The sequence below is a fragment of the Kineosporiaceae bacterium SCSIO 59966 genome (genome assembly GCA_020881835.1).
Lineage (GTDB): Bacteria > Actinomycetota > Actinomycetes > Actinomycetales > SCSIO-59966 > SCSIO-59966.
In genome coordinates this window covers 861,857-977,199 of sequence record CP052876.1, presented here as the reverse complement: position 1 = coordinate 977,199, position 115,343 = coordinate 861,857, and the positions used below count along the sequence as shown (strand labels likewise).

Below are 115,343 nucleotides of genomic sequence, written 5' to 3'. Positions count from 1 at the left end.
CCGCCTCGAGGCCCTCGGCGACGACCTCCTCGGTCGGCGCGGTGGCCCCCTCGGAGATGAGGTCCCACGAGGTCTCGGTGGCCTCCGCCTCGACCATCATGATCGCGACGTCGGCGTCCGCGCCGGAGCCGGACACGACGCGGCCGGCGACGACCATGTCGAACACCGCGCGCTCCAGCTCGGAGTGCCGCGGGAAGGCCACCCACTGGCCCTCGACGAGCGCCACCCGGACGCCGCCGATCGGGCCGGAGAACGGCAGGCCGGACAGCTGGGTGGACGCCGAGGCGGCGTTGATCGCGACGACGTCGTAGGCGTCGTCGGGGTGCAGCGCCATCACCGTGATGACGACCTGGACCTCGTTGCGCAGCCCGGAGACGAACGACGGCCGCAGCGGCCGGTCGATGAGGCGGCAGGTGAGGATGGCGTCGGTGCTCGGCCGGCCCTCGCGGCGGAAGAACGAGCCGGGGATCCGGCCCGCGGCGTACATCCGCTCCTCGACGTCAACGGTGAGCGGGAAGAAGTCGAAGTGCTCCTTCGGGTGCTTGCCGGCCGTGGTGGCCGACAGGAGCATCGTCTCGTCGTCGAGGTAGGCGACCACCGAGCCGGCGGCCTGCCGGGCCAGCCGGCCGGTCTCGAAGCGGACGGTGCGGGTGCCGAAGGAGCCGTTGTCGATGACGGCCTCGGTGACGGCGACGCCGTCGTGCTGGGAACCCTCCACGGGAACTCCGTTCTGGTTCACGGAGCATCGGCGCGCGGTCCGGGCGGGTGTCCGGTCATCGATTGAAGCCCTCGGGCTCTCGCCTGCCGGCGGCTCCCGGGAGCCACTACCGAGGACCGGCGCGACGGATCGGGCCTGCGCTCCTGGTGTGGTGTGTATTCGGTTGTGGTGCCGTTTCGGTGCTCCTGCGGCGCCGTGCACGAAGGCCGCGGCCCCTGAGGGGACCGCGGCCGGTGGTGTCAGCGGCGCAGACCGAGCCGCTCGATGAGCGAGCGGTAGCGATCGATGTCCTTCTTCGCCAGGTAGTTCAGCAGCCGGCGGCGCTGGCCGACGAGCAGGAGCAGACCACGACGGCTGTGGTGGTCGTGCTTGTGCTCCTTCATGTGCTCGGTCAGGTCCTTGATCCGCTGGGTGAGCATCGCGACCTGGACCTCGGGGGAACCGGTGTCGCCCTCGCGCGTGGCGTACTCGGACATGATCTTCTGCTTGGTGGCACTGTCGAGCGGCACTGGCTCTCCTTCGTGGGTCGTTGCGCGGCGCGCCGGGGCCTGTTCACCCGGGCTCTGTGGGTCCGCGGCCGATCGGACGGCGTCGCTCAGGCTATCAGCGTCAGGCCCGTCGTCCCGAATCGAGGACCCGCCGGGCCTGCTCGGCGTCCCGGCGCATCTGCTCGACGAGCGACGCGGGACCGTCGTAGCGGACGGTGTCCCGGAGCCGCTCCACCAGGTCGAGCGCGACGGTCTCGCCGTACAGGTCGAGGTCGTCACGGTCGAGCACGTACGCCTCGACCCGCCGGCCGTGCCCGTCGAAGGTGGGGTTGGTGCCGATGGAGATCGCCGCGGGCAGCCGGCGGTCGGGCGCCCCGGCGGGCAGGTCGAGGCGCTCCATCCAGCCGGCGTAGACGCCGTCGGCGGGCAGCATCCCGGTCTGGTCCGGGCCCAGGTTCGCGGTCGGGAAGCCCAGCTCGCGGCCCCGGTGGTCCCCGTGGACGACGGTGCCGCGCAGTCGGTGGGGGCGTCCGAGGACCTCGGCCGCGCCCGCTACGTCCCCGGCGGCCAGCCGCTGCCGGACGATCGTGGAGGACCACCTCCCCTCCCCGGCCCCGCCGGCACCGACGTCGTCGAGGACGATCACGTCGAAACCGTGCTGCTCGCCGAGGCGACGCATCGTGGACAGGTCACCGGAGTTGCGGTACCCGAACCGGATGTCGCGGCCGACGACGACGGCGGTGGCGTGCAGGGCGCGGACCAGGACGTCCTCGACGAAGCGCTCGGGGCTCCAGCCGGCGAGCTCACGGGTGAACGGCATCTCCAGGACGGCGTCGAGCCCGGTGGAGTCGAGCAGGTCGAGCTTGTCCTGCCGGCCGGTGAGCAGCTCGGGGGCACGGTCGGGGTGCAGCACGTGCAGCGGGTGCGGCCAGAAGGTGATGGCGACGGCGGCGGCGGAGCGGGCGCGGGCCTCCTCGACGAGCCGGGTCAGGACGCTCCGGTGGCCGAGGTGCACGCCGTCGAAGTTGCCGATCGCGACGACGGACGGGCCGTGGTCGGCGGGGACCTCGGCCAGGTCGTTCCAGCGCTGCACGCGCGTGCCTCCTTCCGCGGCCCCCCGGCGGGGCTCGGGTCGCGACAACTGTGCCAGCCCGGCCGCGGGCGCCGCGCTCAGGCCGGGGCGAGGACGACGAGAGGTCGCGTCGTCGGCCCGACGTCCTGGACGACGGCGACGAGGGTGCCGTCGGGGGCGAAGGCGGCGACCGGGACCCCGTCGCCGGGGCCTCCGGCCACGGTGAGTCGCTGCCCGCGGGCGAGCCGTCGGGCCTCCTCGGCGTCGAGCTCGCGCACCGGGAAGGCCGCGCGCGCCGCCTCGGCCAGGGGGAGCACCGAGAACGACCCCTCCAGATCGTCGAGGGTGCGGGCGGTCTCGAGGCCGTAGCCGCCGACCCGGGTCCGGCGCAGCGCGGTGAGGTGGCCCCCGACCCCCAGGTCGCGGCCCAGGTCCCGGGCGAGTGCGCGCACGTAGGTGCCGCTGCTGCAGTCGACCTCCACGTCGACGTCCACCTGGGGCACCCCGTCGACGGTGAGCGCCCGGGTGGCGACGACCGCGAACCGGTGCACGGTGACCGCCCGCGGCGGCAGCTCGACGTCCTCACCGGCACGCACCCGGGCGTAGGAGCGGCGGCCGTCGACCTTGATCGCGCTGACCGCGCTGGGCACCTGCTCGATCGGCCCGGTCAGCCGGGCGACGGCGGCCGCCAGCGCGTCGTCGGTGACGCCGCTGGCGTCGGCGCGGGAGACGACGTCGCCCTCGGCGTCGTCGGTCACCGTCGCGGTCCCCAGGCGCACCGTGGCCGTGTAGGACTTGTCCGCCCCGACGAGGAAGGTCAGCAGCCGGGTCGCCCGCTCGACGCCCAGGACGAGTACCCCGGTCGCCATCGGGTCGAGGGTGCCGGCGTGCCCGACCCGGCGGGTGCCCGCCAGCCGACGCACCCGGGCGACGACGTCGTGGCTGGTCCAGCCGGCCGGCTTGTCCACCACGACGATCCCGGAGGGGCCCTCCGGGCGGCTCACCGGCCGGCGTCCCCGTCGTCGCCCGGGTCCTCGACGTCCTCGGCGTCCTCGTCGTCCCCGCCGTCCTCGTCGTCCGGGCGCCGGTAGGGGTCGGGGTCGCCGGCGTAGCCGGCAGCGCTGGCACGCCGCGCCACCTCCGCGTCCTGCTCGGCCGCCCGGCGCAGCAGGTCGTCGATGTGCGCGGCAGTCTCCGGGACGGCGTCCAGGACGAGCTCCAGGGTCGGGGTGAGACGGACGCCGGTCCGCCGCCCGACCTCGGAGCGGAGCACCCCGCGGGCGCTCTCCATCGCCGCGACGGTCCCGGCCCGCTCGGTCTCGTCGCCGAGCACCGTGTAGAAGACCGTCGCGTGCTGCAGGTCGTTGGTGACCCGGGCGTCGGTCACCGTGACGAACCCGAGCCGCGGGTCCTTGATCCGGCGCTCGAGCGTCTCGGCGACGACGACCTTGATCCGGTCGGCGAGCTTGCGGGCGCGCGCTGGGTCGCTCATGGTCCGTCCTCACTGTCGCTGGGTCGGTCGTCCAGGTCCCCGTCGCCGAGGACCCGTCGGCGGGCCGACAGGAGCTCGAGCTCCGGACGGCCGGCCACGAGGCGCTCGCAGGCGTCGAGCACCTCCCGGCAGTGCGTGGCGTCCGCCGCCACCACCGCCACCGCCACCTCGCTGCGGCGGTGCAGGTCGAGGTGGCCGGTCTCGGCGCAGGCCACGTCGTGACGGCGTCGCAGCTCGGCCACCAGCGGACGGACCACCGCCCGCTTCTGCTTGAGGGAGCGGACGTCCCCGAGCAGCAGGTCGAGGGTCAGCGTGCCGACGAACACCCCGCCTCCTCCCCCGGCGTCGCAGCGGCGCGGCAGCCGGTGGCCACCGCGCCGCTGCGACTGCCGGCCGCGTGTCAGTCGCGCGGCTTCTCGCGCATCTCGAAGGTCTCGATGACGTCGCCGACCCTGATGTCGTTGAACGACCCCAGACCGATACCGCACTCGAAACCCTCACGGACCTCGGTCGCGTCGTCCTTGAACCGGCGCAGCGACTCGATGGTGAGGTTGTCCCCGACGACCACGCCGTCCCGCAGCAACCGGGCCCGGGCGTTGCGCCGGATCACCCCGGAGCGCACGAGCGCACCGGCGATGTTGCCGAACTTGGAGGAGCGGAAGACCTCGCGGATCTCCGCGGTGCCGAGCTGCACCTCCTCGTACTCCGGCTTCAGCATGCCGCGCAGCGCGTTCTCGACGTCCTCGATCGCCTGGTAGATGACCGAGTAGAACCGCAGGTCGACGCCCTCCCGCTCGGCGAGCTCGGCGACCCGCTCCGCCGGCCGCACGTTGAAACCGATGATGACGGCGTTGTCGACGGTCGCCAGGTTGACGTCGTTCTGGGTGATCGCCCCGACGCCGCGGTGGATGATCCGCAGCTCGACCTCGTTGCCGACGTCGATCTTGAGCAGGGCGTCCTCGAGCGCCTCCACCGAGCCGGACCCGTCACCCTTGATGATCAGGTTGAGGGTCTCGACCTTGCCGGCCGCGAGCGCCTCGTTGAGGTCCTCGAGGCTGATCCGCTTACGGCGCTTGGCCAGGCTCGCGGCCCGCTGGGCGGCCTCGCGGCGCTCGGCGATCTGCCGGGCGGTGCGGTCGTCCGGGGCGACGAGGAACGTGTCGCCCGCTCCCGGGACGGCGGTGAGGCCGAGCACGAGCACCGGCCGCGAGGGACCGGCCTCCTCGATGGTCTCACCGTGCTCGTCGAGCATCGCCCGTACCCGGCCGAAGCCGTTACCGGCGACGATGGCGTCACCGACGTGCAGCGTGCCGGACTGCACGAGCACCGTGGCGACGGGACCGCGACCCTTGTCGAGGTGGGCCTCGATGGCCACCCCGCGGGCGTCCTTGTTCGGGTTCGCCCGCAGGTCGAGCTCGGCGTCCGCGGTGAGCAGCACGGCCTCGAGCAGGTCGTCGATGCCCTGGCGCTTCAGCGCGGAGATGGGCACGAACATGGTGTCGCCGCCGTACTCCTCGGCCACCAGGTTGTACTCGGTCAGCTGCTGCTTGACCTTCTCCGGGTTGGCGCCCTCCTTGTCGATCTTGTTGATCGCCACGACCACGGGGACACCGGCCGCCTGGGCGTGGTTGAGCGCCTCGATGGTCTGCGGCATCACACCGTCGTCCGCGGCCACGACGAGGATGGCGATGTCGGTCACCTGAGCGCCGCGGGCACGCATGGCGGTGAACGCCTCGTGACCGGGGGTGTCGATGAACGTCAGCGCACGGTCCTGACCCTCGTGCTCGGTGTGCACCTGGTAGGCGCCGATGGCCTGGGTGATGCCACCGGCCTCACCGGCGACCACGTCGGTGGAGCGGATGGCGTCGAGGAGCTTGGTCTTGCCGTGGTCGACGTGACCCATGACGGTCACCACCGGCGGGCGCGGCTGCAGGTCCTCGTCGTCCTCGGCCTCGAGCTCTGCCGCGAGATCGATGTCGAAGGCACCGAGGAGCTCGCGCTCCTCGTCCTCGGGAGAGACGATCCGGACGTCGTACCCGAGCTCGGAACCGAGCAGCTTGAAGGTGTCCTCGTCCAGGGACTGGGTCGCCGTCGCCATCTCACCGAGGTGGAACAGCACGGTGACCAGGCTCGCCGGGTTGGCGTCGATCCGCTCGGCGAAGTCGGTCAGCGAGGCACCCTGCCGGATCCGGACGACGGTCGAGCCGTCCCCGCGGGGGACCTGGACGCCTCCGACCGACGGCGCCTGCATGGCCTCGAACTCCTGGCGCTTCGCGCGCTTGGACTTGCGCCCTCGGACCGGCCGGCCGCCACCGCGGCCGAACGCGCCCTGGGTGCCACCGCGACCGCGACTGCCCTTGCCGAAGCCGCCGCCGACCGGGCCCCCGCCACGACCGGGAGGACCGCCAGGGGCACCCCCGGGACGGCCGCCGCCAGGACGACCCCCGCCACGCGCGGGCGCACCGGGGCGGGCGACCGAGGAGCGCCCGGGCATCATCCCGGGGTTCGGACGCGGACCGCCGGGGCGGGGCGCAGCCGGACGCGGACCACCCGGGCGAGGACCGCCGGGGCGCTCGCCCCCGGCAGCCGGCGCACCGGCACCGGGCGCCGGGCGCTGACCGGGCCGGGGCATGCCCTGGCTCGGCGCGAACGGGTTGTTCCCCGGACGCGGCGGACGCTGACCGGGCCGGGGCATCCCCTGGCTCGGCGCGAACGGGTTGTTCCCCGGGCGGGCCGGACCCGGACGACCGCTGCGGCCCTCCTCGCCGGCCGCGGGGGCCTGCGGCGTCGCCGGCTTCGGCGCGGGCTTCGGGCCCGGCCGGGCCGGTGCGTCACCGGCCGACGCGTCACCGGCCGGCGCGGACGGGGCCGCGGCGGCGGGCTGCTGTGCAGTGTCGGCAGCGGGAGCCTCGATCGGCTCTGGCCGCTCGGACTGCTGGGGCTGCTGGGACTCCTGGGGCGCCTGGGGGGCCTCGGCCGGCAGCTCGCCTGCCGGTGGCGCGCCCGCAGACGCGGACGTCCTCCCCGGCCTGGCGGACGGCTTCGCCGGCCTGGCCGACCTCGTGTCGGTGCTCGCGCCGTTCCCTGCACCGTCCGCGGCTGGAGGCATCGCCTCGCGCAGCCGGCGCACGACCGGGGCCTCCACCGTGGAGGAGGCGGAACGGACGAACTCACCGAGCTCCTGGAGCTTGGTCAGGACGACCTTGCTCTCGACTCCGAGCTCCTTGGCGAGCTCGTAGACCCGGACCTTTGCCACATCTCTCCTGTCTCGGTCCGGGCCCTGGCAGACAGGCGCGGACCGTCGTTAGTGCTGGGGGGTGCTCATCGCTGGGTGCTCATCGGGTGCCCATCAGACGCTGACCCGCTTCCGACTCGACGGCTGGTTCTCTGACGTGGTGCTCTGCTACCGGCGCTACCGGCCCTGTGTGCCCCCCGCCGTGGCGAGGTGCTCCCGCACGGCGGCGGTGTCCACCGGTCCCTGCAGGCGCAGGGCCCGGGCGAACGCCCGCCGGCGCTCGGCGAGGTCGAGGCAGTCCAGGTCCGGGTGCAGCCACGCACCCCGGCCCGGAAGCCTGCCACGTGGGTCCGGGACCAGCGCCATCTCGGTGGCAGGACCCGGTTCCGCGACGACCCGCAGCAACCGGGACCGGTCGTCCCGCACCCGGCAGCCGACGCAGGTCCGCTGGGGGGCAGCGGGGCGCGCAGACCGCCGGACGGAGCGTCCGGCCTCAGTCAGTCTAGCGTCACCCGGCACCGGGAGTGTTCCCCGACGTGCCGCCCCCAGGGGCGGTGTCCGGCCGGATGTCGATCCGCCAGCCGGTCAGCCGGGCGGCCAACCGCGCGTTCTGGCCCTCCTTGCCGATCGCCAGCGAGAGCTGGTAGTCCGGCACGACGACACGGGCGGCCCGGGCCGCGGCGTCCACGACCTCGACGGAGGACACCCGTGCCGGCGACAGGGCGTTGCCGACGAACTCCGCCGGGTCGTCGCTGTGGTCGATGATGTCGATCTTCTCGCCGTGCAGCTCGGCCATGACCGCCCGGACCCGCTGCCCCATCGGACCGATGCAGGCGCCCTTGGCGTTGACGCCGGGGACCGTGGACCGGACGGCGATCTTCGTGCGGTGCCCGGCCTCCCGGGCGACGGCGGTGATCTCGACGGTGCCGTCGGCGACCTCGGGCACCTCCAGCGCGAACAGCCGACGGACGAGGTTGGGGTGCGTGCGCGACAGGGTGATGGAGGGTCCCTTGGGTCCCTTGCGGACGGCGACGACGAGGCAGCGGATCCGCGCCCCGTGCTCGTACCGTTCGCCCGGGACCTGCTCGGCCGGCGGCAGGACGGCCTCCACCGTGCCGAGGTCGACGTGCACCACCCGGGGGTCGGGACCCTGCTGGACGACGCCCGCGACGACGTCGCCCTCCCGGCCGCGGAACTCACCGAGGACGGCCTCGTCCTCGACGTCCCGCAGCCGCTGCAGGATGACCTGGCGGGCCGTGGTCGCGGCGATCCGGCCGAAGCCGGTGGGCGTGTCGTCATACTCGCGCACGACGGCCCCCTCGTCGTCCACCTCGGCCGCCCAGACCACGACGTGACCGGTGCGCCGGTCGAGCTCGACCCGTGCGTGCCGCTGGGCCCCCTCGGTGCGGTGGTAGGCGATGAGCAGCGCCTGCTCGATCGCCCGGACGAGGACGTCGAACGGGATCTCCTTCTCGCGCTCGAGCATCCGCAGCGCGGTGAGGTCGATGTCCACCTCAGTCCTCCGCGTCGGTGTCGGAGTCAGAGTCAGTGTCGGAGTCGGTGTCGGAGTCGGTGTCACCGGGACGGTCGAACTCGACCTGCACCCGGCCGCGGCGCAGCGCGCCCCACGGCAGGTGCCGCTGCTCGCCGTCCACCTCCACGGTGACGCCGTCCGCGTCGGTACCGGTGACCCTGCCGGTCAGGTCGTCGGTCGCGGCGTCCGGCGCGGTCTCGACCCTGACCAGCCTGCCGCGGGCGCGGGACCAGTGCCGAGGCTCGGTGAGCGGACGGTCGACGCCGGGCGAGGTGACCTCCAGGACGTACGGCGAGCCGCCGAGCACGTCGGAGGCGTCGAGCGCCTCGGACACCGCCCGGGACACCTCGGCGACCGCGTCGAGGTCGAGGCTGCCCTCGGCCTCGGCGGGCAGGTCCACGACCACCCGTAGCACCCGGCGACGGCCCGCGGGTGTGAGTGTCACGTCCTCCAGGACGTGCCCGGTCCCGCCGACGACGGGCTCGAGCAGGGCGCGGACGCGGTCGGACGACGACACGGTGACCTCCCGGCGGCTCTGCAGTTGTGCGCTGCGACGGACCTGCACCGCGCACCCTAGCCGGAACCGGCGTGCGAGGATCCTCGACCATGCGTCCCTCCCCGGCCGCCGGCCCGCCGCGCCGGGCGGTTCTCGCCTCGCTGGTGGCCGGGCTCACTCTCGGTCTGACCGGGTGCGCGGACCTCTCGCGCCTGGGCGACGTCCGGCTGGACGACGACGAGACGGTCCCGCCCCCGGTGCCCGGCCCCGACGAGCTGGCCCGGAGGGCCGCGGTGGCCGACGCGCGGGTGCTGCGCGACGCCGCCGGCGCCGCCGCGGCGTCGGCCGGTGACCCGGCGCTGGCTGGGCTGCTCAAGCAGGTGGCCGACGTGCACGCCGTCCACCTCGAGGCGCTCGCCGCCCGCGAGCCCGCCCGGACGCCGACAGCCGCGCCGTCAGCCGCGCCGACGACCGCGCCACCGGTCCCGCCACCGGTCGGTGAGCTGCCGGGCCGGGAGTCCGCGGCGGCCGTCCGGGCGCTCGGCCACGTGCCGGAGGTGTCCGGGGGGATGGCCCGGTTGCTCGCCGCCGTGGGCGCGGCCCGCTCGGCCTGCGCCGACGTCGTGGCCCGGACCGCCGGGACGCCGCCCCCGGCGACACCGGCCCTCGTCACCGAGGCCACGCGCACCACCTGGTCCGAGGGCCTGGACGCCGACGCCGTCACCGCGCTGACCGCCGCGACCGAGGCCGCGCACGCCGCGGTCTACGGGTACGGCGTCGTCGCCGCCCGGCTGACCGGCGCTGCCCAGGAGGCCGCCCGCGCCGCGCTGGCCGACCACGAGGCGGCGGTGGCGCAGCTGCGTGACGTGCTCGTCGGCGCCGGCCACGAACCGCCGGTGCCCGAGGTCGCCTACGCCCTGCCGGGCCCGGCCGGCACGCCTGCGGAGCTGGTGGAGCTCGCCGCCGGGATCGAGCGGCGCCTCGCCGGCCACTACGCCCCGGTGGCGGCCGCGACCGGCAGCGTCCGGCTGCTCGGCGCGGACCTGCTCGTGGGGACCGCCGTCCGGGAGGTCCGGTGGACCGGGACGCCCACCGCCCTGCCCGGGCTGCACTGAGTACCCGCGCGGGGTCAGCCGCCGGTCACGACCTGCCAGCCGAGCCGCAGGATGAGCGCGCCGACGACGAGCAGGAACACCACCCGCACGAAGCCGCTGCCGCGGGCGACCGCCGTCCGGGCGCCGAGGTAGCCGCCGAGCAGGTTCGCCGAGCCCATGAGCAGGCCCAGCCCCCACAGCACCGCCCCCTGGGGGACGAACACGAGCAGCGCGCCCAGGTTCGTCGCGAAGTTGACGATCTTCGCCTTGGCGCTGGCCTCGAGGAAGGCGTAGCCGAGCAGCCCGACGAGGGTGAAGACGAGGAACGACCCGGTGCCCGGTCCGAGGATGCCGTCGTAGAACCCGATCGCCGCTCCGGCGGCCCCGGCTGCCAGGTGGTGGCGGCGTCCGTGCCAGCGCAGCGCGGTGGCCTCCCCGAGCGCGGGCCGGGCCAGGGTGTAGACGGCGACCGCGAGCAGGGCGACGACGATGACCGGCTGCAGCACCTGCTCGGGCAGCAGGCTGGCCGACAGCGCCCCGCCGGCCGCTCCGACCAGGGCCAGTCCGGCCATCGGCAGCGCGGTCCGCAGGTCCGGGTGGACGCGGCGGTAGTACGTGATGCTGCTCGTCGCGGTGCCGAAGATGCTGGCGACCTTGTTCGTCGCCAGGGCGTTCAGCGGGGTCATCCCGGGCACGAGCAGCAGCGCGGGGAGCTGGAGGAGCCCTCCGCCGCCGACGACGGCGTCGACCCAGCCGGCGGACAGGGCCGCGAGCAGCAGCAGGATGACGGTGCCGGCGCCGAGGTCGGTCAGCTCCACGGTGGCCGGGTCAGCCGCGGCACACGGCGACGAGGTGCGCGGCCGCGTCCGCCACCGGCACGTCGGAGCGCTCACCGGTGGCGCGGTCGGTGACCTCCACCACGCCGTCCGCCAGCCGGCGTCCGACCGTGACGACGGTCGGGACGCCGATGAGCTCGGCGTCCTTGAACTTCACCCCGGGGCTCACCCGGGGCCGGTCGTCGTGCAGGACGGTGAGGCCGGCCGCGTCGAGGTCGTCGGCGAGGGCTGCGGCGGCCTCGAGCACCGAGGCGTCCTTGCCGGCCGCGACGAGGTGGACGTCGGCCGGCGCGACGGCGCGGGGCCAGACGATGCCGAGGTCGTCGTGGCTGTTCTCGACGATCGCGGCGACGGCACGGGACACGCCGATCCCGTAGGACCCCATGGTCACCGTGACGAGCTTGCCGTTCTCGTCGAGGACCCGCAGCCCGAGGGACTCGGCGTACTTGCGGCCGAGCTGGAACACGTGGCCCATCTCGATGCCCCGGGCGGACTCCAGCGCCCCGCCGCACTGGGGGCAGGGGTCGCCGTCACGGACCTCGGCCGCCTCGATCGTGCCGTCCGCGGTGAAGTCACGGCCGGCGACGAGGCCGAGCACGTGCCGGCCGTCCTGGTCGGCGCCGGTCACCCACCGTGTGCCGTCGACGACCCGGGGGTCCAGGAGGTAGCGGACGCCGCTGGCGCGGTCGGTCCCGAGCACGCCGGGGCCGATGTAGCCCTTGCGCAGCACGGGGTTCGCCGCGAAGTCGGCCTCGGTGAACGGCTCGACGACCGCGGGCTCCACCTGTGCCGCCAGGCGCTTCTCGTCGACGTCACGGTCGCCGGGGAGGCCGACGGCGAGCGGCTCGCGCCGGCCGTCGGGGTGGACGAGGACGACGAGGACGTTCTTCAGCGTGTCGGCGGCGGTCCACGGCCGGTCCGCGCGGGGGAACCGCTCGTTGAGGTGGTCGACGAGGGTGTCGATGGTCGGCGTACCGGGGGTGTCCTCGACGTGGGCGGCGGGTGCGTCGCCGGCCGGCACCGGCTCGGGGACGGGGACCCGGACGGCCTCGACGTTCGCGGCGTAGTCGCAGCGCGTGCACCGCACGTAGGTGTCCTCGCCGTTGACGGCCGGCACGAGGAACTCCTCGCTGGCCGACCCGCCCATCGCCCCGGACATCGCGGTGACGATGACGTAGTCCATGCCGAGCCGGTCGAAGATCCGCACGTAGGCGTCGCGGTGGGCCCGGTAGGAGCGCTCGAGGCCGGCGTCGTCGACGTCGAAGGAGTAGGAGTCCTTCATGACGAACTCGCGGCCGCGCAGCAGGCCGGCACGGGGACGCGCCTCGTCCCGGTACTTGGTCTGGATCTGGTAGAGGGACAGCGGCAGGTCCTTGTACGAGGAGTACAGGTCCTTGACGAGCAGGGTGAACATCTCCTCGTGGGTGGGGCCGAGGAGGTAGTCGCCCTGCTTGCGGTCGGTGAGCCGGAACAGGTTCGGGCCGTACTCGGTCCAGCGCCCGGTGGCCTCGTAGGGCTCTCGGGGCAGCAGCGCCGGGAAGTGCACCTCCTGGGCGCCCATGGCGTCCATCTCCTCGCGGACGATCCGCTCCACGTTGCGCAGCACCCGGACGCCGAGCGGCAGCCAGCTGTAGATGCCCGGGGCCGCACGGCGGATGTAACCGGCCCGCACGAGCAGCCGGTGACTGGGCACCTCGGCGTCCGCCGGGTCCTCGCGCAGGGTGCGCAGGAACAGGGACGACATCCGCAGGATCATGGGCCGGAGCCTAGCGACGAGCCCGCCCCGCCCTGCCGCACTGCCGCCCCGCCGCCCCGCCGCCCCGCCGCCCCGGCTCCCCCGCCACCCTGCCGCCCCGCCGCCCTGCACCTGCCCGGCCCGGCTCGGGTGATCGCCACGCCAGGAGGAGTTCCGCGCTGCCGGCCCCGAACCGCGGCGCGCGCTCCGCGGTTCCACCTCCTGCGGTGGCGATCGCCTGTGGACGACGAGCGCGGGGACCCTGCGGCGCGCGGCACGCTCAGCCGGGTGCGGACGGGCCTGACCCCCGAGATGGTGGTGCGCCGGCACGGCGGCACGGCGACGTGGACGCAGCTGGCGGAGCACGTGACCCAGCACGCGCTGCGCTCGGCGCTGCAGGCCGGGCTCGTGCTGCGCGCGGCGCGCGGCGTGTACGCCCTGCCCGAGCTGCCCACCGCCCGAGAGGTGGCGGCGCGGTGCGGCGGGGTGGTGAGCCACCTGTCCGCCGCCGAGCAGCACCGGCTGCCGCTGCTGCTGCCGCCCGAGACCGCGTCCGTCACGGTGCCGCCCAACGCCCACCCCCCGCCCCGGTCGGACGTCGTGTACCGCTGGCGGTCGCTGGCCCCCGCCGACGTCGAGCGGCGCGCAGCGGTGACGACCCCGCTGCGGACGGTGCTGGACTGTGCTGCCGACCTCGACCGGCTGGAGGCTCTTGCGGTGGCCGACGGGGCGCTGCGGCTCGGGCTCGTCCACCGGGAGGACCTCCTGGCGGCGGCCGTTCGCCGACGTCGGGGCCGGCGCGCCGCCTGCTGGGTCGCCGAGCACGCCGACGGCCGGGCGGCCAACCCGTTCGAGTCGGCCCTGCGCGGGCTCGCGCTGAGCGCCGGCTGCACGGGCTTCGAGCCGCAGGTCCGCATCGACGCGGGGCGCCCGGCCCGGGTGGACCTCGCCGACCGGCGGCGACGCGTCGTGCTCGAGGCGGACTCCTTCGAGTGGCACGGCGACCGCAGGGCGCTGCGCCGGGACGCCCGCCGCTACGACGAGCTGGTGCGCGCCGGGTGGACGGTGCGGCGGTTCGCCTGGGAGGACGTCATGCTCGACCAGGAGTGGGTGATCGGGGTGCTGCGCGACGTCGCGGGCTGATCGCCAGGTGGGGAGGAGTCGGAGCCCGCCAGGGCGTGCGCGAGGCCGCTGCGGGCTGCGACTCCTCCCCCGGTGGCGATCACCGCCGGGGTCCTCAGAACAGGGCCGGGGTCCTCAGAACAGGGCCGGGGGCCTCAGAACAGGACGGTGGCGAAGCGCCCGACGTGCTGCATCCCCACCCGTTCGTAGGCGGCGACGGCTCGCCGGTTGAACGAGTTGACGTAGAGGCTGACGACGGTGTCCCGGCCGGCCCAGGTGAACCGCTCCCTGGTGAGCGCGACGACCGCGGCCATCCCCGGTGCGGCGAGCCCGCGACCGCGCAGCGCCGGGTGCACCCACACGCCCTGGACCTGGACGACGCCGGGGGCGACCGCGCCGAGCTCGGCCTTGAACACGACCCGCCGGCGGCCGTCCACCTCGTCGATGCGGGCGAACGAGCGACCGAGCCGGACGAGCTCGGCGACCCGGCGCCGGTAGGTCGCGCCGCCGTCCCCGGTCTCCGGGGAGTACCCGACCTCCTCGGTGAACATCGCCACGCAGGCCGGGTACAGCAGGTCGAGGTCGGCCTCGGTGGTCGCCCGGACGGCGGGGTCCGGCGCGACCAGCGGGTCGGCGGCGATGGCGAGCAGCGGCTGGTCGGGCCGGACGTCGCGCGCCGGCCCCCACGCGGGCTCGAGCCGGTCCCACAGCGCGAGCACGCCCTCGGCCGGGCCGACCAGCGAGGAGCACCGGCGACCCTGGCGCCGCGCGCGAGCGGCGAACGCGTCGACCGCGACGTCGTCGACCCCGACCGGGACGAGGTTGGCGCCCGCCCAGCACGCGGCCCGCAGCCGACCCCGCCGCCAGTACCCCCACAGCTCCCCGCCGAGCCGGCGCGGGTCGCAGCCGACGGCGGCGACCCGGGAGGACACGAACACGTTGGCGACGGGGTCCTGCTCGCACAGCTCCAGGACGGCGCCGGCGGCGGCGTCGTCCAGCACCGTCACGGGCTGGCGCAGCACCTCAGCCGACGCTCACGGAGGGCGTGCCCTCGACGTCCTCGCCCATCTCCTCGGCGATCCGCATGGCCTCCTCGATGAGCGTCTCGACGATCTGCGACTCGGGCACCGTCTTGATGACCTCGCCCTTGACGAAGATCTGGCCCTTGCCGTTGCCGGAGGCGACGCCCAGGTCGGCCTCGCGGGCCTCGCCGGGCCCGTTGACGACGCACCCCATGACGGCGACGCGGAGCGGCACCTCCATCCCCTCGAGCCCGGCGGTGACCTCCTCGGCGAGCTTGTACACGTCCACCTGAGCGCGGCCGCAGGACGGGCAGGAGACGATCTCCAGACGGCGCGGGCGCAGGTTGAGCGACTCGAGGATCTGCAGCCCGACCTTGACCTCCTCCACCGGGGGTGCGGACAGCGACACCCGGATCGTGTCACCGATGCCCTTGCTGAGCAGCGCCCCGAACGCGACCGCGGACTTGATCGTCCCCTGGAACGCCGGGCCCGCCTCGGTGACACCGAGGTGCAGCGGCCAGTCCCCCCGCTCGGCCAGCATCTCGTAGGCGCGGACCATGACCACCGGGTCGTTGTGCTTGACGGAGATCTTGAAGTCGTGGAAGTCGTGCTCCTCGAACAGCGACGCCTCCCACACCGCGGACTCCACGAGCGCCTCGGCGGTCGGCCTGCCGTACTTGTCGAGCAGCCGCTTGTCGAGCGACCCGGCGTTGACGCCGATCCGGATGGAGGTGCCGTGGTCCTTGGCCGCCTGGGCGATCTCCTTGACCTGGTCGTCGAACTTGCGGATGTTGCCCGGGTTGACCCGGACGCCCGCGCACCCGGCCTCGATCGCGGCGAACACGTACTTCGGCTGGAAGTGGATGTCGGCGATGACCGGGATCTGGGACTTGCCGGCGATGGCTGGCAGCGCGTCCGCGTCGTCCTGGCTGGGGCAGGCGACCCGGACGATGTCGCAGCCGGCGGCCGTGAGCTCGGCGATCTGCTGCAGGGTCGCGTTGACGTCCGCGGTGGGCGTCGTCGTCATCGACTGGACGCTGATCGGCGCGTCGCCGCCGACCTCGACCGACCCCACCCGGATCGTGCGGCTGCGACGTCGGGGGGCGAGCACCGGCGGTGGCAGGGCCGGCATGCCGAGCCCTACCGGGGTGCCGGGGGCAGCGGGGCGTCCGGGGGTCGGCGTGCTGGCAGGACTCGACATGGCTCCAGTATCCGCGATCAGGGCAGCCTGGGCCGCCCGGCCCGTGGGCAGGACATCTCAGCCCCCGAGGGTGACCGGTCGGACGACGTCCGCGTACAGCAGCAGGCCGGACATCCCGACGAGGACGATGGCGACCGCGTAGGTCAGCGGCAGCAGCCGGGCGATGTCGACCGGGCCGGGGTCGGGCCGCCCGCGGAGCCGGGCCAGCTGGCGGCGGGCACCCTCCCACAGGGCGCCGGCCACGTGCCCGCCGTCCAGCGGCATGAGCGGCAGCAGGTTGAACACGAACAGCGCGACGTTGAGCGACCCGAGCAGCGAGAGCATCACCGCCACCCGTTCCTGGGTGCTGGCGAGCAGGTCGCTGGTGGCGACCTCACCGGAGAGCCGACCGACCCCGACGACGCCGATCGGCCCCTGCGGGTCGCGCTCGGCGTCCCCGAAGGCGGCCTCGGCGACGTCGACCATCCGGGCCGGCAGGTCGATGATGATGGCGGCGGTCTGGACGACGGCGTCGCCGACGACGGCCGGCACCTCGGTGACCGGCTGGGGGACGAGCTCCTGGCTGGGAGACACCCCGAGGAAGCCGACCTGCTCGAGCACCGGCTCACCGTCGGCGTCCAGGACCGGCTCGCCGGCCGCGTCCAGGGCGGGCCGGTCGTCGGCGATGATCGGGGCGGACAGCTCGAGGCGCTGCCCGTCGCGCTCGACGACGACGGGGACCGTGCGCCCGGCGGCTCCGCGGATGGCCTCCTGCACCGAGCGCCAGTCCGGGGTGGGGCGGCCGTCGACGGCGAGGATGACGTCGCCGGCCCGGATGCCGGCCTCGGCGGCCGGGGCGGCCGGGTCCCCGGGCCCGCAGGTCTGGTCCGCCCGGGTCACCGGGACGACGCACTCCGAGACCGCGGACACGGTCGGGGTGAGGGTGGGCAGACCGATGCCGACGACGGTGGCCCCGAGGAAGACGACGGCCAGCACGAGGTTCATCACCGGGCCACCCAGCATGATCACCAAGCGCTTGGCGACCGGGAGCCGGTAGAAGACCCGGTCCTCGTCACCGGGCTCGATCTCCTCGGCGCTGGCCCGCCGCGCCTCGTCGGCGAGGGACTGGAAGGGGCCGGTGGACGAGGCCCGCAGGTGGCGGTCGTCCGAGCCGGGCGCCGGGGGGAACATGCCGATCATCCGGATGTAGCCGCCGAGCGGGACCCACTTGACGCCGTACTCGGTCTCCCCGCGCCGGCGCGCCCACAGGGTGGGCCCGAACCCGACCATGTACTGGGTGACCTTGACCCCGAAGCGTTTGGCCGGCACCAGGTGCCCGATCTCGTGCAGGGCGATGGACAGCGCGAGCCCCACGACGACGACGAGCACGCCGACGGTGTAGGCGACCACCTCGGTCATCGTCCCACCCTCCCCTCGAGCAGCCCGTGCGCCCGGCTGCGGGCCCACGTCTCGGCCGCGAGCACGTCACCGAGCACCACCTGGTCGCCGGTGGGCACCGCCTCGTCGCGCACCGCGTCGTCCACAACTCGCTGGACCGTGTCGACGATTCCCAGGAAGGGCAGGCCCCCGGCGAGGAAGGCCGCGACCGCCTCCTCGTTGGCCGCGTTGTAGACCGCCGGCAGGGCGCCGCCGGCGCGTCCGACGTCCCGGGCCAGCCGGACGGCGGGGAAGGCCTCCTCGTCCAGCGGCAGGAACTCCCAGGACGTCGCCGCCGACCAGTCGCAGCCGGGCGCGGCACCCGGGACCCGGTCGGGCCAGGCCAGCCCGAGCGCGATGGGGATGAGCATGCTGGGCGGGCAGGCCTGGGCGAGGGTCGAGCCGTCGACGAACTCGACCATCGAGTGCACCACCGACTGCGGGTGCACGACCACGTCGATCGCCTCGTACCCGACGTCGAACAGCAGGTGCGCCTCGATCACCTCGAGCGCCTTGTTCACGAGGGTCGCGGAGTTCACGGTGACCACCGGGCCCATCGACCAGGTCGGGTGGTCGAGCGCCTGCTCGGGGGTGACGTCGGCGAGCTCGGCCCGGGAGCGTCCGCGGAACGGCCCGCCGGACGCGGTGAGCACGAGGCGACGCACCTCGTCGCGGCGTCCGGCCCGCAGGCACTGCGCCAGCGCGGAGTGCTCGGAGTCCACCGGCACGATCTGGTCCGCTGCGGCGGCGCGGCTCAGCAGCGGGCCACCGACGACGAGGGACTCCTTGTTCGCCAGGGCCAGGGTGCGTCCCGCCTGCACGGCGGCCAGGGACGGCGCCAGGCCGACGGAGCCGGTCATCCCGTTGAGGACGACGTCGCACGGCCGGGCGGCGAGCTCGGTGGCGGCCTGCGGGCCGGCCAGCACCTCCGGGACGGGACCGGGGTCGGGGACCCTGGCGCGGGCGGTGCGCAGGGCCTCGCCCAGGGCGGCCGCGGCCCCCGGGTCGGCGACCGCGACCGTCTGCACCCCCAGCCGGACCGCCTGCTCGGCGAGCGCGACCGGGTCCCGCCCGCCGGCGGCCACGCCGACGACGCGGAACCGGTCGGGGTTGCGCCGGACGACGTCCTCGGCCTGGGTGCCGATGGACCCGGTGGAGCCGAGCAGGACCACGTCACGGGGCGTCACCGGGTCAGTGTCCCCCACCCCCGGGGACTGGTGGGACCGTGGCCGGACGCCGCGCGCGGCCTCAGGGCAGGGAGATGCCGACGTACTTGGTCTCGAGGTACTCCTCGATCCCCTCGAAGCCGCCCTCCCGGCCGAAGCCGCTGGCCTTGACCCCGCCGAACGGCGCGGCCGGGTTCGACACCACGCCGGCGTTGAGCCCGACCATGCCCGTCTGCAGCCGCTCGGCGACCCGCAGCGCGCGGTCGAGGTCGCGGGTGAAGACGTAGGCGACGAGCCCGTAGGGGGTGTCGTTGGCGGCTGCGACGGCCTCGTCGTCGGTGCGGAACGTCGTGACCGGGGCGACCGGCCCGAAGACCTCCTCGGCGAGGATGCGGGCACCGGCCGGGACGTCGCCGAGGACGGTCGGCGCGTAGAAGTAGCCGGCGTCCCCGACCCGTTCGCCGCCGGTGAGCACGGTGGCTCCCCGGGCGACGGCGTCGCGGACCAGCTCGTCCACGGTGCTGCGCTGCCGCTCGTCGACGAGCGGTCCGACCTGGACGCCGTCGTCGGTGCCCCGGCCGAGGGTGAGGGCGGCCATCCGCTCGGCCAGCCGGCGGGAGAACTCCTCGGCGACGTCGACGTGGACGTGGAAGCGGTTGGCGGCGGTGCACGCCTCGCCGATGTTCCGCATCTTCGCCAGCATGGCGCCGTCGACCGCGGCGTCGAGGTCGGCGTCGGCGAAGACGAGGAACGGTGCGTTGCCGCCCAGCTCCATGGACACCCGCAGCAGCTGGTCGGCGGACTGCTCGACGAGCCGCCGGCCCACCTCGGTGGAGCCGGTGAAGGACAGCTTGCGCAACCGCGGGTCGCGGATGAGCGGCTCCATCACCGCGCCTGTCGAGGAGGTGGTGACGACGTTGAGCACTCCGGGCGGCAGGCCGGCCTCCTGCATGACGGCCGCGAGCGCCAGCATCGACAACGGTGTCGCCGACGCCGGCTTGACCACCATCGTGCAGCCGGCGGCGACCGCCGGGCCGATCTTTCGGGTGCCCATCGCCAGCGGGAAGTTCCACGGGGTGATGAGCAGGCAGGGCCCGACCGGCTGCTTCATCGTCAGCAGACGGCTGCCCCCGGCGGGGGCGACCGAGTACCGGCCGTGGACGCGCACCGCCTCCTCGGAGAACCAGCGGAGGAACTCCGCGCCGTAGGCGATCTCGCCGCGGGACTCCGCCAGCGACTTGCCCATCTCCAGGGTCATCAGCAGCGCCAGGTCCTCCTGGCGGTCCATCACCGCCTCGAAGGAGCGGCGCAGGATCTCCGCGCGCTCCCGGGGCGGGGTGGCGGCCCAGCCCGCCTGCGCCTCGACCGCCGCGGTGAGTGCGGCGTCCCCGTCCTGGACGTCGGCGTCCGCGACCGTGGCGATCACCTGCCCGGTCGCCGGGTCCTCGACGTCCAGCCGCCGGCCGGAGGCGGCCTCCCGCCAGGTCCCGCCGATGAGCAGTCCCGTGGGGACCGCGTCCAGCACCGCGCGCTCGCGCTCCGAGAGTCCGGTCATGGGCACCGACTCTACCGAGTCGACCGTCGGTGCGGACCACGGATGCCGGGGGCGTTGCCGGCTCGACCCACGGAATCCGTCGCTGAGACCTGGTGACACAGGCGTATCCGTCACTACCATGCCGGCATGACAACCGCCCCCGCACCTGACGTCGTCAACGGCGTCGAGCAGGTCCGCCGACTCCTCACCCCGGTCCCCGGCCCGCGCTCGCGGGAGCTCGCCGCCCGCAAGGAGTCCGCCGTGGCCCGCGGCGTCGCCACGACGCTGCCGGTCTACGTCGAGCGCGCCGGCGGAGCCGTGATCGTCGACGTCGACGGCAACCACCTCATCGACCTGGGCTCCGGGATCGCCGTCGTCAACGTGGGGCACGCCGCGCCGGCCGTGGTCCACGCCGTGCAGGAGCAGGTCGCAGCCTTCACCCACACCTGCTTCATGGTCACGCCCTACGAGGGCTACGTCGCGGTCTGCGAGCGCCTGGCGGAGCTGTCACCGGGGTCCCACCCGAAGCGGGCGGCGCTGTTCAACTCCGGCGCCGAGGCGGTGGAGAACGCGGTGAAGATCGCCCGGCACGCCACCGGACGGGACGCCGTCGTCGTCCTCGACCACGCCTACCACGGCCGCACGAACCTCACGATGGCGATGACCGCCAAGGCCGTGCCGTACAAGAGCGGGTTCGGGCCGTTCGCGGGCGAGGTCTACCGGGTGCCGACGTCCTACCCGTTCCGGGAGCCGGTCCCGGTCACCGGGGAGGAGGCGGCTGCCCGGGCGCTGGACGCCGTCACCACCCAGGTCGGCGCCGACCGCGTCGCGTGCGTCGTCGTGGAGCCGATCCAGGGCGAGGGCGGCTTCGTCGTCCCCGCTCCCGGCTTCCTGCCCGCGGTGGAGCGCTGGTGCCGCCAGCACGGGGTGCTGCTCGTCGCCGACGAGATCCAGACCGGGTTCGGGCGCACCGGCCGGGTGTTCGCCTGCGAGCACGAAGGGGTCGTGCCCGACCTCATGACGGTCGCCAAGGGCGTCGCCGGGGGCCTGCCCCTGGCCGGCGTCGTCGGGCGGGCCGAGGTGGTGGACGCCGTCCACCCCGGCGGCCTGGGCGGGACGTACGGCGGCAACCCGGTCGCCTGCGCCGCGGCGCTGGCGGCCATGCGCACCCTCGTCGAGGACGACCTGCCGGCCCGCGCCCGGGCCGTCGAGGAGCAGATGCTGCCGCGGCTGCGCGCCCTGGCGCAGCACCACCCGGCGATCGGCGACGTCCGCGGTCGCGGAGCCATGCTCGCGATCGAGCTGGTCCACCCGGGGACCACCGAGCCGGACGCCGCGCAGGCCGCGCGGATCAGCGCGGCCTGCCACGCCGCCGGTGTGGTCACGCTGACCGCCGGCACCTACGGCAACGTCCTGCGGTTCCTGCCCCCGCTGACGATCGCCCCCCGGCTGCTCGACGAGGCCCTGGACGTCCTCGAGTCAGCCGTGGCGGAGAGTCTCGCGTGAACGCCGACCGGCTCGCCGAGCTGACCGCGGCCGAGACGCAGCGGTTCGTCGCGGCCAGGCCGCGGTCGCGGGAGCTCGCGGCGAGGGCGCAGGAGTCGATGCCCGGCGGCGTCCCGATGTCGTGGATGGCCAAGTGGCCGGGACCGTTCCCGGTCTTCGTCGACGAGGCGCACGGTGCGCACTTCACCTGCGTGGACGGCATCGACCACGTGGACCTGTGCCTCGGCGACACCGGCGCGATGGTGGGGCACTCCCCCGCGGCCACCGTCGCCGCCGTCCGCGAGCAGGTCGGGCGGGGGATCACGGCGATGCTGCCGACGCAGGACGCGGCGCTGGCAGCCGAGGAGCTCGGCCGCCGCTTCGGCGTCCCGCAGTGGCAGTTCACGCTCTCGGCGACCGACGCGAACCGGCACCTGATCCGCTACGCCCGGCACGTCACGGGCCGCCCGAAGGTGCTGGTGGTCGACTACTGCTACCACGGGACCGTCGACGAGACCTTCGCCACCCTCGACCCGGGCACCGGCCGGGTCGTGGCCCGGCGCGGCAGCATCGGCCCCCCGGTCGACCCCGCGGTGACGACCGTCGTCGTCCCGTTCAACGACGTGGACGCGCTGGAGGCCGCGCTGTCGACCGGTGAGGTGGCGTGCGCGCTGCTGGAGCCGGCGATGACGAACATCGGCATCGTGCTGCCGGAGCCGGGGTACCACGAGGCGCTGCGTGACCTGTGCACGCGCTACGGCGTGCTGCTCGTCCTGGACGAGACGCACACGCTGTGCGCCGGGCCGGGCGGCTGCACCAGGGCCTGGGACCTGCAGCCGGACGCCGTGGTCGTCGGCAAGACGATCGGGGGCGGCGTCCCGGCGGGGGCGTTCGGGATGACCGCCGAGCTGGCCCAGCGGGTGCGCTCCTCCGTCGACCTGGAGGACGTCGACGTCGGCGGGGTGGGGGGCACGCTGGCCGGCAACGCGCTGTCCCTCGCCGCGGTCCGGGCGACGCTGACCGAGGTGCTCACCGACGAGGCGTTCGGGCACATGGAGCAGATGGCGGTCCGCTGGACGGCGGGGGTGCAGCAGTCCCTCGCCGAGCACGGGGTGCCCTGGCACGTCACCCGGCTGGGGTGCCGGGCGGAGTACGCGTTCTCCCCCGAGCCACCGCGCACCGGCGCCGAGGCCGCCGCCGCGGACGACTTCGCCCTCCAGCAGTACCTGCACCTCGCCGCCCTCAACGACGGGGTGCTGCTCACCCCCTTCCACAACATGGCGCTGATGTCCCCGCAGACCTCGGCGCAGGACGTCGACCGGCACACCGCGTCGTTCGGACGGGCCCTGCAGTCGCTGGGGTGACCCGTCCAGCGCTGGGCCGGCTCCCGGGATGCGCGGCGCCGGGCCACCGGGCACCCTCGGAGGAGACCGCACGGCACAGGAGGGGTGAATGACCAGCGCACCGGGCACACCGCCCATGGACCCGACCTCCTCGGAGGCCACCGACCGCCAGCTCGAGCTCGCCGTCGCGCAGGGCCAGGCCTACCGGCGGGCCCTGGAGCACATGGCCCAGGAGGTCGCCGACACCGGCGGCATCCAGCAGGTCGGTGAGTACCTCGTCGGGTACGCCATCGAGGAGGCCGAAGGGATGTACCAGCTCACCGACGGGGAGCTGGTGTGGCACAACCCCGGCGACACCAACGCCCACGTCGAGGTCGCGGTGTGCGACGCCGCCGACGGCCGGTTCATCCCCGGCCTGGAGGTCAGCGCGACCCTGGTCAGCCCGAGCGGGCAGGAGCTCGGCCCGTTCCCCCAGGAGCTGGTGTGGCACCCGATGCTCTACCACTACGCCCGCAACTGGTCGCTGCCGGAGGACGGCGAGTACACCCTCCGGGTGCACGTCGAGCCGCCCACGTTCATGCGCCACGACGAGATCAACGGACGACGCTTCACCGCGCCGGTCGACGTGGAGTTCACCGGTGTCCCCATCCACCGCGGCGCCGAGCCGGTGGAGCCGCCGACCTGAGCCCCGTCAGGTGTTCCAGCGCACGACGGCCGGCGTCTCGCGCTCCCAGCCGAGCACGGACACGGTGCCGGTGTCGAGGCGCAGGTGGGCCCCGGCGCGGGCGTCCAGGCCCAGCCAGCGCACGGCGAGCACCCGCAGCAGGTGCCCGTGGGCGAACACCAGCGACCGGCCGGCGTCACGGAGCCGCTCGACGACCCCGTCGGCGCGCCGGGCGACGTCGTCCACCTGCTCCCCGCCGGGGACCTCGTGCGTCCAGACCGTCCAGCCGGCGACCCTCTGGCGCATCGCCGCCGTGCTGACGCCCTCGACGTCGCCGTACCGCCACTCGTGCAGCCTGTCGTCGACGACGGCGTCGGCGAACCCGGCGGTCCGGGCGGTGTCCCGGGCCCGGCGCAGCGGGCTGGTCAGCACGAGGTCGAAGGCGGTCCCGCGCAGGCGGGGTCCCAGCGCCCTCGCGGCGGCCACGCCCGCGGCGGTGAGCTCGAGGTCGGTCACCGACGTGTGGCGGTGCTCCCGGCTCCACCGGGTCTCCCCGTGGCGGACCAGCCACACCTCGCTGTCACCGGCCGCCTGCACGCCGGCATCCTGCCCGGCCGGCGGCGTGCGCGCACCCGGTGCCCCGGGGCTGGCGGCCGTCAGGACGGGGTGCGCTCCTGCAGTGCCCACGGGGAGGCGTAGCCGTCCGGCGCCGCGAGCAGCTCGAGGAAGGGCACGGCGTCGAAGGCCTCCGGCCCCAGCACGCCCGTCCCGCGCCAGGTGCCTCGGGCCAGCAGCTCGAGGGCAACCGCCGGGTTGACCGCGGTCTGCCACACGACGCACTGGACGCCGTACTCGCGCACCGACCAGGAGTTGTCGACGACGTGGTGGAGGTACACCTCCCGCGGTGCCCCGTCCCGGCCCGTCCCGGTCACCCACAGCCCGGCGCAGGTCGCGCCGCGCATCCGGTCACCCAGCGTGGCCGGGTCCGGCAGGCAGGCGGCGACCACGTCCCGCGGGGACACCTGCACACCACCGACCCGCACCGGCTCGGTCCGGTCCAGCCCGAGCCGGCGCAGGGTGCGCAGGACCTCGATGAAGTCGGCCCCGAGTCCGTACTTGAACGTCACCCGCCGGGCGTCGAGCCAGCGGGGCATGAGGACGACCTCCTCGTGCTCGACGTGCACGCACTCGACGGGGCCGATCCCACCGGGGAAGTCGAACACCTCGGGCTCGGAGAACGGCTCCGTGGTGTACCAGCCGCGGTCCCGCTCCCAGACGACCGGCGGGTTGAGGCACTCCTCGATCGTCGTCCAGATCGAGAAGGACGGCGCGAACGCGGGCCCGTCCGGGCCGTCGACCGTGAGGTTGGACCCGTCCCTGGTACCCAGCTCGTCGACGTCGGAGAAGAGGTGGTCGACGGCGTACCGGGCGAAGACGTCGGACAGCCCCGGTTCGACCCCCATCCCGACCAGCGCGAGCCGACCGGCCCGCTCCCAGCGCGGCGCGGCCGCGAACTGCTCGTCCCCGAGCTTGACCCCGGTCCGGGACCACGGCTGCTCCGGGTGCGGCCGGGACAGCGACATCGCCATGTCGAGGTAGTCGGCACCGGCGGCCAGGGCACCCTCGAACACCGGCAGCACGAAGCGGGGGTCGACGGCGTTCAGCACGTGGGTGACGCCGTGCTCGCGGGCCAGCGCGGTGACCTCGGCGGCGGACGAGGCGTCGACCCGGGCGGCGACCAGCCGGTCCTCGCCCGGGTGCCGCTCCCGCACCGCGGCGACGGTGCGCTGCGCCCGCCGCGGGTCCTGGTCGGCGACCACCAAGCGCTCGAAGAAGTCACGGCGGGCGGCGATCCTGGCGAAGGCGTCGCCGACGCCTCCGGCGCCGACCAGCAGGATGCGCATCAGGGGGCCTCCTCGGGGTCCGGGTCGAGCCGACCGTCCAGGAGCGGCCGGGCGGGCTGCCAGGTGGTGCCGGCGGCGGCGTCCTGGCGGCGTCGGGCGGTCGCCGACAGCGCCTCGAGGACCACCCGGTTGGCGAGCGCGGCGGTGATGTCGGCGTGGTCGTAGGGCGGGGACACCTCGACGACGTCGACCCCGACCACGGGCACCTCCAGGCAGGTCCGCCGCACCGCGTCGAGCAGCTCGCGCGCGGTGAGACCACCGGGCTCGGGGGTGCCCGTGCCGGGTGCGTGACCGGGGTCCGCGACGTCGATGTCGACGGACAGGAAGACCCCGTCGCAGTCGTCGACCGCGATGGTGAAGGCCTCGTCGAGACAGGCTGCGAGCCCGCGGGCGCCGATCTCGCTCATCTCGAAGGAGCGCATCCGCTGCTCGGCCATCCAGCGCAGCGTCTGCGGCCCCGGCCAGTACCCCCGCAGGCCGATCTGCAGGAAGCGGTCGCCGCGGAGCGCACCGGACTCGATGAGGCGGCGCATCGGCTGCCCGTGACCCCACAGCGACCCGAACTCGATGTCACCGGTGTCGGCGTGCGCGTCGAAGTGGATCATCGACACCCGGCCCTCGCCGTGGTGGGCCGCGACGCCACGGGCGTCGGCGTACGTCACGCTGTGGTCCCCGCCGAGGACGACGGGCACCGCCCCGGCGGCGGCCACCGCGCCGACCGCCTCCTCCAGGGCGGCCAGGGAGCGCTCGATGTGGCCGGGTGGCATCTCCACGTCCCCGGCGTCGCGGACGTCGAGGTCCTGCAGCGCGTCGGTGCGCAGGGCCAGGGACGGCCGGGAGCCGTCGTGGGCGAGGTAGTCGGCGGTGCGGATGGCCAGCGGCCCGAACCGAGTGCCCGGCCGGTGCGACGTTCCGCCGTCGAAGGGAGCCCCCAGCACGACGACGTCGGCGCCCTCCATCGACGTGGGGTCGCGCCAGTCGCACCGTGGCACCCCGAGAAACGTCACGTCCGGGCCGAACTGGGATCCGTACCTGGTCATCGTCGTCCGTTCACCGTGCGGTCCTGGACCGACCGGACGCCCGGGCAGGCGGCGCTCACGAGTCGAAACCGAGACCGAGGGCGTCGAGCAGACGCAGCCACGGGCCGCGCCGCCCACCGTGCAGGTCGGCGGCCGCCAGCGCCCGGCGGGTCATCTGGATGCCGCCCCAGCGGACCGGCTCGGGCGGGAACGGCCGGGGCCGGCGCCGCACCATCGACAGCCGCGTCCGCTCGGTGTCCCTGCCGTCGAGCAGGTCCAGCGCGGTCCGGGCACCGAAGTGGGACGCGCCGACCCCGAGACCGGTGTAGCCGACCGCGTAGGCGACCCTGCCGCCCATCGCCGTCCCCCACATCGGGCTGAACCGGGTGCAGGTGTCGATGACACCGCCCCAGGCGTGGGTGACCGGGATCCCGTCCAGCTGCGGGAAGGTCCGCACGAGGTGGTCGGCGAGCAGGGCGAACGTCTCCGGGCGCTGGGCGTGCCGCGGGTCGGTGCTGCCGCCCAGGTGGTAGATCGCGTCGTAGCCGCCGAACAGCAGCCGGTCGTCCGCGGTGAGCCGGTAGTAGTGGAACTGGTTACCGGCGTCCGAGATCCCGTGCCGCCCACGCCAGCCGATCGCGGCGCGCTGCTCGGCGCTCAGCGGCGCGGTCATCAGCGCGTAGTCCCAGACCGGGACGACGTACCGCGAGATGCGGGGCAGCAGCGGCGGGAACGCCGAGGTCGCGAGCAGCACCTTCGCGGCGCGCACCGTGCCGTACGGGGTGCTGACCCGGACACCGGACGGGTCCCGGGCCAGTGCGGTCGCCGGGGTCCGCTCGTGCACCCGTACGCCGAGGCGCAGGCAGGCGGCGCGCAGCCCCCAGGCCAGACGGGCCGGGTCGACCAGGGCGACCCCGTCGGGGTCCTCCAGCCCGGCCAGGTACGTCGGTGAGGCGACCTCGTCCCGCACCGTCTCGCCGTCCAGCAGCCGCCAGCGCAGCCCGAGCCGGTCCGCCTCGGCGTGCAGCCGGGCGAGCTCGTCGACCTGCCACGGCTGGACCGCGACGGTGAGCTCGCCGGTGCGCTCCAGGTCGCACGCGATGCCGTGCCGCTCGACCGCGGCGGCGATGGCCTCCAGCGTGCCGAAGCCCAGGCGCAGCAGCTCGGGCAGCTCCTCGGGGAACCGGTCCAGACCGTTCGCCAGCCCGTGGGTGAGGCTCGCGGCGCAGAACCCGCCGTTGCGTCCGGTGGCCCCCTCGGCGACGAGGTCGGCCTCGAGCAGGACGACGTCGCGTCCCGGGTCCTCCTCCACCGCCTGCAGGGCGGCCCACAGTCCGGTGAACCCGCCCCCGACGACGACGAGGTCGGCCTCGGTGTCGGCGACGAGCCGCGGGGCGGGGTCCGGCCGCTCGGGCCGGTCCAGCCAGTACGGCGTCGGCGCGGCGTCCGCGAGCATCCGTCTCACGCGGCCCGTCGCCTCCTGCTGAGCACCCGGCCGAGGACGACGACCCCCAGGGCCAGGAGGAACATCGCCGACCCGATGACGTTGGCCTGGGCCGGGATGCCGCGGGTGGCCGAGACGTAGACGAACTTGGGGAACGTGTCGGTGTTGCCGGAGTTGAAGTTCGTGATGATGAAGTCGTCGAAGCTGAGGGCGAACGCGAGCATCGCCGCTGCGGCGATCCCCGGCAGCAGCAGCGGGAAGGTGACCCGCCAGAACGCCTGCACCGGCGAGGCGTAGAGGTCGGCCGCGGCCTCCTCGAGCCGCGGGTCGAGGCTCGCCACTCGTGCCTTGACCGTGACGACGACGAAGCTGATGCAGAACATCGTGTGGGCGATGACGATGGTCCAGAACCCCGGGTTCACCCGGAAGTTGAGGAACTGCGCGAGCAGCGACGCACCGAGCACGACCTCCGGGGTGGCCATCGGCAGGAAGATCAGCAGGTTCATCGTGGACCGGAACCGGAACCGGTAGCGCACGAGGGCGACGGCGATCAGGGTGCCCATCGCCGTCGCGGCCACGGTGGCGATCAGCCCGATCTGGATGCTGTTGACGACCGCGCCGCACACCCCCGGCGCCCCGCACGGGTTGGCCCAGTTGTCCAGGGTGAAGCCCTGCCAGACGAGGTTGCTCTTGCCGGAGTCGTTGAAGGAGAAGACGAACGTGTAGGCGATCGGGACGAACAGGTAGACGAACGCGAGCGCCGCGAACGCGGGCAGCAGGTAGTCCCCCAGCGCGAACCGGCGGCGACGCCGCACGGGTGGCTCGACCCGGGCCGCGGCGACCCCGCCGGCGGCGACCTCGCCCGCGGTCATACCAGGTCCTCCGTCCCGGCCCGGCGGACGTAGAGCGCGACGAGGACGACGATCGTCCCCATCAGCATGAACGACAGGGCCGCGGCGGTCGGGTAGTCGACGACCCGGAAGAACCGGGAGTCGATGACGTTGCCGATCATCGCCGTCCGGGAGGTGCCGAGCAGGGCCGCGTTGACGTAGTCGCCGGTCGCCGGGATGAACGTCAGCAGGGTGCCGGCCACCACACCGGGCATGGACAGCGGCAGCGTCACCCGCCGGAACGTCCCGACGGCGCTGGCGTACAGGTCCTGGCCGGCCTCGATGAGACGCAGGTCCAGTCGCTCGAGGCTGGCGTAGATCGGCAGCGTCATGAACGGCAGGAAGTTGTAGGTCAGGCCGGCGATCACGGCGACCGGCGTCGCGGTGAGGCGGGCGTCGTCCGGCAGCAGCGAGACGGCCTTGAGGGTCGTCACGACCAGGCTCTCGTCGGCGAGGATCTGCCGCCAGGCCAGGGTGCGCAGGATGAAGCTCACGAAGAACGGCGCGATGACCATGAGCAGCATCACCTGCTGCAGCAGCGGACGGCCCCGGGCCCGGACGGCGATCACGTACGCCAGCGGGTACCCGATCGCCAGCGCCAGGACGGTGGCGGTCAACCCGTAGCCGAAGGACCGCAGGAACTGCGGCCAGTACTGGGCCAGGGCCTCGGTGTAGTTGGCGAACCGCAGCCCCGGTGCGTACTCGCCGATCTCGCCGCCGGGCACCGGGACCATGAGCGAGGTGCTGAACAGCACGACGATCGGCAGCGCGAAGAAGACGAGCAGCCACAGGGTCCCGGGGAGCAGCAGCAGGTAGGGCACGCGCCGGCCCGGGCGCTGCGGGGACACCTCCGCCCCGGCGCCGGGTGTGTGCAGCGCACCGGCGAGGGCCATCAGCCCACCCCGCTGGGACGCAGCTCGGCCTCCAGCTCCTCGAGCCCGGCGTGGGTGTTCTCGTCACCGCCCAGGCCGAAGCCGTGCTGCGGGGCCCAGGCCAGGTGCACCGTGTCGCCGACGCGGGCGGTCGGCGACACCTCGAGGTTCTGCGTGAACACGGTGAGCCGCCCCGCCCCCGGCACGTCGACGAGGAACTGGGTGCTGACCCCGGCGAAGGAGACGTCGACGACCCGGCCGGGTCCCAGGACGTTGACGTCCGTGGGCACCTCCTCGGCCTCGGTGACGAGGTGCACCTTCTCGGGCCGGACGCCGACGAGCACCCGGCCGTCGTGGACGACGGACCGCGCGGTCGGCACGAGGGCCCGGCGGCCCAGCAGCTCGACCTCCAGCGCGTCCCCGCGGCGCCCCGCCACGGTGCCCGGGACGAGGTTGGACTGGCCGAGGAAGTTGGCCACGAACACGGTGCGGGGCAGCTCGTACAGCTCGGCCGGCGCGCCCATCTGCTCGATCCGGCCCGCGTTCATCACCGCGACCGTGTCGGCCATCGTCATGGCCTCCTCCTGGTCGTGGGTGACGTGCACGAAGGTGAGGCCGACCTCGGTCTGGATCCGCTTGAGCTCGACCTGCATCTGGCGCCGCAGCTTCAGGTCCAGGGCGCCGAGCGGCTCGTCGAGCAGCAGCACCGACGGCCGGTTGACGATCGCCCGGGCAAGCGCCACCCGCTGCTGCTGACCGCCGGAGAGCTGCGCCGGCCGGCGCCGGGCGAGGTGGCGCAGCTCGACGAGGTCGAGCGCGGACTCCGCCTGCTGCTGCGCGTCCTTCACCCCACGGCGCCGCAGCCCGAACGCGACGTTGTCGAGAACGTCGAGGTGCGGGAACAGCGCGTAGTTCTGGAAGACGGTGTTGACCGGTCGCTTGTGGGGCTTGGCGGCGGTGATGTCCCGTCCGCCGATCCGCAGCGCCCCGGACGTCGGCTGCTCGAGGCCGGCGACCATCCGCAGCGTCGTCGTCTTGCCGCACCCGGAGGGTCCGAGCAGGGCGAAGAACGACCCGGCGGGCACGGTCAGGGACAGGTCGTCGACCGCGGTGAAGGTCCCGAAGGCCTTCGTCACCCGGTCCAGCTCGAGGTCGGCGCCACCCTCGGCGCCGGCGGGGCCCGCCATCAGTTGCCGATCACCGCCTGGAAGTCGGCGTTGAACTGCTGCTCCTCGGCCGGCTCCAGGGAGCGGAACACCTGGACGTTCTGCAGGTACTCGTCGGTGGGGAAGATCAGCGGGTCGTCGACGAGCTCGGGGTCGATCGCCTCCATCGCCTCCCGAGCCCCCTGGACCGGGCTGATGTAGTTCACCCACGCGGCCACCTGGGCGGCGACCTCGGGGTCGTAGTAGTAGTTCATCAGCGTCTCGGCGTTCTTCTTGTGCGGGCTGCCGATCGGCACGAGCAGGTTGTCGCTCCACAGCGTCCCGCCGGACTCCGGGAGGGCGAAGGCCCACTTGTCGCCGTTCTCGAAGTTGATCTGGGTGATGTCCCCGGACCAGCCGATGACGGCCAGCGCGTCCTCGGAGATGAGGTCCTCCTTGTAGGAGTTGCCGCGCACCTGGCGGATCTGGCCGCTGGCGATCTGCTCCTCCAGGACGGCGAGGGCGGCGGCGAACTCGTCCTCGCCCCAGTCACCGGAGATGTCGACGCCCTGGGACATCATGATCAGCCCCATCGTGTCCCGCATCTCGTCGAGCACCTCGACCCGGCCCCTGAGCTCGGGCCGCCACAGGTCCTCGACGCTGCGCATCTCGGGGACCTTCTCGGTGTTCCACGCCAGACCGGCGAAGCCGGACTGCCAGGTGAGGGAGTGCCGCCGGCCGGGGTCGAAGTCGACGTCGGCGAGGTTGGGCAGGATGTTCTTCTTGTTCGGGACGTTCGCCTCGTCGAGCTCCTGGGTGTACCCCTGGCGGATCATCCGCGCGGCCATCCAGTCGGTGAACGTGACGATGTCCTGGCCGATGTCCTGGCCGTTGGCGAGCTGGCCCTGGATCTTGCCGTAGTAGCTGTCGTTGCCGTCGATGTCCTCGCTGTAGGTCACCTCGATGCCGGTCTGCTCGGTGAACGCCTCGAGGGTGGGGTAGCTCTGCCCGTCCTCGCTCTGGTCCAGGTAGAGGGTCCAGTTGGCCCAGTTGACGACCTTCTCGGTGTCGGAACGGTCCTGAGCGGGGGTGAGGGTCCCCGCGGTGGAGGTGCCCTCGGTCCCGGAGCCCGTGCCGCAGGCGGCGAGCAGTCCTCCGACGCCCAGCACCCCGGCACCGCGCAGCACCCCGCGGCGGGTCAGCTGGGCCGCGACGAGGGGGCGGACGTGCGGCGGGACGGCGGCGAGGTCGCCGGCGGTGAGCGGACGGCGGGGCCGGCGGGGCCGGCGGACGGGTGGAGTCATCGGAGGTCCTCTCGGGCGGTGAAGACCGTGCGGTGCCACGCCTTGCGCGCGGCGCCGGTCAGGTCGGTCATGACGTGCTTGACGTTCGTGTACTCCTCCAGGGAGTACGAGCTCATGTCCTTGCCGAAGCCGGAGGACTTGTAGCCCCCGTGCGGCATCTCGCTGATGATCGGGATGTGGTCGTTGACCCAGACGACACCGGCACGGATGCCACGGGTGAAGCGCTGGGCCCGCACGACGTCCCGGGTCCACACCGACGCCGCCAGGCCGTACTCGGTGTCGTTGGCGACCTCGAGCGCGTCGTCGTCCCCGTCGTGGGCCAGCACGACGAGGACCGGCCCGAACACCTCCTCACGGGCGATCTCGGAGTCCCGTGCGGCCCCGGTGACCAGCGTCGGCTCGTAGAAGGCGCCCCGCGCCAGCTCACCACCGGGCAGGCGCCCGCCGGTGAGCACCGTGGCGCCGTCCGCGCGGGCCCGCTCGACGAAGCCGTGCACCCGCTGCTGCTGCCGGCGGGACACCAGCGAGCCCATGTCGGTGGCCGGGTCGGTGGGGTCGCCGACCCGGACGCCGGCGAAGAGGTCCGCGACCGCGGCGACGAACTCGTCGTGCACCGCTCGGGGCACGATCGCGCGGGTGGCGGCCGTGCAGTCCTGACCTGCGTTGATCAGGGCACCGGCCACGGCGCCGTGGGCGGCCGCCTGCAGGTCGGCGTCGTCGAGGACGACGAACGGCGCCTTGCCGCCGAGCTCCAGGTGCACGCGGGCCGCCCGCCGGGCCGCGACCGACATCACCCGCCGGCCCACGGCGGTGGACCCCGTGAACGACACCATGTCGACGTCCGGGTGCCCGACGAGGGCCTCCCCCGCCTCCGGCCCGGTCCCGACGACGACGGACACGACGCCGTCGGGCATCCCGGCGTCCCGGCACGCCTGCTCGACCATGAGCGAGGTCAACGGGGTGAGCTCGCTCGGCTTGAGCACGATCGTGTTGCCGGCCGCGACGGCCGGCAGGATCTTCCAGCCCGCCATCTGCAGGGGGTAGTTCCACGGCGCTACCGAGCCGACCACGCCGACCGCCTCGCGGCGCACGTAGGAGGTGTGGTCCGGTGAGTACTCCCCGGCGGCCTTCCCCTCGAGCACGCGGGCGGCACCGGCGAAGAACGCGGCGTTGTCGACGGTGCCGGGGACGTCGAACTCGCGGGACAGCCGGATCGCCTTGCCGGTCTGCCGTGTCTCGGTGCCGGCCAGGTCCTCGGCGGTCTGCGCCAGCCGGCGTGCCAGCGCGTGCAGCGCCGCCGAGCGCTCGGCCGGGGTGGCGGCTGCCCACTCGGGCGCGGCCCGGCGGGCCCGGGCGACCGCGGCGTCGACCTCGGCGGCACCTGCCAGCGGCAGGGAGTCGACGACCTCGCCGGTGGCCGGGTCGATGACGTCGTGCCGACGGTCGGTCACCGTTCCTCCTCGACGACTCGGGCGGCGCCCACCGGCACGGTGGCCGTGGTGGCCGTACTGGCCGTGGACGTGATGGGCGTAGTGGGTGTGGTGGACGTGGTGCGCGGAATCCTGACACCGACACGCGTGCGGAACAAGAGTGTCGCGACGCTTTCCGTCGCGTCTGCGAGGACTCGCAACGAAATCGTGACCTGGGTTTACTCGATGGCAGCCATCACGTGCTTGATGCGGGTGTAGTCCTCGAGCGCGTACACCGACAGGTCCTTGCCGTACCCGGAGTGCTTGAAGCCGCCGTGCGGCATCTCGGCCACCAGCGGGATGTGGGTGTTGATCCACACCGTGCCGAAGTCGAGCCGGCGACTGACCCGCAGCGCCCGTCCGACGTCCGTCGTCCACACGCTGGAGGCGAGGCCGTACTCGACGCCGTTGGCCCAGCGCACCGCCTGCTCCTCGTCGTCGAACCGCTGGACGGTGATGACGGGGCCGAAGACCTCCCGCTGGACGATCTCGTCGTCCTGGCGCAGGTTGTCCACCACCGTCGGCTCGACGAAGAACCCACCGCCCATGCCCTCCATCCGGTGCCCGCCGGCCTGGATCCGGGCGTGGTCCGGGAGCCGCTCGAGGAAGCCGGTGACGTGCCGCAGCTGGTCGGCGTTGTTGACGGCACCCATGTCCGCCTCGGCGTCCTGGGGCCGCCCGACCCTGACCCGGCGGGCCTGCTCGGTCAGCGCGGCCACGACGTCGTCGTGCACCCGCGGGCCGGCCAGGACGCGGGTGGCGGCGGTGCAGTCCTGCCCGGCGTTGAAGTAGCCGGCCGCGGCGATGCCCTCGGCGGCAGCGGCCACGTCGGCGTCGTCGAACACCAGGACCGGGGCCTTGCCGCCGAGCTCCAGGTGGACCCGCTTGACGTCGCGGGCGGCCGCGCCGGCCACCTCCATGCCGGCCCGGACCGACCCGGTGATCGCCACGAGCTGGGGTGTCGGGTGCGCGACGAGCGCCCGGCCGGTGTCCCGGTCGCCGGTGATCACGTTGAGCACGCCCGGCGGCAGGAACTCGGCCGCGAGCTCGGCGATGCGCAAGGTGGTCTCCGGCGTGGTGTCGCTGGGCTTGAGCACCACGGTGTTGCCGGCTGCCAGGGCGGGGCCGATCTTCCAGACCGCCATCATCATCGGGTAGTTCCACGGCGCGACCTGGCCGACGACGCCGACCGGCTCCCGCCGGATCCAGGACGTGTGCCCGCGCATGTACTCCCCCGCGGACCTGCCCTCGAGCAGGCGCGCGGCACCGGCGAAGAACCGGAGCTGGTCCACCATCGGCGGGATCTCCTCGCTGGCGGTCAGCGCGTTCGGCTTGCCGGTGTTGCGGCCCTCCATCTCCACGAGCTCGTCGGCGTGGGCCTCGATCGTGTCGGCCAGGCGCAGCAGGGCCAGCTGGCGCTCCGACGGGGTGGTGTCCCGCCACTGCTCGAACGCCCGGGCAGCGGCCCGGTAGGCCCGGTCGACGTCCTCCTCGGTGCCCACCGGCGACTCGGCGACGACCTGACCCGTCGAGGGGTCCACGACCGGGGTGGTCCGGTCACCCAGCGGGTCGACGAGCTCGCCGTCGACGACGTGGCGCAGGCGGCGGGGGGCGGGGACGTCCGGCGAGGTCACAGTGGCTCTCCTTACGGGCAGCTGCTGACGGGGCTGCACGGGCGGGGTGCGGTCCGGGAGCGCCACCGACGGACGGGGCGCCCGCGGTGACGATAACGCGGTGACGGCCAGATCCGGTAGAACTACGAACCCGCGAAGCACGAATCGGTTGCCGAAGGCCCCTCCCGGCGCGGATTCACTTGATTTCCTCGCCGGACCGGGCCACCATCGGCCCGGTGAGCACCCGAGGCCGGCCGAACCACCTCGACGACGTCTCCAAGCAGATCATCGAGCAGCTGCAGGAGGACGGCCGCCGGCCGTACGCCACCATCGGCAAGGCGGTCGGGCTGTCCGAGGCGGCCGTCCGGCAACGGGTGCAGAAGCTCCTGGGCGACGGCGTCGTGCAGATCGTCGCCGTGACCGATCCGGTCCAGGTCGGCTTCGCCCGCCAGGCCATGGTCGGCGTGCGGTGCTCCGGGCCGCTCGAGCGGGTCGCCGACGAGCTCGCCGACATGCCGGAGGTCGACTACGTCGTCATCACCGCCGGCTCGTTCGACCTGCTCGCCGAGGTCGTCTGCGAGGACGACGACCACCTCCTGGGACTCGTCGGGGACCGGATCCGGCGGCTCGAGGGCGTGGACAGCACCGAGACGTTCGTCTACCTGCGGCTGCGCAAGCAGCTCTACAACTGGGGTACCCGATGACCACGACACCGGCCGACTTCGCGGCCGCCCACCACCAGCCCACCGACACCCCGCGGGGAACTCATCGCAGCCACGCGGCCCGAGACCACCTGTGGATGCACTTCACCCGGCACTCCCCCTACGAGCAGGGGGCGGAGGTGCCGATCCTCGTCCGCGGCGAGGGCGTCCACGTCTGGGACGCCGCCGGCCAGCGGTACCTCGACGGGCTGTCCGGGCTGTTCGTCGTCCAGGTCGGGCACGGCCGCGCCGAGCTCGCGGACGCCGCGGCCCGCCAGGCGCGGGAGCTGGCGTTCTTCCCGCTGTGGTCCTACGCCCACCCGCAGGCCATCGACCTCGCCGAGCGGCTGGCCCACTACGCCCCCGGGGACCTCAACCGGGTGTTCTTCACCACCGGCGGCGGCGAGGCGGTCGAGTCCGCGTGGAAGCTCGCCAAGCAGTACTGGAAGCTCGTCGGCAAGCCGACGAAGCACAAGGTGATCAGCCGCGCGGTGGCCTACCACGGCACCCCGCAGGGGGCGCTGTCCATCACCGGCATCCCCGCGGCGAAGGAGGCCTTCGAGCCGCTCGTGCCCGGCGCGTTCAAGGTGCCGAACACCAACCTCTACCGCGCGCCTGAGCACCTGCGGGAGGACCCCAAGGCGTTCGGCCGCTGGGCTGCCGACCGGATCGAGGAGGCGATCCTGTTCGAGGGCCCGGACACGGTCGCCGCCGTCTTCCTCGAGCCGGTGCAGAACTCCGGCGGCTGCTTCCCCCCGCCGCCCGGGTACTTCGAGCGGGTCCGGGAGATCTGCGACGAGTACGACGTGCTGCTCGTGTCCGACGAGGTGATCACGGCGTTCGGCCGGATCGGCTCGATGTTCGCCTGCGTCGACTTCGGCTTCACCCCCGACATCATCACCTGCGCGAAGGGGATGACGTCCGGCTACTCGCCCATCGGCGCGATGATCGCCTCCGACCGGCTCTTCGAGCCGTTCCGGCACGGGCAGACGACGTTCTCCCACGGGTACACCTTCGGTGGCCACCCGGTGTCCGCGGCGGTGGCGATGGCGAACCTCGACATCTTCGAGCGCGAGGGCCTCAACGAGCACGTCCGGCGCAACGCCCCCGCGTTCCGGGCGACGCTGGAGAAGCTGCTCGACCTGCCGATCGTCGGGGACGTGCGGGGCGAGGGCTTCTTCTACGGGATCGAGCTGGTCAAGGACAAGACGACCCGGGAGACCTTCGACGAGGAGGAGTCCGAGCGGCTGCTGCGCGGCTTCCTGTCCCGGGCCCTGTTCGAGGCGGGCCTGTACTGCCGCGCCGACGACCGCGGGGACCCGGTGGTCCAGCTGGCCCCGCCGCTGATCAGCGGTCAGGCCGAGTTCGACACGATGGAGCAGATCCTGCGCGGCGTCCTCACGGAGGCCTGGGAGCGGCTGTGAGCCTGGCCGCGCCCGGGCTGTGGTTCGACCAGGTCGGGCCGCAGCCGAGACGCGACCCGCTGGACGGCGACACCGACGCCGACGTGTGCGTCGTCGGGGCGGGGTTCACCGGGTTGTGGACGGCGCACCGGCTGCTGGTCCTCGACCCGTCGCTGCGCGTCCTCGTCCTCGAGGCGGAGCACGTCGGGTTCGGTGCCAGCGGTCGCAACGGCGGGTGGGCGTCGGCGCTGTTCCCGGTCTCGACGGCGGCGCTGGTGCGCCGCCACGGCCGGGACGCGGCGCTCGCCGTGCGCCGGGCGATGCGCACCGCCGTGCGCGACCTCGGCGAGGTGACCGCGGCCGAGGGCATCGAGTGCGACTACGTCCGGGGCGGCACGGTCACCGTCGCCCGCGGGCCCGCCCAGCTCGCGCGGGCCCGCGCCGAGGCCGAGGCGGCGGCAGCCGGCGGGGACGAGGTGCACCTGCTCGACGCCGACGAGGTCACCCGCCGCGTCCGGGTCCGCGGGGCGCTCGGTGGCACCTGGACGCCGGACTGTGCGCGGATCCAGCCGGCCCGCCTGGTCACCGGCCTCGCCGCCGCCGTGGAGGCGCGCGGCGGGACGGTGCTCGAGCGCACCCGGGCCCTGGACGTCGCCCCGCGGCGGGTGCGGACCGACCGGGGCACGGTGACGGCCGAGGCGGTCGTGGTCGCGACCGAGGCCTGGACGGCCGGGCTGCCGGGCCGCCGCCGGGACGTCGTCCCGGTGTACTCGCTCCTGGTGGCGACCGAGCCGCTGGACGCGGCGACCTGGGAGCAGGTCGGGCTGGCCGGGCGGGAGACGCTCGGGGAGCACCGGCACGTCGTCCTCTACGGGCAGCGGACGGCGGACGACCGGCTGGTCCTGGGCGGCCGGGGCGCGCCGTACCACCTCGGGTCCCGCATCGCCCCGGAGCACGACCACGACGAGCGCGTGTTCACGGCCCTGCGCCGCACGGCCCGCACGATGTTCCCGGTGCTGGCCGGCGCCCGGTTCACCCACGCCTGGGGCGGGCCGCTCGGCATCCCCCGCGACTGGCACCCCGCCGTCCGGTTCGACCCCGGCACCGGCGTCGGCACCGCCGGCGGGTACGTCGGGGACGGCGTGACGACGTCCTTCCTCGCCGGCCGCACGCTGGCCGACCTCGTCCTGGGCCGGGACAGCGAGCTCACCGCGCTGCCCTGGGTGCAGCACCCGACCCGGCGGTGGGAGCCCGAGCCGCTGCGGTGGCTGGGGGTGAACGCGGGGCTGCGGCTGGCGTCCTGGGCGGACGCCGAGGAGCGGGTGACCGGCCGGCCGTCCGTACTGGCCCGGCCGCTGGCCGCCCTCACCGGTCACTGAGCCCAGCCAGTCACCGAACCCACCAGCCACCGAGCCCGGCCGGCGGCTCCCCGCGTCAGCGCCGCAGCGTCGACGCCAGCGCGTCGAGGACGGCGGGGTCCTCGATCGTCGAGGGCACCGCGGGCGTCCGGCCGTCGGCGATCTCCCGCATCGTCTTGCGCAGGATCTTGCCCGAGCGGGTCTTCGGCAGCGCCGGCACGACGTCGACCTGCCGCAGCGCCGCGACCGCGCCCACCTCGTCGCGCACCCGCTGGACGCACTCGCGGGTGATCCGCTCGACGTCCGCGTCGGTGTACTCCTGCCCGCCCTTGAGCACGACCAGCCCCCGGGGCACCTGGCCCTTCATCTCGTCGTGGACGCCGATCACCGCGCACTCGGCGACCGCGGGGTGCCCGGCGATCGCGGCCTCCATGGACCCGGTGGACAGCCGGTGCCCGGCGACGTTGATGACGTCGTCAGTGCGCCCCATGACGAACACGTAGCCGTCCTCGTCCTTGTAGCCGCCGTCACCGGTGAGGTAGTAGCCGGGGAACGCCGACAGGTACGACGCGACGTACCGCTCGTCGTCGCCCCACAGCGTCGGCAGGGTGCCCGGTGGCAGCGGCAGGCGGATGCAGATGGCGCCCTCGGTGCCGGGCGGCAGGGGCTCGCCGTTCTCCCCCAGCACCTGCACGTCGTAGCCCGGTACCGGCACCGTCGGGGAACCGGGCTTGACCGGCATCGGCTCCAGTCCGCGAAGGTTCGCGCAGATCGGCCAGCCGGTCTCGGTCTGCCACCAGTTGTCGATGACCGGGACGCCGAGCCGGTCGGCCGCCCAGTGGTAGGTGTCGGGGTCGAGCCGCTCGCCGGCGAGGAACAGGGTCCGCAGCCGGGACAGGTCGTGCTCGGCGATCCGTGTGCCCTCCGGGTCGTCCTTCTTGATCGCCCGGATCGCCGTCGGCGCCGTGAACAGCGCGACGGCCCCGTGCTCGGCGGCCACCCGCCAGAACGCGCCGGAGTCGGGGGTGCCGACCGGCTTGCCCTCGTACAGCACGGTGGTGCACCCGGCCAGCAGCGGGGCGTACACGATGTAGGAGTGGCCGACGACCCACCCGACGTCGCTCGCCGTCCACCAGGTCTCACCGGGCTCGACACCGAAGACGTTGCGCATCGACCAGTGCAGCGCCACGGCGTGGCCGCCGTTGTCCCGGACGATCCCCTTCGGCCGGCCGGTGGTCCCGGAGGTGTACAGCACGTAGAGCGGGTCCGTCGCGGCGACCGGCACGCACTCGGCGGGCTCGACGACACCCGGGCGCATGAGCTCGGCCCAGTCGAGGTCGCGCTCACCCATGGCGGCCTCGGCCTGCGGCCGCTGCAGGACGACGACCCGCTCCGGCTTGTGCCCGCTGCGCTCGATGGCCGCGTCGAGCATCGGCTTGTACTCCACCACGCGGCTCGGCTCGATGCCGCACGAGGCGGACACGACGACCCGGGGCCGGGCGTCGTCGATGCGGGCGGCCAGCTCGCTCGGGGCGAAGCCGCCGAACACCACGCTGTGCACGGCGCAGATCCGGGCGCAGGCGAGCATCGCGACGACCGCCTCGGGCACCATCGGCATGTAGATGACGACCCGGTCCCCGGCGACGACGCCGAGGTCCCGCAGCACGCCGGCGAAGCGGGCGACGAGCTCGAGCAGCTCGGCGTAGGTGAGGACGCGCTTCGTCCCGGTCACCGGGGAGTCGTGGACGAGTGCGGGCTGGTCGCCGCGACCGTTGACCACGTGCCGGTCGAGCGCGTTGTAGCAGGTGTTGAGGACGCCGTCGGAGAACCATCGGTAGAAGGGCGGGTTGTCGTCGTCCAGCACCCTGGTGGGCCTGCGGATCCAGTCCACGCCGGCGGCGGCCTCGCCCCAGAAGCCTTCAGGGTCCTGCAGGGACCGCCGGTACGCCTGCTCGTACGCGCCTGTGCTCATACCCGCATCCTGGCCACCTCGTCGGCGCTTGGCCACCCCTGCGTCGGTGGCCGCTTCGAGGGGACCGTGAGCACGCGAGGGCGCTGGGTGCTGCCACCAGGCAGGATGCCGGCATGGAGATCGAGAGCGTCCAGACCCTGCGCGCCCTGCTCGCCGCCGGGACCCCGATGGACGGGATGCGCCTGCAGGGCCTCGATCTCACCGAGGTGGAGGAGGAGCTGCTGGCGGCCGACCCGCGCGGCGCCGTCGTGCTCGGCGGCCGGGTCGGGGAGCGGCTCGAGGAGCACCTGCGCCGCGGCGGGGCGCTCGTCTTCCCGGCGCTGCCGCAGTGCCCGGTCGACCCGTACCGCAACCGGCTGTACACGGCCGAGGAGCTGTACGCCGGTCTGCAGGACGGCTACGAGCACACCCTTGACGCCCGCTGCTACGCGTGGTCGCGGGACGCCACGACGCGCCACGACGTCCTGGCCACGATGGTCCGGGCCGTCCACGACGACGCGGTGTCCGACGCGCTCGTGGAGGTGCTGGCCGGGCGCAGCGTGGTCGGCGTGATGGGCGGCCACGCGCTGCGCCGGGGTACCCCGCAGTACGCCGAGGCGGCTCACCTGGCCCGGGCGCTCTCCCGCGCCGGCCACCTCGTGCTCACCGGCGGCGGCCCTGGGGCGATGGAGGCCGCCAACCTCGGTGCCCGGCTGGCCGGTGCGGACGACGCGGCCCTGCAGGACGCGCTCGACCACCTCGGAACCGTCCCGGACTTCGCGCCGGACGTCGCCGCGTGGGCCAGAGCGGGCCTCGACGTGCTGGCGGACCACCCCGCACCGCACTCCCCGGCGAGCATCGGGATCCCGACGTGGTTCTACGGGCACGAGCCACCGAACGTGTTCCCGGGCCTGGTGGCCAAGTACTTCTCCAACGCCCTGCGGGAGGACGTCCTGCTCGTCACGGTCACCGCGGGCATCGTCTACCTGCCCGGCGCGGCCGGGACGCTCCAGGAGCTGTTCCAGGCGGCCACCCCGGGGTACTACTCCCCCGGCGGCGGGGTTCCCCTGGTCCTGCTCGGCCGCGAGCACTGGACGCGCCGCCTGCCTGCGTGGGACCTGCTCGGCGCGCTGGCCGCCGGGCGGCCGATGGCCGCACGCGTCCACCTGCTCGACGACGCCTCCGACACCGACGGGGTGCTCGCCGCGCTCGGTGACGCCGCGCACCCCGGCCCGCCGGTGCTCACTCGACCGCGACCATGACCTCCACCACCCGGTCGAGGAAGGCGTCCACCTGCTCCTCCCGGTAGCCGCGCGAGCCGCGCCGGGTCCGGAAGACCGCGCGGCGCACCTCGTCGACGGACATCGGGTCGCCGTGGTCGAGGTAGCCGAGCACCCGGTGGCACAGCTCGTCGACGTCGTCCGGGTCGTACGCCGGGGCGAACCCGGTGGCCCGCTCGAACCGGTCCCCGTCGGGACGCAGCAGCCGCCCGCGCAGGGTGCGCGCCCGGGTGGTGAGGTTCTCCAGGGCGGCCTGCGCACCGACCCGCGCCCGCAGGCCCTCCTGCTCCCGGCGGGCGAACGCGTCCTCCAGCCGGTCCAGGGCGGCGTCCACCTGCCCGACGTCGTAGCCGCCACGGACCAGGTCGAAGCCCACCCGCCGCACGTCCGCGGACGTCACGGCGGCACCGGCCTCGGCGTGCTCGTAGGCGACCCGGGCACGGTCGAAGAACTCGTCGACCTGCTCGACGTGGTACCCGCGGGCCCACCGGCCGGTGCGGGAGAAGCTGCTGCGGGAGACGCTGCTCGGCACGGCGCTCATCGTGCCAGGCCAGGGACCGGGGCGGCTGCCAGCTGACCGCAGGCGCCGTCGATGTCGCTGCCCCGGGTGTCGCGCACGGTGGTGGGGATGCCGCGGCGCCGCAGCCGGCGGACGAACTCCGCCTCGACCTGCGGGTCGCTGGCGGTCCACCGGGAGCCGGGCGTCGGGTTGAGCGGGATCGGGTTGACGTGCACCCAGCCGCGGCCACGGGCCAGCAGCTCGTCGGCGAGCAGGTCGGCCCGCCAGGCCTGGTCGTTGACGTCGCGGATGAGTGCGTACTCGATGCTGACCCGCCGTCCGGTCGCCTCGAAGTACCGGCGGGCGGCGTCCAGGGCCTGCCCGACCCGCCAGCGGGTGTTGACCGGCACCAGCTCGTCGCGCAGCTCGTCGTCCGGGGCGTGCAGGGACAGCGCCAGCGTCACCGGGACGCCCTCGCCGGCCAGCCGGTCGATGGCCGGGACGAGGCCCACGGTGGACACCGTGACGCCGCGCGCGGAGATGCCCAGCCCGTCCGGAGGCGGCGCCGTCATCGCCCGGACGGCGGTCATCGCGGCCCGGTAGTTGGCCAGCGCCTCGCCCATGCCCATGAACACGACGTTGCTCACCCGCAGCGGCGCGGCCACCGCGCCGCCGGCGACCTCGCCGTCCCGCAGCGACCGGGCGGCCGCGACGACCTGCTCGACGATCTCGGCGGCGGACAGGTTGCGGGTCAGCCCGGCCTGCCCGGTGGCGCAGAACGGGCAGTTCATCCCGCAGCCGGCCTGGCTCGACACGCACAGGGTCACCCGGTCCCGGTAGCGCATCAGCACGCTCTCGACGAGGGCCCCGTCGTGCAGCCGCCACAGCGTCTTGACCGTCGCCCCGGCGTCGGCGGTCAGGACCCGCACCGGGGTGAGCAGCTCGGGCAGCAGGGTGCCGACGAGCCGCTCCCGGCCCGCGGCCGGCAGGTCGGTCATCCGGGCCGGGTCACGGGTGAGGTGCTCGAAGTAGTGCACGGCGAGCTGGCGGGCCCGGAACGGCCGCTCCCCCAGCTCGGCGGCGACGTCGGCTCGCTCGGCCGGGGACAGGTCGGCGAGGTGCCGCGGCGGCTTGCCGCGGCGCGGTGCGGTGAAGGTCAGCTCGCCGGCCGCGGGTCGGCGTCCGACGAGGGGCAGCGGTTCAGGCATGACCGGCCCATGGTCGCACGAGCCCGGCCGGTCCCCTACGGCTCAGCCCGACCGCCAGGCGCCCCACGGGCGCACCACCTCCCCGCCGTCGATGACGCAGTGGTCGGGCAGCTGCATCCGCTCCCAGGCGACGAGGTCGACCGGGCTGCCGGTGAGCTCCGCGACCGCCAGCGTCCACGCCGTGCCGTGCCCGACGAGGACGACGTCCCCCGGTGTCTCCTCGACCAGCGCCCGCACGGTCCGGGCCACCCGTACCCGGGTGGCGCCGGCCGTCTCCCAGCCCTCCTCCGGCGGCTCGTCGGGGTGGATCACCGAACGGTGCACGCGGACGGCGTACGCGTCGACCCAGCCCGCCGGGCGGTACTGCTCACGCAGGTCCTCGAGAACCTCGACGTCGGCGTCGCCGGCCAGGATGCGCGCCGTCTCGACCGCCTTGGGCTCGTCCGAGCTGACCCAGCGGGCCCGCTCCGGGAGCACCCCGGCCTCGGCGAGCTCGCGGACCCGGCCCACCTCGTCGGGGTCCAGGTGCCAGCTGCTCGCCGGCGTCGTCGGGTCGATGAGCGGGGGGCCGTGGCGCACCAGGTGCAGGGCCATCAGGTGGTGCAGCTCCTCAGGAGGCCACCGGCACGAGGGCGGCCAGCAGCAGGTAGACGACAGGTGCGGTGGCCAGCAGGGAGTCCAGGCGGTCCATGACGCCGCCGTGGCCGGGCAGCAGGGACCCCATGTCCTTGATGCCGAGGTCCCGCTTGAGCAGGGACTCGGCCAGGTCGCCCAGCGTGGCGGTGACCAGGACGGCGGCGCCGACCACGACGCCCGCCCACCAGGTGCCCCCGAGCAGCAGGACGACGCCGAGGGCGCCGGCGAGCAGGGCGGCGACGGCCGAGCCGGCGAGCCCCTCCCAGGACTTCTTGGGACTCACCGACGGCGCCATCGGGTGGCGCCCGAGCAGGACGCCGACGGCGTAGCCGCCGATGTCGCTGGCCACGGTCACCAGCACGAAGACGATGACCCGGGCCGGTCCGTCGTCCGCGGCGAGCATGAGCATCGCGAAGCCGGCCAGGAAGGGCGCGTAGGCGGTGCTGAAGATCCCGGCGGCGACGTCCCGCACGGCACCGTCGACGCCCTCCAGGACGCGCCACACGACGACGGCCAGCACGGTGAGGCCGAAGGCGACGAGCAGCGCCTCCTCGCCGGCGGCGTACGCCGAGACGAGGATGCCCACGCTGCCGACGAGGACCGGCACGAGGGGGACCGTGATCCGGCGGGCCGCGAAGGCCTGCCCGAGCTCCCAGACGGCGAGGACGATCGCGACCGCGGCGACGGCGACGAAGGCCTCCTTGCGGACGAGCAGGGAGGCGAGCACCAGGCCGGCGAGGCCGACGCCGACGCCGACCGCCACCGGCAGGTTGCGCCCGGCCCGCCCCCGGGTGCGGGCGGCGCGACGGGAGGGCGGGGGCAGGGTCGGCGAGGACGGCAGGATGTCCATGCTCAGACCTCGAGCAGCTCGCTCTCCTTGTGCCGCAGGAGCTCGTCGACGGCGTCCACCCGGCGCCTGGTGAGCTGCTCGAGCTCCTTCTCGGCGCGGGCGACCTCGTCCTCGCCGGCCTCGCCGTCCTTGGCGATGCGGTCCAGCTCCTCCTTGGCCCGGCGGCGGATGTTGCGGACCGACACGCGGGCCTCCTCCGCCTTCGCGCGCGCGATCTTGATGTAGTCGCGGCGCCGCTCCTGGGTGAGCTCGGGCAGGTTCACCCGGATCACGTTCCCGTCGTTGGCCGGGTTGACGCCCAGGTCGGAGTCGCGCAGCGCCTTCTCGATGGCACTCATCGAGGACCGGTCGTACGGGGTGATGAGGACGGTGCGGGCCTCCGGGGTCTGGAACGAGGCGAGCTGCTGCAGCGGCGTCGGGCTGCCGTAGTACTCCACCGTGATCCGGGCGAACATGGCCGGGTTCGCACGGCCGGTGCGGATCGCCGCGAACTCCTCCTTGGCGACCTCCACGGCCTTGTCCATCTTCTCCTCCGCCTCGAGGAGGGTCTCGTCGATCACGCCTCGCTCCTTCGTCGTGTCGTACCCGCGGACGTCACTCGGCGACGACCAGGGTCCCGATCCTCTCACCCCGGACCGCGGCCAGGACGTTGCCCTCGCGCTCCAGACCGAAGACGATCATCGGCAGCTTGTTGTCCATGCACAGGCTGAACGCGGTCGCGTCGGCGACCTTGAGCCCCCGCTGGAGCGCCTCGGTGTAGGTGATCCGCTCGAGGCGGCGGGCGGTGGGATCGACGTGGGGGTCGGCGGTGTACACCCCGTCAACCCCGTTCTTGGCCATCAGGACGACGTCGGCGTGGATCTCCAGGGCCCGCTGGGCGGCGACGGTGTCGGTGGAGAAGTAGGGCAGCCCGGCGCCCGCGCCGAAGATCACCACGCGGCCCTTCTGCATGTGCCGGATCGCCCGGCGCGGGATGTACGGCTCGGCCACCTGCCCCATGGTGATCGCGGTCATCACCCGGGTGTCGGTCCCCCCCTGCTCGAGGAAGTCCTGCAGGGCCAGGCAGTTCATCACCGTTCCGAGCATGCCCATGTAGTCGGCCCGGGCCCGGTCCATCCCGCGCTGGGACAGCTCGGCCCCGCGGAAGAAGTTGCCGCCGCCGGTGACGACGGCGACCTCGACGCCCTCGGCGACCACGGCCGCGATCTCCCGGGCGATGCGGGCCACGACGTCCGGGTCGACGCCGACGCTGCCGCCGCCGAAGGACTCACCGGAGAGCTTGAGCAGCACCCGGTGGTAGCGGGTCCCCCCGTGGGGGGTCGGGTCCAGCTCGTCGGTCTGGCTCATCGGTCTCCCCTGGTGGTGGGCGGCTGTGCGGGGCAGTCTGCCGCACTGCACCGCTCGTGCAACGGCCCCGCCCCGGACGCCGGGACGGGGCCGTGCAGCACGGGTCGGCTCAGGCGCCGACGCGGAACCGGGCGAAGGCGCTCAGCTGCACCCCGGCGTCGGCGAGGACGGCCGAGACCGTCTTCTTCGGGTCCTTCGCGAACGGCTGCTCGAGCAGCACGGCGTCCTTGAAGTAGCCGTTGACCCGGCCTTCGATGATCTTGGGCAGGGCCTGCTCGGGCTTGCCCTCCTCCCGGGCGGTCTCCTCGGCCAGGCGACGCTCGTTCTCCACCGTCTCGGCGGGGACGTCCTCCCGGGCACGGAAGGTCGGGGACATCGCCGCGATGTGCATGGCGACGTCCCGGGCGACCTCGTGCTCGACGTCGGTGACGACGAGGACGCCGATCTGCGGCGGCAGGTCGGGGCTGGTGCGGTGCAGGTAGGAGGCGACGTGCCCGCCCTGCAGCCGGGCCACCCGGCGGACCTCGATCTTCTCCCCGATGGTGGAGCTCGCCTCGTCGAGCAGGGTCTTGACGTCCTTGCCGTCCACCTGGGCGGTCAGCAGGGAGTCGACGTCCTGCGCACCAGTGGCCACCGCCGCGTCGAGCACCTGCTGGGCGAGCGCCTGGAACGTGTCCCCCTTGGCGACGAAGTCGGTCTCACAGTTGACCTCGACCATCGTGCCGACGCCGTCGGCCACCGACGCGGCGACGAGCCCGTTGGACGCGGTGCGGCCCTCACGCTTCGTCACACCCTTGAGGCCCTTGACCCGCAGCAGCTCGACGGCCTTGGTGAGGTCCCCGTCGCTCTCCGCGAGCGCGTTCTTGCAGTCCATCATGCCGGCGCCGGTCTGCTCCCGGAGCTTCTTGACGTCGGCGGCGGTGAAGTTCGCCATGGAAGGTGGTACTCCCTCTCGGTTGGTGTAGCCGGGCTCAGGCCTGCGCAGACTCAGACTCAGACTCAGACTCACGCTCAGGCTCAGACTCAGGCTCAGACTCAGGCTCGGCCGGCTCCGCCAGCTGGTGCGCCTGCTGCTCGACGACCTGCTCGGCCTCGGCGGCGCCCTCCTGGACGTCCTGCGCAACCTGCTCCGGGCCGGCGTCCGGCTGTCCGCCCACGGTCGCCTCGCCGGCCGCCTGCTCGCTCTGGGCCTGCCCGCCCTGGGCCTGCTCAGCCTCCTGGCCGGCCAGCAGCTCGCGCTCCCACTCGGCCAGCGGCTCCTCGGCGACGGCGCCGTCGGCTCCGGACTCGCTGCCGCGCGAGCGGGCCATGAGGCCCTCGGCGACCGCGTCGGCGATGACCCGGGTGAGCAGGGTGACCGAGCGGATGGCGTCGTCGTTGCCCGGGATCCGGTAGTCCACGACGTCCGGGTCGCAGTTGGAGTCGACGATGGCGACGATCGGGATGCCGAGCTTGCGGGCCTCGTCGACCGCGAGGTGCTCCTTGTTCGTGTCGACGATCCAGACGGCGCTCGGCACCTTCGCCATGTTGCGGATGCCGCCGAGGGTGCGCTCGAGCTTCTCCTTCTCCCGGCGCATCATGAGCAGCTCCTTCTTCGTCCGGCCGCTCGCGGCGACGTCGTCGAAGTCGATCTGCTCGAGCTCCTTGAGGCGCTGGAGGCGCTTGGAGACCGTCTGGAAGTTCGTCAGCATGCCGCCGAGCCAGCGCTGGTTGACGTAGGGCATGCCGACCCGGGTGGCCTGCTCGGCCAGCGGCTCCTGAGCCTGCTTCTTCGTCCCGACGAACAGGATGCTGCCGCCGTGCGCGACGGTCTCCTTGACGAAGTCGTAGGCGCGGTCGATGTAGCTCAGCGTCTGCTGCAGGTCGATGATGTAGATGCCGTTGCGCTCGGTGAAGATGTAGCGCTTCATCTTCGGGTTCCAGCGGCGGGTCTGGTGCCCGAAGTGGACGCCGCTCTCGAGGAGCTGGCGCATCGTGACGACGGCCATGCCGACGCACTCCTTCCGTGCTGCGGCCGGGCCGGCAGCACCTTCTCGGTTCCTCGCGAACGGCCACCGCGGCCGCCGCGCCTGGTGCCCGCGACGCGCCGTCCACCCGCTGGTGCGGGACCGAGGCGGCGTGCCCCGCCGGTCTCCGGCGGTGTGCGGGCACGCGAAGTGAGGTCGACCGGAGCCGACCGCGGGTCATCCTACGCCGCGCGCGGGCGCCACCCAAACCACGCGTCTAGGGTCGGGGCATGCCGGCCGGACTCGTGACGCGGATGCAGGGCTTCGGGACCACGGTCTTCGCCGAGATGACCGCGCTGGCGCGGGCCACCGGTGCGGTCAACCTCGGCCAGGGCTTCCCGGACACCGACGGTCCTGACGAGCTGCTCGAGGCGGCGGTCGCGGCCCTGCGCGGTCACGAGCACAACCAGTACCCGCCGCCGCGCGGGGTCCCGCAGCTGCGCGAGGCGATCGCCGCCCACCAGCGGGACTGGTACGGGCTGGACGTCGACCCGGACGCCGAGGTGCTCGTCACCACCGGGGCGACCGAGGCCATCGCAGTGGCGGTGCTGGCCCTGTGCGAGCCCGGCGACGAGGTGGTCACCCTGGAGCCCTACTACGACTCCTACGCGGCGTCCGTGGCGCTGGCGGGGGCGGTGCGCCGGCCGGTGCCGTTCGGGCCGGGCTTCTCCCTGGACGCCGCGGCGCTGGAGGCCGCCGTCACCGGACGGACCCGGCTCGTCCTGCTCAACACCCCGCACAACCCTACCGGCCGGGTGCTGGACCGCACCGAGCTCGAGGCGGTGGCCGACGTCGCCCGCCGGCACGACCTCGTCGTCGTCACCGACGAGGTCTACGAGCACCTCGTCCTGGACGACGACGCCCGGCACGTGCCGCTGGCGTCGCTGCCGGGGATGGCCGAGCGGACCCTGACCGTCTCCTCTGCCGGCAAGACGTTCTCGGTGACCGGCTGGAAGATCGGCTGGGTGCACGGTCCGGCCGCCCTCGTCGACGCCCTCGCGGCCGTCAAGCAGTTCGTCACCTTCGTCTCCGGCGGGCCGCTGCAGCCCGCGGTCGCCGGGGCCCTGGGCTGGCCGCGGGAGTTCTTCGCCGAGCAGGCGGCGGACCTCGCCCGCCGCCGGGACGTCCTGTGCGAGGGCCTGGTCGACGCGGGGTTCGACGTCGTCGTGCCGCAGGCCACGTACTTCGTGCTCGCCGACGCCGCCCCGCTCGGCTACCCGGACGGGCTGGAGCTGTGCCGGCGGCTGCCCGAGCTCGCCGGCGTGGTCGGCGTGCCGGTGCAGGCCTTCGCGGACGACGTCGAGCCGGTGCGCTCGCTCGTCCGGTTCGCGTTCTGCAAGCGGGAGGACGTGCTGGCCGAGGCGGTGCGCCGGCTGCGGAGGCTGCGGAGGGCCTGACTGGTCCTCCACAGCCGCCGCGGCCCGGTGCGTCGTGCACAGCGGCCGCCGGTGACGTCGTCCGGCCAGGTGGTGGCGGTCAGGGTGGCGGGGTGGGACGCAACGGGTGGTCGAGGTCCAGGGCCGACGGACCGGCGGCGGCGGGCGGGTCCGCCGCGCGGGTGGCGGCGGGCAGGTCCGTCGCACTGCTGACGGTGGCGGTGGCCGCCGTCCTGCTGGCCGGCGCCGTGTCGGTGGCACCGCCCGGCCGGGCCGCGGACCCGGGCCGGGGCTGGGACTGGCCGCTACGTCCTGTGCCCGCGGTGCTCCGGCTGCCCGCGATCCCGGCCTCGCCGTGGGCGCCGGGGCACCGCGGGGTGGACCTGGCGGCGGCGCCGGGCGACCCGGTGCTGGCTCCGGCGGACGGCGTGGTGACGTTCGCCGGCCGGGTCGTGGACCGTGGGGTGCTGACCGTCACCGTCGCCGGCGGGCTGCGCAGCAGCGTGGAGCCGGTGGAGGCGCTGCTGCCGGCCGGCACGCCGGTGGCGCGTGGCCAGGTGGTGGGGGTGGTGGCGGCCGGTACCGGCCACTGCGACGCCCGGTCGTGCCTGCACTGGGGGGTGCGCCGCGGTGAGCGGTACGTGGACCCGCTGGGACTGCTCGGGCCGCCGGGTCCGCCGGTGCTGCTGCCGCTGAGAGGCGTCGTGCCCGTCAGCGCCCGGCCGGGGTCACCCGGCGTCGCGCAGCTTGCCCCGCAGCTGCACGACGGCCTTGGTGTGCATCTGGCAGATCCGGGACTCGGTGACACCCAGGACACGGCCGATCTCCGCCAGGGTGAGGCCCTCGTAGTAGTAGAGGGTGATGACGATCTTCTCCCGCTCCGGGAGCTGGTCGATGGCACGGGCGAGCAGGAACTTGGTCTCCTCGCCCTCGAACGCGAGGACCGGGTCCTCCGCCTTGGCGTCCTTGAGCGTGTCCCCCAGTGACAGGCCGCCCTCCCCCCGGTCGCCGGAGGACATGAGCTCGTCCAGCGCCAGCACGTTGACGTAGGACACCTGGGTGAACACCGCGTGCAGGTCCGTCACCGGCATCCCCAGCCGGTCGGCCACCTCCGCCTCGGTGGGGGTGCGGTGCAGGTCGGCCTCGAGCGCGGCGTAGGCACGCTCCACCTCGCGGGCCTTGCTGCGCACCGACCGGGGGATCCAGTCCAGGGCGCGCAGCTCGTCGATGATCGCGCCGCGGATCCGGGAGATCGCGTACGTCTCGAACTTGATCGCCCGGTCCAGGTCGAACTTCTCGATCGCGTCGATGAGGCCGAAGATCCCGTGCGACACGAGGTCGGCCTGCTCGACGTTGGGCGGCAGGCCGACGCCGACCCGGCCCGCGACGTACTTGACCAGCGGCGAGTAGTGCAGGATCAGCCGCTCGCGCACGGACTCGTCGCCGGTGTCCTTGAACCTCCGCCAGAGCCCGTGCAGGAGCGCCTCGTTCTCGGCGGCCGGGTCGGGCACCTGCTCCTCGGGCACCGGCTCCTCGGGCACTGAGTCCTCGGGCACTGTGCTCTCAGGCACTGTGCTCTCGGGCGTGGCGTGGTCGGCCGCCCGGCCGACCGGTACCCCGTCCTGGTGCGCCCGGTCGTCACGCACCGGGTCGTCACGCACCGGGTGGTCGCGCACGCTGCGCTCGCGCACCCTGCCCTCGTGCTCGACGTCCTCGGGCACTGTGCTCCCCGTCCGCCTCGTCATGCCCGTGGGTGGGCCCGGTCGTAGCTGCGACGCAGGCGCTCCACCGACACGTGCGTGTAGACCTGCGTCGTGGCGAGACTAGCGTGACCGAGAAGCTCCTGAACGCTGCGGAGGTCCGCGCCCCCGTCGAGCAGGTGGGTCGCCGCGCTGTGCCGCAGCGCGTGCGGCCCGGCGTCCGTGCCGTCCCCGAGGTCGGCGAGCAGCCGGTGCACGACGTCCCGGACCTGACGGGTGCCCCACCGGTTGCCCCGTGCTCCGAGCAGCAGGGCCGGCCCGGACGCCGCGGTGGCCAGCCGCGGGCGTCCCCGGGTGAGCCAGCCGCGGACCGCCCGCTCGGCCGGCACCCCGAAGGGCACCACCCGTTCGCGCGCGCCCTTGCCGAGCACCCGCAGGGTGCGGCGGTCGAGCTCCACGTCGTCGACGTCGAGGCCGACGAGCTCGGCGACCCGGATGCCGCACGCGTAGAGCAGCTCGAGAGCGGCCCGGTCCCGCAGGTGCGTCGGCGCACCGTCGTCGGCCCGGACCGCGGCAAGGTCCAGCAGCCGCGCGGCCTGCTCCGCCCGCAGCACGGTGGGCAGGTGCCGGTCCGGGTGCGGCGCGCGCAGCCGCAGCGCCGGGTCGGTCTCGAGCCGGCCGGTGCGAACCGCCCAGGAGGTGAAGGTCCGGGCCGCCGACGCCCGCCGGGCCAGGGTGCTGCGGGCCAGGCCGGCGGCGGCCATCCGGGCCAGCCAGGAGCGCAGCAGCGGCAGGTCGAGTCCGTCCAGGCCGGTGGCACCGGTGGCCGCAACCTCCGCGAGCAGCCCCGCGACGTCGGCGAGGTAGGCGCGCACGGTGTGCGTCGAGCGCCCACGCTCGGCCTCCAGGTGCCGGCGAAAGTCCACCAGCACCTGTTCCAGCTGCTCCGGCAGACGCGGGTCCTCCGGCAGACGCGTGGACGCCGCGGCGGCGGGCACCTCCGTCGTCATGGCGCACACCGTGGACCCTGCCGCGCCCCGGCACAAGCACCGTCGACACGCCCGGCGTGGCGGCCCGGGCACGGCGTGTCCCCTCGCGTCGGAACAGGCGGCCTCGGGGCCTGGTCCGAGCGGCACCCGTCTCAGGTCCGTCGCCACACCTGGCCGTCGGCTCCGGTCCGGAACTCGGCCAGGCCGGCCAGGTAGAGACCGGCCAGCGCCTGCTCGACGTCCGGCCGGGGCAGGCCGGCCACCCGGACCAGGGAGTCCACGCCGACGGGCCGGCGCACGGGCAGCGACTCCAGGACCCGGGCCTGCTGCGGCGGCAGGTCCTCCTCCGGCGCCGAGGGGGCACGGTCCGCGGCGGTCGGCCCGACCCCGATCGGCCGGACCAGCTCGGCGACCTCGTCGGCGTCGGTGACGCACACGGCGCCGTACTCCCGCAGCAGCACGTGGCAGCCGGCGCTGGCGGCGGAGCCGACCGGCCCGGGGACGGCGCCGAGGGCCCGCCCGAGCGTGGCGGCGTGCCGGGCCGTGACCAGGGCGCCCGAGCGCACGCCGGCCTCGACGACGACGGTGCCGCGGGTGAGCGCGGCGATGAGCCGGTTGCGCTGCAGCAGCCGGTCCCGCATCACCGTGGTGCCGGGGGCGACCTCGGCGACGACCAGGCCCTCGGCCGCGACCGTGCGCAGCAGGCTCTCGTGCGCCATCGGGTAGAAGCGGTCGACGCCGCAGGCGAGCACGGCGACGGTGAGACCGGGGGCGGCGAGCGCGCCGCGGTGCGCGGCGGCGTCGACGCCGAAGGCGGCGCCGGAGACGACGGTGAGCCCCTGGGCGGCGAGACCGGCGGCGAGGTCGGTGGCGACGGTGAGCCCGTAGGCCGTCGCGGCCCGGGCGCCCACCACGGACACCCCGGCGCCGACCGCCGGCCCGAGCGGCCGCTGCCCGAGCACCCACAGCCCGTACGGGCGGGCGAGGTCGAGGTCGTCGACCCCGGCGGGCCACTCCGGGTCCTCGGGGGTGACGAACCGTCCGCCGAAGCGGGCCACGGTGTCCAGGTCCCGGTCCGGGGCCAGGACGTCGACCCGGGTGCGCCACCTGGCCAGCGCCCGGTTCAGGCGGGCCGGGCTGCCCGCGTCCCAGTGCTCGAGGACCTCCGGCGGCAGCCGCCGCCCGGCCAGGACGTGCTCGAGGGCGCCGGCGGCGCCGAGCGCCGCGATGGCCGCGCCGGCCGCCTCGTCACCCGGTTCGGCCAGCCGGGTCCACGCGGCGCGGGCCACCCGGTCGGCGTCGCCGCGACGGGTCAGCAGGTCCGTCACGCCGCGCCCCCCATCGTCCGCAGGAACACGGCCCGCTCCACCTCCTCGCGCCCGGGGCTCCTGCCGGCCAGGTCGGCGAGCGTCCACGCCGTCCGCAGCACCCGGTCGTACCCGCGGGCGGTGAGCAGGCCGCGGTCCAGGGCCCGGTCGATCGCCGCCGTCGCCGGCGGCGCCAGGCGCAAGCGGCCACGCAGCAGCGGGCCCGGCACCTCCCCGTTGCACTGCCAGCCGGTGCCGGCGAGCCGCTCCCGCTGGGCGGCCCGCGCGGCCCGGACGCGGCCGGCGACGACGGCGCTGCTCTCCCCGGGCCCACCGCGGATCGCCCGGTGCGACACCGGCTGCACCTGCACCTGCAGGTCGACCCGGTCCATCAACGGCCCGGACAGCCGCTGCAGGTAGCGGCGCCGCGCGAGCGACGTGCACGTGCACTCCAGGCCCTTGCCGCCGCCCTTGCCGCACGGGCACGGGTTGGCGGCCAGCACGAGCTGGAAGCGGGCCGGGTACCGGGCCACCCCGCGGGAGCGGGCGATGACGAGCTCGCCGTGCTCGAGGGGCTGCCGCAGCGCCTCCAGCACGCTGTGCCGGAACTCGGGCGCCTCGTCGAGGAAGAGCACGCCGCGGTGGGCCCGGGAGGCGGCGCCGGGCCGTGGCAGACCCGTCCCGCCGCCGACGACGGACGCGGTCGAGGCGGTGTGGTGCGGGTCCTCGAACGGGGGCCGGCGCAGCAGTCCGCCACGGGGGTCGAAGGTGCCGGCCACCGAGTGCACGGCGGTGACCTCCACCGCGGTGTCGTCATCGAGGTCCGGCAGCAGCCCCGGCAGCCGGGCGGCGAGCATCGTCTTGCCCGCTCCCGGGGGGCCGAGCAGCAGCAGGTGGTGGCCGCCGGCGGCGGCGACCTCGAGTGCGTGACGGGCCTCCTCCTGGCCGACGACGTCGGCGAGGTCGGGCTCCGGCCGCGGCGCACCCGCCCGGGCGGCGACCGGGTGCGGCACCGGCACCGAGCGCCCCGGGGGCCGCCCGGGAAGGCCGCCGTGGGCGAGGACGACGTCGGCGAGGTCCACCGCGGCGACCACGTCGACGTCCCCGACGAGGCGGGCCTCGTCGGCGTCCGCGGCGGGCACGACGACCCGCCGCACCCCCGCCCTCGCACCGGCCAGCACGGCCGGCAGGACGCCGCGGACCGGCCGCAGCCGGCCGTCCAGCCCGAGCTCGCCGACGTGCAGCGTGCCGGCGGCGGAGTCCGGCGGCACCTGCCCGAGGGCGGCGAGCAGGGCGACGGCGACGGCGACGTCGAACCCGGACCCGGTCTTCGGCAGGGACGCCGGGGACAGGTTGACGGTCACCCGTCGCTGCGGCCAGCCGTGGCCGGCGTTGGCCAGGGCGGCCCGGACCCGGTCCCGGGCCTCGGACAGCGACGCGTCGGGCAGACCGACGAGCGCGAACGCCGGCAGCCCGTCGGCCACGTGCGCCTCCACCTCGACGACGTGCCCCTCGACCCCGAGCAGGGCGACCGAGCGGGTGCGCCCGAGCATCACCCGACCGCCTGCACGTGGTCGACGACGGCCGCACCCCGCGCGGGCCGCAGCACCGCGACGACGTCGATGCGCACCTGCGGCCAGCGCCGCCCACGGACCGGGTCGTCCGCGTGCTCGGCGAGCCAGACGCCGAGCAGCCGGCGCAGCCGGGCGAGCTTGGCGGGGGTGACCGCCTCCAGCGGGTGCCCGGCGGCCAGCGACCGGCGGGTCTTCACCTCGACCGCGACCAGGCAGTCGTCGTCGACGGCGACGACGTCGAGCTCGCCGAGGGAGCAGCGCCAGTTGCGGTCCAGCACCTGGTAGCCGAGGTCGAGCAGGTGCCGTACCGCGACCCGCTCCCCGTACCGTCCGACGGCGTCCTTCGCCCGCACCGCAACCACCTCCGGGCGCCACGGTGACGTGCGCCGGGCGGGGCGAGGGCCGCTCCGGGGAACCCTGTGGACGGCCGGCCCGGCTGGCCCGCCTGTGCGGGACAGGTGCCGCGGCTGCTACCGGGAGAAGCCCTCCGGCTTGGGCACCTCGAGGTCCGTCTTCGACAGCTCCTCGACGTTGACGTCCTTGAAGGTCACGATCCGTACGCTCTTGACGAACCGGGCCGAGCGGTAGACGTCCCAGACCCAGGCGTCGGTGAGGGTGAGCTCGAACCACACCTCGCCGTCCGAAGTCCTGGGGACGAGCTCGACCCGGTTGGCCAGGTAGAAGCGCCGCTCGGTCTCCACGACGTAGGAGAACAGCCCCACGACGTCCCGGTACTCGCGGTAGAGCGCGAGCTCCATCTCGGTCTCGTAGTTCTCCAGGTCCTCGGCGCTCACGGGGCCATTGTGCCGTCGGACGGGTCCTCGAAGAGCGGCACGGTCCCGGCGCCGGGCTCAGGGACCCCGGCGGCCGGCTCGCCGGCACCGGTCCGGGCGGCGTCCGCGGGCCCGCTGCGGGGCAGGCGCCAGCTGCGCCGGTGCTGCTCGCAGGGGCCCAGGAGCCCAAGAGCCTCGAGGTGCTCGGGCGCGGAGTAGCCCTTGTTCCCGGCCCAGCCGTAGTCCGGGTACACCTGCGCCCGTTGCCGCATCAGCGCGTCCCGCTCGGTCTTGGCCAGGACACTGGCCGCGGCGACGGCGGCGCACCGCAGGTCGCCCTTGACCAGGGTGCGCACGCAGCCCTCGGCGAGGTGGACGTCGGGGGCGGCGTCCGGCTCGAGGTCGCCGAACAGGGACAGCGGCAGGGCCGGGCGGGTCAGCCAGTCGTAGGACCCGTCGAGGAGGACGGCGTCCGGGGGCTCGGGCAGGCGGGCCAGCGCCCGGTTCCCGGCGAGGCGCAGAGCGGACAGGATGCCGTGGGCGTCGATCTCGTGCGGCTCGGCGTGCCCGACCGCCCAGGAGGTGGCCCAGCGGCGCAGCCGGGGCACGAGTGCCTCGCGGGCCGCGGGGGTGAGCAGCTTGGAGTCGCGCAGACCGGCCGGCGCGCTGCGGGTCGTGGCCTGCACGACGACGACGCCGACCGTCACCGGCCCGGCGAGCGCTCCGCGGCCCACCTCGTCGACGCCGGCGACGAGCCGGGCACCGGCGCGCAGCAGCCGGCGCTCCTCCCGCAGCGTGGGGACCGTCGAGCGCGGCCCGCGGCGGGCGGCTGCCACCGTCACAGCCCCACCCGCCTGGGCGCGGCCGGCAGGTCCCGGTGGGCGCCGAGGCCGAGCCGGACGACGTCGTCCGGGACGGGCCCCGGCGGCGGGTCCCCCGGACGCCACCACGTCGTACCGACGAGCGACCTGCGCTCCCACGGGGTCCACGCCGTCGGACGGGGCTCGAAACGTGCGACCCGGACGGCGAACCAGGTCTCCCGCTGGCGGAAGCGGCGTCCGGCGAAGTCGAACTCGACGGTCCGCGCGGTGACGGCCGGGCCGACGTCGTCCAGCCACAGCCCCGTCTCCTCGAAGAGCTCCCGGCGGGCGGCGGCCTCGGCGCTCTCCCCGGCCGTCACCCCGCCACCGGGCGGCAGCCACACCGCCGGGGCGAGCGGGCGCGCCGGGTCCGTGCCGCCGACCAGCAGCAGGGCGCCGTCCGGGTCGAGGCACAGCACCCGGGCGGCGCGCCGCCCCGCGGGTGCCGTCCCGGTACCCCGGTCGGCGGCTCCGGCGCTCACGGCTCGGGGACAGCCTCGAAGACCTCGGGGTGGTTCCCCAGCCAGTCCAGCCGCGACGGCGGCCAGATGACGGCGATCGCACGCCCGACGACCTCGTCGACCGGCACGGTGCCGCCGCCCTGGAGGTCCTGGTGCCAACGGGAGTCCTGGGAGGCCCCGCGGTGGTCGCCCATCACCCACAGCGCGTCGGGACCGACGGTCACCTCGAAGGTCATGTCGCTGGGTGCATCGCCGGGGTAGACGTACGGCTCGTCCAGCGGGACGCCGTTGACGGTCACCCGGCCCTGCGCGTCGCAGCAGGCGACGACGTCCCCGGGCAGCCCGATCACCCGCTTGATGAGGTGCTCGCCGGAGTCCTGCGGCAGGATCCCGACGAACGTCAGCAGGTCGACGACGACGTCCCCGACCGCACTGCGGTCGGGCTGCGGCACCGGGTCCAGCCACTGGCCGGGGTCGTGGAAGACGACGACGTCACCTCGGGACAGGTCGATCGGCCCGGGTGTGAGCTGGCTGACGAGCACCCGGTCCCCCGCGACGAGGGTCGGCTCCATCGACGGGCTCGGGATGTAGAAGGCCTGGACGAGGAACGTCTTGATCAGCAGGGACAGCACGAGGGCGGTGCCCACGACGATGACGGTCTCGCGGACCAGACCCAGCAGCCGGGTGCCGGCGCGACGTTCCTCGGTGCGCTCGCTCACGGCGTCCTCTCGACGATCCCGATCCGGTCGACCGGCCACAGGACCGCGACGACGCGGCCGGTGACCCGGTCCTGACGCACCATCCCACCGCCTGGGCGACCCAGGAGGGAACGCGAGTCTGCGGACACGCTGCGGTGGTCTCCCAGCACCCAGAGCCGCCCCTGCGGGACGACCACGTCGAACTGGAGGTCACTCGGCCGGTCGCCAGGATAGAGGTAGGGCTCCTCGAGCGGCGCACCGTTCACGGTGAGCCGGCCGTCGGCGGCGCAGCAGGCGACCCGGTCCCCGGCCACGCCGACCACCCGTTTGGCGTAGTCGCCGCCGTCGGGGAAGGTCCCGCGGCCGTCGAACACGACGACGTCACCGCGCTGAACGTCGCCGGTGAACGCCGGCAGCCGCAGGACCGCCACCCGGTCCCCCGGCTGCAGGAGCGGCTGCATGGACGCCGTCGGGATGACGAACGCCTGGACGACGAGCAGCCGCAGCGCCACGGTGACCAGCACCGCGAGCACGGCCGCGGCGGCGACCTCGGCCCACCAGGGCCACCTGCGAGCCGGCACGGCGGAGCCTCGGCCGACGGGCCTCGGCGCCCCGGGTGCCGCTGCGCCGGGTGTCAGCGCGCCGGGGTGGTCTCGCGCTTCTCGCGGATCTTGGCGGCCTTGCCGCGCAGGTTGCGCAGGTAGTACAGCTTGGCGCGGCGGACGTCACCTCGGCTGACCCGCTCGATCTTCTCGATCACCGGGGTGTGCACGGGGAAGGTGCGCTCGACACCGACGCCGAAACTGACCTTGCGGACGGTGAAGGTCTCGCGGACCCCGTCCCCCTGGCGGCGGATGACGACGCCCTGGAAGACCTGGACGCGGGAGCGGTTGCCCTCCACGACCCTGACGTGGACCTTGACGGTGTCGCCGGCGCGGAAGTCCGGCAGGTCGTCGCGCAGGCTGGCGGCGTCGACGGAGTCCAGGGTGTGCATGTCAGTCGCTCTCTGCGCCGTGCCACAGGTCACGTGCGCGCTGCTCGGCGGCGCGGCGTGGCGCCGGGGTGTCCGGTTCGGTGGGTGTCGCGCGTCCCGCCTCGGACCGGTCCCCCTGCGGCAGGACCGGACGGTCGCGGGCGCGACACGATCGCTCAGTCTGCCACAGCCGGAGCCCGCGGGGCGAAACCGCGGGCTCCGGGTGCCGGCTCAGGGCCCGGCCCGGCGCAGCCGCCCGTGCTCGAGCACCCAACCGAGGTCGTCGAGCAGGGCCAGGTCGGCGGCGTCCAGACCGGCCGGGTCCAGCCGCTCCACGAGATCGGGTCGCCGTCGCGCGGTGCGGCGCAGAGCCTCGTCCCGGCGCCAGCGGGCGACGAGCGCGTGGTTCCCGGAGGACAGCACCTCGGGCACGGACCGGCCGCGCCAGGTGGCTGGCCGGGTGTACACCGGGTACTCCAGCAGGCCGGCGGCGTGCGACTCCTCGACGAGGGACTCGGGGTTGCCGACGACCCCCGGCAGGAGCCGGGCCACGGCCTCGACGACGACGAGGACGGCGGCCTCGCCGCCGCCCAGCACGTAGTCGCCGATGCTCAGCGGTCGGACCGGCATCCGCTCGGCGGCGTCCTCGAGCACCCGCTCGTCGATGCCTTCGTACCGACCGCAGGCGAACGCCAGCCAGGGCAGTCCGGCGAGCTCGTGCGCGGCCGCCTGGGTGAACGGCGTCCCGCTCGGGGTGGGCACGACGAGGGTGGGCAAGGCGGTGTCGTCGCCGAGCGCGGAGCGGCCGGCGGCCAGGACGGCGTCCAGGGCCTCGCCCCACGGCTCAGGCCGCATCACCATGCCGGCTCCCCCGCCGGCCGGGGAGTCGTCGACGGTCCGGTGCCGGTCGTGGGTGAAGTCCCGCAGGTCGTGGACGGCGAGGTCGAGGACGCCGTCGCGCCGGGCCCGGCCGATGAGCGACAGGTCCAGCGGGGCGAGGTACTCGGGGAAGATCGTGACGACGTCGAGGCGCACTCAGTCCTCCAGCAGCCCGCCGGGCGGGTCGAGTACGACCCGGCCGCCGTCGACGTCGACCTGCGGCACGATGGCGCGGACGAACGGCACGAGGACGGTGGCCCCGGACGGCTGGTCCACCTCGAGCAGGTCCTGGGCGGGCAGGTGCAGCACCCCGGCGACTCGTCCCACCTCCCGCCCGTCGACGGTGACCGCCCGCAGGCCGACGAGCCGCGCGGCCGGCCAGGCGTCGTGCTCGGGCTCCTCGGCCTCGGGGTCGACGTCGGCCACGAGCAGGACGCCGCGCAGGCCCTCGGCCGTGGTGCGGTCGGTCACCTCGGCGAAGGTGAGCAGCAGCCGGCCGTTGTGGTCGCGTGCCGACCCGACCGTGAACCGGCCGCGGTCGGGGTCGGTGGACAGCACGGCCCCGGGACGCAGCCTCAGCTCCGGGACGTCGGTGCGCACCTCGACGGTCACCTCGCCGCGGACCCCGTGCGGGCGGCCCACCCGGGCCACGACGACGTCCATAGGTCCTCCTGTGCTCAGGCGCTCACGCGCCTCGAGCGGGCCCCCGCGCTCGGGAGCCCGCTCGAGGCGGCGGTGTCAGCGGCGGTCGACGTCGACGAGGTCGACCCGGACCCCGCGGTCACCGGCCAGCGCCCCGACCACGGTGCGCAGCGCCTTGGCGGTGCGACCGGAGCGGCCGATGACCCGACCGAGGTCCTCGGGGTGCACCCGCACCTCGAGCAGCACTCCGCGGCGCAGGTTCTTCTCGGCCACCCGGACGTCGTCCGGGTGGTCGACGATCCCGCGGACGAGGTGCTCGCACGCGTCGGCCAGCACGGTCAGGCCTCGGCTCGCTCAGCCGGAACGGTCTCGCCCTCGGCAGCCGACTCGTCGGCGGGCTGCTCAGGGGCGGGCTGCTCAGCGGCGGGCTGCTCAGCGGCGGGCTGCTCAGCGGCCTTCGTCGCCTTCTTCCGCGGAGTCGTCGCCTCGGCGGTCGGCTCGTCCATGGCCTCCTTGGCGGCGGCCTCGAAGACGGCCCGCTTGTCAGCCTTGGGAGCGGCCACCTTGAGCGTGCCCTCGGCGCCCGGCAGGCCCTTGAACTTCTGCCAGTCGCCGGTGACCTTGAGCAGGGCGAGCACCTGCTCGGTCGGCTGGGCGCCGACACCGAGCCAGTACTGGACCCGCTCGGAGTCGATCTCGATGAGCGACGGCTCCTCGGTCGGGTGGTACTTGCCGATCTCCTCGATCGCTCGACCGTCCCGCTTGGTCCGGGAGTCGGCGACGACGACGCGGTAGTACGGCGCCCGGATCTTGCCGAGGCGCTTCAGTCGGATCTTGACGGCCACGTCTGTGGTGTCTCCTGCTCTTGTGGGGGTGGGAGCCTCTCGGCCACCGTGTGGGGTCGGAGGCACCGGGGCTCCCGGGCGGACGCGGCGGCGCACGGTGAGAGGGGCCGAGCGCACCGGGTACGGCGGGCATTCTGCCAGACCGGGCGCCGGACCCCTAACCGGCGGCGACCACCCGACCACGCAGCACGACCGCACGGGGGCTGGCCAGCACCCCGACGTCCGCGCGCGGGTCCTGCGGGTAGACCACGAGGTCCGCCTCCTCGCCCTCGCTCAGTCCGGGGCGGCCCAGCCAGCGGCGGGCCGCCCACGTCGCCGCGGACAGGGCCTGCACCGGCGGCAGCCCGGCGGTGACGAGCTCGGCCACCTCCTGGCCGACGAGCCCGTGCGGCAGGGAGCCGCCGGCGTCGGTGCCGACGTAGACCTCGATCCCGGCCTCGACGGCGCTGCGGACGGTCTCGTACCGGCGCGCGTGCAGGTCCCGCATGTGCGCCGCGTAGACCGGGAACTTGGCCTCGGCGGCGGCGGCGATACCGGGGAAGGTGGCGATGTTCACCAGGGTCGGCACGACGGCGATCCCCCGCTCGGCGAACAGGGCGGTGGTCTGCGGCGTGAGCCCGGTGGCGTGTTCGACGCAGTCGATCCCGGCCTCGGCCAGGTCCGGCAGGGAGTCCTCGCTGAAGCAGTGCGCGGTCACCCGCGCCCCCTCCTCGTGCGCCGCCGCGATCGCCGCACGCAGCGCGTCGGCGGGCCAGCACGGGGTCAGGTCCCCGACCTCGCGGTCGATCCAGTCCCCGACGAGCTTGACCCAGCCGTCACCGCGACGGGCCTCCCGCCGGACGTACGCCACGAGGTCCTCGGGCTCGATCTCGTGGGCGTAGTTGCGGATGTACCGGCGGGTGCGGGCGATGTGCCGCCCGGCCCGCACGATCCGGGGCAGGTCCTCCCGGTCGTCGATCCACCGGGTGTCGGCGGCCGACCCGGCGTCCCGCAGGAGCAGCGCGCCGGCCTGCCGCTCCTGCAGCGCCTGCTGCTCCGCGGTGGCGTCGTCGACGGCGCCGTGCGCGTCCAGCCCGACGTGGCAGTGGGCGTCGACGAGGCCGGGCAGCACCCAGCCGTCGAGGGTGGTCACGTCGTGGTCACCGGTGGGCCGCTCGAAGGTCAGCCGGCCGCCGACCACCCAGGCCTCGTCGCGGACGTCGGTCCCGGCGTCGGTGTGGTCGACCAGGACCGGGCCGGTCAGGTGCAGGACGTCGGTCATGCCCGGCAACCTACCGGGCAGCGGGTCCGGGCCGGGGGGTCAGCGGCCGCCGAGGAACTTCTCGAAGCCCGGCGGCAGCTGGACCTGGGACAGGTCCGGCTCGCCGTCCGGGTCCTGACCGGGGGCGCCGGCACCCAGCGCCCCGGCGCCGAACGCCGAGCCGCGGCCGGTGGCGGCCTTCTCCCGCGCCGCCTGCTCCTGCTGGGCTCGCTTGGCGGGGTTGCCCGACTTGGCCTTGCGAGGGCGTCCCTTCGCCGGGGCGGTCCGGCCGCGGGACTTCTTGCCACCGCCGGGCATCCCCGGCATCCCCGGCATCCCCGGCACCCCGCCGCCCTGACGGAGCTGGCGCATCATCTTCTGCGCGTCGACGAAGCGCTCGAGCAGCTGGTTGACCTCGGTGACGGTGACCCCGGACCCCTTCGCGATCCGGGCACGACGCGAACCGTTGATGATCTTCGGCTGGCGGCGCTCGGCGGGCGTCATCGAGCGGACGATGGCCTCGATCCGGTCGATCTCCCGCTCGTCGAACTGCTCGAGCTGGTCGCGCACCTGGGCCATCCCCGGCAGCATCCCCAGCATCTTCTTCAGCGAGCCCATCTTGCGCAGGCCCTGCATCTGGACGAGGAAGTCCTCGAGGGTGAAGTCCTCCCCCTCGAGGAAGCGGGTGGCGAGGTCCTCGGCCTGACCGGCGTCGAAGGCCTTCTCCGCCTGCTCGATGAGGGTGAGCACGTCACCCATGTCGAGGATCCGGGAAGCCATCCGGTCGGGGTGGAAGAGCTCGAAGTCCCCGAGCTTCTCGCCGGTGGACGCGAACATCACCGGGCGGCCGGTGACCGAGGCCACCGACAGCGCCGCGCCGCCGCGGGCGTCGCCGTCGAGCTTGGTCAGGGCCACCCCGGTGATGCCCACACCGTCGGCGAAGGCGCGGGCGACGTTCACGGCGTCCTGGCCGATCATCGCGTCGAGGACGAACAGCACCTCGTCGGGCTGGACGGCGTCGCGGATGTCGGCGGCCTGCTGCATCATCTCGGCGTCCACGCCGAGGCGGCCGGCGGTGTCCACGATGACGACGTCGTACTGGCGGGCGCGTGCCTCCTGCACGCTGCGGCGGGCCACGTCGACGGGGTCGCCGACACCGTTGCCGGGCTCGGGGGCGAACACCGGCACCCCGGCACGCTGCCCGACGACCTCGAGCTGGGTGACCGCGTTCGGCCGCTGCAGATCGGCCGCGACGAGCAACGGGGTGTGGCCCTGCTGGCGCAGCAGGTGGCCGAGCTTCCCGGCCAGGGTCGTCTTGCCGGAGCCCTGCAGGCCGGCGAGCAGGATGACCGTGGGGGGCGTCTTGGCGAACGTGAGCCGGCGGGTCGACCCGCCGAGGATGCCGACGAGCTCCTCGTTGACGATCTTGACGACCTGCTGGGCGGGGTTGAGCGCCTGGGACACCTCCGCGCCGAGGGCCCGCTCCCGGACGGTCGCGACGAACTCGCGCACCACCGGCAGGGCGACGTCGGCGTCGAGCAGGGCCCGACGGATCTCGCGGACGGTGGCGTCGACGTCGGCCTCGGTGAGCCGGCCCTTGCCGCGCAGGTTCTTGAAGGTCGCGGTGAGACGGTCGGACAGCGTGGAGAACACGGGGCGGGGTCCTCGGCGTAGGCGGACGGCGAACGGGCCTCAGGGTACGTCAGCGGACCTGGCCAGCGCGGAGAAGGCCGCGGCCTCCAGGGCCGGGGTGAGGCGCCCGCCGTCCGGGCCGGACAGGTAGAGCACGTCGACGGCCTGGCCGGCGAACGTGGCGACGTGTGCCGAGCGGACGTCCACCCCGATGCCGACGAGCGCCCGGCCCAGCCGGTGCAGCAGGCCGGGCCGGTCGGCGGCGCGGACCTCGAGGACGGTGGCGTCGCTGGACCCGCCGGGGACGAGCGTCACCCTGGCCGCGGGCACGGGCCCGGCCCGCGGTCCCGGGCGCCACGACGCCTCCCGGCGCCGGAGCAGCTTGAGCACCGCCGGCTCCCCGGCCGACAGCCGCCGCAACGTGGTGCGCAGGACGGTGGCGTCGGGCGCCGAGCCGGTGGTGCCGACCCGCCAGGTGTCCACCGCCACCCCGTCGACGGTCCGGACGGTCGCCGAGCGCACGGTGAGCCCGGAGGCCGCGAGCGTGCCGGCGATGTCCGCGAACAGGCCCCGACGGTCCGGTGCCACCACGGTGACGAGGTGCTCGCCGTCCACCTCTGTCACCGAGACCTCCGGCACCCCGTCGGCGGCGACCGCCGCGACCACGTCGGCCCCCACCCCGGGGGGGTCGGCCGGCGGCGGGACCGGCTCGTCGCGCAGCACCCGGCGGGCGCGGGCGACGAGGTCGTCGACGAGCCGCGCCCGCCACGCCGACCACGCCGGTGGCCCGGCGGCCCGGGCGTCGGCCTCGGTGAGCGCGCGCAGCAGGTCCAGGACGTCCTCGCGGCCGTCGACCGCGGCGACGAGCGCCTCGACGGTGCGCGGGTCGTCGGGGTCCCGGCGAGTGGCCATGTCGACGAGGGTGAGGTGCTCGCGCACCAGGCGCTCGACGACGGCGGCGTCGGCAGCGGTGAGGCCGGTGCGACGCGCCACTCGCCAGGCGATCGGCGCACCGACCGCGCAGTGGTCGGTGGCACCCGGCAGCTTGCCGACGTCGTGCAGCAGGGCCGCGAGCAGCAGCAGGTCGGGGCGGGTCACGTCTCGCACCAGCCGGGACGCCTCGATACACGTCTCGACGAGGTGCCGGTCGACGGTGTGCCGGTGCACGACGGTGCGCTGGGGCCGGTTGCGCACGGGCCACAGCTCGGGCAGCCACGCGGTGACGAGCCCAGCCTGGTCGAGGGTCTCCCAGACGCTCGCCAGCGCCGGGCCGGCGCCGAGCAGGTCCACGAAGGCTGCCCGGGCCTCCTGGGGCCAGGGGTCCGGCAGCGGTGGGGCCGACCGCGCCAGGAGCCCGGCGGTGACCGGTGACAGCGGCAGGCCGGCGCGGGCCGCGGCCGCACCGGCCCGCACCGCGAGCACCGGATCACCCTGCGGCCGTGCCGACCCAGCGAGGCACAGCTCGCCGTCGTGCTCGACCAGGTCACGGGCCACCGGTCGCGGCCGGGGGCGCTCACGTGGCGGCCGGCCGCGGGCCGCGGCGCCGCGGGCGCGCCGGGCCGTGGTCTCGACGGAGTGGGTCACCGCCCGCGCCGCGAGCGCGGTGCGGGCGAGCAGGGCGTCGGCGTCCGGCAGGCCGAGCGCCTCGGCGACGGCGTCCTGGTCGGCGAGCCCGAGCCGCTCCCCGGCGCGGCGGGTGGTCAGGTGCAGGGCGTCCCGGACGTCGAGCAGCAGCGTGGTCGCCGCCCGCACCTGGGCGTGCGGGACGTCGGCGAGCCAGGTGGCGACGACGGCGCCGAGGACGACGACGTCCCGCAGGCCGCCGCGGGCCTCCTTGAGGTCCGGCTCGAGCAGGTAGGCGAGCTCGCCGTGCCGCTCCGCGCGCTCGGTGAGCGTGTCGAGCAGGGCGGGCAGACGGTTGCGGGCACCCCGGCGCCAGTCCTCCCGGAGCGTCTCGCGGGCCCGCAGCACGAGAGCGGCGTCCCCGGCGACCGGCCGCAGGTCCAGCAGCCCGACGGCGGCGGTGACGTCCTGCGCGGCGACCTGCCGGCACTGCGCCACCGAGCGGACCGAGTGGTCAAGCCGCAGGCCGGCGTCCCAGACCGGGTACCACAGGGACTCGGCGAGCGCCGCGACGTCGGGCCCGCGCACCGTCCGACCGTCGTGCAGCAGGACCAGGTCCAGGTCCCCCGCCGGGCCGGCGTCCCGACGGGCGTGCCCCCCGACGGCCGCGAGCGCCACCCCGGCAGGGGGTGGCGTCGCGGCCGCCCAGACGTCCCCGAGCCAGCTGTCGACGAGCGCGGCGAGCGCGTGGCGGCGCCGGCCGCCGGCCTGCGGGTCGCGCAGGTCGCAGCGGGCAGCCAGCTCGAACCGCTCGGCCCGCAGGTCCCGGGAGCCGGCCGGCCGGCTCCCTCGCCCGGCCGGCACCGGTGCGACCCGCACGCCGTCGCCACCAGCTACAGGGCGTCGACGCCGTGCTCGCCGGTGCGGACGCGCACCACGTCCTCGACCGGCACGGTCCACACCTTGCCGTCGCCGATCTTCCCCGTCTGCGCCGCCTTGACGACCACCTCGACGACGTCCGCGACGTCGACGTCGTCGACGAGCACCTCGATGCGGACCTTGGGCACGAGGTCGACGTTGTACTCCGCCCCCCGGTAGACCTCGGTGTGGCCTCGCTGGCGGCCGTACCCGCTGGCCTCGCTGACGGTCAGCCCCTGGACGCCGTACGCCTCCAGGGCCGTCTTGACGTCCTCGACCTTGTGCGGCTTGACGACCGCGGTGACGAGCTTCATGCCGAGACCTCCTCGGTAGACGTGGTGGAGCGGGTGGCCGGCGTGCCACCGGTGCCGGGCCGGAAGCCGCCGGCGCCGAGGCCACCGAAGTCGTAGCCGGACTCCGCGTGCACGGCCTGGTCGATGCCGGCCACCTCGTCGTCGGGGTCGACCCGGAAGCCCATGGTGCGGTGCAGCAGGAGGCCGACGACCAGGGTGACGACGAACGAGTAGGCCAGGACGGCGAGCGCCCCCACGACCTGGCGCCACAGCTGGTCGGCGCCGCCGCCGTACAGCAACCCGTCGACGCCGGCGGGGGCGGCAGCGGTGGCGAGGAAGCCCACCCCGATGGTCCCGACGAGGCCACCGACGAGGTGGACGCCGACGACGTCCAGCGAGTCGTCGTAACCGAAGCGGTACTTCAGGCCCACGGCGAGGGCGCACAGCACGCCGGCGACGGCACCGAGCACGATGGACCCGACCGGTGACAGTGCCGCGGCGGCCGGGGTGATGGCGACCAGGCCGGCCACGACGCCGGACGCCGCGCCGAGCGACGTGGCGTGCCCGTCGCGGATCTTCTCGGTCGCCAGCCAGGCCAGAGCGGCGGCACCGGTGGCCACCAGCGTGTTGACCCAGGCGACGGCGGCGGTGTTGTTCGCGGCGAGGGCCGAGCCGGCGTTGAAACCGAACCAGCCGAACCACAGCAACCCGGCACCGATCATCACCAGCGGCAGGTTGTGCGGCCGCAGGACGTCCTTGCCGAAGCCTCTCCGCTTGCCGAGCACGAGGGCCAGGGCCAGTGCGGCCGCACCGGCGTTGATGTGGACGGCGGTGCCACCGGCGAAGTCGATCGCGGCGAGCTGGTTGGCGATCCAGCCCCCGACGTGCGTGGTCTGGCCGGCGTCGTCGGTGACGGTGAAGTCGAACACCCAGTGCGCCACCGGGAAGTAGACGATCGTCGCCCAGACGCCGGCGAAGACCATCCAGGTGCCGAACTTCGTCCGGTCGGCGATGGCGCCGGAGATCAGCGCGACGGTGATCACGGCGAAGACGGCTTGGAAGCCGACGAAGGCCATCGCGGGCAGGCCCCCGCCCTCCGACGTCGTGTCCTCCATCAGCCCGGCCAGGCCGAGGTACTGGGTCGGGTCGCCGAGCAGGCCGGCGCCCAGGTCGTCGCCGAACGCCATGGAGTACCCGTAGAGCACCCACAGGACGCTGATGAGGGCCAGGGCGCCGAAGCTCATCATCATCATGTTGAGCACGCTCTTGGCGCGGACCATGCCGCCGTAGAAGAGTGCGAGCCCCGGGGTCATCAGCAGCACCAGCGCGGCGCTCGTGAGGATCCAGGCGGTGTCGCCGGTGTTCACCACGGCAACCTCCTGCGAGTCGTGGTCGGGGCCGGCGTCCCGGGCGGTCGTCGTCGTCGACGACGCCGTCGGGTCCGGCCGGCTCTGTCGCAGGAGACGGTGACGGCGCGGTGTTTCCGACGGCGTCCTGTGGTGTTACCGGCAGGTGACGGGTGTGGCCGCCCGGTGAAACCTCTGTTTCGCCCGCCTCACGCGAGCAGGGCGTCGACGAACGCCTCCGGCTCGAACGGGGCGAGGTCGTCAGGGCCCTCACCGAGGCCCACCAGCTTCACCGGCACGCCGAGCTCACGCTGGACGGCGACGACGATGCCGCCCTTGGCGGTGCCGTCGAGCTTGGTCAGGACGATGCCGGTGACGTCGACGACCTCGGAGAACACCTGCGCCTGGCGCATCCCGTTCTGGCCGGTCGTGGCGTCCAGGACGAGCAGCACCTCGTCGACCGGGCCGTGCCGCTCCACCACCCGCTTCACCTTGCCGAGCTCGTCCATCAGCCCGACCTTGTTCTGCAGCCTTCCGGCGGTGTCGATGAGGACGACGTCCGCCTCCACCTCGATCCCGGCCTTGACGGCGTCGAACGCCACCGACGCGGGGTCGGCCCCCTCACGGTCGGACCGGACCGTCGGCACGCCGACCCGCTCCCCCCACGTCTGCAGCTGGTCGGCGGCGGCCGCCCGGAAGGTGTCCGCGGCGCCCAGGACGACGTCCTTGTCCTGGGCGACGAGCACCCGGGCGAGCTTGCCGACCGTCGTCGTCTTGCCCGTGCCGTTGACACCGACGACGAGCACCACCGCCGGGCGGTCGGGGTGCCGCTCGACCGCGAGGGAGCGGTCGGTGTCCGGGCCCACCACGCGCAGCAGCTCCTCGCGCAGCAGGGCCCGCACCTGGTCGGGCTCACGGGCGCCCAGCACGCGGACCCGTTCGCGCAGCCGGTCGACGAGCTCGGTGGCCGGGCCCACCCCGAGGTCGGCGAGCAGCAGGGTCTCCTCGACCTCCTCCCAGGTGGTCTCGTCGACGGTCTCCCGGGACAGCAGGGTCAGCAGCCCCCTGCCGAGGGTGGAGCTCGAGCGGGACAGCCGCTCGCGCAGGCGGACCATCCGGCCCGCCACGGGCGCCGGCCGCTCGACCGTGGGCGCCGCCGGCGCGGACGGCTCGGCGACGTCGGCGTCCGTGGCCGCGGGGGCGTCGAGGCTCGGGGCCTGCACGGTCTCGACCGTGCGCAGCGGGGTGTCCCGCGGCTCCTCGGCGTCGTCGCCGACGCCCGGCCGGTAGTCCACGCCCGGACGTCGCTCGCCGGGCGGGGCGGTCCGGTCGCGGCCGGGCCGGCGGCGCAGCAGGCCGACGAGGACGCCGGCGGCGACGACGGCGAGGGCGACGGCGAAAGCGATGACGAGCTCGATGGACTCCACGGGGTCCAGCCTTCCAGACGGCCTTCCAGACGGCCTTCCAGACGGTCTTCCAGACGGCCCTGCAGAGAGCCTTCCAGGCGCTTCAGGGGCTGCCGGCGCGGGTCAGCGACGGTGCCGGGGCCCCGGCTCCGGCTCGCCCCACTCCAGGCGGCGGGCCAGCCGGGCCCGCGCGAGGGCGGGAGGCTCCCGGTCGGGGCCGGGTGCCCGGTCACGCAGGTCGATGACGTCGTCCTCGGCGGCCGGTACCGGTGGCGGGTCGGCGACGGCGGTCGCCGAGCGGGTGACCACCGCGGTGGACCCGGCGCGGGTCGCCGCCCGGGCCCGGGTGATGGCCGCCGCGCCGACCGTCGCGGCCTGGCGCCCCGCGGAGACGGTGGTGTCCCGTACCGAGCCGGCACGGGCCCGGACGCCGGTCGCGGCACCACGCAGGGCGCCGCCGCGGTCGCGGGACCCGGCGCGACGGCTCCGGGCCTGCTCCCGGGCCTCGACGGCGAAAGCGCGGGCACGGGCACGTGCCTCACGCACCGCCGCCTCGCCGTCCGGGGTGAGGATCCGCTCCCCCTCCCGCACCCGCGGCACGGCCACCAGCGCGAGCACGACCACGGCGGTGCCGAGGCTCACGAGCATCCCGATGGCGACGACGGTCACGGCACTACGGTGCCTCACCCGCGACCGCCCGGCCACACGGGTCCGGCCCGCGGCCGGGGCGGCTCAGGCGTCCGCGAGCTCGCGCAGCCGCTGGCTCACCACGGTCGTCACCCCGTCGCCGCGCATGCTGACGCCGTAGAGGGCGTCGGCGATCTCCATGGTCCGTTTCTGGTGGGTGATGATGATCAGCTGGCTGGAGGCGCGGAGCTCCTCGAGCAGGGTGATGAGCCGGCCGAGGTTCGTGTCGTCCAGAGCCGCCTCGACCTCGTCGAGCACGTAGAACGGGCTGGGCCGGGCCTTGAAGATGGCCACCAGCAGGGCGACGGCGGTCAGCGAGCGCTCGCCGCCGGACAGCAGGCTGAGCCGCTTGACCTTCTTGCCCGCCGGCCGCGCCTCGACCTCGATGCCGGTCGTCAGCAGGTCGTCGGGGTCGGTGAGCACGAGCCGGCCCTCGCCGCCGGGGAACAGCCGCGGGAAGACCTCCTCGAAGTGGCGGGCGGTGTCGTCGAACGCCTCGGCGAACACCTGCTCGACCCGCTCGTCGACCTGGCGGACGATGTCCAGCAGGTCCTTGCGGGACCGCTTGAGGTCCTCCAGCTGCTCGGTGAGGAACTTGTGCCGCTCCTCCAGCGCCGCGAACTCCTCGAGCGCCAGCGGGTTGACCCGGCCGAGCTGGGCCAGGGCACGCTCGGCCCGGCGCAGCCGCTTCTCCTGCTCGGCGCGCACGAACGGGACGGCGGCGGGCGGCTCGTCCGGCTCCGGGTCCCCGGGAGCCGGCGGCGACGGGGGCACCGGCCGGTGCGGGCCGAACTCCTCGACGAGCACCTCCGGGTCGAGTCCGAGCTCCTCGGTGGCCCGCTGCTGGAGCTGCTCGACCCGGAGCCGCTGCTGGGCGCGGGCGACCTCGTCGGCGTGCACGGAGTCGGTCAGCTCCCGCAGCTCGGCGGCCAGCGTGTCGAGCTGCTCGCGCACCTGCGCGGTCTCGGCGGCGCGCCGGGCCCGCTCGGCCTCGGCGGCGTCCCGGTCGTCGGCGGCGGCCGCCAGGGTCCGCTCGAGCACCCGGAGCGCCGCGGCGGCCCCGACCTCCACGGCGCGCGCCACCTCGGCCTGGCGGCGGCGCTGCTCGGCCCGGCGGGCGGCGCGCTCCGCCGCCTCGCGCTCGGTCCGGGCCGCGCGCTCCAGGGACTCGGCCCGCCCGGACAGGGCCCGCAGCCGCTCCTCACCGGTCCGCAGCGCCAGACGCGCCTCGGTCTCCGCGGTGCGGGCCGCCGCGGCCGCCGCGGCGAGCCGGTCCCGCTCCCCGGTGTCGGGCTCGGCCTCCGCCGGCTCCTCCTGCGCGGCCCGCAGCCGCTCGGTGAGGTCGTGCAGGTCCCGCCGGTCGGCCTCGAGCTGCTCGGTGGCCCGGGCCAGGCTGCTGGTGAGCCGCTCCGCCTCCGCCCGGGCGGCCCGCACCACGGACCCGAGCTGGCCGAGCCGCTCGGCGACCGCCGCGAGCCGGGCGTCGGACTCGTGCAGCCGCTCGAGGGCCGCCTCGACCCGTTCCCGGGCGGCGTCCCGGCGGGCGGTGGCCTCCTGGACGCCGAAGCGGGACCGTTCGGCGCGCCGGACGGCGTCCTGCAGCCGTTCGGTCGCCTCGTCCACCGCCGCCTGCACCTGCAGCCGGCTGGGTGCGGCGGCCGAGCCGCCCCGGGCCGTGGTGACGGACAGCACGTCGCCGGCGGCGGTGACGGCGACGAGGTCGGGCCGGGCGGAGACGACCCGCCGGGCCTCGGCCAGCCCGGGGACGAGGACGTGCCGGGCCAGCAGGCTGCGCACGACGTCGGCCACCGGGGCGCGGCCGGCGACCACGTCCACCAGCGCGACCGTGCCCTCGGGCAGCCCGTCGAGGGAGGGCGCCTCGACCGGCTCGCCGGCCCCGGTCGGGCCGACGAGCAGCCCCGCACGGCCGGCGTCCTGGTCGCGCAGCAGCCGCAGGGCGTCCACGGCGGAGCCGAGCCCGTCGACGGCGACGGCGTCGGCCACGTCCCCGAGGGCGGCGGCGACGGCGTCCTCGTACCCGGCCTCGACGGCGAGCAGGCCGGCCAGCGGACCGAGCAGGCCGGGCAGCTGCTCGCCGGCGGCCAGCAGCGCTCCCGCGCCGTCCTTGCGCTCCAGGCCCATCTCGAGCGCCTCACGGCGCGCCGTCCACGTGGCCCGGTCACGCTCGGCGTCCCGCTCTGCCTCCCGCAGCCGGTCGAGCTCGGCCTCGACGTCCGCCAGCGCGGCGACCGCCGCCTCGTGCTCGGCGTCCAGGTCCTCCTCGCCCTCCTCGACCCCGGCGACCTGCGACTCCACCGCGGTGAAGTCGGACTGCGCGGCCGCGCCCCGGCGCTCGGCCTCGGCGAGGGCGTCGCGCAGCCGCCCGATCTCGCCCTCCGCGGCCTCCACCCGGCTGCGCCGGGCCGCGACCTGCCCGGCGAGCCGGGCCAGGCCCTCACGCCGGTCGGCGGCGGCCCGCAGCCGGGCGGCGACCCGGCGGTCCTCCTCGGTGAGCGCCTGCTCGGCGTCGGTGCGGGCGGTGACGGCGTCCTGCAGGGTGGCGCCGAGCCGGGCCACCTCCTGCGCCAGGGCCGCCTCCTGCGCGCGCACCTCGGCGGCCTGCGCCTCCAGGTCACCGGGGTCCCGGCCGCCTCCGCGCTCCTCGGTGGCCGCGCTGCCGAGCAGACGCAGCCGCTCGGCGGCGAGGGTCGCGGTGCCGCGCAGTCGTTCCCGCAGCGACTGGAGCGCGTAGTAGGTGTCGGCCGCCGCGGCGAGCCGCGGCGAGGCCTCCTGCGCCAGCCGCTCCAGCGTGCCCAGACGGGCCCTGGCCTCCTCCAGCCGCGACTCCACCTCCTGCTGGCGCCGGCGTAGCGCGGTCTCGTCGGCGACCTCCGCCTCGAGGGTCGCGGTGAGCTGGACGAGCTCGTCGGCGAGCAGCCGGGCGCGGGCGTCGCGGACGTCGGCCTGCACGGTCCGGGCCCGACGGGCCACCTCGGCCTGGCGGCCCAGGGGGCCGAGCTGTCGGCGGATCTCCGCGGTGAGGTCGGTGAGCCGGGTGAGGTTGGCCTGCATCGCGTCGAGCTTGCGCAGGGCCTTCTCCTTGCGCTTGCGGTGCTTGAGGACGCCGGCCGCCTCCTCGATGAAGCCGCGGCGCTCCTCGGGGGTGGCCCGCAGCACCGCGTCGAGCTGGTTCTGCCCGACGACGACGTGCATCTCCCGGCCGATACCGGAGTCGGACAGCAGCTCCTGGACGTCGAGCAGCCGGGCGGGGGCGCCGTTGATCGCGTACTCCGAGCCGCCGGACCGGAACATCGTCCGGGTGATCGTCACCTCGGTGTAGTCGATCGGCAGCGCGCCGTCGGTGTTGTCGATGGTGAGGCTCACCTCGGCGCGGCCCAGCGGTGGGCGTCCCGCGGTGCCGGCGAAGATGACGTCCTCCATCTTGCCGCCGCGCAGGCTCTTGGCGCCCTGCTCGCCCATCACCCACGCCAGGGCGTCGACGACGTTGGACTTGCCCGAGCCGTTGGGGCCCACCACGCAGGTGATGCCGGGCTCGAGGCGCAGCGTGGTCGCCGAGGCGAAGGACTTGAAGCCCTTGAGGGTGAGGGTCTTGAGGTGCACGTCTCGGCTCAGTTCTGGTCGACCTGCGGACGGCGGTCACCCTAGCGCCGGGAGGGGACGAAACCGGGACCTTGGACCCTGGTCCCCCGGTCGCGACGCGGCCTAGCGTTTGTCCGGACCTGGCGGCGGCCCGGTCCCGACCCGATCCTGGAGGAGACCGTTGGACGCCCTCGACGTGGCCCGCCTGCAGTTCGGCGTGACGACCGTCTACCACTTCATGTTCGTGCCGCTGACGATCGGCCTGGCGCCGCTGGTGGCGATCCTGCAGACGATGTGGTACCGCACCGGCCAGGCCCGGTACTACCGGCTCACCCAGTTCTTCGGCAAGCTGCTGCTGATCAACTTCGCCATCGGCGTCGTCACCGGGATCGTCCAGGAGTTCCAGTTCGGGATGAACTGGAGCGAGTACTCGCGGTTCGTCGGCGACGTGTTCGGCGCCCCGCTCGCGATCGAGGGCCTCGCCGCCTTCTTCGTCGAGTCGACGTTCCTCGGGCTGTGGATCTTCGGCTGGGACCGGCTGCCGCGCGCGATCCACCTCGCCACCATCTGGGCTGTGGCCGTGGCCACCTGGGCGAGCGCCTACTTCATCCTCGCCGCGAACTCCTTCATGCAGCACCCGGTGGGCGTCCGGTTCAACCCGGAGACGGGCCGGGCCGAGCTGACGAGCATCTGGGAGCTGATGACCAACGTCACCACGCTCGCCGCTTTCCCGCACGTGGTCGCCGGCTCGGTGCTCACCGGGGCCACCTTCATGGCGGCGATCGCGACCTGGTGGATGGTGCGCTCGGCACGCCGCGGGGACCTCGCCGAGGCGCGCGTCTACCGGCCCGCCGCCATCCTCGGGCTGTGGACCATCCTGGTCTCCGGTGTCGCCGTCACGGTGACCGGCGACTGGCAGGCCAAGCTCATGTTCGAGCAGCAGCCGATGAAGATGGCCGCCGCCGAGGCGCTGTGCGACACCGAGACCGGGGCCGGGTTCAGCATCATCGCCGTCGGCGACCTGCAGAACCGCTGCGACGTGCGTCAGCTCACCGTGCCCGGACTGACCTCGTTCATGGCGACCGGGGACCCTGACGCCACCCTCAAGGGAGTGCGCGACCTCCAGGAGGAGTACACCGAGCGGTACGGCGACAACGGGTCCTACGTGCCGATCCTGCCGGTGACGTACTGGAGCTTCCGGCTCATGATCGGGTTCGGGGTGGTGTCAGCCCTGCTGGCCCTGGCGGGCCTGTGGCTCACCCGCCGAGGCCGGGTACCCGACGACGAGCGTCTCGGGCGCTGGGCGCTGTGGGCGATCCCGGCGCCGTTCCTGGCGAACACCGTCGGCTGGATCTTCACCGAGATGGGCCGCCAGCCGTGGGTGGTTGCCCCGAACCCGACCGGGATCGACGGCGTGTGGATGCTCACCCGGGACGGCGTGTCCGGGCACGACGCCTGGGTGGTCTGGGTGTCGCTGATCGCCTTCACGGTCATCTACGGAGCCCTCGCCGTGGTCTGGTTCGGGCTCATGCGGCGGTACGCCGCCCACGGCGCCCCGGTTGAGGACCCGCCCCCGGAGCACCTCGACGAGGGCGACGAGTCCGAGCCCCTGCACTTCGCCTACTGACCTCCGGAGACCGCCGTGGACCTCACCGTCGTCTGGTTCGTGCTCATCGCCGTGCTCTGGCTCGGCTACCTCGTGCTCGAGGGCTTCGACTTCGGCGTCGGCATGCTGCTGCCCGTGCTGGGCCGCGAGGACCGCCGCCGCCGCGTCATGATCAACACCATCGGACCGGTGTGGGACGGAAACGAGGTGTGGGTGATCGTCGCCGGTGGCGCCACCTTCGCCGCCTTCCCGGAGTGGTACGCCACCCTGTTCAGCGGCTTCTACCTGCCGCTGCTGCTCATCCTCGCCGCGCTGATCGTCCGGGGGGTCGCGTTCGAGTGGCGGGGCAAGGTGAACGACGACCGCTGGCGCCGGCGCGCGGACTGGGCCATCATCGTCGGCTCCTACGTACCGGCGCTGCTGTGGGGCGTGGCGCTGGCCAACATCGTCCACGGCGTCCCGATCGACGCGGACAAGCAGTTCACCGGCACCGTGCTCACGCTGCTCAACCCGTACGCACTGCTCGGCGGGCTCACCACGCTGGGACTGTTCGCGCTGCACGGCGCCGTCTTCGTGGCGCTCAAGACCGACGGCCCGGTGCGCGAGGACGCCGGCCGGCTGGCCGAGCGGCTCGCCGTACCGGTGGGCGTCGTCGCGGGCGTGTTCGCCCTGTGGACCCAGCTGGCCTTGGGCAAGACCTGGACCTGGGTCGCCGTCGTGGTCGCAGCCGCTGCCCTCCTCGGCGTGGTGCGGGCGACCCGGGTGCGCCGTGAGGGCCGGGCGTTCGCGCTCACCACCGTCACGATCGCGTCCGCGGTGGTCCTGCTGTTCGGCTCGCTGTTCCCGGCGGTGATGCCCTCGACCACGGACCCGGCCTACTCGCTGACCATCGAGAACGCGTCCTCCAGCCCGTACACCCTCATGGTGATGACCTGGATCGCGGTCGCGATGCTGCCCTTCGTCCTCCTCTACCAGGGTTGGACGTACTGGGTGTTCCGCCGCCGGATCACGCTCGACCGGATCCCCGAGTACACCGGCCTGAAGCCCGACCGGCCCGCGGCCCGGTGAGCGCACCGCTCGACCCGCGGCTGCTGGTCCGGGCCCGGGCGGCCCGCGGCTGGGTGGCGCTCGCCGCCGCGCTCCAGGTCGGCAACGCCGCGCTCGTCGTGGTCCAGGCGTTCCTGCTGGGCGACGCGCTGGCCGGGGTCGTCACCGGGTCGGCCACGGCCGCCTCGGTCGGGACGGCGGTGGCCTGGCTGGTCCTCGTCGTCGGCGCGCGGGCCCTGCTCGCCGGCGCCCAGGAGCGGTTCGCCCACCGGGCGGCCGTGGACGTCGTCGCCGAGCTGCGCGGCGCCCTCGTCGACCACCTCGCGGCGGCCGGCCCGGCGGCGCTGCACGGCAGGACCGCCGCACTGACCACCCTGGCGACCCGCGGCCTGGACGCCCTCGACGGCTACCTCGTGCGCTACCTGCCACAGCTGCTCGCGACCGCCCTGGTGACCCCGGCCCTGCTGGCCGTCGTCCTCACCCAGGACCTGCTGTCCGCGGTGCTCATGGCGGTGACCCTCCCGCTGGTGCCGCTGTTCATGGCCCTCGTCGGCTGGACGACGCGCAGCCGGGCCCGGGTGCGGATGGCGCGGATGGAGCGGCTCGGCGAGCAGCTGCTCGACCTCGTCGCCGGCCTGCCGACGCTGCGGGCCCTCGGCCGCGAGCTCGACCAGGCCGCCCGGGTTCGTGCGGTCGGGGAGGCCTACCGCCGCTCGACCAGCGCGGTGCTGCGCCAGGCGTTCCTGTCCAGCCTCGTGCTCGAGCTGTTCACCACCCTGGCGGTCGCGCTCGTCGCGGTCGGCATCGGGCTGCGCCTGGTCTCCGGTGACCTCGACCTGCGGACCGGTCTCGTCGTCCTCGTGCTCGCTCCCGAGGTGTACCTGCCGCTGCGGATGGTCGGGCAGCACTTCCACGCCAGCGCCGACGGGATCGCCGCGGCCGGGGAGGCCCTCGACGTCCTGGCCGGCCCGGTGCGCCGGGCCGGCACGGTGCCCGCTCCCGCGGTCGGTGGCATCCGGTTCGAGGCAGTGGGCGTCGAGCACCCCGGCCGGGCGGTCACCGCACCCGCGGACCTGGACCTCGAGCTGGTCCCCGGGAGGGTCACCGCCCTCGTCGGCGACAGCGGGGCCGGCAAGTCGACCGCGGTCGAGGTGCTCCTGGGCCTGCGCCGGCCGGACGCCGGGAGGGTGCTCGTCGTGCCGCCGGACGGCGGACCGCCGGTGGACCTGGCCGAGGTGGACCCGGACGCCTGGCGGTCCCGCCTCGCCTGGGTCCCCCAGCGACCCGTCCTCGTCCCCGACACCCTGGCCGGCAACGTCCGGCTCGTCGCCCCTGACGCCACGGACGACGAGGTGCGCGCCGCGGCGGCGCAGGCCGGGCTCGACGAAGTGGTCGACACCCTGCCGGGTGGGTGGCAGACCGCGCTGGGGGCCGGCGGGTCGGGCCTGTCCGCGGGGCAGCGGCAGCGGGTCGCCCTGGCCCGCGCGCTGCTGCGGGTGGCCCGCGGCGCACACGTCGTCGTGCTCGACGAGCCCACCGCCCACCTCGACGCCGGCAGCGAACGGCTGCCCCTGGACGTCATCGCGAGGCTGCGCGACGCCGGGTGCGCGGTCCTCGTCGTCGCCCACCGTCCCGCCCTGGTCGCAGCCGCCGACGACGTCGTGACCGTCCGGGCCGCCGCCGCTGAGCGGGTGCCGGTGTGAGCCCGCGCCCGCGGCGACCGCTGCACGAGGTGCTCGCCGCGCTGGAGGTGGAGCCCCGGCGCGCCGCGGTCGCCGTCCTCGCCGGAGCCCTCGCCCTCGGCAGCGCCGTGGCCCTCACCGGCGTCTCGGCGTGGTTGATCGCCCGGGCCTCGCAGCAGCCGCCGGTGCTCGACCTGACCCTGGCAGTGGTCAGCGTCCGGGCGCTGGGCATCGGCCGCGGGGTGTTCCGCTACCTCGAGCGGGTCGCCGCCCACGACCTCGCCCTGCGCGGGCTCGTCGTGCTGCGCGAGCGGGTGTACCGGTCGCTCGCCACGGCCCCGCCGCAGCGGGTCGCGGCCCTGCGCCGCGGGGAGCTGCTGACGCGGTTCGGCGACGACGTGGACGCCGTCGGGGACGTCGTCGTCCGCGGCATCCTGCCGTTCGCGGTGGCGCTCGTCGTCGGCCTGGGCGCGGTGCTCGCCACCACCCTCGTGCTGCCGGCCGCCGGCGTCGTGCTGCTGGCTGCCCTGCTCGTGGCCGGCGTCGTGGCCCCGCAGCTGGCGGCCCGCTCGGCCACCGAGGCCCTGCGCGGAGCCCAGCAGGCCCGCGAGGCGGTCACCGCCGAGACCGCGGCACTGCTCGACGGGCTCGCCGAGCTCGAGGTGGCCGGTGCGGTCCCCGCCCGGCGGCGTCGGCTGGCGGAGCTCGAGGCTGACCTGGCGCAGCGGCTCGACCGCGCCGCGCGCCCGGCGGCCCTCGCCTCGGCGGTCCAGGTGCTCGCCACCGGGGCGGCCGTCCTGGGCGCGCTCGTCCTGGGCTCTGCGGCGGTCCGTGCCGGCACGCTCGGCGAGGTGTGGCTGCCGGTCGTCGTCCTGCTGCCGCTGGCGGCCGCCGAGGCGGTGGCCCAGCTGCCGGCGGCCGCGACCGAGCTGGTCCGCGGCCGGGACGCGGCGGCCCGCCTGGCGGACCTGCTGGCCGGGCAGGAGACCGGGGCCCCGGTCCCCGCCCGGGTTCCCTCGCCGCGCTCGCACGCCGCGGGAGGGGGCCTGGTCGCCCGTGGGCTGGCCGTCGGGTGGCCGGACGGACCGGTCCTGCTGCGGGGGATCGACCTGGACGTCCCCCCGGGTCGCGTCGTCGCGGTCGCCGGGCCGAGCGGGGAGGGCAAGAGCACCCTGCTGCTCACGCTGGCCGGGCTGCTGCCGCCGCGGGCCGGCACGGTGCACGCCGGGACGGTCCACCTCACCAGTGAGGAGGCGCACGTCTTCGGCACGACGGTGGCCGAGAACCTCCGGCTGGCCGCCGGGGCAGTCCCGGACGCCGTCCTCGTGCGGGCCGTGGAGACGGTGGGGCTCGGCCCGTGGCTGGCCTCCCTGCCCCAGGGGCTGGAGACGGTGCTGGCCAGCGGGGGGACGGACCTGTCCGGCGGCCAGCGCCGGCGGCTGCTCGTGGCCCGGGCGCTGCTGACCGGCGCGACGACGCTGCTCGTCGACGAACCGGCCGAGCACCTGGACCCGGCGTCCGCCGACGCACTCGTCGCGGACCTCGCGGCGGCCTGCCGGGCCGGCGGGCGCGGTCTACTCGTGGTGAGCCACCGGCTCGCCGGCCTGGCGGCCGTCGACGAGGTGCTGCTGCTCGGCGGGGGCCGGGTCGTGGCCCGGGGCCCGCACGAGGTGCTGCTCGGCCGGCCGGACTACCGCGCGGCGGTGGACTGGGAGGCCGGGCAGCTGCGCTGAGCGAGGCTCAGCAGGTGCAGCGGCGGTCCTGCGGGACGCCGGCCATCACCTGGTCGACGTGCATGCCGCAACCGGACCAGGTGATCTTGTTGCACTGACGGCAGACGACGGGGCTGCACATGGCGATCTCCTCCGGGTCGGTGGGACGGTTGTCCGAACAATACCCAGGGGGGTATGCGCGGTCAACCGGAAGCGGTCACCGCTCGACGAAGCCGGCCGGCCGCCCGGTGGCCTCGGCCCACCGGGCGCTGACCCCCGTCACCCGACCGGGCCGCCCGGGCACCGGCCCCTCGAGCCGCGCGAGCAGCTCGGCCAGAGCCGCCGGGGCCCCCTCGGCGACCACCTCGACGCGACCGTCGTCGGTGTTACGCGCGTGGCCGACCAGACCGAGCGCGAGCGCCTGCGAGCGGACCCAGCTGCGGAACCCGACCCCCTGGACGTGCCCGCGCACCACGGCGGTGAGCCGCGCGACGTCCTGCGGTGCGCCCACTCGACCCTCCCTTCGTGATCATGCAGTCCCGGCACAGCGGTGACGAACCCGCTCCGGTCACCAGCGTGCCCGCCGGGGCGGGCGCTGGCACGCCGGGCAGGTGAACGACGAACGGTTCATGAACGGCTCGCGGCGCACGAGCGCTGCACACCTCGGGCAGGGTCGGCCCGCCTGGCCGTAGACCGCCAGCGACCGGTCGAACCAGCCACTGCGCCCGTTGACGTCGACGTAGAGGGCGTCGAAGCTCGTCCCGCCCTGCTGCAGGGCCTCCCCCAGCACCGCCCGGACGTGCCCGAGCAACCCCACGGCGGCGGCGCGGGTCAGGGTGTCCGTGGGCCGGGCGTAGTGCAGCCGCGCGCGCCACAGCGCCTCGTCGGCGTAGATGTTGCCGATCCCCGACAGCAGGGTCTGGTCGAGCAGGGCCCGCTTGACCCCGGTGCGCCGGCGGCGCAGCCGACGCTGCCAGGCCTCGACGTCCAGGTACGGGTCCAGCGGGTCCCGGGCGATGTGCGCGACCTGGTGCGGCAGGGCAGCGGCGGACGGCGTCCCGGCGCCGCCGGTGCCGGCCGGCAGACCGTCCGCGGTGGGCTCGAGGGGGACGACGGCCAGCCCGCCGAACATCCGCTGGTCGACGAACCGCAGCTCGCGCTCGCCGTCCAGGCCCACCCGCACCCGCAGGTGCCGCTCGGCGGGGGCGTCCAGGGGCTGCACCAGCAGCTGGCCGCTCATCCCGAGGTGCACGAGCAGGGCCTCGTCGGAGTCGAGCTGGAGCCACAGGTACTTGCCCCGGCGCACCGCGTCGACGGCGACGGCCCCCTGCAGCCGGGCCGCCAGATCCGCGGGACCGGCCAGGTGGCGGCGCACCGGCCGGGGGTGCAGGACCTCGACGGCGCCGAGCCGGGAGCCGACCACCCAGCGCACGAGGCCGCGCCGCACCACCTCGACCTCGGGCAGCTCGGGCACGGTCTCTAGTCCCGGGCCGGACCGGCCTCGGCGCGCAGTGCGCGCCAGGCAGCCGCGGCGGCCTCCTGCTCGGCCTCCTTCTTGCTGCGCCCGGTCCCCTGACCCCAGGTCGTGCCGCCGACGACGACGACGGCGTGGAAGACCTTGGCGTGGTCCGGGCCCTCCTCCTGCAGCCCGTACTCCGGGACGCCGAGGGCGAGCCCGGCCGTCAGCTCCTGCAGGCTGGTCTTCCAGTCCAGGCCGGCGCCAAGGGTCATCGACGAGGCGAGCAGCGGGTCGACGAGCCGGTGGACCAGGTCCCGGGTGACCTCGATCCCGTGGTCGAGGTAGGCCGCGCCGAGGACGGCCTCGAGGGTGTCGGCGAGGATCGAGGACTTGTCCCGTCCCCCGGTGGTCTCCTCCCCGCGCCCCAGCAGGACGTGCGCCCCGAGGTCCAGCCCGCGGGCGACGTCCGCGAGCGCCCGCATGTTCACCACGGCCGCGCGCAGCTTCGCCAGCTGGCCCTCGGGCAGCTCGGGGTGCCGCCGGTACAGCGCGTCAGTGACGACGAGCCCGAGCACCGCGTCACCGAGGAACTCCAGCCGCTCGTTCGTCGGCAGACCGCCGTTCTCGTAGGCGTAGGACCGGTGCGTCAGGGCACGCTCGAGCAGCCCGCGGTCGATCCGCAGCCCCAGCCGGGCCTGCAGGTCGTCCAGCGGGCTGCTGCCCGGCCCGGCCGAGGCCTGGGCCCCGGCGGCGCCGGTGTGCTGCCGCTCTCCCACCGCGACGCGGTCAGCCGCGCCCGTGCTCCGGACGCAGCGCCTCGACGTAGCTGCGGGTCTTGTAGGCGCCGCAGGCCGGGCACGCGGCGTGCGGCAGCTTCGGCTCCCGGCACCGCGGGCACGTGGTCAGCGTCGCAGCGCTCGCCTTCCACTGGGAGCGGCGGGAACGCGTGTTGCTGCGGGACATCTTCCGCTTCGGGACGGCCACGTCACTTCTCTCTCTCGTCGTTCGTCCGGGCCGGCTGCTCACCGGCCAGGCCCTGCAGCGCCGCCCACCGGGGGTCGACGACGTCGTGCTCGTGCCCCGGCTCGTCGGCGTACCGGGCACCGCACTGCGGGCACAGCCCCGGGCAGTCCGGGGAGCACACCGGCTGGAACGGCAGCGCAGGCACCACCGCGTCCCGGAGGGTGGGCTCGATGTCGAGGAGGTCGCCCTCGAGCTCGCGCACCTCGTCGTCCTCGTCACCGTCCGGTGCCTTGCCCGGGTAGGCGAAGAGCTCCTGGACGTCGACCTCGACGTCCAGGCCGACGTCGTCCAGGCAGCGTACGCACTCGCCGGCGGCGCGTCCGCGTGCCGTGCCGGACACCAGGACACCCTCCATGACGGCCTCGAGCCGCAGGTCCAGCTCGAGGTCGCTGCCCTGGGGGACGCCGATCACGTCGGTCCCGAGGTCCGCCGGCGCCGGCACCGTGCGACGGACCGTGCGCATCGACCCCGGACGGCGACCGAGCTCGACGGTGTCGAGCACGAACGGCGATCTCGGGTCGAGGGCGGCCACGGTCTCCTCACAGGTGTCGGCTCCGGTCGCCCCGGCGGGGGCGCACATGACCCCGGCCCCGACGCGCACAGCGACGAGGCCGACGGGCAAGAGTATCCCAGCGTGCGGGACGGCCCCAAAACGCGGTCAGCCGCGTCGGGCGACGAGCCGGGCCCACACTCCAGGGGGGACCAGCTCGCTGACGTCACCCCCGTGCCCGGCGACCTCCTTGACGAGGCTGGAGGAGACGTGCTCGAACCGGGGGTCCCCCGGCAGGAACACCGTCTCCAGGCCGGTGAGGTGCCGGTTCATCAGCGCCATCGGCAGCTCGTAGGCGAAGTCGGTGCCGCCCCGCAGCCCCTTGACGACCGCCGCGGCTCCGACCCGTCGGCAGTAGTCCACGAGCAGGCCCCCCTCGACGGCCTCGACCCGGACGCCGTCGACCCCCTCGAGCGCCTCGGTGAGCATCTCGACCCGCTCGGGCACCGCGAACATCCCCTGCTTGGCAGGGTTGGCGAGCACGGCGACGACGACCTCGTCGAAGAGCCGAGCGGCACGCCGGACGATGTCGACATGACCGGCGGTGACCGGGTCGTAGGAGCCGGGGCACACGCAGCGGGTCACGGCCGTCACGCTACCGCGCCGCGGCGGCCGGCTCGGCGAACCACAACCGGGTCTCGCCGTAGCGGCGCTCGGCGTAGCGGGCCAGCCCGGCAGGCCACGGCGGCTCGGGACTGCGGGCGCTGCGCTCGACGACGACGACGGCGCCGGCCGCCAGCCACTCACCCGTGACGAGCGCGTCGAGCACGGTCGCCAACGTGGTCTCGGGCAGGTCGTAGGGGGGGTCGAGCAGGACGAGGTCGTAAGGCGCGTCGACGTCGCCGGCCAGGAACGTGGAGACCGCCTGGGCCCGCACCGACACGCCCTCCAGGCCCAGCGCCGCCACGTTGCGGCGGCAGGCCGCCGACGCCGCCGCCGCGGAGTCGACGAGGACGACGTGGGCGGCCCCGCGGCTGGCGGCCTCCAGGCCGAGGGCACCGGAGCCGGCGTACAGGTCCAGCACCCGTGCGCCTTCGAGGACGTCCTCGTGCTGCAGTCGCGAGAACAGGGCCTCCCGGACCCGGTCGGCGGTCGGGCGGGTCGCAGCGCCGCGGGGCACGGCGAGCCGCCGTCCCCGGGCGCGTCCGGCGACGATCCGGGTCATCCACGCTCCAGGAACGCCTGCCGGTCCTCGCCGAGGACGGTCGCCAGGGCGGCCGCGAGCTCGGGGTAGCCGGTGAGCTCGGGGTCGGCGGCGACGATCTCGGCGGCGTCCCGGCGGGCCTGGGCGATGACCCCCTCGTCGCGGCGCAGCCGGAGCTTCCGCAGGGACGAGCGGCCACCGGACTGCGCGGCCCCGAGCACGTCACCCTCACGGCGCTGCTCGAGGTCGATCTCGCTGAGCCGGAAGCCGTCGGTGGTGCCGGCCACGGCGTCGACGCGTGCGAGGGTCGCGGCCGGCGCAGGGCCGGTGACGAGCAGGCACAGGCCGGGGGCGCTGCCCCGACCCACCCGGCCACGCAGCTGGTGCAGCTGGGAGACGCCGAACCGGTCGGCGTCCAGCACGACCATGGTCGTGGCGTTCGGGACGTCGACGCCTACCTCGACGACCGTGGTCGCGACGAGCACGTCGACGTCGCCGGCAGCGAACGCCGCCATGACGGCGTCCTTCTCCTCCGCGCCGAGCCGGCCGTGCAGCACCTCGATCCGCAGCCCGGCCAGGTCCGGGTGGGCGCGCAGGGCGGTGACGACGTCGAGGGCGGCGACCCCGGGGCGACGGGCCGGGGCACCGGTACCCGGGCCGGCGTCGTCCTCCTCTGGGGGCGGTGCGTCGTCCGGGGCGTCCTCGCCCCCGATCCGGGGGCAGACCACGTACGCCTGGTGACCGGCGTCCACCTCTTCGCGCACCCGCTGCCAGACCCGCCGCACCCACCGCTCGTTGGCGTCCTGGACGACGTGCGTGCGAATCGGCTGCCGGCCCGCCGGCAGCTCGGTCAGCGTCGAGAGCTCCAGGTCGCCGAAGACGGTCATCGCCACCGTGCGGGGGATCGGCGTCGCGGTCATCACGAGCACGTGCGGCGGCGCGCCGGCCTTGGCGCGCAGGGCGTCCCGCTGCTCCACCCCGAACCGGTGCTGCTCGTCGACGACGACGAGCCCGAGGTCGGCGAACTCGACGTGCTCCTGCAGGAGCGCGTGGGTGCCGACGACGATCCCGGCGGCGCCGCCGGCGATGTCGAGCAGGGCGGCCCGCCGAGCAGCGGCCGGCATGGCGCCGGTGAGCAGGGCGACCCGGGTGGCGCGGTCGTGACCGCCGAGCATCCCGCCGGCGGCCAGGTCGCCGAGCATCGCGGTGATCGACCGCTGGTGCTGCACGGCGAGCACCTCGGTCGGGGCGAGCAGGGCGGCCTGCGCGCCGCCGTCGACGACCTGCAGCATGGCGCGTAGTGCGACGAGGGTCTTGCCGGAGCCGACCTCGCCCTGCAGCAGCCGGTGCATCGGGTGCGGGCGGGAGAGCTCGGCAGCGATCGTGTCGCCCACCCGGCGCTGGCCGGCGGTCAGGGTGAAGGGCAGCCGGGCGTCGAAGGCCGCGAGCAGCCCGTCGTCGCGCGGCGGGTACGCCGAGGCGGGCAGGACGGCGGCGGCGGCCCGGCGCCGGGCCAGGGCCGTCTGCAGCAGGAACGCCTCCTCGTAGCGCAGCCGGCGCTCCCCTCGTTCGACCTGATCGAGGTCGGTGGGCCGGTGGACCAGGTGGAACGCGTCGAGCAGGGACGGCAGCTGGTCCCGCTCGCGCAGCGCCACCGGCAGCGGGTCCGGGACGTCGTGCGGCTCCAGGGTGTCGAGCACGACGTGCACGGAGCGCTCGATGCTCCAGGTCTGCAGGCGTGCCGAGGCCGGGTAGATCGGCAGCGGCTGCCCGGCGAGGGCCTGCGCCTCGTCCTCGGCGAGCGCGCCGGGCAGCGGCTCGAAGTCCGGGTGGGTCAGCTGCAGCTGATCCCGGTAGGACTCGACCTTGCCGGAGAACAGGGCGGTCGTCCCAGGCCGCAGCTTCGCGGTGAGCAGGTCGGCCATGTACTCGTGCCGGTAGAAGAACGTGAGCCGGACGCGGCCTCGGCCGTCGGTGACGACGGCCTCGCCGAGCCAGCCCGGTCGGTTGCGCATCCGACGGGTGGTGACGGAGACGACCTCGGCGACCACGGTGACGTGCTCCCCCTCCACCAGCGACCCCAGGTCGGTGAGCTCGCCGCGGTGGGCGTACCGACGCGGGTAGTGCCGCAGCAGGTCACCGACGGTGCGCAGCCCGAGCGCCGACTCCATCGCCTTCGCGGTCCGCGGCCCGAGCACCCGGGTGAGGGACTCCTCCATCCGCGACATGCGCTCAGCCTGTCACCCGGCACCCACGACGGAGCGGCGCACCCGCGGCCTGCCGGCGCCGGTTCACTCGACGCCGACGAGCAGCGGGTAGCGCTGCTGGCCGCCGTCGACGACCTGCACCTCGACGTCCGGGCGGTCCGCGCAGATGGCGCCCCGGACGGCGGGCACGAGGTCGTCCGGCGCACCGTCACCGGTGACCAGGGTGACGAGCTCGCCACCCCCGGACAGCAGCCGGCGCAGGACGTCGACGGCGACGGCCACCAGGTCCTCGCCGATCAGCGCGAAGTCGCCGTCCACAACGCCGAGCACGTCCCCGGGCCGGCACCGGCCTGCCGAGGTGATCGCCTCCCGGGCGGCCACGGTCACGGCACCGTGCCGGGTCCCGGCGGCGGCGGCCGACATCGCCAGGACGTCCTCCTCGGGATCGCGACCCGGGTCGTGCACGGCGACCGCGGCCAGGCCCTGCACCTGGGTGCGGGTCGGCAGGACGACCGCCTGCACCCCCTGCGCCCGGGCCTGCTCGGCGGCCGCCTGCGCCACGGCGAGGGTGTCCGGGTCGTTGGGCAGGACGACGACCGTGCGGGCGCCGGCCGCGCGGACGGCCTCGAGGACCTCCGCGGTGGACACTCGGTGCCCGGCGGCGGGCCGGACGGCGAGGGCCCCGGCCTGCTCGAAGGCACCCGCCAGGCCCGGACCGGCGGCGAAGGCCACCACCGTGAGCGCCCTGGGCCGGGCCGGGGAACGCGCCGCCACGCCGGCGGTCCGGCGCACCTGCTCGGCGAGGTGGGTGATCCGGACCTGCCGGGGACGCCCGGCGTCGATACCGACCTCGACCGCGGCCCCCGGGTCGTCGGTGTGCACGTGCACGTTCCACAGGCCGTGGCCACCGACGACGACGAGGGAGTCGCCGAGGGAGCGCAGCCGTTCGCGCAGAGCCGGGATGGCCGCGTCGTCGGCCTCCAGGAGGTACATGACCTCGGAGCCGAAGGAGTCGTCGTCATCGTCATCGTCGTCGTCCCGGGCGCGGGCACACCCCTGGGCCGCCTGCGAGGCCGCCGAGCCCGCCGGCACGACCGCGGCCGGTAGCTCGCCAGGGCGTCCAGGGCGGCCCGCGACGACGTCCTGCAGGGCCTCGAGCAGGACGAGCAGCCCGGCACCGCCGGCGTCGACCACACCGGCGGCGGCGAGGACCGGCAGCTGCTCAGGAGTCCGGGCGAGCGCCGCCCGCGCGGCGTCGACGACCTCGGTCACGAGCTCGTCCAGGGTCCCGGCGCTGCCGGCGGCGGCGTCCGCGGCCGCCCTCGTCACCGACAGGATCGTGCCCTCCACCGGGTCCGCCACGGCGACCCACGCCTCGGCGTCCGCCCGGCGCAGAGCCCGGCGGACGACGTCCGGGCCTGCCTCGTCATGGCCGGCGAGCTCCTCCGCCCAGCCGTGCAGGAGCTGGGCGACGATGATCCCCGAGTTGCCGCGCGCCCCGAGCAGGCATCCTCGGGCGTACGCCGCGCTGACCTCGCCGAGCGAGGCGCCGTCCGGCAGGGCCTGCACCTCGGCGAGACCCTGGACGACGGTGAGGTGCAGGTTGGTGCCGGTGTCGCCGTCCGGGACGGGGTAGACGTTGAGGGTGTCGATCTGCGCCCGCATCGCCTCGAGTGCGCCGGCGGCGGCGGAGGCCCACCGCCGGGCGGCAGCGGCGTCGAGTACCGCCAGCGGTGCCGTCACGCGGGTCTCCCTCCTGCAGTCCGGGGCAGGATAACGAGCAGGTCGGCCGCCGCGACCTGGTCGGTTCGGGCCAGCGGGTTTGGGACAGCGGACGACGCTCGGCTACCCTTGCGGGGTTGCCCGGCCACCCGGGTACGTCCGCGCGTCCGCCGGGCGGACACACATCCGTGCACGACGCCACCACCGCCGGTGGCACCAAGACCTGTCAGGAGAGAACCCGTGGCTGCCAACTGCGACGTCTGCGGCAAGGGGCCGGGCTTCGGTCACAACATCTCGCACTCGCACCGTCGCACGAAGCGGCGCTGGAACCCGAACATCCAGCGGGTCCGCGCGATGGTCGGGTCCACCCCGAAGCGGCTCAACGTGTGCACCTCGTGCCTCAAGGCCGGCAAGGTCACCCGCTGACCCGCTCCCCCTCGTCACCCTGACCGGGCCTCGCCCACCCGCCACCCCCGTCGTGATCATGCAATCCCGCCACCCCGCACGACCCCGTCGTGATCATGCAATCCCGCCACCCCGCACGCCCCCGTCGTGATCATGCAGTCCCGCCACCCCAGCCCCTCCCGCCGCCGGCAGAGTGCTGGGTTGTAGGCCCGACACGCCGGCACAGCGGGGACGAATCCAGCATCGTGTAGCCGACCCCCGGTCGTCGGGCGGTGGGCAGCTGGGGCCTACCTTCATCGCCGCGAGGTGCGCCACTCGACGTGTCGCCCCGCGGCCGAAGGGCCTGCATGAACGCCCCATGGCCGCTGGCGGCCACCTCGAGGGGCGAAGGCTGGTCCTGGTTGCCGTGTCAGCCCATGCCGCGTCGCGCGCCTCCACCACAGAATGCTGCGCTCAGCACGGCTCGACCGGCGTGTCGCGCCACCAACCCAGCATTCTGCGAGCCGGTGGGTGGCGGGATTGCATGATCACGACGGGGTTGTGCGGGGTGGCGGGATTGCATGATCACGAGGGGGTTGTGCAGGGTGGCGGGATTGCATGATCACCGAGGGGGTGTTCGGCTGATCACCGCGGGGTGAAGTGGTCCCAGCCGGCAGCACCGTCGGGGGGCGGCGCGCCGTCGAGGAGCACCGACCCGGGCGGGGACGCCGCAACGACCCGGCCGACGACGTCGAAACCCGGTGGCAGCGCCGTCCCCGACGGGAAGCAGGCGGCCAGCGCGTGGTCCTCGCCCCCGGTGAGCACCGCCCGCAACGCCTCGGACCTCCCCCGCTGGGTCCCGCCGTCCGCACCGTCGTCCGCGAGCCGGGCCAGCGGTCCCACCAGGGGGTCGACGTGGACGGCCAGGTCGCTGCGGTCCAGGTCCACCCCGACCCCGGACGCCGCGGCGACCCGGGACAGGTCCAGCAGGAGACCGTCGGAGACGTCGATCATCGCGGTGGCCCCGGCCAGCGCGGCCGCCGGACCGGCGGCCAGCGGAGGCCGCGGTCGCAGGTGCGTGGCCACGAGGTCAGCGCCGTCCCCCGGGCGCCCGGAGCGGAGCAGGGCGAGACCGGCGGCGGACCGGCCCAGGGTCCCGGCCACGGCGACGACGTCCCCCGGCCGGGCGCCGTCCCGGCGGACGGGCGAGCGACCCTCCAGGTCTCCGAGCACGGTCACCGAGACGACCACCTGCGCCGCCGCGGACAGGTCCCCGCCGACGACGCCGACGCCGTGCGGGCCGCACGCGGCGGCGAGCCCCCGGGCGAGGTCCTCGGCCCAGGCGACCGGCAGGCGGCCCGGAGCGGCGAGTCCGACGACGAGGGCCGTCGGCACGGCTCCCATCGCCGCGACGTCGGCGAGGTTCTGCGCCGCGGCCTTCCACCCGACGTCGGCGCCGGTGGACCAGTCCCGGCGGAAGTCCTCCCCCTCGACCAGCACGTCGGTGCTGACGACGACCCGGCCGTCGGGCGCAGCGACGACCGCCGCGTCGTCGCCCGGTCCGAGCAGGGTGCTCTCCCCGGCGGGCAGCAGCGCCACGATCCGGCTGAGCACGCCCGCCTCGCCGAGGTCGTCCAGGCGCGGGCCGTCCTGCACGTGGGCCTCCGTCCTGCCGGTCAGCGCAGCGGACACGGTAGCGTGCGACCGCACCGGACCCGGTGACGAGACGAGCACGACCGAGGAGGACGCCGTGGTGGTTCAGGCCTACGTTCTGGTCCAGACCGAGGTGGGCAAGGCCGCCGAGGTGGCCGCGGAGATCGCGGGACTGCCCGGCGTGGTGCTGGCCGAGGACGTGACCGGCCCGTACGACGTCATCGCGCGGGTGGAGGCCGCGACGGTGGACGAGCTCGGGCCGCTCGTGATGTCGAAGATCCAGGGCGTCAAGGGCATCACCCGCACCGTCACGTGCACCGTCGTCCACGCCTGACCCTCGCCGCGGGGGCGCTCGCGACGCTCGTGACGCTGACGGGCTGTGCCTCGGCGGTCCCGGTGGAGGCGGCTCCCGAGGCCGCCGACCCGCTGTGCGCCGAGGTCATGGTGTCACTGCGCTCCGGAAGCCTGGACGAGCTCGCCGACCGCCCCCGCCGGGACACCACCGCGCAGTCGACCGCGGCCTGGGGCGACCCACCGGTGCTGCTGCGCTGCGGCGTACCCACCCCCGGGCCCACGACCGACGCGTGCGTGCGCGTGGACGGCGTGGACTGGGTGCTCGACGACTCCGGTGAGCGCCCGGTGTTCACGACCTACGGCCGCGTGCCCGCCGTGGAGGTGTCGTTCCCGCCGGAGGACACCTCCGGCTCCGAGGCCGTGCTCGTCGAGCTGGGACCGCTCGTCGAGCAGCTCCCCCAGGTGCGCGAGTGCCTGTGACCCGCCCGTGAGCCGGCCGTGAGCCCGGCCGGGCGGCGTTCTAGCGCAGACCGTTCTAGCGCAGACCGGTGGGACGTCGCAGGGCCAGGGTGAGCAGGCGGTCCACGAGTCCGCGGTAGTCCAGTCCGGTGGCCTGCCACATCCGCGGGAACATCGACACCGGCGTGAACCCGGGCATGGTGTTGATCTCGTTGACGACGAGTCGGCCGTCCGCGGTGAGGAACAGGTCCACCCGGGCCAGACCCTCGCACCCCATCGCGGTGAACGCCCGGACGGCGAGCTCGCGGACGGCGTCCGAGGTGCCCGGGGGCAGGTCGGCCGGGCAGTCCAGCCGGACGGCGCCGTCCTCGGCCAGGTACTTGGCGTCGAAGTCGTAGAACTCGTGCCGCTCACTGGTGACGACGATCTCTCCGGGCAGGGACGCCGCCGGCGGTCCGCCGTCCGGGTCCTCCAGGACGCCGCACTCGATCTCGCGGGCCTGCAGGCCTGCCTCGACGACGACCTTGGGGTCGTGCTCGGCGGCCGTGGCGACCGCGGCGTCCAGTCCCTCCGGGCCGGCCACCCGGGTGATGCCGATCGAGGAGCCGGCGCGGGCCGGCTTGACGAAGACGGGGTAGCCGAGCGCGTCGACGCGCGCCCGGCAGGCCGCCCGGTCGGTGTCCCACTGCCCCGGCAGCAGCACCGTGTGCGCTCCGACCGGTAGCCCCGACCCGGCGAGCACGAGCTTCATGTAGTGCTTGTCCATGCTCAGCGCCGACGACAGCACACCGGACCCCACGTACCGGACGTCGCCGAGCTCGAGCAGGCCCTGCACCGTGCCGTCCTCCCCGTACGGGCCGTGCAGCAGGGGCAGGACGACGTCGACGGCGCCCAGTGCGCGCGGCACCTCGCCGGGTTCCAGGACGACGAGCTCGCGCTGTCCGGTGGACAGCGGGACGACGACGTCCCCGCCCTCCGCAGGCACCTCGGGCAGCCGCCCGCCGGTGATCTCCCAGCGGGCGGGGTCGTCGGCGGCGAGCACCCACCGGCCGGTCCGGGTGACCCCGATCGGGACGACGTCCCACCGGGTCCGGTCGATCGCGCGCAGGACGCCGGCAGCCGTGACACAGCTGATCGCGTGCTCGGAGGAGCGGCCACCGAAGACCACGGCGACCCGGGCACGGCGACCGGCAGGGCCGGGGGTGACGGAGGCGCTCATCGGAGCCGGACCCTATCGGTCCGCGGCACTACGCTCCGGCAGGTGGATCCCCGCTGGAGCCCGGCCACCCGGGCCGTCGTCGCCGGTCGCCCACCGCGGCGGCCGGACGCCCCCCTGACCTCCCCGCCGGTGCTGTCCTCGACGTTCGTCGCCTCCGAGGACCCGGCTGCGCGGGGCTACGGCCGGTACGCCAACCCGACCTGGGAGGACTTCGAGTCGGCGCTCGGCACCCTCGAGGGCGGCACCGCGGTGACGTTCGCCTCCGGGATGGCCGCGGTGTCCGCGGTGGTGGAGGTCGCGCTGGCGCGCCGCCGTGCCACCGGCGACGCCGCGCCGGCCGGAGCGGCCAGGGAGGCAGGACCGGGCGCGGCGCCGGTGGTCGTCGTGCCCACTGCCGCGTACAACACCACTTTGGCGCTGCTCGACGAGCTCGCCGCCGCCGACCGCATCACCGTGCGCCGGGTCGACGTCACGGACGCCGAGGCGGTCACCGCGGCCCTGGACGGCGCGGCCCTGCTGTGGCTGGAGTCACCGACGAACCCGATGCTCGAGGTCGCTGACGTGGCAGCCTGCTGTGCCGCGGCGAGGCGACACGGGGCGACCGCGGTCGTCGACAGCACCTTCGCCACCCCGCTGCGGCAGCTGCCCCTCGCCCTCGGCGCAGACGTCGTCGTGCACTCTGCGACGAAGCTGCTCGCCGGTCACTCCGACGTCCTGCTCGGCGCCGCGGTGACGGCCGACCCCGACCTGGCCGCCGCCCTGCGCCGGCACCGGACCGTGCACGGCGCCGTCCCCGGGCCCTGGGAGGTGTGGCTGGCGCTGCGCGGGCTGCGTACGGTCCACCTGAGGGTGGACCGCGCCGAGGCCAGCGCCCGAGAGCTGGCGCAGCGCCTGCGCGGCCACCGGGCCGTGGAGCGGGTCCGGTACCCCGGCTGGGGCACGATGGTCTCGGTCGAGGTCCGTGGCGGCGCGCAGGCCGCCGACCGGGTCGTCGCGGGCGTCGCGCTCTGGGTGCCCGCTACGAGTCTGGGCGGTGTGGAGTCGACGCTGGAGCGCCGCCGTCGGCACGCCGCCGAGCCACCCGTCGTCCCGGAGTCCCTGGTCCGCCTGTCCGTCGGTGTCGAGGACGTCGAGGACCTGTGGGCAGACCTGCGAGCGGCTCTCGACGACGCCGCCGGCTGAGGGCCTCAGTCCAGCTCGTGCTTGCGGGCCCGGGACAGCAGGGCCCCGGCCATGTCGTGCACCGGCATCCCGGAGTGGAGCACCCGGACGACGAGCTCGACGATCGGCACCTCGACACCGGCGGAGCGGGCCAGGTCGAGGACGGACCGGCAGGAGTTCACACCCTCGGCGGTCTGCCGGGTGCCGGCCAGGACCTCCTCGACGGACCGCCCGCGACCGAGGTTCACCCCGACCGTCCGGTTGCGGGACAGCGGTGACGCACACGTCGCGACGAGGTCCCCCAGGCCGGCCAGGCCGGCGAACGTGGCCGGGTCGGCGCCGAGCGCGGCACCGAGCCGGGCGGTCTCGGCCAGTCCGCGGGTGATGATCGACGCCTTGGTGTTGTCCCCGTACCCGAGCCCCTCGGCGATCCCGACGGCCAGCGCGATGACGTTCTTCACCGCCCCGCCCAGCTCCACCCCGACGACGTCGGTCTGGGTGTAGGGGCGGAAGTACGGCGCCGAGCACGCCTGTGCCACCCGGTCGGCCGCGGCGTGGTCGGTGCAGGCGACGACCGTCGCGGTCGGCTGGTGGGCGGCGATCTCAGCGGCCAGGTTGGGCCCGGAGACGACGACGACGCGCTCGGCGGGGACGGCGGCGACCTCGTGGACGACCTCGCTCATCCTCAGGTGGGTGCCGAGCTCGACGCCCTTCATGAGGCTGACGACGAGCGCGTCCTCGGCGATGAGGTCCTTCCACGCGCCGAGGTGCTCCCGCAGGGACTGCGACGGTACGGCGAGGACGACGATGTCGGCGTCCGCGAGGGCCTGCGCGGGGTCGGTGCCGGCGCTGATCGTCGCGGGCAGCTCGACGCCGGGCAGGTAGTCACCGTTGCGGTGGCGCCGGGTGATGTCCTGGCAGACCTCGGGACGCCGTCCCCACATCCGGACCTGGCAGCCGGCGTCGGCGAGGACCATCGCGAACGTCGTCCCCCAGCTGCCGGTGCCCAGGACCGCCGCGCGGGTCGTCATCGCCGGCGCCTCCTCGGGTTGCCGGTGCGCGGCGCCGGGTGCTGGCGGGGGTCCCAGCGGCGGGGCGGGGCCTGCTCGCCGCGCATCTCCTCGAGCAGCCCGACGATCGCCGCGGTGATCGCGTCCGTCGCCTCCCGCAGCGTCCTCTGGTCCAGGGGGCGCCCCTGCCACTGGCTGAGGTCGACCGGCGGACCGGCCCAGACGTGGACCGTGCGACGGGGCCACAGCCGCGGCCGGCGCCCGTACGGGGGCAGGATCTCCTGGGGTCCCCACTGGGCGACCGGGACCACCGGGCAGCCGGTGGTCAGGGCGACCCGGGCGGCCCCGGTCTTGCCGACCATCGGCCACAGGTCCGGGTCACGGGTCAGCGTCGCGTCGGGGTAGATCCCCACGCACTCCCCGGCCCGGACGGCGTCCACGGCGGCCGACAGCGCCCGGGCGGCGTCCGCGCTCTCCCGGTAGACGGGGATCTGGCGGGCGCTGCGGAGGATGGAGCCGACCACCGGGATGCGGAACACCGACTCCTTGGTCAGGAAGCGCACCGGGTGGCCGTTGTCCCACAGGAAGTGCGCGAGGGTGAACGGATCGACGTGCGAGAGGTGGTTCGACACGACGACGAAGCCGCCGTCGGCCGGCAGGTGCTGCGCACCCCGCCAGTCCCGGCGGGTGAGGGCCGTCAGCAGCGGCCGGACGATCGCGACGGCGACCAGGTACCCGCCACCTGCTGCGCGCCTGGGCACCCGGGTCCTCCTGGGATCGCTGCTGCCGGCGGTCGGCCGGCGCCCGGCGGCTGGCCGGGCCGGGCGCCCATCCTGGCACGCGTGCGACGATCTCCGGCGTGCGCACCCCGTCGAGCCGCTGGCGCGTCGTGCTGCCGGTCAAGGGCGGCCGGACGGCGAAGTCGCGGCTCGCCGGGGACGCCGCGGCACGGCGGCAGCTGGCGGAGGCGGTCGCCCTGGACACTCTGGCAGCGGTCCTGGGGTGTCCTGCCGTGGACGACGTCGTCGTCGTGACCGGCGACGCCCGGGCGGCGGCCGCGGTCACCGCAGCCGGGGCACGCGTGGTCGACGAGTCCGTCCCGGGGGCGGGTCTGGACGCCGCGGTGCAGGACGGTCTGGCCGTCCTGCCGGACGCACCGCTCGCCGTCCTGCTCGCCGACGTGCCCGCGCTGCGTCCCGGGGACCTGTCCACCGCCCTGGACGGTGCCGCAGGGCTGCTCGCCGCCGGTGCGCCGGCCGTCGTCGTCCCGGACGCCGAGGGGACCGGCACGGTGCTCCTGGCGGCGCCAGGGCCGCGGGGCCTGCGGACGGCGTTCGGTCCGGGCTCGGCCGCAGCGCACGAGGCGCTCGGCGCCGTCCGGTTCGAACCGGACCTGCCCCGCCTGCGCCGCGACGTGGACACCCCCGCCGACCTCGAGCAGGCGCTGACCCTGGGGGTGGGACCGCGCACCGCTCAGCTGTCCGTGGGCCGGCAGCCCGCCTGACTAGGCTGTCGGCGTGCAAGCGACGGTGCTGCGCTACGACCGCGATGACGCGACGGGTGCGTGCGTCCTCGACGACGGCGTGGAGCTCGACCTCGCACCGGGGGCCCTCGACGGCAGCGGGCTGCGCCACCTGCGACCCGGGCAGCGGGTCACGGTGACGGTGAGCGGCCCGGTCGGCGCACGGCGCGTCGACAGCGTCCGGATCCTCGGGGTCAGCCCGTGAGGACCGGCGCCTCCTCGTAGCTGAAGTCCGCGCCGAGCGCGGTGAGCTTGGCCGAGAAGTGCTCGTAGCCACGGTCGATGATGTCGATGCCGTGCACCCGGGAGGTTCCCTCGGCGGCGAGTGCGGCGATGAGGTGGCTGAACCCGCCGCGCAGGTCCGGGACGACGATGTCGGCGCCCCGCAGCGGCGTCGGGCCGGAGATGACCGCGGAGTGCCGGAAGTCCTGGCTGCTGAAGCGGCAGGGTGCCGACCCGAGGCACTCGCGGTAGACCTGGATGGTGGCGCCCATCCGCTGCAGCGCCTCGACGAAGCCGAACCGGTTCTCGTACACGGTCTCGTGCACGATCGACAACCCGCTGGCCTGGGTGAGGGCGACGACGAGCGGCTGCTGCCAGTCCGTCATGAAGCCCGGGTGGACGTCGGTCTCCAGGGCGATCGAGTTGAGCTGGCCGCCGGGGTGGAAGAAGCGGATCCCGTCGTCGTCGATGTCGAAGGCGCCGCCGACCTTCCGGAAGACGTTGAGGAACGTGAGCATCGGCTGCTGCTGCGCGCCGATGACGTGCACGTCGCCACCGGTGGCGAGCGCCGCGCACGCCCACGACGCGGCCTCGATCCGGTCGGGCAGGGCGCGGTGGGTGTACCCGGTGAGCCGGTCCACGCCTTCGATCCGGATCACCCGGTCGGTGCCGACGCTGATGACCGCGCCCATCTTCTGCAGCACGGCGATGAGGTCGGCGATCTCGGGCTCGATGGCGGCGTTGCGCAGCTCGGTGACTCCCTGTGCCCGGACCGCGGTGAGCAGGACCTGCTCGGTCGCCCCGACGCTGGGGTAGGGCAGCTCGAGACGGGTGCCGCGCAGCGGGCGGGGTGCGCTGATCCAGATGCCCTGGGTGCGCTTCTCGACGACGGCCCCGAACTGCCGCAGGACGTCGAGGTGGTAGTTGATCGGCCGGTCACCGATGCGGCACCCGCCGAGGTCGGGGATGTGCGCCTCCCCGAGGCGGTGCAGGAGCGGTCCGCAGAACAGCACCGGGATCCGACTGGCTCCGGCGTGCGCGTCGATGTCCGCGACGTGGGCCTGCTCGACGTTGGCCGGGTCGAGGAGGAGCTCACCGTCCTCGTCGCCGACCGAGACGTCGACGCCGTGCAGCTGGAGCAGACCCGTGACGACGGACACGTCGCGGATCGCCGGCACGTTGCGCAACCGGCTCGGCGTGTCCCCGAGCAGGCTGGCGACCATCGCCTTGGAGACGAAGTTCTTCGCGCCACGGACCTGGATGCTGCCGGTCAGCGGACGACCGCCGTCAACGGTCAGGACGGTGCTCATAGGTTCCCATCATCGGGTGCTGCGAGGACCCCGGCACGGCCGCCGGAGCACCTCCATCTTGCCCCACCCGGGGACGGGACGCCGCGCCGGCGGCTCGGGTGCCGGCGCGACCCGGGGCCGGTCCTCCGCGGAGAGGACCGCCCCGGTCGGCAACGCGGTGGTCAGGACCGGCTGGTCGTCGTCCGCGCAGTGGAGCGCGCCGTCGTCTTCTTCGCGGCGGTCGTCTTCTTGGCGGCCGTCGTCTTCTTGGCAGCCGTCGTCTTCTTCGCGGCCGTCGTCTTCTTGGCGGCCGTCGTCTTCTTCGCCGGCGTGCTCTTCTTCGCGGCCGGCGTCCTGGCTGCCGTCGCGGTCTTCTTCGCCGCCGTCTTCTTCGTCGCTGTGGCCTTCGTCGCTGTGGTCTTCGTCGCCGTGGTCTTCTTCGCCGGTGTCGTCTTGCTCGCCGTCGTCGACCTGCTCGCGGGGGTGGCCTTCTTGGCGGCGGTCCTCGTCGCCGGGGTCCGCGAGGTCGTGCTCCTCGCCGCCGTACCGGAGGACGGCGTCGCCGACGTCGTCGCGGCCCCACGGGTGGTCGCGGCCTTCGCCGTCCCGGCCGCTGCCCGTGCCTGCTTCGGCAGCGTGCTCGGCTTGGCGACGAATCCCTTGAACGCCGAGCCGGCCTTGAAGCGGGGCACCGACGTCTTCTTGATCCGCACGGTCTCACCGGTGCGCGGGTTGCGACCGGTGCGGGCTGCACGGGCAGCGCGCTCGAAGGTGCCGAAGCCGCTGATCGCGACCCGCTCGCCCTTCGCGACGTTCCGCACGATGGTGTCGATGACGGCGTCCACGGCCTCGGCCGCGGCCTTCCTGCTGCCCAGTCGCGCCTCGAGGGCCTCGACCAGCTGTCCCTTGTTCACTGCTTCCCCTCCGATGAACGCGGCAGGGCGGGCGCCCGGCTCGAGGGGGACGCTACGACGTCGCGGTGATCTTCGCCACCACATCCGGCCGAGGAACCTGTTGTGTCGCAACGCCTCGACAGGGGGCCGGCGAAGACGTCACCGAGCCGCAGGGCCTGATCCGTCGCCGCTCCGCCGCCAGTGCCACCGCGAAAGACCTTGTGACGCAGCGGTTTTCGTCCAGACGTCGACCGCGGCGCCGCTCCGCCGCCGAGCTCAGCGAGCCGGCAGTGTCGTCGGCAGCCAGGCCGGCCGGGACCGCTCGAACGCCTCGACGTCGTCGGCGTGCCGCAACGTCAGCGCGATGTCGTCGAGGCCCTCCATCAGCCGCCAGCGGGTGTAGTCGTCGACGTGCATCGGCGCGACGACGTCCTCGCAGCGCACGAGGCGCTCCCGCAGGTCGACGGTGACCCCGGTGCCAGGGTGGTTCTCCAGCACCTTCCAGATCAGCTCGATGTCGGACTGCGCCAACCGACCGGCCACCAGTCCCTGCTTACCCGCGTTGCCGCGGAAGATGTCGGCGAACCGTGAGGACAGCACGGCCCGGACGCCGTAGTCCTTGAGTGCCCACACCGCGTGCTCCCGGGACGAGCCGGTACCGAAGTCCGGACCGGCGACGAGGACGGAGCCGCCGCGGTAGGCGGGGTGGTTGAGGACGAACTCCGGGTCGGACCGCCACGCGGCGAACAGCCCGTCCTCGAAGCCGGTACGGGTCACCCGCTTGAGGTAGACGGCCGGGATGATCTGGTCGGTGTCGACGTTGCTGCGGCGCAGCGGGATCCCGACGCCGGTGTGGGTGGTGATCGGTTCCATCTCGGTCTCCTCAGGCGTCGACGGTCTCGCGCAGCGGGGCCAGGTCGGCGGGCGAGCTCAACGTGCCCCGGACGGCGGTGGCGGCGGCGACGAGCGGGCTGACGAGGTGGGTCCGACCGCCCTTGCCCTGCCGGCCCTCGAAGTTGCGGTTGGACGTCGAGGCGGCTCGCTCCCCCGGTTGGAGCTGGTCGGGGTTCATCCCCAGGCACATCGAGCAGCCGGCGTGCCGCCACTCCGCGCCGAAGTCGGTGAACACGGCGTCGAGGCCCTCGGCCTCCGCCTGCAGGCGCACCCGCGCCGACCCAGGGACCACGAGCACCCGGACGCCGTCGGCCTTGCGACGGCCGCGGACGACGTCCGCGGCCGCGCGCAGGTCCTCGATCCGGCCGTTGGTGCACGAGCCGATGAAGACCGTGTCGACGGCCACCTCGCGCAGCGGCGTCCCCGGCCGCAGGCCCATGTACTCCAGGGCGCGCTCGGCGGCCGCCCGCTGGTCGGGGTCGGTGAAGTCCTCCGGCGCGGGCACCGAGGCCGACAGCGGCAGTCCCTGACCCGGGTTGGTGCCCCAGGTGACGAACGGGGCGATCTCGTCGGCGTGCAGGACGACCTCGGCGTCGAAGACCGCGTCCGGGTCGGTCCGCAGCGTGCGCCACGTCCGGACCGCCTCGTCCCACTGCTCCCCCTGGGGCGCGTGCGGCCGACCCCGCAGGTACTCGAACGTCGTCTCGTCAGGGGCGATCATCCCGGCGCGGGCGCCGGCCTCGATGGACATGTTGCAGATCGTCATCCGGGCCTCCATCGACAGGCGGCGGATCGCCTCGCCGCGGTACTCCAGGACGTAGCCCTGGCCGCCGCCGGTCCCGATCCGCGCGATGACGGCGAGGATGACGTCCTTCGCCGTGACGCCGTCCGCGAGCTCGCCCTCGATGGTGACGGCCATCGTGCGGAACGGCACGAGCGGCAGCGTCTGGGTCGCCAGGACGTGCTCGACCTCCGAGGTCCCGATCCCGAACGCCAGCGCACCGAACGCGCCGTGGGTCGAGGTGTGCGAGTCACCGCAGACCACCGTCATCCCGGGCTGGGTGAGTCCGAGCTGGGGACCGACGACGTGCACGATGCCCTGCTCGGCGTCGCCGAGCGGGTGGAGCCGGACGCCGAACTCCGCGCAGTTGCGGCGCAGCGTCTCGACCTGGGTCCGGCTCGTCGCGTCGGCGATCGGCAGGTCGATGGCCTGGGTCGGGACGTTGTGGTCCTCGGTGGCGATGGTGAGGTCGGGCCGGCGGACCTGACGACCGGCCAGGCGCAGCCCGTCGAACGCCTGCGGGCTCGTCACCTCGTGGACGAGGTGGAGGTCGATGTACAGCAGGTCGGGTTCGCCCGGCTCCCCGCGGCGGACGACGTGCGCGTCCCACACCTTCTCGGCCAGCGTGCGACCCATGGCGGTCCCTCCGGACGTGTCGAGCTCGTGTCCCGCTTGCGTCTCAGGCAGCGAGACGGCAGTATCGGCTTATGGACAAGAGTAGCGGAGTCGGCGTCCTGGACAAGGCCGCCGTGGTCCTCTCCGCCTTGGAGGCCGGCCCGTCCACCCTCGCCCAGCTGGTGGCCGCGACCGGCCTGGCCCGGCCGACCGCGCACCGGCTCGCGGTGGCGCTCGAGCACCACCGTCTGGTCGCCCGGGACCTGCAGGGCCGGTTCGTCCTCGGTCCCCGGCTGTCCGAGCTGGCAGCGGCCGCCGGGGAGGACCGGCTGCTCGCGGCCGCCGGCCCGGTGCTGACCGCGCTGCGGGACCACACCGGTGAGAGCGCACAGCTGTTCCGCCGCCAGGGCGACGTCCGGCTGTGTGTGGCCGCGGCGGAGCGCCCCTCGGGTCTACGGGACTCCATCCCGGTCGGCTCGACGCTGACCATGCAGGCCGGCTCCGCCGCTCAGGTGCTGCTGGCCTGGGAGGAGCCGGACCGGCTCCACCGCGGCCTGCGCGACGCCCGGTTCACCGCGACGGTGCTGTCCGGCGTCCGCCGTCGCGGCTGGGCGCAGAGCGTCGGCGAGCGCGAGCCGGGGGTCGCGTCGGTGTCCGCGCCGGTCCGCGGTCCGTCCGGCCGGGTCGTGGCCGCCGTGTCGATCTCGGGGCCGATCCAGCGGCTCACCCGCCAGCCGGGCCGCCAGCACGCCGCGGCCGTGGTCTCGGCGGCCAACCGGCTCACCGAGGTGCTGCGCCGCTCCGGCACCTGACGTCGTGGCAGCCCACGTCGGTCAGGACCACAGAATGCTGTCCTCGACACGGTGTGGCCGGCGTGTCGCACCTCCAAGCCAGCACTCTGCGGGCTGGACCCGTGGGCTGGGCCAGTGACTGGTGGGTGGCGGGACTGCATGATCACGAAGAGGGGGACTGTCGACTGATCGGCGACGTCTCACCCGCTCGGACGACAAAACCCGGCGCACCTGGTGGTGCACCGGGCTGTCGACGTAGCCCCGACGGGATTCGAACCCGCGCTACCGCCTTGAGAGGGCGGCGTGCTAGGCCGCTACACAACGGGGCCGTGCGCTGCTCCGAGGAGCCGGAGCGAAGGGGACTCTAGCCGGTGAGGGCGGGGAGTCCCAACTCGCGCTGGGGTACCAGGACTCGAACCTAGACTAACTGAACCAGAATCAGTCGTGCTGCCAATTACACCATACCCCAAGGGGTATTCCACCGGGTGCTGCGCGCCGGCGTCCTACCGCCGCAGGACTCTACCCGAGGGGTCGGGAGGGGGCCAAAACGCCCGCTGCAGGTGACGGCGGCACGAGCAGCCGTCGCACCCCGGCCCGCCGGGCCGCCAGCGTCAGCGCCACCCCGGTGACGGCCATCACGGCGAGGTCGAGGAGAACCGGCAGCGCGGGCGCCGACGTCACCGACAGGGCGTCCGCGAGCCCGCCGGTGAGGACCGTCGGCACCAGCACGACGACGTTGTTGAGGGCGTGCACGGCGATCGCCGCCTCGAGCCCACCGGTGCGCCACACGAGGTAGGAGCCCAGCAGGCCGAAGGCGAACCGGTCGGTGAACAGCCAGGCGTTCTGGGCGCCGTGCGCCAGGGCGAACAGCGAGGCGCTGACGAGGGCCGCGACCACCGCCGAGACGACCGGCCCGCGCAGCCACGACCCGACCGCCTGGGTGAGCCAGCCGCGGAACAGGTACTCCTCCCCCGCGGCCTGCAACGGCGTGGTGAGCAGCACGACGGCCAGCAGCAGGACGACGTCCTCGCCGCCCCGCCCCGAGGGCACGCCCCCGACACCCCACAGCACCGCCGTGCCGCCGACGAGCACGACCGCCGACACCGCGGCGCAGACGAGCAGCCACCGCCACCGCAGCCTGCCCTCGACGGAGGACAGGAAGCCGGGTCGCCAGCCGTGACCGGCCAGCACGGCGAGGGCGGAGACGGGGATGAGCGCCGCGAGCCCGACGTTGGTGACGAGCAGCACCCACCACTCGTCGAGGGCGTCCGCGGGGTCCTCGAGCCGGACGGCGCCGACGGCAGCGGCGACCACCGTCACCGCCAGCGTGCCGAGGAGGATGACGGCCAGCCCTGCCAGGACGACGCCGAGGCCGAGCAGCGGGCGCCACCAGCGGTGGGCCGGTCCCCGCAGCACCTGGTGGTACGGCCGCGGCGACCAGGCGTCCGGCGGGCCCGGTGGCGTCACAGTCGCTCGCGCAGCGCGGCGATCCGGCGCAGGCTCGGGTCGCGGCCGAGGATCTCCATGGACTCGAACAGCGGCGGCGACACCCGGCGACCGGTGACGGCCGCCCGGACCGGGGCGAAGGCGAACTTGGGCTTGACGCCGAGCCGGTCGACGAGCGCCTCCCGCAGCGCCGCCTCGATGGTGGCCGCCCGCCAGTCCGTGACCGGCTCGAGCGCCTCGATGGCCGCCGCGAGCACCTGCGCCGCCTCCGGAGGCAGCGCGGCCAGCGCGTCGTCCTCGACGACGTGCTCGGCGTCGTCCCGCAGCAGGAACCCCAGCATCCCCGGCGCCTCACCGAGCAGCGTCATCCGCTCCTGGACCAGTGGGGTGGCGGCGTCCAGGACGGCGAGCTGGTCGGCGGTGGGCTCCTCGCCGAGCAGTCCGGCCGCGCGCAGGTACGGCACGAGCCGGTCACGCAGCTCACGGGCCGTCAGCCGGCGGACGTGGGCGGCGTTGATCGCCTCGGCCTTGCGGACGTCGAACCGCGCCGGGTTGGGGTTGACCGCGGTGACGTCGAAGGCGGCCACCATCTCCTCGGCGGTGAACACGTCCCGGTCCGGGGCGATTGCCCAGCCGAGCAGGGCCAGGTAGTTGAGCATCCCCTCGGGCAGGAACCCGCGGTCGCGGTGGTGGAACAGGTTGGACTCGGGGTCGCGCTTGGACAGCTTGCGGTTGCCCTCCCCCAGGACGTACGGCAGGTGGCCGAACTGCGGTACGCGGTCGGTCAGCCCGATGTCCTGCAGCGCCTGGTACAGCGCGATCTGCCGTGGGGTCGAGGAGAGCAGGTCCTCGCCGCGGAGCACGTGGGTGATGCCCATGAGGGCGTCGTCGACGGGGTTGACCAGGGTGTACAGCGGCTGGCCGGTGGCGCGCGCGACGACGAAGTCGGGCACGCTCCCGGCGGGGAACCGGACCTCCCCGCGGACGAGGTCGTGGACCACGACGTCCTGGTCGGGCATCCGCAGCCGCAGCACCGGGGTGCGGCCCTCGGCCCGCAGCGCAGTCCGCTGCTCGACGGTGAGGTCGCGGTCGTGGTTGTCGTAGCCGAGCTTGGGGTCCCGGCCGGCCGCGAGGTGCCGACGCTCGATCTCCTCCGGGGTGGAGAAGGACTCGTAGACGTGACCGCCCTCGACGAGCCGAGCCAGGACGTCGGCGTAGATCTCCCCGCGCTGCGACTGCCGGTACGGCGCGTGCGGACCGCCGACCTCGACACCCTCGTCCCAGTCCAGGCCGAGCCAGCGCATCGCGTCGAGCAGCTGGTGGTAGCTCTCCTCGCTGTCGCGCGCGGCGTCGGTGTCCTCGATGCGGAAGACCAGCCGGCCGCCGGTGTGCCGGGCGTAGGCCCAGTTGAACAGTGCCGTGCGCAGCAGGCCGACGTGCGGCGTCCCGGTCGGGGAGGGGCAGAAGCGCACCCGGACGGCGGTCGCGCCCGCACCGGCGGCCAGGTCCGGCGACGGGGTCTGGTCTTCGGAGGTCACGGAGGACGAGCCTATCGGCGGGTCCCACGACCGTTCACCGGCCGAGTCACCGGCCGGGTCAGCGGCCGAGTCACCGGCGCACGACCGGGTTGGCGAGCACGCCGATCCCCTCGATCTCCACCTCGACGCGCTGGCCGGCGTCCATGGGTCCCACCCCGGCCGGCGTCCCGGTGAGCAGGACGTCCCCGGGCAGCAGGGTGAACGCCCGGCTGACGTACGAGACGAGCTCGGGGACGCCGAAGACCATGTCGCTCGTCCGCCCGTCCTGGACGGTGCGGCCGTCGAGCCGGGTGGTCACCCGCAGGTCGCCGGGGTCGAGGTCGGTGACGATCCACGGCCCGATCGGGCACGAGGTGTCGAACCCCTTGGCGCGGGCCCACTGCCCGTCGGTGCGCTGCACGTCCCGGGCGGTGACGTCGTTGGCGCAGGTGTAGCCGAGGACGACGTCGGGGACCCGCTCGAGCGGGACGTCCTTGCAGATCCTGCCGATGACGACGGCCAGCTCGCCCTCGTAGTGCACCTCGGCGGAGAACGGCGGGAGCACGATCGGGTCGTCCGGTCCGACGACGGCCGTGTTCGGGGCGAGGAAGACCAGCGGTTCCGCGGGCGGCTCCCCGCCCATCTCGGCGGCGTGGTCGGCGTAGTTCTTGCCGATGCCGACGACTTTGCTGCGCGGGATCGTCGGAGCCAGCAGCCGGACGTCCTCGAGCCGCACCGTCTCGCCGGTCGGCTGGAGCGGGGCGTACAGGGGATCGCCGGCGACCACGTGGAGCACCTCCTGCCCGGGGGCACCCTCGACGACGCCGAAGCGGGGATCCTCTCCGTCGGTGAACCTCGCGATGCGCACCCGGCGACCCTACCGGCGGCCACCGGGGTCCCCCCGGCGGGCAGGTCAGCGGACGGCGAGCACCTGCTCGGCCATGACCCGGTACCCGGCGTCGGTGGCGTGGATGTCGGGCGGGTCGGCGCACATCCACGTCAGTGAGCAGATCGGCCCCACCGGCGGCTCGCCGTCGTCCCCCGCGGTGAACGCGGCACCGACCGGCGCGACGACGGCTCCGACGTCCCGGGCGACGTCCGCCACGAGCTCGTTCAGCGCCGTGTGCACCTCGTCGGCGCGGGTCGCGAACTCGGCCAGCCCGGGGCCGAGCAGGGCGGCCACGGCGTAGGGGTTGTAGTAGTCCAGGACGACGACCCGGGCCTGCGGTGCGGCGTCCCGGACCCCGGCGAGCACCTCGGCCAGCCCCTGCCGGACGGCGTCCAGACCGGCCGCCGCGCAGGCCTCGTCGACCTTGGCGGACGGACCGGTGGGCCCGCCCACGTCCAACCGGGCGCAGCGCTGGACGTCGTTGGCGCCGAGCTGGACCGTGACGAGCGCCCCCGCGCCGCCGTCGGGCAGTGCCCGCAGCGCCGCGTCCGCCGCGGCGGCCTGGCTGCCGGCCGGGTAGTCGCACGTGCCGCCGGCCAGGAAGGTGCCGACGGTCTCCCCCGGGCAGGCGAGGTTGGTCAGCGCCGGCGGCTCCCCCGCGGCCTCGCCGAGCGCGTCCCGCAGGACGCCGGCGTACCCGCCGTCGCGGTCGGTACGGTCCCCCGGCGGCGTCGGCTGGTAGCCGGCGGCCAGCGAGTCGCCGAGGACGACGAGATCGGTGACCGGGGAGCCGTCCGGGGTGGTCGCCGGCGGAGCGGGCGTCGTGGCGGCCGGCGCGGGCCCGGCCGCACCGTCGTCCCCGGCGCCGTCGCGCCCGCCGAGGCCGACGACCGCGGCCACGGCGGCCAGGAGGAGGACGAGGAGCACGGCGCCGAGCACGGCGGCCACGGTGCGGCGTCGCATCCGGCCACTGTAGGCGGCGGCCTACCCTGGTCCGGTGACCGTGCTGGCGCCGGAGGTGTGGACGGCGCGGCAGGCGGCCCACGAGGACCGCGCCGACCGGCTGACCGCCGCCCACCGTGCCCGGGCCGCCGGCGGCGTCCGGCACCCGGTCGAGGACTTCCTGTTCACGTACTACTCCCTGCGGCCCGGCCGGCTACGGCGCTGGCACCCGGGCGTCGGCGTCACGCTGGCCGACGTGCCCGCCGACGACGCCCGGCGGGGCTGGCGCTGGTACGCCGCCGGGTCCGGCGGGGACCTGCACGTCGACGTGGCGGCCCTGCTCGCCGACCAGGGCCGGGTCGTGCGCGCCACCGCGGCCCTGCTGCGGGCCACCGCGTCCCGCCCGCCGCACCTGGGCTGCTTCGGCCTGCACGAGTGGGCGATGGTCTACCGGCGCCCGGCCGACGCCGTCCGGCACGCGGACTGGCCGCTGCGCCTGGGCAGCCGGGGCACCGACGAGGTCGTCGAGTCCCACCGCCTGCGGTGCAGCCATGTCGACGCGTTCCGGTTCTTCACCGACGACGCCGTGCCCCGCAACGAGCTGCGGCCCACCCGGGCCACGCAGGTGGACCTGGAGCAGCCCGGCTGCCTGCACGCCACCATGGACCTCTACAAGGCGGCGTTCCGGCTCGGGCCCGCCGTCCCCGGCGAGCTGCTGCTCGACTGCCTCGAGCTGGCCCGGGACGTCCGCACCCTCGACATGCGCGCCTCGCCCTACGACCTGTCCGCGCTGGGGTACTCCCCCGTCGCGATCGAGACCCCGGACGGCAAGGCGGAGTACGTCCGGGCCCAGCGGGCGTTCGCCGACCGGGCGGCTCCGCTGCGCGCGGCGCTGCTCGCCGTCTGCGACACCGTGCTCACCGGCGAGGGGGCACCGGGGGCGGACACCGGTGTGTCTGAGCGCCCAGTCACCCGGATGTGAGTCAGCCGTGGCGGTCGAGGCGGACGTACGGGGTCCGGCCCCGGACGGTGCTGGCGCGCAGGCCGTCGATGACCTCCTGCGCGGCGTCCTGCGGCACCTCGACGAGAGCGAACCGTTCGGTGATCTCGATGGCGCCGATCTGCTTGCCCGACAGCGACGTCTCGCCGGTGATGGCGCCGACGAGGTCCTGCGGGCGCAGACCCGCCTGCCGGCCGAGGCCGACGTAGAGCCGCGTGGTACCGGGCGTGACGGGCCGCGGGCCGCGGCGCTGCGAGCGGGTCTCCTGCCCGCCGTTGTCGCGTCGCTCCACCTCGCCGCGTCCCCGCACGTCGTGCGCCGCACGCTCGCCCCGAGCGCCTCGGCCGGTCCGGTCCTGCCGGGTGGCGACCTGGGGGATCTCGGCCTCGTCCCCGGCGCCGGTGGCCTCGTGCGCCAGCCGGACGGCCGCCAGGGCGACCTCCATGAGGTCGTGCTCGTCGGTGAGGGCCTCGACGACGACACGGAAGGCCTCCAGGTCCTCGGCGAGCAGGCTCTCCTCGAGCGCGGCCCTGGTGAGCTCCAGGCGGCGCGCCCGCAGGTCGGCGACGGTGGGCACCCGCTCCATCGTGATGCGGCGCCGGGCGACCCGCTCGATGGTCTTGAGCATCCGGTGCTCCCGCGGCTCCGCGAGCGTGATGGCCACGCCCTCACGGCCGCCGCGGCCGACTCGGCCGACCCGGTGCACGTACGCCTCCGGTGCGGACGGGACGTCGTAGTTGACGACGTGGGTGAGGTGCTCGACGTCCAGCCCGCGCGCGGCGACGTCGGTGGCGACGAGCAGGTCGGCGGTCTGCGAGCGCAGCCGGGACATCACCCGCTCCCGCTGCTCCTGGCCCATCCCGCCGTGCAGCGCCTCGGCCCGGTACCCGCGCCCGTTGAGGGTCTCGGTGAGCTGGTCGACCTCGTCGCGGGTCCGGCAGAAGACGAGAGCGGCGGTCGGCACCTCGACGTCGAGGATCCGCCCCAGGGCGGCGGGCTTGTGGGCACGGGCCACGAGGTAGGCGCTCTCCCGCAGCTGCGGCTGCTCCCCCTCGGCCGGCCGTTCCCGCTCGATCCGCAGCCGGACCGGGTCGCGCAGGTACCGACGCACCATGGCGTCGATGCGGTGCGGCATCGTCGCGGAGAACAGGACGGTCTGCCGCTCACCGGGGGTGGCGTCGAGGATGGCGCCGATGTCCTCGGCGAAACCCATGTCGAGCATCTCGTCGGCCTCGTCCAGGACGACGACGGCGAGGTCGTCCAGGCGCAGGGTGCGGCGTCCGATGTGGTCGAGGGCACGTCCGGGGGTGGCGACGACGACGTCGACGCCGGCCTTGAGGGCGGCGAGCTGGCGGCCGATCGGCTGACCGCCGTAGATCGGCAGCACCCGGACGCCGAGGCTGCGGCCGTAGCGGTGGACGGCCTCGGAGACCTGGACGGCGAGCTCACGGGTGGGCACGAGCACGAGTGCAGCCGGCCCGGCGGCGTCCGGCCGGGAGCCCGCCACGAGCCGGTGCAGGATCGGCAGGGCGAAGGCGGCGGTCTTGCCGGTCCCGGTGGCCGCCTGGCCGACGAGGTCCCGCCCCTCGAGCAGGCAGGGGATCGACTCCCGCTGGATCGGGGTCGGCTCCTCGTAGCCGAGGGTGTCAAGGGCCTCGAGCAGCTCGCTGCGCAGGCCCAGGTCGGCGAAGGTGGTGCTGTCGGTCTGGCCGTCGTCGGGCTGGGTCACGCCACCAGCATGACGGCTCGACGTCACCGACGCTGCACGCCCTGGCGCAGCAGGCCGTAGACGGCCCCGTCGACGAGCGCCTCCCAGGAGGCCTCGACGACGTTCGGACCGACGCCGACCGTCTGCCAGCTCGTCTGCCCGTCCGTGGTCTCGATCAGCACCCGGGTGACGGCGTCCGTGCCGTGCGCGGCGTCGAGGATCCGGACCTTGAAGTCGATGAGCTCCATCCGCTCCAGCTCGGGGTAGGCGGGCAGCAGCGCCTGGCGCAGGGCCTGGTCCAGGGCGTTGACCGGGCCGTTGCCCTCGCCGGTGGCGACGTGCCGGCGACCGGCCGCGTGCAGCTTGACGGTGGCCTCGGACCGGGCGTCCCGGTCGGCCTCGCGGTAGTCGGTGATGACCCGCCAGCTCTCCACGTCGAACAGGGCCGCGCGGGCCCCCTCGACCTCCTCGCGCAGCAGCAGCTCGAAGGAGGCGTCCGCGGCCTCGAACGTGTACCCGGCGGCCTCCAGGGCCTTGACCCGCGCGATGACCCGGCTGAGGACCTCTGGCTCGCCGGCGAGGTCGTAGCCGAGCTCGCGGCCCTTGAGCTCGATGCTGGCCCGGCCCGCCATGTCCGAGACCAGCATTCGCATGTCGTTGCCGACCGCCCCGGGGTCGACGTGCTGGTACAGGTCGGGGTCCACCCGGATCGCCGAGGCGTGCAGGCCCGCCTTGTGCGCGAAGGCGCTCGCTCCGACGTAGGGCTGGCGGGAGTAGGGCGGCACGTTCGTGATCTCACTGACCGCGTGCGCGACCCGGGTCGCCTCCCGAAGCCGCGTCGGGTCCAGCACCGGGCGGCCCTGCTTGAGCACGAGGTCGGCGACGACGGTGAGCAGGTCGGCGTTCCCGGTCCGCTCGCCGTACCCGTTGAGCGTGCCCTGCACCTGGGTCGCGCCGGCGTCCACCGCGGCGAGGGTGTTCGCCACGGCGCAGCCGGTGTCGTTGTGGCAGTGGATCCCGAGCCGGGCTCCGGTCGTCTCCAGCACGTCGGCGACCGCGCCGGCGACGTCGGCCGGCAGCATCCCGCCGTTCGTGTCGCACAGCGCGACGACCTCGGCCCCGGCCTCCGCGGCGGCGCGCACCACCTCGAGCGCGTAGGTGCGGTCGGCGCGGTACCCGTCGAAGAAGTGCTCGGCGTCCAGGACGACGCGTCGCCCCTCCTGCCGGAGCAGGCGCACCGTGTCGCGCACCATGGCCAGGTTCTCGGCGAGCGTCGTCCGCAGCGCGGACTCCACGTGCCGGGGGTGGCTCTTGGCGACGAGGGTGACCACAGCGGCCTGGGAGTCCAGCAGCGCCCGGACCTGCGGGTCGTCGTCCGCCCGACGGTCGGGTCGGCGGGTCGCGCCGAACGCCGTCAGGACCGCGTGCCGGAGGGTCAGCTCCTGGGCAGCACGGTGGAAGAACTCCGTGTCCTTGGGGATCGCGCCGGGCCAGCCGCCCTCGATGTAGTCGACGCCCAGGTCGTCGAGGTGCCCGGCGATGGCGAGCTTGTCACCCACCGACAGGGACAGGCCCTCCTGCTGGGCCCCGTCGCGCAGGGTGGTGTCGTAGACCTCGATGCCGGCTGCTCTCGAGGTGCTGGCGGTGCTGGCGTTCACGATGTCCCTCGGGCCTGGAGTACGAGCTGCTCAGACGTCGAGCTGCTCCGACAACGAAAAAGACCCCCCGGGTACGGGAGGTCTGCGCGCTCGGCGGGGTGGTGCCGGCGCGCCTCAGGTAATGATCACGGTGGTGGTCACGGCGACATCCTGGCACGTCGTCCCGCCGTCCGGTACCACCCATCCACCATCCGGACCACCGTCCACCCCTTCGTGATCATGCAATCCCGCCACCCGCACCACCGTCCGTCCGCTCGCAGAATGCTGGGTTGCTGGCGCAACACGCCGCAAGAAGCCTGCGGAGCACAGCATTCTGTTGCGGCGGCTGGGTGGCGGGATTGCATGATCACGGACGAGGGGGTGGAGGGATCACGCACACCGAGGGTGGCGGGATTGCATGATCACGGACGAGGGGGTGGAGGGACCACGCACACCGAGGGTGGCGGGATTGCATGATCACGGAGGGGAGGTCGGACGGGTCACGGGGGTCAGGGGGTGAGGCGGCGCATCCAGCCGTGGGTGTCCTCGGTGCGGCCGTACTGGAGGTCGAGCAGCGCGTCCCGCAACCGCATCGTCACCTCGCCGGGCCGGTCGCCGGTCGAGACCTCGGTGTCGCCGTCCAGCAGCCGGCCGACGGGGGTGATGACGGCGGCCGTCCCGCAGGCGAAGACCTCGACGATGTCCCCTGACGCGACGCCCTCGGTCCACTCCTGCACCGAGACCGGTCGCTCCTGGACGCCGAGCCCCTGCTCGCGGGCCAGGGTGAGGATGGAGTCCCGGGTCACGCCCTCGAGGATGGTCCCGGTCAGCGCGGGGGTGACCACGGTGCCGTCCCGGTGGACGAAGTACAGGTTCATCCCACCGAGCTCCTCGACCCACCGCCCCTCGACCGCGTCGAGGAAGCAGACCTGGTCGCAGCCGTGCTCGGCCGCCTCCCGCTGGGCAGCCAGGCTCGCTGCGTAGTTCCCGCCGCACTTCGCCGAGCCGGTGCCCCCGGGAGCGGCGCGGGTGTAGTCGCGGGAGAGCCAGATGCTCACCGGCTGCACTCCCCCCGGGAAGTACGCGCCGGCCGGGGAGGCGATCACCACGTAGTCCACGCGGGCAGCCGGCCGGACGCCGAGGAAGGCCTCCGAGGCGAACATGAACGGCCGCAGGTACAGCGACGCCTCACCGCCGGTCGGCACCCACGCCGCATCGGCGGCCACGAGAGCCTCGATGGAGGCCAGGAAGGCGTCCTCGGGCAGCTCGGGCAGCGCCAGGCGGCGTGCCGAGCGGGTGAACCGGGCGGCGTTCGCCTCGGGCCGGAAGGCCCAGATCGACCCGTCCTCGTGCCGGTAGGCCTTGAGCCCCTCGAAGATCTCCTGCGCGTAGTGCAGGACGGCGGCCGAGGGATCCAGCTGGAGCGGACCGTAGGCCTCCACCCGGGCCTCTCCCCAACCGCTCTCGGCGGTCCACCGGGCCCGCGCCATGTGGTCGGTGAAGTACTTGCCGAAGCCGGGGGCGGCGAGGATCGCTGCCCGCTCCGCCTCGGACCGGGGGTGCGCACTGGGCGTCAGCTCGAACTGCAGGGACGAGGTGCGGTGCGGCGCGGTCGTACTCATGGGTCCGCACCGTACTCGTCAGCCGAGGCGACCGGCCACGGCGTCACCGATCTCCTGGGTGCTGCGCGGGGCCGTCCCCCGGACGGCGAGGTCGGCGGCGACCGCCTCCACCACCCGGGCCGCGGCGTCCGTGCGTCCCAGGTGCTCCAGCAGCATCGCCGCGGAGAGGATGGCGGCCGTCGGGTCCGCTCTGCCGGTGCCGGCGATGTCCGGAGCCGACCCGTGCACCGGCTCGAACATGCTCGGCGTGGTCCGGTCCGGGTTGATGTTGCCGGACGCCGCCAGCCCGATGCCGCCCGTCACCGCGGCGGCCAGGTCCGTGACGATGTCGCCGAAGAGGTTGTCGGTGACGACGACGTCGAAGCGCGCCGGGTCCGTGACGAGGAAGATGGTGGCCGCGTCGACGTGCAGGTAGTCGACCGTGACGTCGGGGAACTGCGCCCCGACAGCGTCGACCGTGCGGCGCCACAGGTGCCCCGCGTAGGACAGCACGTTGTGCTTGTGGACGAGGGTCAGCCGCCGCCGGGGACGGCGCTGCGCCCGGGCGAAGGCGTCGCGGACGACGCGCTCGACGCCGAAAGCGGTGTTGACGCTGACCTCGGTGGCGACCTCCTGCGGCGTCCCGACCCGCAGCGCGCCGCCGTTACCGGTGTACGGGCCCTCGGTCCCCTCCCGGACGACGACGAAGTCGACATCACCGGGCTCGGCCAGCGGGGAGACCACCCCGGGGAACAGCCGGGCGGGGCGCAGGTTGACGTAGTGGTCGAGCTCGAACCGCAGCCGCAGCAGCAGCCCGCGCTCGAGGACGCCGCTCGGCACGCCAGGGTCCCCGACGGCCCCCAGCAGGATCGCGTCGTGCCCGCGGATCTCCTCGAGCACCGAGTCGGGCAGGGTCTCGCCGGTGGCGTGCCAGCGGCGGGCGCCGAGGTCGAACTCGGTGGTCTCCACGGTCGCGCCCGGGTCGGCCGCGCGCAGCACCTTGAGGGCCTCCGCCGTGACCTCCGGACCGATACCGTCCCCGCCCACCACGGCCACCCGGATCGCGTCGCTCATCCTCCGACCCTACGGCGCGACGTCCACGAGTCGGACGGTGCGTCCAGCAGCTGAACAGTCCGGCACGTGCGCGGACCCCGGGCGCCTCATGCGCCCGGGGTCCGTCCGGTGGTGGTGCCGCGGGTCAACGACCCTGGTCGCGGCGGTCCATCGACTCCTGCAGTGCCTGGCGAGCTGCGTCGTCCACGGGAGTGCCCCTCTCGGTGTGCCGGCTCGCTGCCGGCGTCGGTTTCGCTGTGGTCGGACCTGCGGTCGGTGCGCGGGGTCTCCGCGGCGGGGCGACCGACCGGCTCAGGCCCCGCCGCGGCAGCGAAGGATGAGGGCGTGCCGCATAGCAGGACCCAGGCTACGCCTGTCGTCCACGTGCCGGTCCATCCCGTCTCACCCTCCGGACTGTCAGCGGGCCGCGGTGCCCTCGGTGTAGTCGGAGTCGTCGCTGCGCACCCAGCTCATGAGCTTGCGCAGCTCACGTCCGGTGGCCTCGATCGGGTGCTGCTCCTCCTGCGCGCGCAGTCGGCGGAACTCCGGCGCGCCGGCGTCCTGGTCCTCGATGAACCGCCGGGCGAACGAGCCGTTGCGGATGTCCTCGAGCACCGCCTGCATGTTCTCCTTGACGTGGGGGTCGATGACGCGCGGGCCGGAGACGTAGTCGCCGTACTCGGCCGTGTCCGAGACGCTCCAGCGCTGCTTGGCGATGCCGCCCTCGTACATGAGGTCGACGATGAGCTTGAGCTCGTGCAGGCACTCGAAGTAGGCGACCTCGGGCTGGTAGCCGGCCTCGGTGAGCGTCTCGAAGCCGTACTGGACGAGCTTGGACACCCCGCCGCACAGGACGGCCTGCTCACCGAACAGGTCGGTCTCGGTCTCCTCGGTGAACGTCGTCCGGATGCCGCCGGCGCGCAGTCCGCCGATGGCCTTGGCGTAGGCCAGGGCGAGCGGCCAGGCGCCGCCGCTCGGGTCCTGCTCCACCGCGACGAGCACCGGCACGCCCCGGCCGTCGACGTACTCCCGGCGGACGAGGTGGCCGGGGCCCTTCGGGGCGACCATCGCGACGTCCACGCCCGCCGGCGGCTCGATGTAGCCGAACCGGATGTTGAAGCCGTGACCGAAGAACAGGGCGTCGCCGTCGACGAGGTTGGGGGCGACCGCCTCGGCGTAGAGGTGCCGCTGCACGTGGTCGGGAACGAGAACCATGATCAGGTCCGCCTCCTCGCACGCCTCGTACGGGGTGACGACGCGTAGCCCCTCGGCCTCGGCCTTGGCCCGGCTGCGGCTGCCCTCCGGCAGCCCGACCCGGACGTCGACGCCGGAGTCGCGCAGGGACAGGGCGTGGGCGTGCCCCTGGCTGCCGTAGCCGAGGACGGCCACGTTGCGCTGCTGGATGACGCTGAGGTCGGCGTCGTCGTCGTAGAACATCTCGGCCACGGTAGGGGTTCTCCTGTGTCTGGGGGTGTCTGGCGGTGTGTCTGGGGATCGGTCGGGGTCAGGTCCGGTCTCGTGAGGTCCTGGAGTCAGGCCGTGCGCAGCGCCCGGTCGGTGATCGAGCGCCCGCCCCGTCCGATGGCGACCATCCCGGACTGGACGAGCTCGCGGATGCCGAACGGCTCGAGCACCCGCAGCAGCGCCTCGATCTTCTCGCTGTCGCCGGTCGCCTCGACGGTGAGGGAGTCGGCAGCGACGTCGACGACCTTGGCGCGGAACAGGGTGACGACGTCGAGGACCTGGGAGCGGGTCGCCGCCTCGGCGCGGACCTTCACCAGCACCTGCTCGCGCTGCACCGAGGCCTCCGGCGCCAGCTCGACGATCTTCAGCACGTTGACGAGCTTGTTGAGCTGCTTGGTGACCTGCTCCAGCGGCAGCTCGTCGACGTCGACGA

General features: G+C 74.7%; 108 protein-coding genes, 2 tRNA genes and 1 pseudogene (2 of these 111 running past the window's edge). 23 read left to right on the top strand and 88 right to left on the bottom strand.

Annotated elements, in window-relative coordinates:
* The 10 genes from HJG43_04675 to rimP all read right to left on the bottom strand — a co-directional run.
* A protein-coding gene (locus HJG43_04675; GenBank protein ID UER53966.1) for a polyribonucleotide nucleotidyltransferase crosses the window boundary here: on the bottom strand, positions 1-718 show its start. 1,556 nt of this gene lie to the left of the window's left edge; 718 of the gene's 2,274 nt are visible here — the first part of the coding sequence; its start codon is at positions 716-718; its stop codon lies off the left edge, out of view.
* Positions 719-957: 239 nt separating this feature from the next.
* Entirely contained in the window at positions 958-1,227 is a 270-nt protein-coding gene (gene rpsO / locus HJG43_04670; GenBank protein ID UER53965.1) for a 30S ribosomal protein S15, read from the bottom strand.
* A 100-nt stretch (positions 1,228-1,327) separates the two neighbouring features.
* Positions 1,328-2,299: a bifunctional riboflavin kinase/FAD synthetase gene (locus HJG43_04665; GenBank protein UER53964.1), complete on the bottom strand. Its 972-nt coding sequence runs from the start codon at positions 2,297-2,299 to the stop codon at positions 1,328-1,330.
* Positions 2,300-2,376: 77 nt separating this feature from the next.
* Positions 2,377-3,282, bottom strand: a complete 906-nt coding sequence (gene truB / locus HJG43_04660; protein ID UER53963.1) for a tRNA pseudouridine(55) synthase TruB — start codon at positions 3,280-3,282, stop codon at positions 2,377-2,379.
* Positions 3,279-3,770: a 30S ribosome-binding factor RbfA gene (gene rbfA, locus HJG43_04655; protein UER53962.1), complete on the bottom strand. Its 492-nt coding sequence runs from the start codon at positions 3,768-3,770 to the stop codon at positions 3,279-3,281. The genes truB and rbfA overlap by 4 nt, the downstream gene beginning before the upstream one ends.
* The gene (locus HJG43_04650) at positions 3,767-4,096 is read right to left on the bottom strand and encodes a DUF503 domain-containing protein (GenBank protein ID UER53961.1); all 330 of its coding nucleotides are present in this window, start codon (positions 4,094-4,096) and stop codon (positions 3,767-3,769) included. The genes rbfA and HJG43_04650 overlap by 4 nt, the downstream gene beginning before the upstream one ends.
* Positions 4,097-4,170: 74 nt before the next feature.
* Positions 4,171-7,026: a translation initiation factor IF-2 gene (infB, locus tag HJG43_04645; GenBank protein ID UER53960.1), complete on the bottom strand. Its 2,856-nt coding sequence runs from the start codon at positions 7,024-7,026 to the stop codon at positions 4,171-4,173.
* Positions 7,027-7,182: 156 nt separating this feature from the next.
* Positions 7,183-7,506: a YlxR family protein gene (locus tag HJG43_04640; GenBank protein UER55708.1), complete on the bottom strand. Its 324-nt coding sequence runs from the start codon at positions 7,504-7,506 to the stop codon at positions 7,183-7,185.
* A 7-nt stretch (positions 7,507-7,513) separates the two neighbouring features.
* Entirely contained in the window at positions 7,514-8,518 is a 1,005-nt protein-coding gene (gene nusA / locus HJG43_04635) for a transcription termination/antitermination protein NusA (protein UER53959.1), read from the bottom strand.
* 1 nt (position 8,519) lies between these two features.
* Positions 8,520-9,056, bottom strand: a complete 537-nt coding sequence (rimP, locus tag HJG43_04630) for a ribosome maturation factor RimP (protein UER53958.1) — start codon at positions 9,054-9,056, stop codon at positions 8,520-8,522.
* 89 nt (positions 9,057-9,145) lie between these two features.
* Between rimP and HJG43_04625 the strand changes: the two genes are divergently transcribed.
* Positions 9,146-10,150 (top strand): DUF4439 domain-containing protein, encoded by a 1,005-nt coding sequence (locus HJG43_04625; protein ID UER53957.1) that lies wholly within the window; start codon positions 9,146-9,148, stop codon positions 10,148-10,150.
* Positions 10,151-10,164: 14 nt separating this feature from the next.
* Here HJG43_04625 and HJG43_04620 read toward each other — a convergent pair whose 3' ends face one another.
* Positions 10,165-10,947, bottom strand: a complete 783-nt coding sequence (locus HJG43_04620) for a TSUP family transporter (GenBank protein UER53956.1) — start codon at positions 10,945-10,947, stop codon at positions 10,165-10,167.
* Positions 10,948-10,957: 10 nt separating this feature from the next.
* Positions 10,958-12,721, bottom strand: a complete 1,764-nt coding sequence (locus HJG43_04615) for a proline--tRNA ligase (GenBank protein UER53955.1) — start codon at positions 12,719-12,721, stop codon at positions 10,958-10,960.
* Positions 12,722-12,940: 219 nt separating this feature from the next.
* On the opposite strand from HJG43_04615, the gene HJG43_04610 reads away from it, so the two are divergent.
* Entirely contained in the window at positions 12,941-13,843 is a 903-nt protein-coding gene (locus HJG43_04610; GenBank protein UER53954.1) for a DUF559 domain-containing protein, read from the top strand.
* 134 nt (positions 13,844-13,977) lie between these two features.
* On the opposite strand, the gene HJG43_04605 is transcribed toward HJG43_04610, so the two are convergent.
* From HJG43_04605 to HJG43_04585, 5 genes are all read right to left on the bottom strand, one after another.
* Positions 13,978-14,844 (bottom strand): GNAT family N-acetyltransferase, encoded by an 867-nt coding sequence (locus tag HJG43_04605; protein UER53953.1) that lies wholly within the window; start codon positions 14,842-14,844, stop codon positions 13,978-13,980.
* A gap of 1 nt (position 14,845) precedes the next feature.
* Positions 14,846-15,976 (bottom strand): flavodoxin-dependent (E)-4-hydroxy-3-methylbut-2-enyl-diphosphate synthase, encoded by a 1,131-nt coding sequence (gene ispG, locus HJG43_04600; GenBank protein UER55707.1) that lies wholly within the window; start codon positions 15,974-15,976, stop codon positions 14,846-14,848.
* A gap of 126 nt (positions 15,977-16,102) precedes the next feature.
* Positions 16,103-17,434: an RIP metalloprotease gene (locus tag HJG43_04595; protein ID UER55706.1), complete on the bottom strand. Its 1,332-nt coding sequence runs from the start codon at positions 17,432-17,434 to the stop codon at positions 16,103-16,105.
* Positions 17,435-17,439: 5 nt separating this feature from the next.
* Positions 17,440-18,648 carry a 1-deoxy-D-xylulose-5-phosphate reductoisomerase gene (locus HJG43_04590; GenBank protein ID UER53952.1) on the bottom strand — a complete coding sequence of 403 codons (1,209 nt, stop codon included), beginning with the start codon at positions 18,646-18,648 and terminating at the stop codon, positions 17,440-17,442.
* 61 nt (positions 18,649-18,709) lie between these two features.
* Positions 18,710-20,182, bottom strand: a complete 1,473-nt coding sequence (locus HJG43_04585) for an NAD-dependent succinate-semialdehyde dehydrogenase (GenBank protein UER53951.1) — start codon at positions 20,180-20,182, stop codon at positions 18,710-18,712.
* 126 nt (positions 20,183-20,308) lie between these two features.
* Here HJG43_04585 and gabT point away from each other — a divergent pair, with 126 nt between their 5' ends.
* From gabT to HJG43_04570, 3 genes are all read left to right on the top strand, one after another.
* A complete protein-coding gene (gabT, locus tag HJG43_04580; protein ID UER53950.1) occupies positions 20,309-21,667 on the top strand; it encodes a 4-aminobutyrate--2-oxoglutarate transaminase in 1,359 nt (452 codons plus the stop codon).
* A complete protein-coding gene (locus HJG43_04575) occupies positions 21,664-23,010 on the top strand; it encodes an aminotransferase class III-fold pyridoxal phosphate-dependent enzyme (GenBank protein ID UER53949.1) in 1,347 nt (448 codons plus the stop codon). Before gabT ends, HJG43_04575 begins: the two co-directional genes overlap by 4 nt.
* An 88-nt stretch (positions 23,011-23,098) precedes the next feature.
* Positions 23,099-23,674 (top strand): hypothetical protein, encoded by a 576-nt coding sequence (locus HJG43_04570; protein ID UER53948.1) that lies wholly within the window; start codon positions 23,099-23,101, stop codon positions 23,672-23,674.
* A 6-nt stretch (positions 23,675-23,680) separates the two neighbouring features.
* On the opposite strand, the gene HJG43_04565 is transcribed toward HJG43_04570, so the two are convergent.
* The 10 genes from HJG43_04565 to HJG43_04520 form a co-directional block, all read right to left on the bottom strand.
* The gene (locus tag HJG43_04565; protein UER53947.1) at positions 23,681-24,250 is read right to left on the bottom strand and encodes a histidine phosphatase family protein; all 570 of its coding nucleotides are present in this window, start codon (positions 24,248-24,250) and stop codon (positions 23,681-23,683) included.
* 59 nt (positions 24,251-24,309) lie between these two features.
* Complete coding sequence (locus tag HJG43_04560) at positions 24,310-25,557, bottom strand: ATP-binding protein (protein ID UER53946.1); 1,248 nt, start codon at positions 25,555-25,557, stop codon at positions 24,310-24,312.
* On the bottom strand, positions 25,557-26,597 hold the full coding sequence (gene speB / locus HJG43_04555; protein ID UER53945.1) for an agmatinase: 1,041 nt from the start codon (positions 26,595-26,597) through the stop codon (positions 25,557-25,559). Before speB ends, HJG43_04560 begins: the two co-directional genes overlap by 1 nt.
* Before the next feature lie 55 nt (positions 26,598-26,652).
* Entirely contained in the window at positions 26,653-28,032 is a 1,380-nt protein-coding gene (locus HJG43_04550; GenBank protein UER55705.1) for an FAD-dependent oxidoreductase, read from the bottom strand.
* Positions 28,033-28,037: 5 nt separating this feature from the next.
* The gene (locus HJG43_04545; GenBank protein ID UER53944.1) at positions 28,038-28,892 is read right to left on the bottom strand and encodes an ABC transporter permease; all 855 of its coding nucleotides are present in this window, start codon (positions 28,890-28,892) and stop codon (positions 28,038-28,040) included.
* Entirely contained in the window at positions 28,889-29,803 is a 915-nt protein-coding gene (locus HJG43_04540) for an ABC transporter permease (GenBank protein ID UER53943.1), read from the bottom strand. The genes HJG43_04545 and HJG43_04540 overlap by 4 nt, the downstream gene beginning before the upstream one ends.
* Entirely contained in the window at positions 29,803-30,969 is a 1,167-nt protein-coding gene (locus HJG43_04535) for an ABC transporter ATP-binding protein (GenBank protein ID UER53942.1), read from the bottom strand. Before HJG43_04535 ends, HJG43_04540 begins: the two co-directional genes overlap by 1 nt.
* Positions 30,969-32,231 carry a spermidine/putrescine ABC transporter substrate-binding protein gene (locus HJG43_04530; GenBank protein ID UER53941.1) on the bottom strand — a complete coding sequence of 421 codons (1,263 nt, stop codon included), beginning with the start codon at positions 32,229-32,231 and terminating at the stop codon, positions 30,969-30,971. Before HJG43_04530 ends, HJG43_04535 begins: the two co-directional genes overlap by 1 nt.
* Positions 32,228-33,682: an aminobutyraldehyde dehydrogenase gene (locus HJG43_04525; GenBank protein ID UER53940.1), complete on the bottom strand. Its 1,455-nt coding sequence runs from the start codon at positions 33,680-33,682 to the stop codon at positions 32,228-32,230. The genes HJG43_04530 and HJG43_04525 overlap by 4 nt, the downstream gene beginning before the upstream one ends.
* 197 nt (positions 33,683-33,879) lie before the next feature.
* Positions 33,880-35,334: a gamma-aminobutyraldehyde dehydrogenase gene (locus HJG43_04520; GenBank protein UER53939.1), complete on the bottom strand. Its 1,455-nt coding sequence runs from the start codon at positions 35,332-35,334 to the stop codon at positions 33,880-33,882.
* 182 nt (positions 35,335-35,516) lie between these two features.
* On the opposite strand from HJG43_04520, the gene HJG43_04515 reads away from it, so the two are divergent.
* Genes HJG43_04515 through HJG43_04505 form a run of 3 tightly spaced genes read left to right on the top strand, consistent with a single transcriptional unit; the run spans position 35,517 to position 38,796 of the window.
* Entirely contained in the window at positions 35,517-36,017 is a 501-nt protein-coding gene (locus tag HJG43_04515; GenBank protein ID UER55704.1) for an Lrp/AsnC family transcriptional regulator, read from the top strand.
* Positions 36,014-37,438, top strand: a complete 1,425-nt coding sequence (locus HJG43_04510; GenBank protein UER53938.1) for an aspartate aminotransferase family protein — start codon at positions 36,014-36,016, stop codon at positions 37,436-37,438. Before HJG43_04515 ends, HJG43_04510 begins: the two co-directional genes overlap by 4 nt.
* Positions 37,423-38,796 (top strand): FAD-dependent oxidoreductase, encoded by a 1,374-nt coding sequence (locus HJG43_04505; protein ID UER55703.1) that lies wholly within the window; start codon positions 37,423-37,425, stop codon positions 38,794-38,796. Before HJG43_04510 ends, HJG43_04505 begins: the two co-directional genes overlap by 16 nt.
* A gap of 55 nt (positions 38,797-38,851) precedes the next feature.
* Here HJG43_04505 and HJG43_04500 read toward each other — a convergent pair whose 3' ends face one another.
* Complete coding sequence (locus HJG43_04500) at positions 38,852-40,747, bottom strand: propionyl-CoA synthetase (GenBank protein ID UER53937.1); 1,896 nt, start codon at positions 40,745-40,747, stop codon at positions 38,852-38,854.
* 113 nt (positions 40,748-40,860) lie between these two features.
* Between HJG43_04500 and HJG43_04495 the strand changes: the two genes are divergently transcribed.
* The gene (locus tag HJG43_04495; protein UER53936.1) at positions 40,861-41,988 is read left to right on the top strand and encodes a Rossmann fold nucleotide-binding protein; all 1,128 of its coding nucleotides are present in this window, start codon (positions 40,861-40,863) and stop codon (positions 41,986-41,988) included.
* Here the strand turns inward: HJG43_04495 and HJG43_04490 are convergent.
* From HJG43_04490 to rpsB, 8 genes are all read right to left on the bottom strand, one after another.
* Complete coding sequence (locus HJG43_04490) at positions 41,969-42,547, bottom strand: DivIVA domain-containing protein (GenBank protein UER53935.1); 579 nt, start codon at positions 42,545-42,547, stop codon at positions 41,969-41,971. The two genes, HJG43_04495 and HJG43_04490, sit on opposite strands and share 20 nt — an antisense overlap.
* Positions 42,544-43,713, bottom strand: a complete 1,170-nt coding sequence (gene rlmN / locus HJG43_04485) for a 23S rRNA (adenine(2503)-C(2))-methyltransferase RlmN (protein ID UER53934.1) — start codon at positions 43,711-43,713, stop codon at positions 42,544-42,546. The genes HJG43_04490 and rlmN overlap by 4 nt, the downstream gene beginning before the upstream one ends.
* Positions 43,714-43,755: 42 nt before the next feature.
* Positions 43,756-44,307, bottom strand: coding sequence for a histidine phosphatase family protein (locus tag HJG43_04480; protein UER53933.1), 552 nt, complete (start codon positions 44,305-44,307; stop codon positions 43,756-43,758).
* A 16-nt stretch (positions 44,308-44,323) separates the two neighbouring features.
* The gene (locus tag HJG43_04475) at positions 44,324-45,199 is read right to left on the bottom strand and encodes a phosphatidate cytidylyltransferase (GenBank protein UER53932.1); all 876 of its coding nucleotides are present in this window, start codon (positions 45,197-45,199) and stop codon (positions 44,324-44,326) included.
* A gap of 2 nt (positions 45,200-45,201) precedes the next feature.
* Positions 45,202-45,759 (bottom strand): ribosome recycling factor, encoded by a 558-nt coding sequence (gene frr / locus HJG43_04470; protein UER53931.1) that lies wholly within the window; start codon positions 45,757-45,759, stop codon positions 45,202-45,204.
* A 34-nt stretch (positions 45,760-45,793) separates the two neighbouring features.
* Positions 45,794-46,546, bottom strand: a complete 753-nt coding sequence (locus HJG43_04465) for a UMP kinase (GenBank protein ID UER53930.1) — start codon at positions 46,544-46,546, stop codon at positions 45,794-45,796.
* Positions 46,547-46,655: 109 nt separating this feature from the next.
* Complete coding sequence (locus tag HJG43_04460) at positions 46,656-47,480, bottom strand: elongation factor Ts (GenBank protein UER53929.1); 825 nt, start codon at positions 47,478-47,480, stop codon at positions 46,656-46,658.
* 37 nt (positions 47,481-47,517) lie between these two features.
* A complete protein-coding gene (rpsB, locus tag HJG43_04455) occupies positions 47,518-48,534 on the bottom strand; it encodes a 30S ribosomal protein S2 (protein ID UER53928.1) in 1,017 nt (338 codons plus the stop codon).
* A gap of 248 nt (positions 48,535-48,782) precedes the next feature.
* Between rpsB and HJG43_04450 the strand changes: the two genes are divergently transcribed.
* The gene (locus HJG43_04450; protein ID UER53927.1) at positions 48,783-49,949 is read left to right on the top strand and encodes a pyridoxal phosphate-dependent aminotransferase; all 1,167 of its coding nucleotides are present in this window, start codon (positions 48,783-48,785) and stop codon (positions 49,947-49,949) included.
* Positions 49,886-50,650: pseudogene (locus HJG43_04445) on the top strand (M23 family metallopeptidase). Before HJG43_04450 ends, HJG43_04445 begins: the two are co-directional and overlap by 64 nt.
* Positions 50,651-50,656: 6 nt before the next feature.
* Here HJG43_04445 and whiG read toward each other — a convergent pair.
* From whiG to smc, 23 genes are all read right to left on the bottom strand, one after another.
* The gene (whiG, locus tag HJG43_04440; protein UER55702.1) at positions 50,657-51,484 is read right to left on the bottom strand and encodes an RNA polymerase sigma factor WhiG; all 828 of its coding nucleotides are present in this window, start codon (positions 51,482-51,484) and stop codon (positions 50,657-50,659) included.
* Between the two features lie 185 nt (positions 51,485-51,669).
* Positions 51,670-52,638 carry a tyrosine recombinase XerC gene (locus HJG43_04435; protein UER53926.1) on the bottom strand — a complete coding sequence of 323 codons (969 nt, stop codon included), beginning with the start codon at positions 52,636-52,638 and terminating at the stop codon, positions 51,670-51,672.
* A 131-nt stretch (positions 52,639-52,769) separates the two neighbouring features.
* The gene (locus HJG43_04430) at positions 52,770-53,945 is read right to left on the bottom strand and encodes a DNA-protecting protein DprA (GenBank protein UER53925.1); all 1,176 of its coding nucleotides are present in this window, start codon (positions 53,943-53,945) and stop codon (positions 52,770-52,772) included.
* The gene (locus tag HJG43_04425) at positions 53,942-55,480 is read right to left on the bottom strand and encodes a YifB family Mg chelatase-like AAA ATPase (protein ID UER53924.1); all 1,539 of its coding nucleotides are present in this window, start codon (positions 55,478-55,480) and stop codon (positions 53,942-53,944) included. The genes HJG43_04430 and HJG43_04425 overlap by 4 nt, the downstream gene beginning before the upstream one ends.
* Positions 55,477-55,851 carry a YraN family protein gene (locus HJG43_04420; GenBank protein ID UER53923.1) on the bottom strand — a complete coding sequence of 125 codons (375 nt, stop codon included), beginning with the start codon at positions 55,849-55,851 and terminating at the stop codon, positions 55,477-55,479. Before HJG43_04420 ends, HJG43_04425 begins: the two co-directional genes overlap by 4 nt.
* 117 nt (positions 55,852-55,968) lie before the next feature.
* Entirely contained in the window at positions 55,969-56,292 is a 324-nt protein-coding gene (locus HJG43_04415; GenBank protein ID UER53922.1) for a DUF2469 domain-containing protein, read from the bottom strand.
* On the bottom strand, positions 56,289-57,113 hold the full coding sequence (locus tag HJG43_04410) for a ribonuclease HII (protein UER53921.1): 825 nt from the start codon (positions 57,111-57,113) through the stop codon (positions 56,289-56,291). Before HJG43_04410 ends, HJG43_04415 begins: the two co-directional genes overlap by 4 nt.
* Positions 57,110-57,613 carry an NUDIX domain-containing protein gene (locus tag HJG43_04405; protein ID UER53920.1) on the bottom strand — a complete coding sequence of 168 codons (504 nt, stop codon included), beginning with the start codon at positions 57,611-57,613 and terminating at the stop codon, positions 57,110-57,112. Before HJG43_04405 ends, HJG43_04410 begins: the two co-directional genes overlap by 4 nt.
* Complete coding sequence (gene lepB / locus HJG43_04400; GenBank protein UER55701.1) at positions 57,610-58,263, bottom strand: signal peptidase I; 654 nt, start codon at positions 58,261-58,263, stop codon at positions 57,610-57,612. Before lepB (HJG43_04400) ends, HJG43_04405 begins: the two co-directional genes overlap by 4 nt.
* A 44-nt stretch (positions 58,264-58,307) precedes the next feature.
* Positions 58,308-58,871, bottom strand: a complete 564-nt coding sequence (gene lepB, locus HJG43_04395; GenBank protein ID UER53919.1) for a signal peptidase I — start codon at positions 58,869-58,871, stop codon at positions 58,308-58,310.
* 53 nt (positions 58,872-58,924) lie between these two features.
* A complete protein-coding gene (rplS, locus tag HJG43_04390) occupies positions 58,925-59,284 on the bottom strand; it encodes a 50S ribosomal protein L19 (protein UER53918.1) in 360 nt (119 codons plus the stop codon).
* A gap of 210 nt (positions 59,285-59,494) precedes the next feature.
* Positions 59,495-60,298 carry a tRNA (guanosine(37)-N1)-methyltransferase TrmD gene (trmD, locus tag HJG43_04385; GenBank protein UER53917.1) on the bottom strand — a complete coding sequence of 268 codons (804 nt, stop codon included), beginning with the start codon at positions 60,296-60,298 and terminating at the stop codon, positions 59,495-59,497.
* The gene (gene rimM, locus HJG43_04380; protein ID UER53916.1) at positions 60,299-60,805 is read right to left on the bottom strand and encodes a ribosome maturation factor RimM; all 507 of its coding nucleotides are present in this window, start codon (positions 60,803-60,805) and stop codon (positions 60,299-60,301) included.
* A gap of 75 nt (positions 60,806-60,880) precedes the next feature.
* Complete coding sequence (locus HJG43_04375) at positions 60,881-61,120, bottom strand: RNA-binding protein (protein ID UER53915.1); 240 nt, start codon at positions 61,118-61,120, stop codon at positions 60,881-60,883.
* Between the two features lie 2 nt (positions 61,121-61,122).
* Positions 61,123-61,629: a 30S ribosomal protein S16 gene (gene rpsP / locus HJG43_04370; GenBank protein UER53914.1), complete on the bottom strand. Its 507-nt coding sequence runs from the start codon at positions 61,627-61,629 to the stop codon at positions 61,123-61,125.
* A 157-nt stretch (positions 61,630-61,786) separates the two neighbouring features.
* A complete protein-coding gene (locus HJG43_04365) occupies positions 61,787-62,890 on the bottom strand; it encodes an amidohydrolase family protein (protein ID UER53913.1) in 1,104 nt (367 codons plus the stop codon).
* A 39-nt stretch (positions 62,891-62,929) separates the two neighbouring features.
* Positions 62,930-64,522, bottom strand: coding sequence for a signal recognition particle protein (ffh, locus tag HJG43_04360; GenBank protein UER53912.1), 1,593 nt, complete (start codon positions 64,520-64,522; stop codon positions 62,930-62,932).
* Positions 64,523-64,561: 39 nt separating this feature from the next.
* Positions 64,562-66,886 (bottom strand): [protein-PII] uridylyltransferase, encoded by a 2,325-nt coding sequence (locus HJG43_04355; GenBank protein UER55700.1) that lies wholly within the window; start codon positions 66,884-66,886, stop codon positions 64,562-64,564.
* A gap of 71 nt (positions 66,887-66,957) precedes the next feature.
* Positions 66,958-67,296, bottom strand: a complete 339-nt coding sequence (locus HJG43_04350; GenBank protein ID UER53911.1) for a P-II family nitrogen regulator — start codon at positions 67,294-67,296, stop codon at positions 66,958-66,960.
* The gene (locus HJG43_04345; protein ID UER55699.1) at positions 67,293-68,642 is read right to left on the bottom strand and encodes an ammonium transporter; all 1,350 of its coding nucleotides are present in this window, start codon (positions 68,640-68,642) and stop codon (positions 67,293-67,295) included. The genes HJG43_04350 and HJG43_04345 overlap by 4 nt, the downstream gene beginning before the upstream one ends.
* A 188-nt stretch (positions 68,643-68,830) precedes the next feature.
* Positions 68,831-70,039: a signal recognition particle-docking protein FtsY gene (gene ftsY, locus HJG43_04340; protein ID UER55698.1), complete on the bottom strand. Its 1,209-nt coding sequence runs from the start codon at positions 70,037-70,039 to the stop codon at positions 68,831-68,833.
* 111 nt (positions 70,040-70,150) lie between these two features.
* Positions 70,151-70,696, bottom strand: a complete 546-nt coding sequence (locus HJG43_04335) for a hypothetical protein (protein ID UER53910.1) — start codon at positions 70,694-70,696, stop codon at positions 70,151-70,153.
* A 63-nt stretch (positions 70,697-70,759) separates the two neighbouring features.
* Positions 70,760-74,335 carry a chromosome segregation protein SMC gene (gene smc, locus HJG43_04330; GenBank protein ID UER53909.1) on the bottom strand — a complete coding sequence of 1,192 codons (3,576 nt, stop codon included), beginning with the start codon at positions 74,333-74,335 and terminating at the stop codon, positions 70,760-70,762.
* 160 nt (positions 74,336-74,495) lie between these two features.
* On the opposite strand from smc, the gene HJG43_04325 reads away from it, so the two are divergent.
* The 4 genes from HJG43_04325 to cydC are packed head-to-tail and all read left to right on the top strand — an operon-like array spanning position 74,496 to position 80,382.
* Complete coding sequence (locus tag HJG43_04325) at positions 74,496-75,941, top strand: cytochrome ubiquinol oxidase subunit I (protein UER53908.1); 1,446 nt, start codon at positions 74,496-74,498, stop codon at positions 75,939-75,941.
* Between the two features lie 15 nt (positions 75,942-75,956).
* A complete protein-coding gene (gene cydB, locus HJG43_04320) occupies positions 75,957-76,988 on the top strand; it encodes a cytochrome d ubiquinol oxidase subunit II (GenBank protein ID UER53907.1) in 1,032 nt (343 codons plus the stop codon).
* Positions 76,985-78,670, top strand: coding sequence for a thiol reductant ABC exporter subunit CydD (gene cydD, locus HJG43_04315; protein ID UER53906.1), 1,686 nt, complete (start codon positions 76,985-76,987; stop codon positions 78,668-78,670). The genes cydB and cydD overlap by 4 nt, the downstream gene beginning before the upstream one ends.
* Positions 78,667-80,382: a thiol reductant ABC exporter subunit CydC gene (gene cydC, locus HJG43_04310; protein UER53905.1), complete on the top strand. Its 1,716-nt coding sequence runs from the start codon at positions 78,667-78,669 to the stop codon at positions 80,380-80,382. Before cydD ends, cydC begins: the two co-directional genes overlap by 4 nt.
* Positions 80,383-80,578: 196 nt before the next feature.
* Here cydC and HJG43_04305 read toward each other — a convergent pair whose 3' ends face one another.
* The 9 genes from HJG43_04305 to HJG43_04265 all read right to left on the bottom strand — a co-directional run bounded on the left by HJG43_04305 (position 80,579) and on the right by HJG43_04265 (position 88,487).
* On the bottom strand, positions 80,579-80,872 hold the full coding sequence (locus HJG43_04305; GenBank protein UER53904.1) for an acylphosphatase: 294 nt from the start codon (positions 80,870-80,872) through the stop codon (positions 80,579-80,581).
* A 57-nt stretch (positions 80,873-80,929) separates the two neighbouring features.
* Entirely contained in the window at positions 80,930-81,835 is a 906-nt protein-coding gene (mutM, locus tag HJG43_04300; GenBank protein ID UER53903.1) for a bifunctional DNA-formamidopyrimidine glycosylase/DNA-(apurinic or apyrimidinic site) lyase, read from the bottom strand.
* Positions 81,836-81,840: 5 nt separating this feature from the next.
* On the bottom strand, positions 81,841-82,596 hold the full coding sequence (locus HJG43_04295) for a ribonuclease III (GenBank protein ID UER53902.1): 756 nt from the start codon (positions 82,594-82,596) through the stop codon (positions 81,841-81,843).
* Between the two features lie 10 nt (positions 82,597-82,606).
* Positions 82,607-82,804 carry a 50S ribosomal protein L32 gene (gene rpmF, locus HJG43_04290; GenBank protein ID UER53901.1) on the bottom strand — a complete coding sequence of 66 codons (198 nt, stop codon included), beginning with the start codon at positions 82,802-82,804 and terminating at the stop codon, positions 82,607-82,609.
* Between the two features lies 1 nt (position 82,805).
* Positions 82,806-83,423 carry a DUF177 domain-containing protein gene (locus tag HJG43_04285; protein UER55697.1) on the bottom strand — a complete coding sequence of 206 codons (618 nt, stop codon included), beginning with the start codon at positions 83,421-83,423 and terminating at the stop codon, positions 82,806-82,808.
* 78 nt (positions 83,424-83,501) lie between these two features.
* Positions 83,502-83,966: a pantetheine-phosphate adenylyltransferase gene (gene coaD, locus HJG43_04280; protein UER55696.1), complete on the bottom strand. Its 465-nt coding sequence runs from the start codon at positions 83,964-83,966 to the stop codon at positions 83,502-83,504.
* A 22-nt stretch (positions 83,967-83,988) separates the two neighbouring features.
* Positions 83,989-84,558, bottom strand: coding sequence for a 16S rRNA (guanine(966)-N(2))-methyltransferase RsmD (gene rsmD / locus HJG43_04275; protein ID UER53900.1), 570 nt, complete (start codon positions 84,556-84,558; stop codon positions 83,989-83,991).
* The gene (gene recG / locus HJG43_04270) at positions 84,555-86,765 is read right to left on the bottom strand and encodes an ATP-dependent DNA helicase RecG (protein ID UER53899.1); all 2,211 of its coding nucleotides are present in this window, start codon (positions 86,763-86,765) and stop codon (positions 84,555-84,557) included. The genes rsmD and recG overlap by 4 nt, the downstream gene beginning before the upstream one ends.
* A gap of 63 nt (positions 86,766-86,828) precedes the next feature.
* Entirely contained in the window at positions 86,829-88,487 is a 1,659-nt protein-coding gene (locus HJG43_04265) for a DAK2 domain-containing protein (protein UER53898.1), read from the bottom strand.
* Positions 88,488-88,706: 219 nt separating this feature from the next.
* On the opposite strand from HJG43_04265, the gene HJG43_04260 reads away from it, so the two are divergent.
* The gene (locus HJG43_04260) at positions 88,707-88,892 is read left to right on the top strand and encodes a 50S ribosomal protein L28 (protein ID UER53897.1); all 186 of its coding nucleotides are present in this window, start codon (positions 88,707-88,709) and stop codon (positions 88,890-88,892) included.
* A 603-nt stretch (positions 88,893-89,495) separates the two neighbouring features.
* Here the strand turns inward: HJG43_04260 and HJG43_04255 are convergent.
* Positions 89,496-90,506 (bottom strand): thiamine-phosphate kinase, encoded by a 1,011-nt coding sequence (locus HJG43_04255; GenBank protein ID UER53896.1) that lies wholly within the window; start codon positions 90,504-90,506, stop codon positions 89,496-89,498.
* A 97-nt stretch (positions 90,507-90,603) separates the two neighbouring features.
* Here HJG43_04255 and HJG43_04250 point away from each other — a divergent pair, with 97 nt between their 5' ends.
* A complete protein-coding gene (locus HJG43_04250) occupies positions 90,604-90,837 on the top strand; it encodes an Lrp/AsnC ligand binding domain-containing protein (protein UER55695.1) in 234 nt (77 codons plus the stop codon).
* Positions 90,816-91,277 (top strand): DUF3515 family protein, encoded by a 462-nt coding sequence (locus tag HJG43_04245; protein ID UER53895.1) that lies wholly within the window; start codon positions 90,816-90,818, stop codon positions 91,275-91,277. The genes HJG43_04250 and HJG43_04245 overlap by 22 nt, the downstream gene beginning before the upstream one ends.
* Positions 91,278-91,332: 55 nt before the next feature.
* Here the strand turns inward: HJG43_04245 and HJG43_04240 are convergent, their stop codons facing one another.
* On the bottom strand, positions 91,333-92,475 hold the full coding sequence (locus tag HJG43_04240; GenBank protein ID UER53894.1) for a D-alanine--D-alanine ligase: 1,143 nt from the start codon (positions 92,473-92,475) through the stop codon (positions 91,333-91,335).
* A 42-nt stretch (positions 92,476-92,517) separates the two neighbouring features.
* On the opposite strand from HJG43_04240, the gene HJG43_04235 reads away from it, so the two are divergent.
* Positions 92,518-93,657 carry a cystathionine gamma-synthase gene (locus HJG43_04235; protein ID UER53893.1) on the top strand — a complete coding sequence of 380 codons (1,140 nt, stop codon included), beginning with the start codon at positions 92,518-92,520 and terminating at the stop codon, positions 93,655-93,657.
* Between the two features lie 5 nt (positions 93,658-93,662).
* Here the strand turns inward: HJG43_04235 and HJG43_04230 are convergent, their stop codons facing one another.
* Both HJG43_04230 and HJG43_04225 read right to left on the bottom strand, forming a co-directional pair.
* A complete protein-coding gene (locus HJG43_04230) occupies positions 93,663-94,667 on the bottom strand; it encodes an NAD(P)-dependent glycerol-3-phosphate dehydrogenase (GenBank protein ID UER53892.1) in 1,005 nt (334 codons plus the stop codon).
* Entirely contained in the window at positions 94,664-95,407 is a 744-nt protein-coding gene (locus tag HJG43_04225; GenBank protein ID UER53891.1) for a 1-acyl-sn-glycerol-3-phosphate acyltransferase, read from the bottom strand. The genes HJG43_04230 and HJG43_04225 overlap by 4 nt, the downstream gene beginning before the upstream one ends.
* A gap of 98 nt (positions 95,408-95,505) precedes the next feature.
* Here HJG43_04225 and cofC point away from each other — a divergent pair, with 98 nt between their 5' ends.
* Positions 95,506-96,150, top strand: a complete 645-nt coding sequence (cofC, locus tag HJG43_04220; protein ID UER53890.1) for a 2-phospho-L-lactate guanylyltransferase — start codon at positions 95,506-95,508, stop codon at positions 96,148-96,150.
* Between the two features lie 13 nt (positions 96,151-96,163).
* Positions 96,164-96,373: a hypothetical protein gene (locus HJG43_04215; protein ID UER53889.1), complete on the top strand. Its 210-nt coding sequence runs from the start codon at positions 96,164-96,166 to the stop codon at positions 96,371-96,373.
* Here HJG43_04215 and murA read toward each other — a convergent pair.
* The 4 genes from murA to leuC form a co-directional block, all read right to left on the bottom strand.
* Positions 96,363-97,700, bottom strand: coding sequence for a UDP-N-acetylglucosamine 1-carboxyvinyltransferase (gene murA, locus HJG43_04210; protein ID UER53888.1), 1,338 nt, complete (start codon positions 97,698-97,700; stop codon positions 96,363-96,365). The two genes, HJG43_04215 and murA, sit on opposite strands and share 11 nt — an antisense overlap.
* 161 nt (positions 97,701-97,861) lie before the next feature.
* Positions 97,862-98,677, bottom strand: a complete 816-nt coding sequence (locus HJG43_04205) for an HU family DNA-binding protein (GenBank protein ID UER55694.1) — start codon at positions 98,675-98,677, stop codon at positions 97,862-97,864.
* 171 nt (positions 98,678-98,848) lie between these two features.
* On the bottom strand, positions 98,849-99,445 hold the full coding sequence (gene leuD, locus HJG43_04200) for a 3-isopropylmalate dehydratase small subunit (GenBank protein UER53887.1): 597 nt from the start codon (positions 99,443-99,445) through the stop codon (positions 98,849-98,851).
* Positions 99,446-99,455: 10 nt separating this feature from the next.
* On the bottom strand, positions 99,456-100,883 hold the full coding sequence (gene leuC / locus HJG43_04195) for a 3-isopropylmalate dehydratase large subunit (protein UER53886.1): 1,428 nt from the start codon (positions 100,881-100,883) through the stop codon (positions 99,456-99,458).
* A gap of 71 nt (positions 100,884-100,954) precedes the next feature.
* On the opposite strand from leuC, the gene HJG43_04190 reads away from it, so the two are divergent.
* Positions 100,955-101,674 (top strand): IclR family transcriptional regulator, encoded by a 720-nt coding sequence (locus HJG43_04190; GenBank protein ID UER53885.1) that lies wholly within the window; start codon positions 100,955-100,957, stop codon positions 101,672-101,674.
* Between the two features lie 235 nt (positions 101,675-101,909).
* On the opposite strand, the gene HJG43_04185 is transcribed toward HJG43_04190, so the two are convergent.
* The 6 genes from HJG43_04185 to HJG43_04160 all read right to left on the bottom strand — a co-directional run bounded on the left by HJG43_04185 (position 101,910) and on the right by HJG43_04160 (position 106,468).
* Positions 101,910-101,982 (bottom strand) — tRNA-Glu (locus tag HJG43_04185).
* Between the two features lie 68 nt (positions 101,983-102,050).
* A tRNA-Gln gene (locus HJG43_04180) sits at positions 102,051-102,122 on the bottom strand.
* A 50-nt stretch (positions 102,123-102,172) separates the two neighbouring features.
* Complete coding sequence (locus HJG43_04175; GenBank protein UER53884.1) at positions 102,173-103,120, bottom strand: CPBP family intramembrane metalloprotease; 948 nt, start codon at positions 103,118-103,120, stop codon at positions 102,173-102,175.
* On the bottom strand, positions 103,117-104,637 hold the full coding sequence (locus HJG43_04170) for a glutamate--tRNA ligase (protein UER53883.1): 1,521 nt from the start codon (positions 104,635-104,637) through the stop codon (positions 103,117-103,119). The genes HJG43_04175 and HJG43_04170 overlap by 4 nt, the downstream gene beginning before the upstream one ends.
* 70 nt (positions 104,638-104,707) lie before the next feature.
* A complete protein-coding gene (locus HJG43_04165) occupies positions 104,708-105,484 on the bottom strand; it encodes a fumarylacetoacetate hydrolase family protein (protein UER53882.1) in 777 nt (258 codons plus the stop codon).
* 45 nt (positions 105,485-105,529) lie between these two features.
* The gene (locus HJG43_04160; protein ID UER53881.1) at positions 105,530-106,468 is read right to left on the bottom strand and encodes a hypothetical protein; all 939 of its coding nucleotides are present in this window, start codon (positions 106,466-106,468) and stop codon (positions 105,530-105,532) included.
* A gap of 40 nt (positions 106,469-106,508) precedes the next feature.
* On the opposite strand from HJG43_04160, the gene HJG43_04155 reads away from it, so the two are divergent.
* A complete protein-coding gene (locus tag HJG43_04155; GenBank protein ID UER55693.1) occupies positions 106,509-107,429 on the top strand; it encodes a 3-methyladenine DNA glycosylase in 921 nt (306 codons plus the stop codon).
* Position 107,430: 1 nt separating this feature from the next.
* On the opposite strand, the gene HJG43_04150 is transcribed toward HJG43_04155, so the two are convergent.
* The 6 genes from HJG43_04150 to ilvN all read right to left on the bottom strand — a co-directional run.
* Entirely contained in the window at positions 107,431-109,176 is a 1,746-nt protein-coding gene (locus tag HJG43_04150) for a DEAD/DEAH box helicase (GenBank protein ID UER53880.1), read from the bottom strand.
* Between the two features lie 23 nt (positions 109,177-109,199).
* A complete protein-coding gene (locus HJG43_04145; protein UER55692.1) occupies positions 109,200-110,816 on the bottom strand; it encodes a citramalate synthase in 1,617 nt (538 codons plus the stop codon).
* Between the two features lie 485 nt (positions 110,817-111,301).
* Complete coding sequence (locus HJG43_04140) at positions 111,302-112,414, bottom strand: branched-chain amino acid aminotransferase (GenBank protein ID UER53879.1); 1,113 nt, start codon at positions 112,412-112,414, stop codon at positions 111,302-111,304.
* 18 nt (positions 112,415-112,432) lie between these two features.
* On the bottom strand, positions 112,433-113,467 hold the full coding sequence (locus HJG43_04135; GenBank protein UER53878.1) for a 3-isopropylmalate dehydrogenase: 1,035 nt from the start codon (positions 113,465-113,467) through the stop codon (positions 112,433-112,435).
* 396 nt (positions 113,468-113,863) lie between these two features.
* The gene (gene ilvC, locus HJG43_04130) at positions 113,864-114,892 is read right to left on the bottom strand and encodes a ketol-acid reductoisomerase (GenBank protein UER53877.1); all 1,029 of its coding nucleotides are present in this window, start codon (positions 114,890-114,892) and stop codon (positions 113,864-113,866) included.
* 86 nt (positions 114,893-114,978) lie between these two features.
* On the bottom strand, positions 114,979-115,343 hold the 3' portion of the coding sequence (gene ilvN / locus HJG43_04125) for an acetolactate synthase small subunit (protein ID UER53876.1). Its footprint extends 148 nt past the window's final position; 365 of the gene's 513 nt are visible here — the last part of the coding sequence; the start codon falls outside the window, past its right edge; it ends in the stop codon at positions 114,979-114,981.

Bases quoted from the DNA above. Each gene is read 5' to 3' on its own strand.
- rplS (UER53918.1), bottom strand. From the start codon at position 59,284: ATGCACACCCTGGACTCCGTCGACGCCGCCAGCCTGCGCGACGACCTG.
- HJG43_04570 (UER53948.1), top strand. From the start codon at position 23,099: ATGACCAGCGCACCGGGCACACCGCCCATGGACCCGACCTCCTCGGAG.
- rlmN (UER53934.1), bottom strand. From the start codon at position 43,713: ATGCCTGAACCGCTGCCCCTCGTCGGACGCCGACCCGCGGCCGGCGAG.
- speB (UER53945.1), bottom strand. From the start codon at position 26,597: ATGACCAGGTACGGATCCCAGTTCGGCCCGGACGTGACGTTTCTCGGG.
- HJG43_04550 (UER55705.1), bottom strand. From the start codon at position 28,032: ATGCTCGCGGACGCCGCGCCGACGCCGTACTGGCTGGACCGGCCCGAG.
- HJG43_04465 (UER53930.1), bottom strand. From the start codon at position 46,546: ATGAGCCAGACCGACGAGCTGGACCCGACCCCCCACGGGGGGACCCGC.
- gabT (UER53950.1), top strand. From the start codon at position 20,309: ATGACAACCGCCCCCGCACCTGACGTCGTCAACGGCGTCGAGCAGGTC.
- HJG43_04475 (UER53932.1), bottom strand. From the start codon at position 45,199: ATGGACATCCTGCCGTCCTCGCCGACCCTGCCCCCGCCCTCCCGTCGC.
- HJG43_04365 (UER53913.1), bottom strand. From the start codon at position 62,890: ATGACCGACGTCCTGCACCTGACCGGCCCGGTCCTGGTCGACCACACC.
- HJG43_04160 (UER53881.1), bottom strand. From the start codon at position 106,468: ATGCGACGCCGCACCGTGGCCGCCGTGCTCGGCGCCGTGCTCCTCGTC.
- recG (UER53899.1), bottom strand. From the start codon at position 86,765: ATGTCGCGGATGGAGGAGTCCCTCACCCGGGTGCTCGGGCCGCGGACC.
- HJG43_04285 (UER55697.1), bottom strand. From the start codon at position 83,423: ATGTGCGCCCCCGCCGGGGCGACCGGAGCCGACACCTGTGAGGAGACC.
- HJG43_04585 (UER53951.1), bottom strand. From the start codon at position 20,182: ATGACCGGACTCTCGGAGCGCGAGCGCGCGGTGCTGGACGCGGTCCCC.
- leuD (UER53887.1), bottom strand. From the start codon at position 99,445: ATGGAACCGATCACCACCCACACCGGCGTCGGGATCCCGCTGCGCCGC.
- rbfA (UER53962.1), bottom strand. From the start codon at position 3,770: ATGAGCGACCCAGCGCGCGCCCGCAAGCTCGCCGACCGGATCAAGGTC.
- HJG43_04625 (UER53957.1), top strand. From the start codon at position 9,146: ATGCGTCCCTCCCCGGCCGCCGGCCCGCCGCGCCGGGCGGTTCTCGCC.
- HJG43_04205 (UER55694.1), bottom strand. From the start codon at position 98,677: ATGTGGTGGCGAAGATCACCGCGACGTCGTAGCGTCCCCCTCGAGCCG.
- HJG43_04560 (UER53946.1), bottom strand. From the start codon at position 25,557: ATGCGCATCCTGCTGGTCGGCGCCGGAGGCGTCGGCGACGCCTTCGCC.
- HJG43_04615 (UER53955.1), bottom strand. From the start codon at position 12,721: ATGATCCTGCGGATGTCGTCCCTGTTCCTGCGCACCCTGCGCGAGGAC.
- rsmD (UER53900.1), bottom strand. From the start codon at position 84,558: ATGACCCGGATCGTCGCCGGACGCGCCCGGGGACGGCGGCTCGCCGTG.
- HJG43_04350 (UER53911.1), bottom strand. From the start codon at position 67,296: ATGAAGCTCGTCACCGCGGTCGTCAAGCCGCACAAGGTCGAGGACGTC.
- HJG43_04545 (UER53944.1), bottom strand. From the start codon at position 28,892: ATGACCGCGGGCGAGGTCGCCGCCGGCGGGGTCGCCGCGGCCCGGGTC.
- HJG43_04460 (UER53929.1), bottom strand. From the start codon at position 47,480: ATGGCGAACTTCACCGCCGCCGACGTCAAGAAGCTCCGGGAGCAGACC.
- leuC (UER53886.1), bottom strand. From the start codon at position 100,883: ATGGGTCGCACGCTGGCCGAGAAGGTGTGGGACGCGCACGTCGTCCGC.
- HJG43_04190 (UER53885.1), top strand. From the start codon at position 100,955: ATGGACAAGAGTAGCGGAGTCGGCGTCCTGGACAAGGCCGCCGTGGTC.
- murA (UER53888.1), bottom strand. From the start codon at position 97,700: ATGAGCACCGTCCTGACCGTTGACGGCGGTCGTCCGCTGACCGGCAGC.
- HJG43_04530 (UER53941.1), bottom strand. From the start codon at position 32,231: ATGACTCCACCCGTCCGCCGGCCCCGCCGGCCCCGCCGTCCGCTCACC.
- HJG43_04140 (UER53879.1), bottom strand. From the start codon at position 112,414: ATGAGTACGACCGCGCCGCACCGCACCTCGTCCCTGCAGTTCGAGCTG.
- HJG43_04535 (UER53942.1), bottom strand. From the start codon at position 30,969: ATGGCGGGCCCCGCCGGCGCCGAGGGTGGCGCCGACCTCGAGCTGGAC.
- HJG43_04135 (UER53878.1), bottom strand. From the start codon at position 113,467: ATGAGCGACGCGATCCGGGTGGCCGTGGTGGGCGGGGACGGTATCGGT.
- HJG43_04435 (UER53926.1), bottom strand. From the start codon at position 52,638: ATGACGACGGAGGTGCCCGCCGCCGCGGCGTCCACGCGTCTGCCGGAG.
- HJG43_04490 (UER53935.1), bottom strand. From the start codon at position 42,547: ATGAGCGCCGTGCCGAGCAGCGTCTCCCGCAGCAGCTTCTCCCGCACC.
- HJG43_04540 (UER53943.1), bottom strand. From the start codon at position 29,803: ATGGCCCTCGCCGGTGCGCTGCACACACCCGGCGCCGGGGCGGAGGTG.
- rimM (UER53916.1), bottom strand. From the start codon at position 60,805: ATGGACGTCGTCGTGGCCCGGGTGGGCCGCCCGCACGGGGTCCGCGGC.
- HJG43_04450 (UER53927.1), top strand. From the start codon at position 48,783: ATGCCGGCCGGACTCGTGACGCGGATGCAGGGCTTCGGGACCACGGTC.
- HJG43_04480 (UER53933.1), bottom strand. From the start codon at position 44,307: ATGGCCCTGCACCTGGTGCGCCACGGCCCCCCGCTCATCGACCCGACG.
- ispG (UER55707.1), bottom strand. From the start codon at position 15,976: ATGCCGGCCCTGCCACCGCCGGTGCTCGCCCCCCGACGTCGCAGCCGC.
- HJG43_04240 (UER53894.1), bottom strand. From the start codon at position 92,475: ATGAGCGCCTCCGTCACCCCCGGCCCTGCCGGTCGCCGTGCCCGGGTC.
- HJG43_04500 (UER53937.1), bottom strand. From the start codon at position 40,747: ATGAGCACAGGCGCGTACGAGCAGGCGTACCGGCGGTCCCTGCAGGAC.
- HJG43_04230 (UER53892.1), bottom strand. From the start codon at position 94,667: ATGACGACCCGCGCGGCGGTCCTGGGCACCGGCAGCTGGGGGACGACG.
- HJG43_04510 (UER53938.1), top strand. From the start codon at position 36,014: ATGACCACGACACCGGCCGACTTCGCGGCCGCCCACCACCAGCCCACC.
- rpsB (UER53928.1), bottom strand. From the start codon at position 48,534: ATGGCCGTCGTCACGATGCGCCAGCTCCTCGAGAGCGGCGTCCACTTC.
- HJG43_04495 (UER53936.1), top strand. From the start codon at position 40,861: ATGGAGATCGAGAGCGTCCAGACCCTGCGCGCCCTGCTCGCCGCCGGG.